This is a genomic window from Oceanicaulis sp., assembly GCF_965284345.1.
In the GTDB taxonomy this organism is placed as follows: Bacteria; Pseudomonadota; Alphaproteobacteria; order Caulobacterales; family Maricaulaceae; genus Oceanicaulis; species Oceanicaulis alexandrii_A.
This window is the reverse complement of sequence record NZ_OZ260073.1, coordinates 1335720-1445700: the sequence shown is the minus strand read 5'-3', so window position 1 is coordinate 1445700 and position 109981 is coordinate 1335720. Positions and strand designations below refer to the sequence as shown.

Sequence of the window (109981 nt, the reverse complement as noted above, 5' to 3'; positions counted from 1 at the left end):
TGTCATTGGAGATGACGGCGATTTTCGCGCGGCTGCCCGGATCGCGGGCCACGCGCGGAATTTCGATCACGCCTTCATAGACTTCCGGCACTTCCTGAGCGAACAGGGCGGCCATGAAGTCCGGATGCGCGCGCGACAGGAAGATCTGCGGGCCGCGGGTCTCTTCACGCACGTCATAAATATAGGCGCGCACGCGGTCATTGACCTGCAGGCTTTCGCGCGGAATGCCGTCCGAGCGACGAATGATGGCTTCCGCCTTGCCCAGATCGATGATCACATTGCCGTATTCGACGCGCTTGACGATGCCGTTGACGATCTCGCCGATGCGATCCTTGTACTCGTTGAACTGACGCTGGCGTTCCGCTTCGCGCACTTTCTGCGTGATCACCTGCTTGGCGGTCTGAGACGCCACGCGGCCAAACTCGATCGGGGGCAGTTCTTCTTCGTAGAAAGAGCCGATTTCGGCTTCAGGATCGCGTTTCTTGGCGTCGTCCAGCGTGATCTGGTGCGCCTCGTTCTCAACCTCTTCGACGACGGTCGTGCGGCTGGTCAGACGCATCTCGCCGGTCTTGTTGTTGATGTTGCAATGGATGTCGAGCTCCGCGCCATAGCGCGAGCGGGCCGCCTTCTGGATCGCCTCTTCAATGGCTTCCAGCACGATCGACTCGTCGATCATCTTCTCCTGCGCCACCGCGCGGGCGATTTGCAGGATTTCCAGCTTGTTGGCGCTGACCCCGATGGCCATATCCGCGTTCCTTCTCGTTCTACTCGTCGGCCTGACCGTCTTCGCCCTCGATGGGACCGCGGGCCTTCAGGCTCGCCTCCACCAGAGCGTCGGTCATCACCAGCTTGGCGTCCGCAATCCAGTCAAACGGGATGACAGCCGTGTCGTCCTCGCCCGCCAGATCCATCAGCACAGTCTCATCCTCGATCCCGGCCAGCATACCACGAAAGCGCTTGCGCCCTTCCACCAGCCGGTCCAGCTCGATCTTGGCTTCAAAACCCTCCCAGCGCTGAAAATGCGACAGCGCTGTCAGGGGGCGGTCGATACCGGGCGAGGAGACCTCAAGATCATACTCGCCAGAGACCGGATCCGCCTCCTCAAAAACGTCAGACAATGCGCGCGACAACCGTGCGCAGTCTTCCACGACCATGGTTCCATCATCACGTTCAGCCATGATCTGGACCAGGGTCTTCTTGCCGCCCATCACCCGCACGCGCACAATCTCAAGACCCAGCGTTTCGGCGATCGGTTCTGCGATCTCGAGGATGCGCTGGTCTTGGGGGCTGCGTGCTTTCATGGGCGTCAAATATCTGTGTCTGGACCGAACTGCGAGTACGAAAAAAGCGGCCCGGATGCCGAGCCGCTCGAACATGCCGTCCGGCATATCGAACATTTGAGGGGCTTATACGCGGACAAAGCCCGAAAGGCAATGGGGGCGGTCAGCCGCTCTAACAAAGATGGCCCGGACCCTGCGCCCTGATTACACTAGGATACGCCATAAACAACCATGAAAGGTCAGGGAATGATCGCTCTCATTTTCGCCTCGATGGCCCTTGCCAATCAGTCTGAACCCGCCGCATCAGCCTACCCCCTGCTTGACCCTGAAGCGCAGGCTCGACTTGAGTCCTGCGAAGTGGATGCCGCGCGCTTTGACGCCCTCATGGCGCTGGACCCTCAAAGCTTCGATCAGGACTTTTCTGGCGGCTGGCGACCGGTCGGCGATAAGACGGGCTGCGAACGGGCCGCCGCGGATCTGCTGATCGCCTACATGGATCATTCGCCGCATTTCAATCCGGAGCGGCCCGGCGTGATCGGCTGGCATGCGGGACAGATGCTGGCCATGGCCGGACAGGTCGAGCTGGCGATCCCCTATTTCGAAGCCAAACGCAGCGGCTCGCCAGAGTGGACCCTGTATGTCGACGCCACCCTCGCCTTCATGCGCCGGGACCGAGCGGCGGCGGAGGCCGCGCGCGCGGAACTGTCCACCCTACGCCCCAGCGAGGAGGAGATAGCCGCGCGGCGCCTATTTCTGGCGGAAAACCCTCAGATCACCATGCCGGACGGCTATGTGGAGCAGCCGCAAAACCTCAGCGTGGTGGATGGATTGCTCGCATGCTGGGATCAGCCGTATTCAATGGCCTATGGCGGCCATTGTGACGACTAGTCCTTCAAGAAATCAAAGAAGACCGGGTCGATGTCCCCGAGATGCTTGGATTGATAGCGGGTGACGATGTGATCGGGCGGGTTCTCAGTCCAGTCTGACGCCTGCTCGCCGGTCCAGCTCAGCCCATCCGTGTTCATCAGGATCGGCAGGGCGTGATCGGCGTAGGCGCGCACATCGGTCGCCACGCGCAAGCGCCCGCCCGGCTTCAGAAGCCGCGCAAATTCGGCCGCCGTGTCGGGCTGGACGAAGCGGCGCTTGGCGTGGCGCTTTTTCGGCCAGGGATCCGGGAAGAGCAGGAAAATCATCTGGAACGCGCCATCGGGCATGCGGATCATTTCATCACGCGCGTCCGAGCGCTTGACCCGCACATTTTCAAGATCGTGGTCGTCGATGCCCACCAGCGCTTTCGCAACGCCGTTCAGAAACGGCTCGATCCCGAAAAAGCCGGTCTGCGGCGCCCGCTGCGCCTGACCGATCAGATGCTCGGCGCCGCCAAAGCCCACTTCCAGCACGTAAGTCTCAAAGCCCGGGAGCAGCGCCTCGGGATCCAGATCACCCTCGTCCGGCCATTGCAAAGCCGGCAAGCGCGTGTCCACCAGCGTCTGTTGACGCTCGGTCAGCTTGTGCCCGCTGGCGCGGCCATACAGGCGCCGGTTCTGGGGTCGATCTTGAGATTGGGCGTCGGGCGGAGTCTGGGTCATGACGGCCCTTTAACGGCCCTGCGCCAAAAAACAAAGAGCCGGGCTGAAACAACCCGGCTCCCTGCACTTTCCGTTCGAGACGCTTAGGCCAGCGATTTCAGCGCGTCGACGAGATCGGTCTTCTCCCAGGAGAAGCCGCCATCCTCGGTCGGGGTGCGGCCAAAATGGCCATAGGCTGAGGTGCGCTCATAAATCGGACGGTTCAGACCCAGATGGGTGCGAATGCCGCGCGGGCTGAGATCGACCAGCTCGCGCAGGCGATTTTCCAGCTTGGCTTCGTCCACATCGCCGGTGCCGTGGGTGTCCACATAGACCGAAAGCGGCTTGGACACGCCGATGGCGTAGCTGAGCTGGATGGTGCATTTGCGCGCCAGGCCCGCCGCCACGACGTTCTTGGCGAGGTATCGCGCCACATAAGCCGCCGAGCGGTCCACCTTGGTCGGATCCTTGCCTGAAAAGGCGCCGCCGCCATGGGGCGCCGCGCCGCCATAGGTGTCCACGATGATCTTGCGGCCCGTCAGACCGGCGTCGCCATCAGGGCCGCCAATGACAAACTTGCCGGTCGGATTGACGTAGAACTCGTCCTCAGGCGGGAACCAGCCCTCGGGCAGCACAGATTTGACGACCGGTCGCACCAACTCGCGCACATCATCCAGGCTCACGCCATCCTTGTGCTGAGTGGAGACCACCACGGAGGTCACGCCCACCGGACGGCCGTTTTCATAGCGCAAGGTCACTTGGGATTTGGCGTCGGGTTCGAACTCGGGACGCTCGCCGGATTTGCGCTGCCGCGCCATCTCTTTGAGGATCTGGTGGGAATAGGTGATCGGCGCCGGCATCAGCTCCGGCGTTTCGTCACAGGCGAACCCGAACATGATGCCCTGATCGCCCGCGCCTTCATCGGCGAAAGATCCCGAGCCTTCGTCCACGCCCTGGGCGATGTCGACAGACTGTTCGTGCAGATAATTCTGAACGTCAGCGGTCTCCCAATGGAAACCGTCTTGTTCATACCCGATATCGCGTACGGCGCGGCGCGCAGCCGCTTCGATCTCGTCATCCTTGATCGCGCCGGCGCAACGCACCTCGCCCGCCAAAACGATACGGTTCGTGGTCGTCAGCGTTTCACACGCCACACGCGCCACCGGATCCTTGGACAGAAACAAGTCCAGAATCGCGTCGGAAATGCGGTCGCATACTTTGTCCGGGTGACCCTCGGACACGCTTTCGCTGGTAAAGAGGTAAGACGAACGGGCCAACGGCGTGCTCCATATAAAGCGATCTTTATATGGCTGGCTTAAAGCCTATTGGCGCACGGAAAGCAAGACCCGTCCGGTCACGCGTGAGTCAGGATGCAGCCTCGGTCGCCGTCGCTTCCGCTTCTTCAGCGGCCAAAGTCCGCACCAGCTCAAGAATTCGGCGGCGCACTTTGGAATCCTTGATGCGGGCAAACGCCTGCGCCAGCGCCACACCGTCAGCCGATTGAATGAAATCATCCACGATCGGAGTCTGATCGCCTTCAGAGAAGCCCGGCTGGCCAGCGCCCTCATTCACACCGTCATAGAAAAACGAGACCGGAACATCGAGCACGCGGGCGAGGTTCCAAAGACGCCCTGCGCCAACCCGGTTCGTCCCACGCTCGTATTTCTGAACCTGCTGAAAGGTCACGCCGAGCTCTTCGCCCAGCTTTTCCTGGCTCAGATTCAGAAGCTGACGCCGCAGCCGGATGCGCGATCCCACATGGCGATCAACCGCGTTCGGACCTCTCGGATTGGCAGTCATCTCAAATTCCTTATCTGCGTAAGCATACAACCATAGTTTGGCCTGATGCGATACGCTCAACGCCCCTCAGCCGGTCGCGCCCCTCTACCTGAATGCGCAAGTGACACAACCGTTAGACAATGCATGACTGCAGCCAAAACAAGCGAAGCAATCAACCAGAGTGCATTTCCATACACCCCATACGGCGTATCGTCTAACCCTTCAAGCAATGTAATCGACAATACTTCAGTTGATCTTGACGGAATGGATTCAATGAGCCGACCATAAGGATCGATCTGACCTGATATGCCAGCAGCTGCGACTCTAACTAGGGGTAATCCTTCTTCTATCGCGCGATATTGTGTTTGGTTAAGCAACTGTTGAGGGCCGGCAGAATTCCCGTACCAAGAGTCATTTGAAATATTCAACAACCAAGCAGGTCTATTTAACTGTCTTGGTGAATACCTGGAGTACACAGCCTCATAGCAGATCAAAGGCGCCATATCCGGCAAGCCGTCCAGTTGGAGCGTTTGCGCTCCATTTCCAGGACTGTAATAGGGCGCAAGCTCGGACAAAGAGTCAAAACCCATCCAGTCCGTTAGCGAGAGTAACGGGTTGCTCTCGCCAAACGGCACCAGCCGCGATTTATCATATTGTGCTTCAAGAACAGGGCGATTATTTTCTAATTTCAGTGAGATAAGAGAATTATAATAGGCGTGGGCGCGGCCATTGAGCCCCCGCTCCACTCGCGCCGTGCCCGTGATCAAGCGCATGCCGGACGGGAAGGTGTCTGCGATTTCAGCCAACAGGTCCGGTGATTCAAGCAGCATCGCCGGTATCGCGCCTTCGGGCCAGATAATCGCATCCACATCATCCAGATTGGACGACAGCGCCAGATACTGCTCGAGAATGTCATGACGTGCGGCATAGCGTTTCTCTTCCTGAGGCAGGTTGAGAGACACCAGTTGCAACTGATAATCGCTTTCGGCTAATGTCTGAGCCTGAACCAGCCTGAACTGCCCGAACCCCCAACTGGCAGCGATCAGAACCAGCCCGCAAACCATGGGGATGGATCGCGACAGGCGCGAGCCTGGGCCGCTCAGCGCCGCCGGGGCCGCGAACAGGCAGAGCGCTAGCACTGACAAGCCATAAGCGCCGACCAGCGCCGCGCTCTGACTGATGGCGCCGCCGGCCTCAAAGACATGACCGGGCAAATTCCACGGAAAGCCGGACAGCACCGTGCTGCGCAGATACTCCACCGCCATCACGAGCAAGATAAAGACTGCGATCCGGCCTGCATGGGTTGGCGCGCGCCGCACATAAACCGCGCCCGCCAAGCCCCAGAACAGCGCCAGCCCCGCCGGCAAAACGATCAGCGGCGCCCAGATCAGCCAGGCGTGGTCGCCCGCGCTCACCAGAAACGCGTTCGCCACCCAACCGGTGCCCGCCAGAAATTGTCCGCTGGCGAACCACCAGGCGCGCGCAAAACCGCTGCGCAAGGGCTTGGGGCGACGCTTGGCGTCATCCAGCGTCAAAACCAGGGCGGTCAGCGCCACCGCGTAAGCGGGCCAGATGAAAAACGGCGCATGACCCAGCACGCCGAATGCGCCCAGCGCGAACAGCACGGCGAAAAGCCGCCAGCCAGAAAGCGCGCGATATCCCGCCCGAAGCTGGCGCAAGCGGGGCAGGACGCCGGTCATGCTCTAATCCGGACTGATGGCGCCAGCGGCCATCCGGCTGGCTTCATCGCCGGCCAAGGTCGAACCGGCGCCCGGCTTCACGCGCAGGCGCTTGATCCGGCGCGGATCCGAATCGAGCACTTCAAATTCAAAGCCGGACGGGTGCGCCAACACCTCGCCGCGCTCGGGCACACGTCCCGCCAGGTGGAAAACCAGCCCGCCGAGCGTATCCACGTCGTTCTCTTCTTCTTCGGTGGCGATATCACAGCCCACCACCTCTTCGAGATCCTCGATCATGGCGCGCGCATCCGCTTCCCAGCAATGGGGCCCCTTGGCGAGGATGTTGGGCGTCTCCGCCTCGTCATGCTCATCCTCGATATCGCCCACAATGGGCTCGATCAGGTCTTCAAGCGTCACGAGCCCGTCCGTGCCGCCGAACTCATCCACGACGAGCGCCATGTGCATGCGCCGCGACTGCATCTTCAGCAGCAAGTCAAACGCGCGCATGGAGGCGGGCACATAGAGCAAAGGACGTCGAACGGCGGGCAGGATGCGCATCTCCGCCCAGGAATCCGGGCCGCCGTCAGAGCCTTCCTCGGCGAAACGGGACATATAGCCCAGCACGTCCTTGATGTGCGCCAGACCCACCGGGTCATCCAGAGTCTCGCGGTACACCGGAAGGCGCGAATGCGTGGCTTCGCCAAAAGTGCGCGCCAGCTCCTTGAGCGGGGTTTCGATGTCGATGGCGACAATGTCGGCGCGGGGCACCATCACGTCATCGACGCGCATGTCCTGAAACTCGCGCATATTCACCAGGAAAGCCCCGGCGTCCATGGGATCAGGCGCGCCGTTCACAATCGGCTCAGCGTCCTGGATTTCGGGGCGCCCCCCGCCAAAGGCCCGTTTGAAACGGGCCACAAGACTTCGCGAAGACGGATCGTCGTTCATACCTATTCCTGCACGAGGTAGGGATCTGACATCCCCAGACCGGTCAGAACCGCCGTTTCCAGCGCTTCCATCTCGGTCGCCTCGTCTTCCTCCTGATGGTCAAACCCGTTTAAATGCAAAACGCCGTGAAGCGCCAGATGCGCCGCATGATCAATCAGCGACACTTTTGCAGCCTGCGCCTCATATGCGCATGTGTCGTACGCCAGGATCACATCGCCGGGATAGCCTTCACGCTCCGGCGCCGGAAATGACAACACATTGGTGGGCTTGTCCTTGTCGCGAAACCGGCGATTGAGCTCATGCACGGTGGCGTCATCTGAAAACAAGATGACGGCAGCTCCGGAGCGCGCGTCCTCAAGCTGATCCAGCCCGGCTTCGATCGCAGAACGGCAACGCTCCAGCAGGCCGTCATGGCTGGCCCAGCGCTCGTCTTCTATAACGAACTCCACACTCTGCGCATCCATCACCACTTCAGACATGGCTCGTCTCATCGCTGCGAACGGCGTCATCGCGTTCATACGCGTCCACGATACGCGCCACCAAACCGTGTCGCACCACATCATGGCGGGTGAAGCGATGCACGGCGATCCTTTGCTCATCCTGAAGCAGGCGTAACGCATGCGGCAAGCCTGAAGGCTCGCCCCGGCGCAAATCGGTCTGGGTCGGATCGCCGGTCACCGCCATGCGCGAGCCTTCCCCCAATCGGGTCAGAACCATGCGCATTTGCGGGATGGTGGCGTTCTGGGCCTCATCGACGACCACAAAGGCGTTATTGAGCGTCCGGCCGCGCATGAAGGCCAGCGGCGCCACTTCGACCCGGCCTTCCTCGCGCATCTTTTCACTCACCCGCTGCCCCAGCGCATCCCGGAGGGCGTCCCAGATCGGCAGCAGATACGGATCGATCTTCTCGGTCAGGTCGCCGGGCAGGAAACCCAGCCGTTCGCCGGCCTCGACCGCAGGACGGGTGATGATCAACCGGTCCACGCTGCCCAGCGCCAGTTGCGACGCGCCATAGGCCACCGCCAGCAGCGTCTTGCCCGTGCCGGCCGGGCCGACGCCGAAGATCATGTCATAGGCGCGATCGTTTTTGAGCGATCTCACATAGCCCTGCTGACCATCGGTGCGGGCCGCAAAGCTGGCGCCGCGCGGCACCCGGATGACCGCATCAATCTCTTCACCCGCGTCGTCATCGGCCATCAGACAGGCGGCCCGGGCCGCGGGCGGATCAATCGGCAGGCCTTCGCTGGCGCGGCCATAGAGCGCATTGAGCACGCGGCGTGCTTCGATCCGCGCACGCGCCTCTTCGCCGGTGATCACGATCTGACCGCCACCTGGCGCTTCGAGCTGAACCTCCAGTTCATGCTCGAGCGTGGCGAAGTTTTCGTGACCCGGCCCCGCAAGGATGCGAACAAGATCGGAATCTTCAAAATGAAGCGTTTCGGACGCCGCCCGCTTGGGGCGACGCGGTTTTGATGAGCGGCTCACGCGGCTGCGATTTCCTTTGTAATCAGACGTCCGGAGAGGGCGTTCTGGCTTGCCCCTGTGATCTCCACATTGGCGATCTGACCGATGAGTTCAAGCGGGCCTTCGCAATGAACCGCCTGCAGATAGGGGCTGCGGCCTGACAATTGGCCCTCAAACCGGCCTTCGCGCTCAAACAGGACCGGCAATGTCTTGCCGATCATGGAGCGATTAAAGCTGACCTGCTGCTCTGACAAAAGCGCCTGCAAGCGCGCCAGGCGCTCGCTTTTCACGCCCTCGTCGATCTGGTTGAACATGGCGGCGCCGGGCGTGCCGGGGCGTTTGGAATATTTGAACGAGAAGCACGACGCGTAATTGACCTGGCGCACCAGCTCCATCGTCGCTTCGAAATCCGCGTCGGTCTCGCCGGGAAAGCCCACGATCATATCGCCGGAAATGGCGATGTCGGGCCGGGCCGCACGCAGTTTCTCGATGCTCTCCATGTATTCGGCCGCCGTATGCGAGCGGTTCATGGATTTGAGGATTTTGTCGGACCCCGACTGAACCGGCAGGTGGAAATACGGCATCAGCTTGGGTTCGTCCGCAAAGGCCTGGATGAGGTCGTCTTCCATGTCTTTCGGGTGAGAGGTGGTGAAACGGATCCGCTCGATGCCGCCGATCTTCGCCAGATGGCGCACCAATTGCCCCAGGCCCCAGACCCCGCCTGTCGCGTCAGACTTGGGCGCATCGCCATGATAGGCGTTGACGTTCTGGCCCAACAAAGTCACTTCGCGCACGCCCTTGGCGGCCAGCGCCCGCACTTCCATGACGATCTGGTCGACCGGACGCGACCATTCCGCGCCGCGCGTATAGGGCACCACGCAGAAAGTGCAGAATTTGTCACAGCCTTCCTGCACGGTGACGAAGGCGGTGAAGCCTTCCACATGGCGTTCCGGTCCGGCGAGGGCGTCAAATTTCTCTTCGACCTCAAACTCGGTGTCGAGCGCTTCGCCGCGCGCGCGATGCACATTGGCGATCAGTTCAGGCAGCTTGTGATAGGTTTGCGGGCCGACCACCAGATCGACGACCGGGGCGCGGCGCTGGATCTCCGCGCCTTCCGCCTGGGCCACGCAGCCGGCGACCGTGATGGTCATCGGCTTGCCGGTGGAGGCTTTTTCTTCCTTGAGGGGCTTCAGACGGCCCAGCTCGGAATAGACCTTCTCGGCGGCCTTCTCGCGGATATGGCAGGTGTTGAGGATCACCAGATCCGCGCCGTCAGGCTCATCTGCAGGCTCATAGCCCAGAGGCGCCAGGACATCGCGCATGCGCTCTGAGTCATAAACGTTCATCTGACAGCCATAGGTCTTGATGAACAGGCGCTTGCGGTCTTTGGTCGTGGTGTCGGCGTCGCGAATGATATCGGTCATGGGCGGAGCCGGCCTCCCTGGCGGCGAAAGTCTGTGGATAAGGGAGGACGGGTTATGGGGATAGAGTGGGGCGGATGCAAGGCGCCGCTTAGCGATCCGCTGTCTGAAGCGCGGTTAACGCCCTCTATTTGCCGTCCTCGATCTTCACGCCATAGAGCTCCAGCCGGTGATCAACCAGCTTGTAGCCCAAGCGCTTGGCGATGGCCTCTTGCAGACGCTCGATCTCTTCATCCATGAATTCGACCACTTCGCCGGTTTTCAGGTCGATCAGGTGATCATGATGGTCTTCAGAGGCTTCTTCATAGCGAGAGCGGCCGTCGCGGAAGTCATGGCGCTCAATGATGCCTGCTTCTTCAAACAGGCGCACCGTGCGGTAGACCGTGGCCAGCGAGATACGCGAATCCACGTCCGAGGCGCGGCGGTGCAGCTCTTCCGCGTCGGGGTGGTCTTCCGCTTGCGACAGGATGCGCGCGATGACGCGGCGTTGTTCGGTCATGCGCAGACCTTTTTCCACGCAGAGCTTCTCAATCCGATCCGGCATCGCCAACTCCCTATCCTGTGAGGCGTGCGCCCCGTTGCGTCCTTGATAGCCAGCCTCGGCGGGGCGTGTCCATATGTCGCGCGAGTTCGATGTCAGACCAGATCGCGCGCCAGAACCCATGCGGCGGCCCCGTCGCGATAATATCTCTTGCGCAAGCCGATCTGACGATAGCCTTTGCTCTCATATAGGGCGCTTGCAGCGGTATTGCGCTCGGACACTTCCAGAAACAGACGCCGGGCGCCGGACCGGTGCGCCGCCGCTTCGCTTTGCGCTAACAAGAACGCTCCGACGCCCGACCGGCGCGCGTCGGGCAGAACGCCGATGGTCAACAGCTCACATTCCCCCGCCACCGTACGGATCAGCGACAGGCCTTGCGGTGTGTCTTCTGTGCGCGCGATGAGGCCTTTGACGCCGGATGACGCCAGCAGACGGGCAAAATCCGCCTCACTCCAGGGATCGGGGAAACACTCGGCGTGAAGCGCGGCGAACAGCTCCGCCGCCTCAACTCCGGCTTCAAACCCCTCAGGCTCGCTCATGCCGGCGTCTGGCCGCCGGGCAGTTTCGCATCCGGCGGACGCGCGTAAAGCGGGGAGGGAGCGGGCGCGTCAGAAGGCGCGGCTTCGGTCAGTTGCAGCAATTCGCGCAAAGGCGGCGCTGGATCAAAATGACTGGGATCGGCGCCCACTAGCGCTGCGCCAGACCCGGTCAGGTACAGGCCGCCAAAGGCTTCCATCTCATCTTGCGCGTCATGGGCGTTGCCATGACAGATGCCTGTCACCGGACGTCCATGCGTATAGACCCGCCAGACCAGATCGCCGCGCTTGGCGTCATGGATGGCCATCACCGTGCGTTCGCCCTTGGGGTCAGTGCGCAGGGCCAATGCATCCAGATAGGACACGCCCAGCGCCTTTGCTCCGGTCGAGAGCGCCAGGCCGCGCGCGAAGGCGACACCGACGCGCGTTCCGGCGAAGCCGCCCGGACCTATATTGACGCCGATCCGGGTCAGTGATTGCGGGCTGATTCCAGCGTCCTCAAGCGCTTCGGACACCATCGGCGCCAGGCGTTCGGCATGACCACGGCCGATCTCTTCCGCCCGCATCACGATCTGGTCCCCGACTTTCACCGCGCAGGCGCACCAGGGACCGATCGTGTCCACCACCAGAAAGGCGGGCTCGCTCATGGCTTACTTCATCAGCTTGGCGCCTTTGTCGAAGCTGAGCTTCGGCAAGCGCGGGAAGAGTTTCTCGGTGGTGCCATATCCAAGATTGATCAGGAAATTGGAGCGCCAGGCGCCCATGTCAGGATCATTCTTGAAGAATTCCTCGTCGACGCCATCCTTGTCAAAGCCCGACATCGCGCCGCAATCCAGGCCCAGCGCCCGCGCCGCCATGATCAGATAGGCGCCTTGCAGCGAGCTGTTGCGGAAGCCGTTTTCAAACCGGGCTTCGTCAGAGGCGAACCAGTCCTTGGCTTCGGGATTGTGCGGGAAGAGCTGGGGGATTTTCTCGTGGAAATTCCAGTCCCAGGCCAGCACCACCGTCACCGGCGCGGTGACGGTCTTCTCGATATTGGGTTCGATCAGGTGCGGCTTGAGCCGCGCCTGGTTTTCGCCCTGCAGGAACAAGAAACGCGCCGGGGACTGATTGGCGCTGGTCGGACCATATTGCAGCAGCTCGTAGAGCGCGCGGATCGTGGTCTCAGACACCGGCTTGTCTTCCCACGAGTAAAACGTGCGGGCGCCGCGGAACAATTGGTCCAGCGCGTGATCGGGCAGCACCCCATGACGGTCTTCCAGGGCGAGCGGGGCTTGGGTGTCGGTCATAAAAGCGGCTCCGATACGAAGAAAACAGGTGAATCAGCCTGAAGGCGATCGCATGAAAGATCGATCATACTTGTCTGATTTGGTTCTAAAGCGATTAAAGCACAGCCTCGACGCTGCTCACTTCAGGCACATAGTGCTTGAGCAGGTTTTCGATGCCCTGCTTGAGCGTCAGGGTTGAGGACGGACAGCCGGCGCAGGCGCCGCGCATGTGAAGCTGCACGACACCGGAGCCTTCATCATAGCTGTGAAAGACGATATCGCCGCCATCGCGCGCTACGGCAGGGCGGACGCGGGTGTCGATGACGTCCTTGATCTCTTTAACGATGCCGGCGGCTTCGCCCTCATAAGCCGCGTGGCCGTCATGCTCGACGTCGCCAAACAAGGGCTTGTCGCTGTCCAGGCAATCCATGATCGCGCCCAGCACAGCGGGCTTGATATGGGGCCAATCCACGCCTTCCGCCTTGGTCACAGAAATGAAATCCTGACCGGCGAAGACCCGAACGACGCCGTCCACGCGAAACAGCTCACGCGCCAGATACGAGCCTTCCGCGTCTTCCGGTGTCGCGAAATCACGCGGGCCTTCCATGGACACGGACTGGCCGGGCAGGAATTTCAGCGTATCCGGGTTCGGGGTGTCTTCGGTCTGAATAAACATATCGGGTATCCTGCGCGGGTCAGTGAACCCTTGAAATGGCCCGTGGCGCGGCGGCGTTCAACCCCAGACGCAGTAGGGGATCATGGCCGATCAGGTCAGCGCCTTGATATCAGCGCGCGACAGATTGCCCGGCACCACCGTCACCGGAATGGTGCGATCTTCAAACAAGCCCTTGCCGCGACCCAGCGCGCTGACCAGCGGACCGGGCCCGTCCTTGCCGGTCGACGCGCCCAGAACCAGGATTGAAATCGCCGGGTCAGTCTCCAGCAGATCACGCAAGGCCTCGATCAGATCGCCATCGCGCAAGATCACTTCCGGGCGGGTTTCGGTGACCTCTTCAACATCCTCAGACAGGCTTTCAAGCGCGGCTTCAGCGGCTTCTCGGGCTTCGGCGCGCATGGTTTCGCCCACGCCCAGCCAGTGCTCGAACCCGCCTTCAGTGTCCACCACGGCCAGCACGGTGACCACCCCGCCGGTATTACGGGCGCGGCGGGCGGCGAAATAGGCGGCGGAGCGGCTTTCTTCAGTCCCGTCGGCGATGAGGAGGAATTTACGCGGCGTGCTCATATCTGCGACGTTGCCGCGTTCCGTCATTTCCGGCAAGAGGGCGCATGACGCAGCCCGCTGAGACATATCGCCATGACCGACGCCCCCATCGCCCAGATCACGGATCAACGCAACGCCCTGCGCCCGGCGCGTCAGATCATATTGTACGCTGATCGTGTCGAATGGGTGGAAGAGGGGCGCCTGGAACGCCGGATTGCGCTGGACACCGTGACCGGGGTGCGCCTGTCAGTGGAGATGGCGGGCGCCCAAAGCCAGGTCATGTGCCGGGTGACCGGCCCGTCCGGCGAGATCGTGTTTGGCAGTCGGCGCGCCGTCTCCTTGAGCGACTGGGAAGATAATGCGTTGGAGTTCCAATCGCTTCTGGTCGCGCTTCACAAGGCCTTGCAGCCCCGGTTTGGCGCGGTCCGCTTCACCGAGGGGCAAACATTGGGCTCGCGTCTGATCCTGGGCGGCGTCGGGGTGGTGATGGCCAGCATGGCGATCAGCTATATGGTCTGGATGGGGCTGAATGCGCAAAGCGCCATGCTAGCGTTGGCGGGCCTGCCCTTTGCGGCGCTCGGGGGCTATCTGGCCTTCGCCTTCCGCCCCGGACGCCCTGTGCCCTACGACCCCGAAGCGCTGATCACGCGCTTCACCGCCAAACCGGACGCGAGTTAGGCCAGCTTGTCTTTCAGCGCTTCGACGAACACCGCGCCCATCTCCGGGCCTTGTTCGGGATAAAGATACGGCTCGATAATTTCGAGCTCCATCACCACCAGCCCGCCGGTCAGGCCGCGCACCATGTCGACGCGGGCGTAGAGAAACTCGTCCTCGCCAGTAATCGAACGCGCGGCGCTAAGCACTTCACGCGCCAAAGCGAGATCCGCCTCTGACGGCTCCCATCGCACTTCCGTGGCGCCATACAGCGACTGCACCCGGTAATCGCCTGATTTGGGGCGCTTGTTGAGCGCGTGGGAGAAACGCCCGCCAAAGAAAATCATCGAGTATTCGCCGTCTTCAGGAACGCCGGGCAGGAAAGGCTGGATCAGGCAGGCGCCCAGCGGCAGATCGTCCGCCGCGGGCAAGGCTTCGCCCTTTTTGATCAGCGCCTGACGCCAGGCGCCGCCGCCCACCAGCGGTTTCACCACGATCTTGTCGCCGCCAAACCGGTCAAACCCTGCTGCAATGGCGTCCGCATCCGCCTTGTCCGCCCAGAGCGTAGGGATAGAGGGGGCGCCCGCCTCATCCAGCGCCTTGAGATAGGTTTTCTCGATATTCCAGCGCACCAAAGCCGGGCTGTTATAGACGGGCGCGATCTCATGGAGCCGATCGAGCGTGTCCAGAAACAGCTCAAGCTTGGGCGGATAATCCCAGACCGTGCCCACCATGAAGCCGTCATAAACCGAGGCGTCAAACGGCTGGTCCCAAATGCACGCTTCCAGTGAGATCCCGTCCGCCGCGCAGGCTTTGGACAACGCGCCGAACTCAAGATCAAACTCGAACCAGTCGTCGCGGGCGCCCGGACGATCCTTCATCATGTCGGCGGAGGTCAGAAAACAGATGCGGGTCATGGGCTTCCTCGGTCAGATGGTGCTGGCGCAACCGCTTAACCCGTCCCATAGAGGTTTTCCAGAACCCTTCTGCGGGTTGAGTTTGCCGTGCCCCCGCGGTACACGCCCCCCGATTTCAGCTTCAGGATGATCCTCACATGACCGAAACCCGCTACGACGTCCTCGGCGTCGGCAACGCCATTGTGGACGTGCTCGCGTCTGTGACTGACGCCTTCATCGAGCAACACAGTCTGGCCAAAGACGCCATGCTGCTGATCGACGAGGAGCGGGCGCAGGCCCTGTATGAGGCGTTTCCGCCGGCTCAGGAAATCTCGGGCGGCTCTGCGGCCAATACGCTCGCGGGCGTGGCGAGCCTTGGCGTGCGCGGCGCCTATATCGGCAAGGTCGCTGACGATCAGCTGGGTGAAGTGTTCGCCCATGATCTGCGTTCGATCGGCGTGCATTACGACACCAAGCCGCTCAAGGACGGCCCCTCCACGGCGCGCTGCCTGATCGCTGTGCCGCCCGATGCGCGCCGCGCCATGAACACCTTCCTGGGCGCGTCCACCTTGATGGACGAAGCCGATATCGACCCTGAGCTGGTGAAATCCGCGACCGTGACCTTCCTGGAAGGCTATCTGTTTGACCGTCCTGAAGCGAAAGCCGCTTTCGTGCGCGCTTCAGAGCTCGCCCAGGCCGCCAACCGCCGCGTGGCGCTAACCTTGTCGGACACCTTCTGCGTCGAACGTCACCGCGACAGCTTCCGCCATCTGGTGAAAAACCATATCGACGTGCTGTTCGCCAACGAGGCCGAGATCAAGGCGCTCTATGAAGTCGATGATTTTGAAACGGCTCTCGCCAAAGTCCGCGCCGAAACCCGCGTCGCCGCCATCACCCGCTCTGAAAAGGGCGCGGTGATCGTATCCGGCGACGAGGAAGTGCGCGTGGACGCCGATCCCGTTGACACCATTGTGGACACGACCGGCGCTGGCGATCAGTTCGCGGCCGGCTTCCTCGCCGGGTATTCACGCGGGGCGGACCTTCACACCTGCGGGCGTCTGGGCGTCATCGCCGCCGCCGAAGTGATCTCACACATGGGCGCGCGCCCGCTGGTTTCGCTGAAGGATCTGGCGGCGCAGAAAGGCGTCACGCTGGACTAAAGATCAGCCTGTACTGATCTGCAAAGTGCATAAGACTTCATCAAGGACTCCGCCCCGGCGGGGTCCTTTTTGACTTTTCTCTTCGTCCTTAACCTGATTTTTAGCACATCAGTTCAGCCTCACGGTGTTTCGTGTGCATTCCGCACGCCTTTCGCCTGCAGCTGGGGTCCTGATGGCGCCTATCAGACACGCAATTTCCAGAGTGATGCGATCTCTGGTGATGAAGTTCACTTTGCTTTGCGGGGTGATCCTCGTCGCCGCGACGACTGCGATCATGGCCGTCGAATACCAGCTGAAGTCCCAGGACAATAATTCGGCAGGCCTGGTTCATGCCGAGCTGATCACCGAATTGTTCACCTCCACCGCCGCCAACGCCATCGCCGTTAGCGACATTGAAGGCCTGACCAATCGTCTGCTGGCGGATTTCGGCGCACGGCCTGATGTCAGCTCTGTCTATGTGGCCGATGTGAACGGACGCGTGCTCGCTCTCAACGGAGAAGTTCCCTATAGCGTCGGTGATCGCGCCGCGGACCATCTGGTGCAATCGGCGATCGGCGCCGTGGACACGCGGGTTGAACGCGTTGGAGATGACATTCGCGTCGCCGAGCCGGTCTTCTACAATGGTCGCCTGATCGGCGCCGTGGTCGCCACCGTGCCCATGTCCGCCGTGGTGACGCCGGCCATCGACATCATCATTCGTCAGGTCCTGATCGCCGCCGCGGCGCTGATCGTGTTCCTGCCGTTGGTCGCGCTGATCGTGCGCAAGGCGCTTGGCCCGGTCCGACGCCTGACCGAAGCGGCGCGCCTGGCCTCCTCTCGCAAGCTCGATCTGCGCATCGAAGTGCATACGGGCGATGAGCTGGAAGTGCTGGCGAACGCGTTTAACCGCATGTTCGCGCGCCTCGACGCCTCCGTGAAGCGCGTGCATCGCCTGGCCTATGTGGACATGATCACCGAACTGCCCAACCGCGAACGCTTCCGCAAGGAAGTCGAGCGGGTGGCGCGCGAGGCGTCTGAAGCCGGAGAAGAAGGCGCAATCCTGTTTCTTGATCTCGACCGGTTCAAACGCGTCAACGACTCTCTGGGCATCGGCGAGGGCGACCGTCTGCTTGAAGCCGTCGGACGCCGTCTGCGCGAAGCCGTTCGTGGCTGGGATCTGTCTCAGGGCGATCTGACCAAGGAACCCTCCATGGTCGCACGCCTGGGCGGAGATGAATTCACTGTTCTGCTGCCGCGCTTGCGTGACAGCGCCGACGCCGCACGCCTGGCGCGCCGGATCGTGGATTCAGTCCGTCGTCCCTTCGAAATTTCAGGCCATCAGGTCTTTCTGGGCATTTCCGCCGGCATCGCCTGTTTCCCACGCGACGGCTCTGACCCTGAAACCCTGCTGCGTCACGCAGACCTCGCCATGGCGTCGGTCAAACGCGCTGGCGGCAATGCCTGCGAATTCTTCGAGACCTCAATGAACCAGAGCGCCTTTGAGCGCCTGGTGCTGGAAAACGAGCTGCGTGAAGCCGTGCGCGACGACCAGCTTGTGGTCTTCTACCAGCCCAAGGTCTCCATGGTCGACGGCTCCATCGCCGGCTCTGAAGCGCTGGTGCGCTGGCGCCACCCGACGGCGGGTCTGTTGTCGCCCGGCGCCTTCATCCAGGCAGCGGAAGAATGCGGCCTGATCGGTGAAATCGGCGACTGGGTGCTGCGCCGCGCCTGCCATGAAGCCCAGCAATTGCGAGAGCGCGGGTTCGATCTTCCGGTGGCGGTGAACGTCTCCGCCATGCAGTTTGAGAGCGAAGGCTTCTCCCAGACGGTTCTGGAAGCGCTGCAAGATAGCGGCCTGCCGCCTGAACTGCTGGAGCTCGAGCTGACCGAATCCACCGCCATGCGCGAACCTGAACGCGTGATCGAGCAGATCGAGCCGCTGCGCCGTCTGGGCGTCACCTTCGCCATCGACGATTTCGGCACCGGCCATTCCTCGCTCTCGTATCTGACCCGCATGCCTTTTGACGTCTTCAAGATCGACCAGAGCTTCGTGCGCGACATGAGCCAGGACGAGCACGCTCGCATCGTGGTCGAGACCATTCTCGCCATGGCCAAATCGCTGAAGCTGAAAACTGTGGCCGAAGGCGTCGAAACTCATGACCAGCATCAGGCCCTGCGGGCGCTGGGCGCGACGCTGGCTCAAGGCTATCTGTTCGGCCGGCCCATGCCCTTCGCCGAGCTGGTCTCATTTGCGTCAGCGGGCGGCCAGGACAGTGTGGCCGGCTAGTTTCAACTCCTCCTGGAATGATGTATAAATATCACTTACAAGATATTTCCACTTTTTAATTCGCTTTTCTAAAAATATGTGGCATTCTTACACCTGCAGCTGAGGGCTGCTCCTGAATGCGCGCCGTCCCCCCGACGCTTCAGGACGTCGTGATGCTCCCCCCAGCGTCATGACACCGCGTCTTTCCTGATGGACGCGAGGCGAAACGCCCGGCGACTTCACCCCAGGTCGCCGGGCGATTTTCGTTCAGCCTCACTATCATGACCGCTGTCGTCTTCCCGCAAGGCGCGTTAAACAGGGGCATGACCGATTTTGATCCCTCCCCTTCGGACTATAGCGGCGCGGAAGACGAGATTGCGCGCCTGCTTGATGAAATCCCGCTCCTTTACAAGGCGCGCGCCTTCGCAGAATCCATCGGTGATCCCGCCTTTTTCTCGCGCCTGGGCGAACCGCTCGATTCACGGGAGCTGGCCCTGGCCCGCGCCTATCTGGACGGTCTGGGCATGCCCGAGGCCGAACCCGCAGAGATGGGCGACTGGTCAGACGCCATTGCGGCTGCGGAAACCCTGGACCGGGACCCCTGGGCCTGGGAGGCGGAGGAAATGCAACGCTCCGCCTTGGTCGAACGCGCCCTGGAGCGGTTGGATGAACAGGCGCTGCAGGCCGCGCTGACGCTTGTCGCCTCGAAAATCGGCGAACTCGCCAAGGAGGCCGCCGAAGCCAGCGCCTCCATGGACGACATGTTTGATGAAACCGTGATCAACGCCGCCGCTGGCGGTCTGGTGCAGGCCGCCCATGGCGCTGTGCTGGTGCTGATGGCGGAAGCGGAAGACGAAGAGCCCCCGCACCCCTTCCTGGCGCGCTGGCGGCTGTATGTGCGCGGGCGCTGGCCGGTCGGCGTCGCCGGCGCGACTTATAATATTCTCTGATCTCATCGACACGCATTTCTCTCAGGATTTCCCATGACCCCGTTCACCCTCGCCACCTGGAACATCAACTCGGTCCGCCTGCGCGCCCCGCATGTGGCGAGCTTTGTGGAGGAAGCGAAGCCGGACGTGGTCGCCCTGCAGGAAATCAAATGCCTGCCCGATCAGTTTCCACGCGCCGCGTTTGAAGAGATGGGCCTTCCCCATTTGCACATTGTGGGCCAGAAGGGCCTGCATGGCGTCGCGATCGCGTCACGCACCCCGATCGAGGTGCTGGACCAGGACGCACTGTGCCCCCGCGGCGAAGCACGCTTTCAACGTGTGCTCGTGAACGGGGTTGAGCTGCAGAACTATTACATCCCCGCGGGCGGCGACGAACCGGATCCCGAGATCAATCCCCGCTTCAAGCACAAGCTGGACTTTCTGGATCGGCTCAAGGGCTATGCCGCCGATCGCGCCAAGGAAAACGCCCCGATCGTGATGGTCGGCGATTTCAACATCGCCCCGCGCGAACATGATGTCTGGTCACACAAGCAGCTTCTGAAAGTCGTCTCGCATACCCCGGTTGAGGTGGACGCGCTGAACGCCTGGATGCAAGCGGGCGAGTATATCGACGTGGCGCGCGAACTGATTGACGAGCCTGAAAAGCTGTTCACCTGGTGGAGCTATCGCAGCAAGGACTGGCGCGCCTCGAACCGCGGCCGGCGCCTGGATCATATCTGGGTCAGCCCGGCGCTGAAGGACGCCGCCCTCAAAGACGGGCGCGACAGTTTCTGGATTTGGGACGAAGCCCGCAGCTGGGAGAAACCCTCAGACCATGCGCCGGTAACTCTGCGCTTAGGATAGAATGCTTAATAAGTCTTAATACAAGTGCGTATAAAGTATACGTAATACGTATATGTATTACCATTGTAGATCCAATGAATCTCTACACAGTCAAATCAACTGTGGAGGGACGCATGCAAGAACACGATCGTACCGAACGTCTGGACTTTCTGGGGTTTGACACGCCGACGCGAGAGGCCTTGTCTCAATGTCGTCCGGCCATTGAAGAGACTTTGCCTCAGGCGCTTTCCGCGTTCTACGACGTCATCAAATCGACGCCGGCGGCCGCACAGTTCTTCACAGATGAAGATCACATGGACAGCGCCAAAGGGCGTCAGCAGGCCCACTGGATGTCCATCGTCTCCGGTCGCTTTGACAGCGCCTATTTTGAAGGTGTTCGCAAGATTGGTCTCGCACACAGCCGGCTTGGACTTGAACCGCGCTATTATATCGGCGGCTACGCCCATCTGGCCTCCGCCCTGATCCGAGCAGTCGTCCAGTCTCAAAACGCCGGGATCATGGGGCTTCGTCCACGTCAGGCGGCCCTGCTGGACAGCCAGCTGGATGCTCTGGTCAAGGCCATCTTCCTGGACATGGAACTGGCGGTCTCTTTGTATCTTGAAGAAACCCAAGCCAGCGCAGCGCGCGAAAGACATGAACTCGCATCACAATTCGAGCAAAATGTCGGCAATCTGGTCGGCACGCTGACGTCTGTCTCGGAAACGATTGGCGACGCCTCGCAGACAGTCGCGTCCACGGTCGAAGCCACTCTGGAACGGGCGGTGAGCGCGGCCTCTGGCGCAGAAGAATCCGCCGCCAGCGTTCGGGCCGTGGCCGCGGCCTCGCATCAGATGGAATCTGCAACCCGCGAAATCGCAGAGCGCGCAAACAGCCAAAGCGACATCGCCCGGAAGGCAGAGCAGCTCGCCACCTCTGCTGTCACAGACATAGAACGCCTCAATCAGGCGGCGTCACAAATCGGCGGCGTCGTCACCTTGATCCAGCAAATCGCTGAACAAACCAATCTGCTGGCGCTCAACGCCACGATTGAAAGCGCGCGCGCCGGGGAGGCGGGCAAGGGTTTCGCCGTTGTCGCCCAGGAAGTCAAAACCCTGGCCAATCAAACCGCAAAAGCCACTGACGAAATAGGCGGTGAAATCGCTGAGATTCAGGCTGCGACCAGCACTGTCGTGGAAGCGATGTCGCACATCCAGGACACGATTTCCAAGATCTCTGAAACGTCGATGGGAATTGGCGCAGCCGTCGAAGAGCAAGCCAGCGCCACCACCGAGATTACACGCAGCTCGACGAGCGCCGCTGAGGGCAATGAAGCCGTCGCATCTGCATCATCAGACATGGAGCAAGCCGCCAGAGACGCATCGATTTCCGTCGACGTCATGAGCGCCGCAGCGTCGGAAGTGCAGACGTGTTCGTCCAGCCTGTCTGAGTCCGTTGAGCGTTTTCTCTCCACACTTCGAGTGGCGGGTTAGACAGCAACCATGGCCTTATCCCAACTCATCTACACCTCCTATCCGGCCTTCCCGATCCGCCCCGGCTCGCTGACAGGTGCGTTGGGAGAGATCATGAATGCCGGTCGGGAACACAATTCCCGTAATCAGATCAGTGGCATTCTGGGTGTCGAGGTGAACCGCTTCTTTCAGATCCTTGAGGGACCGCCCGCCAAGGTCCTAGAGACCTTTGATCGAATCCAGCATGATCGAAGACATTTCGGCGTTCAGCTCAAACACGTCGGCGCGCTTGAAGTGCGCACCTTCAAAGACTGGTCTATCGGCTTCGCGGCTCCTGCATTTCTGCCCTCTGGTGAACCGGCCCAGATCGATTTTGATACGGTGAGCGTTCAAACCATCATCAATCGCGGGCTGCTGCTTCGACGCTGTGGTGTGATCGCGGAAGCGGGTCTCAAGACCCCTAGCGCATCAGGATTCTGAAATCCCCGACATCGCGGATGGTCTCTTCATAGACGTGCTGTTTGATCGGACGATGATGGCTATGTAGCGCTGTCCCGCACTGATCATCCGGGATCGCAGTTGAAACAGCCTGATAAAACGCCTCGCCATGAGGCGTGATAGACCGCCAGGTGTTTTCAACCAGAAGCACCTCACCATTGAAGGCTCCGACCTGCCTGAGACGCTGGAAATGATTATCTGCGTCTTCGCCCAGGACGCCGTCCAGCCGATCTCCGGGCTCAACCAGGGCGTAAACACCCCCTAACGCTCTGAACCCTTTTGAAAATTCAATGAGTTCAATTTCATTTCCCCTGGCGCGGATCAAGCTCACAAGCGTCGGAGACATGCGCACAGTCAGGCGCCATCGATCAAAGGAATACTGAAACCGGACATCTTCGAGCAACCGCATGATCCGGGCATGTAGGTGAAAGGAAGGCTGCTGGGCGCCCGTTTCAATTCTGGAATAATGAGCCTGGCTGATACCGAGTTGCTCCGCCACTGATGCTTGTTTGGCGCCCGTCTCTCGCCGATACGCCAGCAGCAATTTTCCAACCTCAGTGTCGTCCGACGTGATCAAGCACCACCCCCCTGTTTTAGTCAGTGAGATGTGCTTTAAGGGCATACAATCTCAAGGTATTTTATATACACAATATTAATATGGGTTACAGAATCTTAATGTCAGTCGCTCGTCGGTGCTCTCCTGATCAGCCCAGCCTGAAGCGCTTGGACACACTCGAGAATTCAATGATTATCATTCGCGTCGACCAGGCCATGCCTGTCGTCGGCCAACCCCTTTCAGATGTTGATATCTGACTACATCTGAAGCCGGTACCCGCCACTTTCAGTGATCAGGAGCCGGGCGTGCTGGGGGTCGGGCTCGATCTTCTGACGCAACCGATAGACATGGGTCTCCAACGTGTGGGTGTTGGCTTCGCGGTGATAGCCCCAGACCTGATCAAGCAATTCCTCACGCGCCACAGGCTGGCCGCCCGCGCGATAGAGGTATTTGAGAATATTGGTTTCTTTCTCTGTCAGGCGCGTCTTCTTGTCCTCGCCATCCACCAAAAGCTTCATGCTTGGTTTGAACCGGTAAGGACCCACCTGCAGCACCGCGTCTTCGCTTTGCTGATGCCGCCGCAATTGCGATTGCACCCGTTCCAGCAGCACCACGAAGCTGATCGGCTTGGCCAGGAAATCATCCGCGCCAGAGCGTAAACCCAGCACGTGATCGGCGTCGCCGGACTGGGCGGTCAGCAGGAGGATCGGCGTGTTCACGCCGTCCTTGCGCAAATGCCGGCAGGCTTCGCGGCCATCCATGTCGGGCAGGCCCACATCAAAAATGATGATGTCCACAGGCTCTGAGCGAGCCAGCTCCATGCCCGGCTTTGCGGCGTCTGCGGTGAGCACCTTGAAATCATCTTCAAAGCTGAACTGCTCAGCCAGGGCTTCGCGCAGATCGTCGTCATCATCAACCAGAAGGATCGTTTTCTTGTTCGTCATGGCTCTGTCTCCAGTCAGGCGGGGCCCGGCAAACTGCGCCAACCGGTCACTTTTCACCGGTAAGCCTTGCCTGTCCGCACCTGATTGCGCAACTGCAAACGCGCAATCTCAATACAAGGCGGGTGTACTCCAAACGGCGTGAAACTTGCCTGACGCCTTTGTGAGCCTTGCGAATTTTTTCGTGAGGCCGCCCGCCGTGGTGGGGGAGGCGAACGGGGTCCGCTAACGCCTTGTCAAAAGGCGAAACGGACCCCGTCGCCGACCCTCATACGGCGCCAGAGCTATGTTTCACATAAGGGATAGTCCGCGGCCATGCAGGAGTTTCGTGATGACGGTATACTGCGCAAGCGCCCAAAAATCCGCACTGGACGGTCCTGATTTCAGCGCCCCGTGCGCTCTGGGACGCTCAGGCGTGATTGCGGCGGAACTGAAGTCTGAAGGCGATGGGGCCAGTCCGATCGGGCGCTGGCGGGTGCGCCGCGCTTATTTTCGGGCCGACCGGATCGACAAACCCGACACAGTCCTGGTGATCGATCCGATCCGGCCTGATGACGGCTGGTGCGATGCGGCGTCAGATCCGGCCTATAATCAACCTGTGCGCCTGCCTTACCGAGCATCTTGCGAGACGATGACGCGTGAAGACGGTCTGTATGATCTGTTGGTGGTGCTGGGCCATAATGACGATCCGCCCCAGCCGGGCGCCGGATCCGCCATCTTCCTGCATTGCGCCTCGCCGGAATTCAAACCCACAGAGGGCTGCGTCGCGATTGCGCGCGACCAACTCATTGAGCTTGTCGGCCGCCTGACAACCGATGACTGGATCGAGATCGCGCCCTAGGCCTTTACCCGCTCGCCAAACAGCGCCGAACCCACGCGGACCGATGTGGCGCCCAGGCGCACGCCCAGCTCGAAATCCGAACTCATCCCCATGGACAGCTTCTCAAGCCCGGCGCGCGCTGCGAGCTTGGCCAGGAGTGCAAAATGCGGCGCGGCCGGCTCCTCCACCGGCGGAATGCACATCAGCCCTTCAATCTGAAGTCCCAGATCTGACTGGCAATGCTTCACGAACGCCACGCACTCCCCGACCGTGAGACCCGCTTTTTGCGGTTCGTCGCCCGTATTCACCTGCACATAGAGCCGCGGCGTCCGACCGGTTTTCTCCATCGCCTTGACCAAAGCGCCCGCCAGCTTCTCACGATCGAGCGTCTCGATGACGTCAAACAGGGCGCAGGCGTCTTCCGCTTTGTTAGTCTGAAGCGGACCGATCAGGTGCAATTGCAGATCGGGACAGGCTTCGCGGCGATCGCTCCAGCGACCTTGCGCCTCTTGCACCCGGTTTTCGCCAAAAATACGCTGACCTGTGGCCAGCATGGCGTCGATCCGGTCATCGGGCTGGACTTTGGAGACGGCGACCAGATCAATCGCATCCGCTGACCGTCCCGCCTGCTTGGCCGCTTTGGCGATCCGGGTCAAAATCTCGGCGCGCGCAGCGGCGATGCCGTCAATGGAATTCGGGTATAGGTCTGTCATGGCGAAGACTGGGTATGACGGCGCAGCCCGTCTGGCAAGGCTGGCGGACGCATTGGACGGCCCACGAGAGGGCTTGCCGGGCCTGTTTTGCCTCACCGATCCCGAGCGCACACCGGATCTGAAGGCTCTGGCTCGCGCGCTTCCGGACGGCGCCGGGTTGATTCTGAGATTATTCGGGCGGGACGAGCTTCACGCGCAAGCCGCTGATCTTGTGACAATCCGACATGACAAGGGGGGGTTATGCCTGATCGCGGCGGAGCCTGAACTGGCGGCAGAGATCGGAGCCGACGGCGTTCACTGGCCGGAACGCTGGCTGACCGGCGCCCATGTCAGGCGCTCTCACGGATTGATCTCCACCAGCGCGCATAGCCCGTCTGCGCTGCGCCGCGCCCAAGGCCTGGCGGATCTCGCCTTCGTCTCGACGGTCTTTCCCTCTCGCAGTCCCAGCGCCACACGCCCGATGGGCGCATTCCGGCTGGCCGCCTTGGCGCGCCCTCACTCAATGCCTGTTTATGCACTTGGCGGCGTCAACACACGCACCATCAAACGGCTCAATCATTTGGGAATTTCGGGAGTTGGCGCGGTGGGCGCACTGTCAGGCTCTACGCAGTTTTAGCTGGAAGGCCCTAGAATCGGAAGGCGGACTCAAACCGGATTTCCGGCGCCTTGTCCTCACCGTCTTCGCCAAACACCTGCTCTTCGGGAGAGGTGAAGCGCACTTCACCGCCAAAGCGGAAATGGTCGGAAAACTCGATAAAGGCGCCCGCGCTGAAATCTTCCAGATCCACGCCCTGATCACCACGCGCCGGCGCAGTATAGCCCAAAGTCACGCCCCAACGGTCACCCGCCTGAAGCTGAAACTCGTCTGACGGCTGAGCCCAGACCGACCGCGTGGCGGACGGCGCAAGCGTGAACCGCTCATACCAGGGCAAGGCTGACGCCGAGCCGCGATCATCAATGACGGTCGGGCGCGATGGCAGGGCCACAGGATCAGACATCACGGCGTCAGGCGCGGCGTCCAGCGCATCAAACGTGCGCAAAGACAGCGTAAACGGGTCCAGCACGGGCGCCAGGCTGGCGCCGCCCGTCAACGCGAACGCATTATCGGTATTGGACTCTTGCGCATACGCGGTGGTTCCGGCGCAAAGAGCACCGGTGCACAGCAATGTCGCAAGGAGCGTGTTCAAACGCATCAGTCCATCCCAACAAGTTCAACCTCATACATAGCCTAGCCATGTGACGCTTGTAAGGCGCCGAAAGAGGCCGACCGGCACAATCCGCTTGGGGCGTGTCAAAAACGCAACCCTGTCTCTACAAGCACTTGGACGCTGTCGCGATCCGTTCCACCTGCGCTTTCACGCACGCTCATCACCCCAAGACCCAGCAATCCGTTCGCGCCCACCAAGCGGGACACGCCCAAAAGAACGCTGACGGTCTCGGCGCCCACCAGGTCAGACTGGCCATACCCCAGCTCGGCCCCATAGAGCCAGTCGCCCTGCTCATACGCCAACCCAAAGCCAAGACTGTCGTATTCAGCGTCCTGGTAGCCGTCAGACCCCGTCAGACCGGACAGGCTGAGGGTCAGATCGCCGGCCTGACGCACCAAGGCGCCCCGCATCAGCCAGGGATCGTCAAACATGGCGGCGACCGGTCCCTCAGCTTGCGCCGTCTCAAAGCCCAAAGATGCGTTCCAGCGCACGCCGGTGGACGGCGCCCGCCGGTCAAAACTCGCCGCCACAGACCAGATCGCGCCCAGATCAGCGCGCAGCACTTCTGGCCCGGCCGGATGACACGCCTGAGCGCATGGATCACTGTCGGGCGCAAAGGACGCGGCGAACCGCAATCCCACGATACGCCGGGATTGAACCGACACGGTCGGCGCGGCGTCGGCCAGCGTCAAACCTGTATCCGCGATATTCAGGCCGCTCAGATCAAACTTCCCGCCCTGGGCGCGGATCAGACGAAAAACGTGTAAGGAATCAGACGCTTCAAGCTCGGCCGCAGTCTCGCCCAATCCCGCGCGCAGCTTCACCCACGCTGTCTGCAGATAGACTTGCGCCTGGTCTGCAATCACGCGCGCGCTGGCGTCATCAAGCCCGGCCTCGCCCGACAAACCGGTCAACAGGCCTGCAACCGGACGCCCTGAGACGCGAGGTCCGGTCAGCCCCGGGCGCGCCAGACCCCGGTGTCCATCCCCGCTGGTCAAGCGCGCTTCCAGCTCGGCGCCATAGCGCCAGCCTTGGTCGGTCAGAGTTTCACTGGAGCCGCGCAGTGTGAGATCGGCATAGGGCGAATCTTTTCGGACTGCGGACTCTCCGACCCCGACTACGAGATCAAGATCCGCTTCAAACTCGAAGATGGTTTCAGAGAGAAAAGAAAAGCGCGCCGGCGCCGACTGGCCCCAAGCAGTTGTCGGCGCGGCCACGAGCCCGCCTGAGAAGACGCTTATAATCAGCGCCTTACGGAAACAGGTCATAACTCGTGGCCTCGCCGAACGGCCCCGTCCCCCCGGACGTGCCCTCGTTTTCTCCGCCCAACCGGTGCTGACCGTCAAGCTGACAGGCCGAATCTGACGGCGGAACTGAATATTTGTGACATGAAAACAACAGCTGTACCGCCAAGAGCGCCAGCCTCAACACTGGCGTCCGCGCACCGGCATGCTATAGAGCAATAAGATAAAGACGCGTCGGAAACCGGCGCTAAACCGCTTGGCCGGGAGCCGTTTACATGTTGTTTCGCCGTTTGATCACTCCGTTCGCCGTCGCCGCTTGTGTGATGAGCTTGGCAGCTTGCGCGTCGCGTGGCGACAACAGTCAGGATCGTGGTCTTCTGGGCGGCGTGTTCGGCGGCGGCGGTCAGGTCAGCGATGCGCCCGAAGCCGGCATCGGCGTGAACAGCTTCCTGTGGCGCTCTTCCCTGGAAGTTCTGTCCTTCATGCCGCTCTCTGAAGTCGATCCGTTCGGCGGCGTCATCATCACGGATTGGTACGCCAATCCCGAGATTCAGAACGAGCGGTTCAAGGCCACCGTTTACATTCTTGACACCCGCCTGCGCGCTGACGCCCTGTCGGTGCAGCTGTTCAAACAGGTTCGCGGCGCCGATGGCGGCTGGGCGGACGCAGAGGTTGATCCCGCAACCCGGATCCAGATCGAGAACGCCATTCTGACCCGCGCGCGTCAGCTGCGCATCCAGACCATTCAGGACTAATCTTTTACGATGCTGTCCTTGCGCTCCTCCCTGCTCCGCACCGGCGTTCTGGTGATCACTCTGATCAGCCTGTCCGCCTGCGGGTTCAAACCGCTCTATGGCGGCGCAGGGTTCAGCCAATTGCCCGGGCTGCAAGTCAGCCGCGGGCAAGAGCGCGTGGACTATCTGATTGATGACGCCCTGCGTGATTTTCTGGGGGATGGACGCAGCCCCTATCACCTGACGCTAGACAATGAGACGACGCAAAGCTCGCTCGGCCTCAGCGCCACGGGCATCGCGCGTCAATATGCGCTGGTGATCACAACCGATTACACGCTGACCGACGCCAGCGGGGCTGTAATCGCTGAAGGCCGGTTGCGCGAAGAATCCCTGTTTGATGCGAGCTCTGATCCTTATTCCCTCGTTTCCGGCGCCTCTAACGCCGAAGAGCAGGCGTCTGAAGCCATGGCGGAACGTCTGGTGCAGGAGATCGCCGTCGCGCTGCGTCAGCGCGAGGCGATTGAGCGCCGGTGAAGCTCAAACCCCGCGATGCGGACCGGGCGCTGTCCCAGCCCGACGGCTCTTATAGGATCTATCTCATATATGGGCCGGATCTGGGCATGGTGCGCGAACGCGCCGACACCCTGTCAAAAGCGCTGGTGAAGGATCCTGATGATCCGTTTGCGGTGACCCGCCTCACCGATGACGACGTGAAAGCCGATCCCGCTGCGCTGGCCGACGCACTCGCCGCTTTGTCGATGACCGGGGATCCGCGCCTGGTGCGCGTGCGCCTGTCTGGCGATTCAGCCCCGGTCGCCCGCCTTTTGACTGAAGTCGATCACGGCGTGACGCCGTCAGAAGCCACTTTGGTGATTGAATCAGGCGATCTCAGGAAAACCTCAAAGCTGCGCAAAGCCGCCGAAGACGGCAAGCGCAGCCTCGCTGCGCCCTGCTATGCCGATAATGCGCGTGACCTGATCGGTCTGGCTGAAGAGATGTTTCGCGCGGAAAACCTGTCCCTGGACCCGGACGCGCGGGCCATGCTGGCGCCCTTCCTTGAAGGCGATCGCGCCCTGGCGCGCAGTGAGATTGAAAAGCTCATCCTCTATAAGGGTCTCGCCGCGCAACGCGGCGGAGAGCCCGCGCAGATCACCCGGCAAGACATCGCAGACATCTCGGCCGTCGGTTCCGAAGCGGCCATGGACCAGATTCTGGATCCAGCCCTCGGCGGGGATGTACGCGCGGCGGACGCCGCCTATGCCCGAGGCCTCTCCGCCGGTCTGAACCCGGTCGGCGTGCTGCGTGGGCTGCAACGCCGCATCGATCAGTTCGACACCTTCCACACCGGCGGCGGCGATGCCGGGGCTCTGGCTCGTGCGGGCGCCCCACGCTTCGGCCCTCCTGCTGATCAGTTCAAACGATCGGCGCGGCTGTGGACTGGACGACGTCTGGACCAGGCGCGCAAATATGCCTTTGACGCCGAACGCGCGGTGAAACGCTCTGGCGCCCCGGCCGAGGCCCTTGTCGGGGATCTGATTTTGCGTCTGTCTCGCGCCGCCGCAAATGCGCGTCGATAAGCGATATTATTTCAAATACTTATATAAATATCTCGCTGAGAGCGCCTAAAATTTCGATAGACGCATCTGTCTACGGATCAAGCGCTCTCAGCGAAACAGATTTTCAGGCTAATAAGCGCCTGATCCCGTCTGGCTGAGCCGACGGCACACATCATCCAGCTGCTCGAGGCTGGAAAAACGCACACGCAGCTCGCCTTGCTCGCCCTTCGCCTTGATCTCGACCGCCAGGCCAAGCCGGCTGGAAAGATCTGCTTCGAGCGCCCGTGTATCCGCATCTTTCGGCTGGGACCCGCTGGAGGCCGACTTGCGCTCCGGCGCCTGTCCTGAAGCGTTGCGCGCCAGGGCTTCCGCAGCGCGCACTGACAGGCCGTCACGGATAATTTGCTCCGCCAGCGCTTCGGGGTTTGGGGCGGTCGCGATGGCGCGCGCATGGCCGGCGGTCAGAGTGCCCGCCTCCAGATGGGCCAGCACAGCTTTGGGCATCGCCAGAAGCCGCAGGGTGTTCGCTACATGAGCACGCGACTTGCCGACCGCTTTGGCCACGTCTTCCTGAGTATGACCGAACGTCTCTACCAGTTGACGGAAGGCGCGCGCCTCTTCGACCGGGTTGAGATCGGCCCGCTGGACGTTCTCGACGATCGCGATTTCCAAGGTTTCGCGATCGGTTAGCTCACGAACCAGACATGGGACTTCATGTAGCTGAGCCCGCTGGGCCGCCCGCCACCGGCGTTCACCGGCGACAATCTGGTAGCGCTCGGTCTCACCGCCCATCGGCCGCACCAGGATGGGCTGCAGAAGCCCTTTGGTGGCTATGGATTCCGTCAGCTCGGCCAGATCGGCTTCGGTGAAGGTTTTCCGCGGCTGGTCAGGATTGGGCTGAACCAGTTCCACGGGCAAGATCTGGACCCCGTCCCGGCTTGAGCTCGACCGTTTGGCGTTGGCGGTATCCGCGCGGACGGCGTCCGCCTCTTCCCCCTCGCCCAGCAAGGCGGACAGGCCGCGGCCCAGGCCACGGCTCGGCTTGCGTTCGTCTGCACTCATGCCGGGGTCAGCGCGTCAGCAGCGCGCCGCTCCTGCTTGACCACTTCACTGGCCAGTTTGAGATAGGCCTGCGCCCCGGCGCATTCGAGATCGTACAGCAAGACAGGCTTGCCGAAGCTCGGCGCCTCGGACACGCGCACATTGCGCGGTATGACCGTCTTGTAGACCTTGTCGCCGAAATGCTCGCGCACATCTGCGGCCACTTGGGAGGAAAGATTGTTGCGGCGGTCATACATGGTCAGCACAACACCTTGAATTTCCAAGGTTTTGTTCAAGTTTCCACGCACAAGGTCAATCGTCCGCATCAGCTGGGTCAGACCTTCCAGCGCAAAGAACTCGGTCTGCAGCGGCACAAGCACGGAATCCGCCGCCGTCATGGCGTTCACCGTCAGCAAGTTCAGCGACGGTGGGCAGTCGATCAGAATATAATCGCAATGCTCGCCCATCCCTGAGAGCGTCCGGCGGAAGCGATCAATGGCGTGGCGTAAACGATAGGAACGGCGCGGGGCGTCCGACAATTCTAGCTCGGCGCCCGACAGATTCTCATCAGACGGGATGATCGCCAGGCCCGGAACGTCGGTGTCGATCAAGGCATCCTGCAGCGGACGCTCATCAACCAGCACGTCATAGGAGGTCGCCCGTCGATCTGCGCGCGATACGCCCAGACCGGTAGACGCGTTGCCCTGCGGATCGAGATCGAGAACGACGACACGTTGACCGATGGCGGCGAGCGCCGTGGCCAGATTGATGGCGGTCGTGGTCTTGCCCACGCCCCCCTTCTGGTTCGCGACGGCGATAACCTTGGGCGGCGCGGTGCGAGAGCTTTCAGACACGAGCAAGTCCCCTGATTTTAAGAATAGCGGCCTCGGGCGATGTGCGGCTCGGCAAGACCTCAACTTCGAAAGTCCAGCTTTTCCGCGCCTCGGTCAATTCCTCATTATACCGCGCGCCCTTCGGAAGCAGGGCCACAGCCCCTTTTTCCACAAAAGGATGGACATAACCGAGCAATTTACCCAAGGGCGCCATGGCCCGAGCGGTCACAACATCCATCTCAGGGACAGGATGGATCGATTCCACCCGGTCTGCACGCGCAATCGCGGGGGCTTTCGTCTCCTTGATGACCTGGTTCACGAAGGCCATTTTCTTGGCGACGGAATCCACCATCAACACATGCCCCGCCTCAACGCCACGCTCCATAAGGCCAAACGCGATGGCGAGACCCGGAAACCCCGCCCCAGCCCCCAGATCCGCCCAGCGGGACGCGTCGGGCATCAACTCGAGCACCTGCCAGCTATCCAGCGCATGACGATGCCAGAACTCCGCCAGAGTGCCCCGCCCCACCAGATTGGTATGGGCGCTGGTCTCCTCCAGAAGCCGACGCCAAGTCTCAAACCGCTCCAATGTTTCACGTGAAACACCGGTTTCGGCCTGAAACTGCTCAGGCCCATAAGTCATCTCGCTCATGCGCTCTGCGCCCCGATCGTCCGGCGCTTCAAATGCGCCAGAAGCGCCGTCAGAGCGCCCGGCGTCACACCCTCAATACGGGCCGCCTGGCCCAGCGTGGCTGGCGTCGCCGCAATCAGCTTCTCGCGCACCTCATTGGAGAGCCCGCCCACATCGGAATAGTCAAAGCCGGTCGGGATACGCACGCCCTCATCACGTTGGAAGGCGAGGATGTCCAATTGCTGACGCTCGAGATAGCCATGATAGACGGCATCGATCTCAATCTGTTCAGCCACACGCGACTTGATCTCGCCAAGTTCAGGCCAGATCGCCGTCATCTCGCTCCAGCCTATATCGGGATAGCTCAAAAGCTCCATCACAGAACGCCGTTTGCCGTCCTCATTGACCTTGATGCCATGACGTTTGGCTTCCGCCGGGGTCAGAGTGAAATCCGTCGCCATCTGACGTGCCTGCGCCAGATCGGACTGACGCTGACGCCAGGATGTTTCACGTGAAACACTCGCAGCGCCCAGCGCAATCGCCTTATCGGTCAAGCGCTGATCCGCGTTATCCGCCCGCAAAGTCAGCCGATATTCAGCCCGCGAGGTGAACATGCGATAGGGCTCGGTGACCCCGCGGGTGATCAGATCGTCGATCATCACGCCGATATAGGCTTCTGAACGATCAAGAATGAAGGGCTCAGAACCGGACGATTTCAGCGCCGCGTTAAAGCCGGCCATCAAGCCCTGAGCGGCCGCTTCTTCGTATCCCGTGGTGCCATTGATCTGGCCCGCCAGGAACAGGCCCGGCATGGCCTTGATCTCGAGGGTCGCGCTCAGTTCACGCGGATCCACATAATCATACTCAATCGCATAGCCATAGCGGCGCACCTTGACCTGTACGAGACCCGGAATGGTGCGTAGGAAAGCGTCCTGAACGGCGTCTGGCAGCGAGGTGGAAATGCCGTTGGGATAGACCGTGTCGTCATCCAGGCCTTCCGGCTCCAGGAAGATCTGATGCTGGCTGCGATCTGCGAAGCGTACGACCTTGTCCTCAATCGATGGGCAATAGCGCGGCCCCCGACCAGAGATCGCTCCGCCATAGACCGCGGACTGGTCCAGATTGTCCGCAATGATTTTATGGGTCTCTTCAGTGGTGCGCGTGATGCCGCACGCAATCTGCGGCACGGTGATCGCATCGGTCAGGAAGGAGAAAGGCACGGGGGTTTCATCCGCCGCCTGCATCTCAAGCGCCGACCAGTTGATCGTCGAACCATCCAGACGCGCGGGCGTGCCCGTTTTCAAACGGCCAAGCCGCAAACCCAGACCATAGAGCGTTTCAGACAGGCCGTTGGCGGGCGCTTCGCCATGACGGCCCGCCGGGATCCGCTCATGCCCGCGATGGATGACGCCTTTCAGGAAGGTGCCCGTAGTCAGAACCACAGCGCCCGCGCGATAGGCTTGGCCCTCCCCATCGATCACGCCGCGGCACTGCCCGTTTTCGATGATCAAATCTTCCGCGGCGGCCTCGACGATGGAGAGATCAGACTGCGAAGCGAGCGCAGCCTGCATGGCTTCACGATAGAGCTTGCGATCAGACTGGGTGCGAGGCCCGCGGACCGCTGGACCTTTGGAGCGATTGAGCAGTCGGAACTGAATGCCGGACGCATCCGCCACCCGGCCCATCACGCCATCCAGCGCATCCACTTCCCGGACCAAATGCCCCTTGCCCAAGCCGCCTATGGCCGGGTTGCACGACATCTCACCTATGGTCGACGCCTTGTGCGTCAACAACAGCGTCCGCGCGCCCAGACGCGCCGAAGCGCTGGCCGCTTCACAGCCGGCATGGCCGCCGCCGATAACAATCACGTCCCAGGGCTGCGCCTGGGCTTGGGTCTGATCAAGTCTCATGGGTCAACTCTCAGGCGCGGGGTCTCTGCGTCGCGCCGGGCCGCTTACATAGGGCGCCGGGGGTAAGGAGTCGAGATGATGTCAGATTTTCAAGGCCTGAAAATGGCGCCTATTTGCCAATGCAGAACTGGCTGAACACCCGATCGAGCACGTCTTCCACGTCGATCCGTCCCGTCAGGCTTTCCAGCGCCCGGATCGCCAGATGCACATCACTGGCCGCGAGCTCCGGCGCCCGTGACAGCTGTCTCTGCGCTGCGTTCAAATGCTCAAGCGCCCGCTCCACCGCCTGACGATGGCGGGCGCGTGACAAGGCGGGCGCCTCGCGGCGGCTCAATCGCTCGACCACCAAACGCTCCAACCAGCCTTCCAGGGCTGGCAATCCCTCACCCGACTTCGCACACAGCTTGAACTGGGTCATACCCAGCTCATCTGATGGATGAAGCGTTTGCCCCTGATCCATCTTGTTCAGGATCAGAGCATCGTTAGGACGCAGCGTTTCCAGCAGTTTGTCGGGAAATGTTTCACGTGAAACATCGACGACTCCCAGCCGCAAATCCGCACTTTCCGCCCGCGCCAGCGCGCGTTTGACGCCTTCCGCCTCCACCTGATCGGCCGCCTCACGCAAACCTGCCGTATCCGCGATGATCACCGGAAACCCGCCCAGAACCAGACGCACTTCAACGACATCGCGCGTAGTCCCCGGAATATCGGTGACGATGGCCGCATCCCGACGCGCCAGAGCGTTCAGCAAGGTGGACTTGCCCGCATTGGGCTCTCCGATGAGGGCGATGGAAAACCCGTCCCGCACACGCTCCCCGCGCCGACCATCATCCAGATGCTGCGCCAAAGCCTGGCTGAGCGCCGCAAGCGGCGGGCCCGCCGTATCAGACAAGGTGTCGGGGACATCCTCTTCGTCAGGGAAATCCACCTCGCCTTCGATGGCGGCCAGCACCGAGATCAATTGTTCGCGCCAGTTTTCGTACAGGCTGCGCAAGGCGCCCGTCATTTGAGACAAGGCCTGTTCACGCTGACCTTCAGTTTCTGCGTCAATCAGGTCAGCAAGGCCTTCGGCCTCGGTCAGATCCATCTTGCCGTTCTGAAAAGCCCGGCGGGTGAACTCCCCCGCCTCAGCGGGCCGGGCGCCCAAAGCCGTCAGACGATCCGCCAGCGCTTCAATCACGGCGGCTCCGCCATGGACATGAAACTCAGCGCAATCTTCACCCGTAAAACTCGCCGGGCCTTCAAACCACAGCGCCAGACCCTGGTCGATAACATCGCCACGATCGTTCTTGAACGCACGCAAGGCGGCCAGACGCGGCTTGGGCCGCGGAACGCCAGCGACCGCGTCCAGAATCTCGCCCGTACGGGTCCCACTGAGCCGGATCACCGCCACGCCCGCGCGGCCCGGCCCGCTGGCCAGTGCAAAAATCGTCTCGGTCATGAAGGTGGTCAGCTCTTGTCAGATCCGGAAGGGCGGCCGCTTGCAGCCTGGCCCATCAGGCCCATCATCTGTTTTTGCCATTCCCCGCCCATGGTCATCCACGAGCGCATCAGGGCGTCAGGCTCCATGGCGTCCATATTGGCGGTCATGCGCTTGCTCATCTCCTCGACCAGCTGAGCGTTCAGCCCGGTCACATCGGGCAGGCCCATAAAGGTCCGCGCCTCTTCCGGAGTACATTCGATATTGATGTTGACCTTCATGGGGGCCTCGCCTCAGTCTCGCCGCGCAGCGGGCGAAAAAATCATCGCCTCACTGTACGCCTCCGTGCGGCACATGACAAAGCCAGGCTGCCGCACTCACTCAACACGCAAGGAGATCGTCTCATGGCAGGATCAGATATCACCATTCATGGCCCCGACGGCGACTTTTCCGCTTATCAGACCGGTGAAGGCCCCGCCGTGATCGTTTTGCAGGAAATCTTCGGCGTCAACGCCGTCATGCGCGAGCTGTGCGACGACTACGCCGCCCAGGGTTTCACCGCCATCTGCCCTGATCTGTTCTGGCGGATCAAACCCGGTATTCAGCTTACGGACAAAACCGAGGAAGAGTGGAAACAGGCGTTTGATCTCTTCGGCAAATTTGATGTGGATGCGGGGATCAAGGATGTCGCCGCCACGATCGCGCAAATGAGACAAAACGGCGCCCCCAAGGTCGGCGCCGTCGGGTACTGCCTGGGCGGTCAGCTGGCCTATCTGACCGCCTGCCGCACCGATGCAGACGCGTGCGTGGGCTATTACGGGGTCAACATCCAGACCCTGCTCTCAGAGGCGTCCTCGATCTCTCACCCGCTGATGCTTCACATCGCAGGACAGGACGAATTTGTGCCCCCCGAAGCCCAGACCCAGATCATGGACGCGCTGTCGGAGCATGGACTTGTCACGATTCATCATTATGCAGAGCGTGATCACGCCTTCGCCCGTCCCGGCGGCGCCCACTATCACGCCGAAGATGCGAATCTTGCCAATGCAAGATCAATCAACTTCCTGAATGATAAACTGAAATAGGAATTCATCCATGCGCTTCCTTCTAGGCGTCAGCCTGTTCGCCCTCGCCGCCTGTTCCGCGCAAGCGCCGGCGCCCGAACAAACCGCCGAACCGGCGACCCCGTCCAAGCTCAGCGCGACCCAGGCTGAGGCCGCAGCGTCTGATCTATGGCTGACCGGCGTGGACTTGCCCGCCTATCTCGATTGCGCGCGTGAGCAAGGCGTCACCTTGCTTCAGGCCCACCGCACGGGCGATCGTCCGGGTGCGGCGGAAAACTCCATCGGCGCCATGCAGGCCTCGCTCGATGACGGCGCTCTGTTCATGGAACTGGACGTGGCCAGAACGGCGGACGGCGTATTGGTCCTGATGCATGACGACACGGTGGACCGCACCACCAACGGAACCGGCGCGGTCAGCGAGATGACCTATGCCGAGATTTCCGAGCTGCGATTAGTCGACGTAGACGGTCAGGTGCTGGATGAAGGCGTGCCCACATTCGCGGACGCGCTCAGCTTTCTGGACGGTCGCGGCTTCGCCCAGGTGGATCTCAAGGACACCAGCTTTGAAGAGATCAGCGAAACTCTGGTCGCGGCGAACGCCGTCGATCGCTCTGTGGTCATCACCTATTCGATCGAAGATGCGATCCTGCTGGCCGGCCTGCTGCCAGAGGTCGCCCTGTCCGTGGGCGCGCGCACTTCAGACGATCTCGAACGCTTGAGCCAGGGCGGCGTGGCGTTCGGCCTCACCACAATCTGGCTGGGGGTCGGAACCGGAAATCCTGAGTGGGACGCCGAACTCGCCAATCTCGGCCTCGAAACCAGCTTTGGCGATTTTGGCGGTGAGCGGAACGGCACGGTGGACTATCAGCTGCTCAGCCAGAACGGCGCGGAAGTGATCTCGGTGGATGATGTGCCAGCGGCCGCGGCGGCGCTCGACGCCTATGACGCTTCGCGGGCCCTGCTTGAGGCGTGTCCCGCAGCTCAGGGCTAGGCCCAGACCTGTCTGAAACGAGAAAAGCCGGCGAGAGTGCACGCCGGCTTTTTTCAGGCTTAATCCGCGCTGGCGCGCTGCCAGGCCGGGCGGGACCGCAAGCGATCAAAATACGCACTCACCGCTTCAGGCGCACCCTCAAACTGTTTCACGATCTTCAGAAGATAAAACAGATAGCCCAAGGCGATATCGGCTGCGGTGAAGCGATCGGCCGCCAGATACGCCCGGCCGTCACCCAGACCGCGTTCAGCGATCAGCTTAAACTGCTTGTCCAGTTCCATACGCGCCCATTGGGCGAGCGCCGGGTTACGCTGGTCTTCAGGCAGGAGCGTCGTATGCGCCAGGGTCAGATTGACCGCCATGGACATGGTGCCTTCGCTGAAATGCATCCATTCCAGATAACGGTCATAATCAGCCTCGTCAGGCGTCACCGCAAGCTCGGTGGGGCCGTATTTGGTCACGAGATATTCCACCATGGCGACCGATTCCAGCATCACGCGATCCCCGTCCGTCAGAGCGGGAATCTTCTGCATAGGATTGATCGCCTTGAAGTCTGCTCCACCCATATTCCCGCGCTGATTTGCGGTGATCGGGCCAAGATTGACCAGCGTATGCGGCAAGCCCATCTCCTCAAGGCACCAGCGTACGCGCACGGAGCGGGACATGGGTGCATGATAAAGAGTGATATTGGGTTCAGACATGGATTTCTCCCCGATACTTTAGCTTTTAAGCATTATCCCATATCCCATCATCCAAACGCTAGCCCAAAACGCAAACGGCCGCCCCGAAGGGCGGCCGTTGGAACAGACAAAACCTTGAAATATCAAGTATTCATTGAGTCGTAGAACTCTTCATTGCTCTTGGTTTCCTTGAGCTTGGAGAGCAAGAACTCAATGGCGTCCTGGGTGCCCATCGGATTGAGAATCCGGCGCAGCACATAGGTTTTCTGCAGATCCTGCTTGGGCACCAGAAGCTCTTCTTTCCGGGTGCCGGATTTGAGAATGTCGATGGCCGGGAAGACGCGCTTGTCGGCGACTTTCCGGTCCAGAATGATCTCGGAGTTGCCGGTGCCTTTGAACTCTTCAAAGATCACCTCGTCCATACGCGAGCCGGTGTCGATCAGCGCGGTCGAGATGATGGTCAGGCTGCCGCCTTCTTCAATGTTCCGCGCAGCGCCGAAGAAACGCTTGGGGCGTTGCAGGGCGTTGGCGTCCACACCGCCTGTCAGCACCTTGCCGGAGCTTGGCACCACGGTGTTGTAGGCCCGGCCCAGACGCGTGATGGAATCAAGCAGAATGACCACGTCACGCTTGTGTTCGACCAGGCGCTTGGCCTTCTCGATCACCATCTCGGCCACTTGCACGTGACGCGTCGCCGGCTCGTCAAAGGTTGAGGCCACGACCTCGCCCTTCACCGTGCGCTGCATGTCGGTCACTTCTTCAGGGCGCTCATCGATAAGCAGCACCATCAGATAGCATTCAGGATGATTGGTCTCGATGGCGTGAGCGACGTTTTGCATCAGCATCGTCTTACCGGTGCGCGGCGGCGCCACGATCAGGGCGCGCTGGCCCTTGCCCAGCGGAGATACGATGTCGATCACCCGGCCCGACCGGTCTTTCTTGGTCGGGTCCTGGATTTCCATGTTGAACCGCTCATCAGGATAGAGCGGAGTCAAATTATCAAAGTGGACCTTGTGGCGGGATTTATCAGGCTCTTCGAAATTGATCGAAGAGACCTTCAATAGCGCGAAATACCGCTCATTATCGCGCGGCGCCCGGATCTCGCCTTCCACGGTATCGCCTGTGCGCAGGCCAAAACGACGGATCTGGCTGGGCGACACATAGATGTCGTCCGGACCCGGCAAATAATTGGATTCCGGGGCCCGCAGAAACCCGAACCCGTCCTGAAGCACTTCCAGCGTTCCGCCGCCGGAAATCTCGGCGCCCTCATCGGCGAGCGCCTTGAGGATGGCGAACATCATGCCTTGCTTGCGCAGGGAGGACGCGTTTTCGATATCAAGGCTTTCAGCCAACTCCACCAGCTCGGCGGGCGACTTTTCCTTCAATTCCTGAAGCGACATGCGCCGGGTCGAATGGGACATGGCGTCGCTGCCGTCCTGCGGCTCGGTTTCAGGCGTATCGGTCATGGGTTTCTCAGACAGCTCGGCTCACAAGACCTGATACTGCACGGGTCTCGCGAAACACCAGACGACGAACAGCGCCGGTCTCGGCGCAGATCGACTATGGAAATGGGTAGTCGGCTCAAGCGCTGTCCAGACGTAAACGCTGGCGCGGCCCGAAGCCAAAAGGAGGGATCCTGTTAAGGAGTCACCTTTCCCTGCCACGAACCAAGGTCAACGTCAATGATTTTTCAGGCTCAGAACGGCTTCACGACGGCCAGAAGCACAATGATGATGACCAGAATCGCCGGGCCTTCATTCATGATCCGCCAGAATTTTTCAGAGCGTGGCCGCTCTCCCTTGGCGAATTTCTTGGCGCTCGCCGCATAAAACCCGTGAATGCCGGACATCAACACAACGAGCAACAGCTTGAAATGAAACCAGCCCTGGCTGAACAAACCCGGATTGGCCGCAATCATGATGATCGCCAAAACCCAAACCGCAATCAAAGCCGGATTGAGGATGATTTTCAGAAGATTACGTTCCTGGATCAGCAATGCGCCTTCCAGCTCCCCCGCCGTCTGGGCCTGATGGTGATAGACGAACAGACGCGGCAAATAGAGCATGCCCGCCATCCAGAAGATCACCGCAATGATATGCAGCGCCTTGATCACCAGATAGCCGGTGGACCCTGGAAGAATGAAATCCATTACGCCGCTTCACCTTGTTTCAGACCCGCTTCAAGACACGGGCAGCGTCCAAACTTTCCCGGGCAGATCGGTTTGCCCTGAGGCGGTTTCAAACCCTTATCACCCTCAAGCGCTTCTACCGTAATCTTGGCCAGCGCCGCAATGAAATCGGGCTGGTCCCCCAGCGCCGGCACCCGGTCATAACCGCGAGCGCCATGCTCTTCAGCCAGCTCGGCGTATTCTTCATCGAGCTCGACCAAGGTCTCGATATGCTCGGACACAAAAGCGATCGGGGTCAGAAGAATGTGCTTGTCATCCTGGCAGGCGCGCTCGATCGCTTCTTCGGTGGACGGGCCGATCCATTTCAGCGGCCCAACGCGGGACTGAAAGCAGATCTCATGGTTTTGCAGGTGTTCAGGCAGGCGCGCATTCACCTGGGCCACGGTCTGCTCGACCTGCCATTGATAGCTGTCGCCCTTCTTGATGATGGTTTCCGGCAGGCCATGCGCTGAATACAGCACCCGCGTATCGTCAGGCTTGCCGGCCGCCTCCCAGGCCTCTTCGATCAGCTTGGCGTGAGCGGTGATGAAATCGGCTTCTTCAGGATAACAGCAGATCGCCCGCGCCTCAGGGCCGCCCGCATCCTTCCACGCTTTCAGCGATGAGCCGGTCGTGGTCGTGGAAAACTGCGGGTAGAGCGGCAAAAGAACAATTTCATCAGGGTCATAGGCTTTCACCGCCTCAACGGATTCCGCAACAAAGGGATGCCAGTACCGCATGGAGAGGAAACAGCGCACCTCATCGTCTTCATTGAGATGCTCATGCAAGGCGGCGGTGAGAGCGGTCGCCTGTTTCTGGCTTTCCGGCACGATGGGCGATCCACCGCCCATCTTGGCGTAGTTTTCCGTCGCTTCCTTGGTCCTGGTGGTGGAGATGAACCAGGCCAGGGCTTCACGGATCAGGCCAGGCGCGCCGATGATCGCGGGATCTCGGAACAGATTGCGCAGGAAGGGCCGCACATTCTCGGGCTTGTCCGGGCCGCCCAGATTGAACAGCACCACTGCAATACGCCGCGCCATGACCTTACTCCTGTCTGAAATCAACGCCGCCAGAAAGGCTTAAGCCTTGAAATTGCGCACCCGCTCAATCAGTCGGGTGACGTTTTCAGGCGGCGTTTCGAGATGAATGCCGTGTCCGAGATTGAACACATAGGGCCGACCCGACCACGCGGAAAGGAGGCGATCAATCTCTGAATCCAGCATGGCGCCGCCCGCGCGCAGCACCGCCGGGTCCAGCTGGCCTTGCAAGACGAGATCCTTCGGGAACGCCTCGCGCGCCCAGCCCGTATCCACGCCATGATCCAGCGCCAGGCATTGCACGCCGGTTTCACGCGCATAGCGGATCGCTTGCGGACCGGCGCCACGCGGAAAACCGATCACCGGCAGATCCACGCCCATCTCACGCAATCGATCAATGATCAGCTTGGTGGGACGGATGATCACCCGGTCAAACAGGGGATCGGGCAAGCCCTCCGCCCAGGAATCAAAGAGTTTCAGCGCGTTTGCGCCTGCATCGGCCTGCGCTTTGAGATAGTGCGCGCTCGCTTCCGCCAAAAGATCCATCAAGGCGTCAAACGCGGCGGGCTGGCTCCAGGCGAGGGTGCGGGCCTTGAACCGGTCTTTTGAGCCGCCGCCCTCGATCATATAGGTGGCGACCGTCCAGGGCGATCCGGCAAAGCCGATCAGGGAGCAGGTGTCAGGAAGGCCCGCACGGACCTTGCGGATGGTCTCGCTGACAGGGCTTAGAACCTCGGTCGCTCTTTCGACAGACAGCAAACCGATATCTTCAAGCGCCAGCGGTTCCAGTTTCGGCCCTTCGCCTTTTTCAAACCAGACTTTTTGCCCGAGCCCGTAAGGGATCAGCAAAATGTCTGCGAACACGATGGAGGCGTCAAAACCATAGCGGCGAATGGGCTGCAAGGTGACTTCAGCGGCGGCGTCAGGGTTCAGACAGAAATTGATGAAATCCGGCTGCCCGGCGCGGACTTCGCGATATTCGGGCAGATAGCGTCCTGCCTGACGCATCAGCCAGATCGGTGGGGGCGAGACGGTTTCGCCGGCCAGGGCGCGCAGGAAAGGCTGGTTCTTGTCAGTCATCGATAGCTCTCTTCAGCGCCGAGGTTTGAGACTTATCCCCGGTCAGGTCAGACCCGGTCATACCTTTCTTTTAAATTGAATTAAAAGAGGGGGTGATAGTAGAGGCGCCCATAACGTGGATAAGTGCGACGCTTCACCGCTGGCGCCAGCTATCCACAGGGTGTGAGCAGCGGTCATCCACGGTCAGACTTTTGTATCAAAATGAGACGTTAACGCATTTTTTACCTTGGTTAACATTGCCCTATGCGCATGTGTGGGTGTGGAGGGCTGGAAACCCTGTTCTCGGACTCAGGTAATTATCGACAGATCGCAACGCGTGTCTGATCTGTTTATGCTCAGCTGTGAATGTCTGGGCGCCAATTGGGCGCCGTTGAGCAATGCGCTCTGTCTTGTCCCCAAACGCCTTGAAGCCGTGGACAAGCAGACAGGGTTATTCACAGCCTGCCCGCATCAAGCTACCGATGGGGGATGAAGTCTGTTGAGGAGCCGCACATGGCCCGGTCCGGCGATATCGGAATCTATTTCCACGTTCATATGATCTCCGATTCTACAGGGGAAACCCTGATGGAGGTCATGCGCGCCTCGGTGGCGCAATTCCAGAATGTGCGGCCCATCGAACATTTGTTCGCTCTTGTGCGGTCGCCGCGACAGCTGGAGCGGGCGCTGGAGCATATTCAGGCTTTCCCCGGCATTGTCATGTTCACTCTGGTGAACGCCGATCTGCGACGGGATCTGGAAGATGCCTGCGCTTCCCTGGGCATGCCGGCATTGGCGGTGCTCGACCCCATTCAGGCGACCATGTCGAGCTATCTGGGCGCGCCGGTTCAGGGCAAGGCGGGCGCCCAGCGGGTGCTGGATGCGGATTATTATCGCCGGATCGAGGCGATGAATTATTCCATGGCCCATGACGATGGTCAGGGTGATGATCTGGCCAGCGCAGACGTGATCTTGCTCGGGGTGTCGCGGACCTCGAAAACACCCACCAGCATTTATCTGGGTCATCGCGGCGTACGCACCGCCAATATTCCGTTGGTGCCGGGCGCACCTTTGCCTGAAATCCTGTATCGCCTGAAAAAGCCGCTCATCGTAGGGCTCACCGCCTCGCCTGAGCGTATCATTCAGATCCGCCGTAATCGCCTGCTGAATCTGAAAGAAGATCGCTCAACCGATTATGTGGACGAGGAGACGGTGAAAGAAGAGGTCATTCACGCCAAGCGCCTGTTTGCGCGCTATAACTGGCCATCGATTGACGTCACCCGTCGCTCGATCGAAGAGACCGCCGCGAAGGTTCTCAACCTTCTTAACGACCATAAAGCCAAATTCTGAGGCCTTCTTTATGAGCTTTATTCTCGCATCCGGCTCGGCGTCGCGTCGCGCCATTCTGGAAAACGCCCAGCTCAGCTTTGAGATTGATCCCGCTGACGTTGATGAAGGCGCGGTCAAGGACAGCTTTCAGGGTGATCCGGCGGCTTTGGCGCTGAAACTGGCCGAGCTCAAGGCGCTGGAAGTGTCCAAACGGCGTCCCGGCGCGCTGGTGCTGGGCTCTGATCAGGTGCTCGAGTTCGAAGGCGCTGCGTATGACAAGGCGCGTTCGATTGAAGAGGCCGAAGCCCGGCTGCGCCAGCTGCGCGGCGGCGTGCATTATCTTCAGGGCGGGATCGCCTTGGCGCGCGATGAAGAGATCGTCTGGCGGCATAAGGCGACATCAACTCTGGTGATGCGGTATTTTTCCGATGAATTTCTCGCATATTACCTTGAACACGCTGGAGATATTCTGACCAAGGGCGTGGGCTGCTACGCCTATGAAGGGCTGGGCGCGCAATTGTTTGAGCGCACCGAGGGTGATTACTTCGCCATTCTCGGTCTGTCGCTCCTCCCGGTTCTGGACGCGCTGCGTCATGAAGGCGTGTTGGCTCAATAATGGCGAGCGATTGGCCCAAGGCTGCGGTGGTGGGATGGCCGGTGGAGCATTCGCTGTCGCCCCTGATCATGAAGACCTGGCTCGATGAGACGGGTCAGCCTGGCGATTATGTGATCATTGAATGTGAGCCTGACGCGTTTGCCCAAGCGGTCCGCGCGCGGTTTCATGCAGGCCTTGTGGGCGTCAACGTCACCGTCCCGCATAAAGAGGCGGCTTTAGGCGCAGCTGATCAGGCCAGTGACGCAGCGCGCGGCATCGGGGCCGCGAATGTGCTGATCTGGCGTCAAGGGCGGATCGAGGCGGACAACACGGATCATGTCGGGATCGCCCGCGCACTTGAATCAGATTCAGGGTCAGGACCCGCCGTGCTCATCGGTGCGGGCGGGGCGGCCCGCGCGGCGCTGTATCATCTCAAGGATCAGGATCGCGAGATTCGTATTCTCAACCGCACAGCGGATCGCGCGAAGGCGCTGGCGCAGGATTTTGGCCTGAAAGCGGAGATCTATGCGCTGGACGAGGCCGCCGCGTTTGACGGCGCGAGCCTTGTCATCAACGCCACGTCTTTGGGCATGACCGGCCAGCCGTCGCTCTCGGTAGATCTGTCCGGCACCGCCAGCGACGCGCTGGTGTTTGACATGGTCTATGCGCCTTTGAAGACTGAGCTTCTGGCGCAGGCGGAGCAGCTGGGTCGGCGCACGGCGGATGGCCTCATCATGCTGGTGGGGCAGGCGCGCCCGGCGTTTGAAGCGTTTTTCGGCGCCCCGGCTCCCGAACATGAGGGCGTACGGACGGCCCTGCTGGCGGCGTTGGAGCACCGCGCATGATTGTTCTGGGCCTCACCGGATCCATCGGCATGGGCAAATCCACCACCGCGGCCCTGTTCGCGGAGGAAGGCGTGCCGGTGTTTGATGCAGACGCGGCAGTCGCGCAGATGTATCTGCCGGGTGGTGAAGCGGTCCCCTTGATCGAACATGCATTTCCGGGCTGCACGTCGGAAAGCGCCGGGGTGGACCGCGACAAGCTGAGCGCTGCTTTACAAGCGGATCCGGCGAAGTTTGAAACGCTGAATGCGATCGTCCACCCGCTGGTGGGCGCGTCGCGTCGCCGGTTTTTCCACAAGGCGGAACAGTCTGGCGCTGAAATCGTGGTGCTCGACGTGCCGTTATTGTTTGAAACCGGCCAGCATGATCAGGTTCATCATGTGGTGGTGGTCTCGGCGCCCGAAGCGGTTCAACGTGATCGGGTGCTGGCGCGCGAGGGCATGAGCGTGGACAAGTTTGAAGCCATTCTGGCGCGGCAGACGCCGGATGCGGAAAAACGCGCCCGCGCCGACCATGTGATCGACACCAGCCAAGGCGTTGAGTTTGCACGCGATCAGGTGCGCGCGCTGCTGGATCAGCTCAAAACGGATGGGGATGCGTCATGAGCAAGCGCGAGATCATTTTTGATACCGAGACCACGGGTCTGGACCCCAGGGGCGGCGACCGGATCACCGAGCTGGGCTGTGTGGAGGTGATCGATCTCATCCCGACCGGCAAGGATCTGCGCATTCTGATCAACCCCGAGCGCGACATTCCCGCCGAGGTCACCGCCGTGACCGGTCATACGCGTGAAATGCTGAAAGACGAGCCGGTCTTCATCCAGATCGTCGATCAGTTCCTCGAGTTTATAGAGGACTCAACGCTGGTGGCGCATAACGCCATGTTCGACATGGGCTTCATCAATATGGAGCTGGAGCGTTGCGCCCGGCCGATCATCCCCAAATCACGCTTCATCGACACCGCCGCCATGGCGCGGGCGAAGTATCCTGGCTCGCCGGCCAGTCTCGACGCCTTGTGCAAACGCTTTGACGTGTCCCTCGACAGCCGCACCAAGCACGGGGCGCTGATCGACTCCTATCTGCTGGCCGAGGTGTATCTCGAGCTCAATGGCGGGCGGGAGCAAAGCTTGAGCTTTTCAGGGTCTGAAGGCGGAGACGGCAAAGTGGTCTATCCCGTGCGCGCGCCCCGGCCGAAATCGCTCAAATCCCTGGTCTCTGAACAAGAACGGGCCGCCCACGCCGAGTTTATCTCGGAGATGGACGACCCGCTCTGGCAGTCTTTGGGTCTGCTCAAGGCGGACGCCCCAGCAGAATAAGGCTTGGTCTTAGGCGTCGGCCGGCGGGGTCGCCGGGGCGCCTTGCTGCGCCTGGGCGCGTTTGGCCATTTGCTGGCGATACAGCGCCGCGAAATCCACCGGCTCCAGCATCAGCGGCGGGAAGCCGCCATCGCGGGTGGCGTCAGACAGGACGCGGCGCGCAAAGGGGAAAATCAGACGCGGGCATTCGATCAACAAGAAGGCTTCACGCGCTTGCGCGTCCACATTCTGGATCTGGAACAGGCCGGCATAGGTCAGCTCGACGATGAAGACGGGGTTTGAGTCGCGCTGGGCGCGGGCGCCGATGATCAGCTCGACCTCGAACATGTCGCCGCCCATATCGCGAGCCTGAACGTCGACGCTCAGATCAATATTGGGCTGTCCGGCGCCGCGCAGGCTTTCGGGCGCGCCAGGATTTTCAAACGACAGGTCTTTGACATACTGTCCCGCCACACGGATGGCGGGAGGCATCGGCTGTTCGCCGCCTTGCGGCGTAGCGGGCGCGTCGGTCATGATGAGTCTACTCAGGTTTTGATCGGAACCGCACAGACTGCGCAATCCCGTAACAGACTAAGGTGAAGCGGGGCGCGTAGCATGCGCGCGCGTGTGCGGCAAGCTCAACCCCCCGCGTGACGCGGACGGTCATAGCCCCTATATCTGGACCACACCGCATTCAAACCTGCGCGAGCGCCCCTTATGGACATTCTTCAAATCCTGTTTTTTGCTGGCCTGGCCGTGTTTCTGGGCGTGCGCCTGTACATGGTGCTGGGCAAGCCGTCAGGCCGCACGGCGGAGGATGTGGAACGCGAACAGCGCGAGCGGGCCGAAGCCGCCGGCGCCATGCCGTCTCCGCCCTCCATGCGCCCACCCCAGGAAGACACACCCTTCGCCGCCAGCTTTTCCGGCCCCGCAGGCGAGGGCCTGACCGCGATCGCCCAGCATGATCCCAGCTTTGACCCCAAGGAATTCACCAAAGGCGCCAAAGCAGCCTATGAAATGATTGTCACGGCCTACGCCAAAGGCGATCGCGAGGCGCTTCAGCCGCTTTTGTCTGAGCGTGTCATGAAAGCCTATGATCAGGCGATCTCGGCGCGCGAAGACCAGTCGCTGACAATGACCACAGAGATCGACCGGATCAAATCCGCCGAGATTTCTGAAGCCTCTCTTAACGATAATCGGGCCAAGGTGAAGATCGCCTTCTCCGCCGAGCTCGCCAGTGTAACCCGCAATGCTCAAGGAGATGTGGTGGAGGGCGACCTCACTACATTGAAAACGGTCGATGAGATCTGGAGCTTTGAGCGTGACGTCACGAACGACAACCCCAACTGGCGCCTGTCCGGGGTCAAGCCCGCTTAAGCTCGCCGGGCTTCTGGCCCTGCTCTTTCTGGCCGCCTGTTCCAGCGGACCCAGTGCGCCTGTCCCGGCTCAGCCGGGCCAGCCCGCGACGCCTGGCGGATTTCCGCCACGCCCGGCGGTCAGCTCCGTCGCCCTCCATCCCGTGCCGTTTTCAAGTGTTGAGGGCTGGCGCAGCGTGGACGCGCAGGCCGCGCTCTCTGCGTTTGTGCGGTCGTGCGAGCGCATCGAAGACCGGCCGGATCGCGATCCGATGAACCCGCGTGTGAGCTATGCCGGTTCTGCAGGCGATTGGCGGTCGGTCTGCCTGCAGGCGGCGATGCTGGCGCCCATGCAGCCGGATGCAGACAGCGCCCGCGCCTTCTTTGAGCGCAGCTTTACCCCTGTCGAACTGAACGGCGCAGGCCGACTGACGGGGTATTACGAGCCGGTGGTCGAGGTCAGCGCCGCGCCGACGCCGGAGTTTTCCATGGCGATCCGGGGGCTGCCCAGCGATTTGCTCACCGGCGATCTGGGCCAGTTCATCGCCGGGCTCGAAGGTCGCCGGGTTGTGGGCCGGGCGGCGGATCGCGAATTTGTGCCCTATCAGTCGCGCGCCGAGATCGAAGCGCAAAATCTGGGCGTGCCATTGGCCTGGGGCCGTCCGATTGATGTCTTTTTCCTGCAAATTCAAGGCTCGGGCCGGCTGCACTATCCAGACGGCTCGGAAGCGCGCGTGCGTTTCGCGGCGCATAATGGCCGACCCTATGTGTCCATCGGGCGTATCTTGATTGATCGCGGCGAATTGTCCGAACACAACGCCTCCAAACAAGATATCGAGAACTGGCTGCGCCTGCGCGGGCCGCAATCCTGGCGTCCGCTATTTGATGAAAATCCGCGCTATGTGTTTTTCACCCTCGATAGTCTTGATGACCACACCGAAGGCCCGATCGGCGCGCAAGGCGCGCCTCTGACTCCCATGGCGTCGATTGCGGTGGATGCGGCCCATCACGCCTGGGGCGTGCCGGTGGTCGTGAATGCCCGGCTTCATGGCGCGCCGAACTGGTCGGGGCTTGTGATCACTCAGGATGCTGGCGGCGCCATTCTGGGTCCGGTTCGGGGGGATCTGTTTTTCGGCTGGGGCTATGAAGCGGGCGAACGCGCCGGGCGGCAGAATGATCCGAACGCCCGCTGGACGTTGTTGTTGCCCAATGAGCTGGCGGCGCGACAGGTGCGCTGATGGCCAAGCGTCGCACGCCACGTGGGCTCAAGCCCGAAGAGCGTGAGCTCTGGACCCGGTTTGCGCGCGGGGTGAAGCCGCTGGATGCAGAGCGTCTGAAACGGCTTGAGCGCGAGGATATCGAACCGCCCAAGCCCAGCGCCCTACCCATCCCTCAGGTCGAGCCTGTAAAATCTGGCGCCTTGCAGCGCGATCTCATGCGGGAAATGGCGCAGCGTCCCGCGAGGCGCACCCCTGTGGACCGAACGCCGGAAAAGAAAGTGCGCCGCGGTCAGGTGGAGGTCGAGGCGCGTCTTGATCTTCATGGCATGACCACCGCCAGCGCGCGCCACGCCCTGCTGGCGTTTTTGCATCGCAGCCGCGGCAAGGGCTTTCGGACGGTGCTGGTGATCACCGGCAAGGGCGCCGGCGCCCGGGCGCTCGATGACCGCCGGTTCCAACCCTGGGACCCTGAAGAGCGCGCCCTGCCGGGCGTTTTGCGCCGCTCCTTCACCCAGTGGATGCGTGATCCAGACTTCGCCCAGCTGGCGTCCGGTTATGCCGAAGCGAACCGTAAACACGGTGGATCAGGGGCGTTCTATGTGATGCTCCGGGCCTCATAAACAGATATAAATCAGCCACTTCATAATAAACTAAGTTTTTAGTTGATTGCCTCGCAATGCTGTGAGATAACACTTGAAACTAAGGAATACGTAGATGGCTCGAACCGCCTCCCCGACCCTGACCGAAGCCGAACACCGCATCATGAGTGTCTTATGGACGCGTGGCGAAGCCAGCGTGCGTGAGCTGACGGACGCTTTGGAGCCTGCTTACGGCCTCGCCTACACGACCGTGCTGACCACGGTCCGCATCATGGCGGACAAAGGCTATGTCAGTTTCCGCAAGGAGGGCCGGGCGCATATCTACGCGCCGGCCTTGTCTCAGGAGGGGGCGCAACGCTCTGCGCTGGGTTCTGTGCTGAAATCCTTCTTTGGCGGCTCGCCTCAGCGTCTGGCCCAGCAGCTGATCGAGGATGAAGCCCTGACGCTTGAGGACATCGACGCTCTGCGCGCTGAAGTGCTCAAGCAGAGCGAGGAGAAAGGCGGCGGGGCATGATTGTCGCGCTCTTCCAGTCCGCCCTCTTCGTGCTGATCGCGTCGAGCGTCTTGAGTCTGGTCGCGCTCATACTTGACCGGATTGCGCCGCCTACACGCATCCGGGAGCGTCATGATCTGGCGCTCGCGGCGGTCTTCAGCCTGCCGGTTATCTGTCTGGTCGCGCTCATGCCGGCCCGACAAAAAGCCGCCATTGAGGGTTTTGGCGTCAGCAGCAGCGCAGCGGATCCCGTGGCCGTGATCGCGCCTGACACGCTCGCCGCCCTGCCTGTGACGGATCTGGTCCCCCATGATCCCGGTCTGAGTCTGTCTCACATCCTGACAGGCCTCGCCTTTGTGCTGGTCTTTGTGTGGATGATCGGTCTGGTCTGGGCGAGCCTGGGCCTGGCGCGCGATCTGTGGAGTCTGAACCGGCTGACCACCCGCGCAACGCCCGTAACGACCGGTCTCGCCCTGTCGCGTCGGGTGGCCTTGCGCGAGAGCGCAGACGTGCTTTCTCCCATGGTTGCGGGTTTCGTGCGGCCGGTGGTCTTGATCCCTGAAGCTTTCCGCTTTGATGAGGCCGGAGAAGCCGTGCTCGAGCATGAGATCGCGCATATCCGTCGTCATGACGCCCTGACCGGGCTCGCTCAACGCCTTATTGCCGGCGTGTTCTGGTGGGCGCCGGGCGTGCACCATTTGAACCGCCAGGTGCGCAGCATGCGCGAAGCGCTGTGCGATGAAGCCGCTGTGCGCACACAGGGCAAACCGCTGGTGCTGGCGCACGCCCTGCTGGACGCGGCGCAGAAAGCGGTATTGGCGCGTCCTTTGACCCTGGCGGCTCAACCGCCGCGCAAATCAGAATTGAGGTTTCGTGTGAACGCTTTGACCCAAGTGCGCGTGGGTTCCGTGCGCCGGAGCTTCCTGAACATCATGATCGCTCTGCCGGTCCTGGTTACGCTGGCGATCCTGTTCACCCCCCGCGTGGGCGCGATGGACTTTCTTCAATCGCAGCTCATCCAGGCCGTGCGTCAGGGCGAGATCCAAGCTGTTGAAACGCGGCTTGAACGGGGCGCCGACGTGAACCGTATCTGGCCGAGTGACGGCACGGCCCTGATTGAAGCCAGTCGCCGCAGCGACGCCGCAATGGTCGCCTTGCTGCTGGAGGCGGGCGCAGAGCCCGACCTTGTGACGCGCCAGTCCGGAACGGCGCTGATCACTGCGGCCCGCGCCGGCAGCCTTGATGTGGTGGATCTGCTTCTGGAAGCAGGCGCGCAAGTCGATCTGGCTTCGCCCCGGAACGGCTCCCCGCTCACCAATGCTGCTCGGGGCGGGTATTCTGAAGTGATCTCCCGGCTCCTGCTCGCAGGCGCTGATCCGAACGGCTATGTCCTGGCGGATGAAACGCCGCTGATCAACGCAGCGGCGGCCGGACAGATCGACGCGGCGCAATTGCTGGTGAGTGCGGGTGCGGATGTGTCGCTGACCGTTCCAGCGGCGCCGGGTGATTTTGGCGGACCGTATCGGTCCCCGCTCAGCGAAGCCGAGCGATATGGACAAGCTGACATGAGAGATTGGCTTGTGGCCCGCGGTGCAAGGCATCAACCGCCACAAACGAACTAACCCCCTTTTAGAACAGTAAAAACAACCCTTCCGGTGATCCGTCGATTGATGGAAAGGAGACCCCTATGCCTGGATTCCACACGACCCCTGCTGTGAGCGCTCTGATGATTGGCGCTGTTATGATGGCCAGCACGCCGATCCTGTCGGCCTGCCAGCCCGCATCCGCGATCACTCAGCGTGCTGACCCTGACGCGTTCACAGATCAGTTGCGCGGCCGGTTTTCCTATGACGGTCAGGTCGAGCGTCACACCTTGGAAGATCGCATGGCGCATTACGGCGTGCCGGGCGTTGCGGTCGCCGTAATCGAGGGTGGCGAAGTGATCTATGCGCAGGGCTTTGGCGTGCTGCAGTCGGGTTCCGATCAGCCAGTGACCGCCGATACGGTTTTTTCGGCTGGATCGGTCAGCAAAATGGCCACGGCGATGATGACTGTGAATCTGGTGCAGTCCGGCCTGATGGAGCTTGATGCCGATATCAGACAGGCTTTGCCCTATTGGTCGCCTGAAGCGGGCTCGCCCTACGCAGATTCGCCGCTGACGGTGCGCATGCTGCTGTCGCATACCGGGGGGCTGAACCTGCATGGCTTTCCGGATTTCATGCCGGGCGAGGCGTTGCCCACCCGCGCGCAGACCCTGAACGGACAAGCGCCGGCCAAACATGATCCGCTGCGCGTAGAGGCGCGTCCGGGGATGAGCTATCGTTATTCAGGGGGCGGCTACACCTTGCTTGAAGGTCTGGTGGCTCAGGTGTCGGGTGCGTCCTTTGAAGACGCTGCGCAGCGGATCTTGTTTGATCCTCTGGACATGACCCGGTCCAGCTTCGCCAATCCCTTGCCGGAAGATCATGCGAACATCGCCAAGGCCCATGATCGAGATGGCGCCCCGACGGCGCTGCCGCGAGGCTATGAGGCCTTTCCCGAAATGGCGGCGTCAGGCTTGTGGACCAGCGCCAATGATCTGGGCCGGATGACGGCGGAGATGATCAACGCCTATCGCGGACAGAGCCCGTATCTGCATCCGACCATGGGCCAGGAGATCATGACTCCCGTCGCGCCGTCCGAACACGGTCTGGGACCCAGACTGGAAGGCCGGGGCGACGGGTTCCTGTTTCACCATGGCGGCGCCAATAATTCCTATCGCGCCTGGATGGAGGGCCATCTGGGAACCGGTGACGGGCTGGTGGTTCTGACCAATGGCGCGAACGGCAATGATTTGGCCGTGGAGATCCGCAATGCGATGAATGATGTGATGGGATGGACCGTTAATCCTGTGCTCGACATCCCGCCTCTGGTTCTGAGTGACGCCCAGATGGCGCGCTATGAAGGCGTTTATGCGCTCGACCCGAATTTTCCGGCGGATCTGCAGATGCAAATGGCGCGACCGCCCTTCACATCCGACCTCACAATCTACCGCGAAAACGGCGCGCTGATGGCGAGCTATAATGGCGGCCAATCAGGGGCACGATTGGTCCCTATCGCTCCGGACCGGTTCTACATTACTGATTTTTCACTAAGATCACGCGCGTTTGAGCTGAAGTTCAACAGAAATTCACTTGCACAGATCACCTCAGTCAGGGCTTTTATGGCGTCAGCTGAGACGGTGTATCTCCCCGCTTCATAGCGTGCGGCTTCGGCCGGCGCCGGTATCAGCTCGCGCCGCGCCGGTCCCCTTTTTTCGGCGCGGCGCACCCCTTTTCAGGGTGCGCCGCTTCAGCCTCAGAGAATGAATTTGGACAGGTCCGCATTGCGGGCCAGGCTGCCTACACGCTCGGTGACATAGTCTGCATCAATAGCGAGACTGTCGCCTGAGCGATCAGACGCGGAAAAGCTGATTTCCTCGCAGACCTTTTCCAGAATAGTGGACAGGCGCCGCGCGCCGATATTTTCAACGCTGGCGTTCACTTCCGCGGCGAAGTCAGCGATGGCGTCGATGGCGCTGTCCTCAAAGCTCAAGCCGAAGCCTTCGGTTTCCATCAGCGCCACATATTGGGTGATCAGGCTGGCTTCCGGCTCGGTCAGGATGGCGCGGAAATCATCGCGGGTCAGCGCCTGCAGCTCCACCCGGATCGGCAAACGGCCCTGGAGCTCCGGCAGAAGGTCTGAAGGCTTGCTCACATGGAAAGCGCCGGACGCGATGAAGAGCACATGGTCGGTTTTCATCGGGCCGTATTTGGTGGACACGGTCGCGCCTTCGATCAGCGGCAAAAGATCGCGCTGCACGCCTTCGCGGGAGACGTCGGCGCCGCGCGCGTCGGCGCGGGCGCAGACCTTGTCGATCTCATCCAGGAAGACGATGCCGTCATTCTCGGCCAGGCGGATGGCTTCGGACTGGATCTGGGTTTCATCCAAGAGCTTGTCCGCTTCCTCGTTGATCAGCGGCTCATAGGCCTCTTTGACTGTGGTGCGCAGGGTTTTCGGCTTGCCGCCAAAGCCCTTGCCCAGCATGTCCCCCAGATTGATCACGCCCATCGACCCCATGCCGGGCAAATCCATGCCCTGGAAGGGATTGCTGGCGTCATCAAGAATCTCGATCTCGATGTCCTTGTCATCGAGCTCGCCGGACAGAAGCTTCTTTCTGAAGGTCTCGCGGGTCGAGGCGCCCGCATCTTTGCCAACGAGCGCGTCCAGAACGCGGTTTTCAGCAGCGGCGTGCGCCTTGGCCTTCACCTCTTCGCGTTTCTTGTCGCGCACCAGCGTGATCGCGATTTCCACGAGGTCGCGGGCGATGGAATCCACATCCCGACCCACATAGCCGACTTCGGTGAATTTTGTGGCTTCGACCTTGATGAAGGGCGCGCCCGCAAGCTTCGCCAGACGGCGCGAGATTTCGGTCTTGCCGACGCCGGTCGGGCCGATCATCAGGATGTTTTTCGGCGTGACCTCTTCGCGAAGCCCGTCAGGCAGGTGCTTGCGGCGCCAGCGATTTCTCAGCGCGATGGCCACCGCCTTCTTGGCGTCGGCCTGGCCGATGATATGGCGATCGAGCTCATGGACGATTTCGCGCGGAGAAAACTCAGTCATGACGCCCCATGTCTTTTTCAGGTTCGGGTGGTAAGGATACTGGACATGTAGGGCTTTCCGGTCCGGAACTCAAAGCCCTGCGCTGTCACCCTTGCTTCAGGAGAGTTCGATGTCCCGTCCCCGCTTTCATCTCGCCTTCCCCGTGGACAATCTTGAAGCGGCGCGCCGGTTTTACGGCGATGTGCTGGGCTGTCCGATGGGTCGGGAAAGCGAGCACTGGATCGATTTTGATTTTCTGGGCCATCAGATCGTCGCGCATCTGGCGCCGGAAGAGTGTCAGGCGGCCAAGACAGGCGCGGTGGACGGCAAGAATGTGCCCGTGCGCCATTTCGGTCTGATCCTGGATTGGGACCAGTTTGATCCTCTGGCCGAGCGGCTGCGCCGCGCCGGAACCCCGTTCGTGATTGATCCCTATGTCCGCTTTGCCGGAAAAGCGGGGGAGCAAAAGACGATGTTCGTCACCGACCCCGCCGGCAACGCGCTGGAATTCAAGGCGTTCCGCGATGACGCCATGGTGTTCGCCACCGAGCTTGAGACCTAGCTCGGCATTCGGCCCTCTTGGCAGGCTGGCGCTTTCTCCCTAATTCACTTAATGAGTGAACTAATATCTCAGGGAGGAGAGCCCCATGTCGAACCGTGACTTTGACGTCGTGATCTATGGCGCAACCGGCTTCACTGGCCGTTTGGTCGCAGAATATCTGAGCCGTGAATACGGCAAGACTGTCGCCTGGGCGATGGCGGGCCGGTCGGAAGACAAGCTCAAAACCATGCGTGACGAGATTGGCGCGCCCGCTGATACGCCGCTCGTGGTGGCGGACGCGTCTGATCCCGCCTCGCTCAAAGCCATGGCCGAGCGCACGCGTGCTGTGATCACCACCGTGGGCCCGTATCAGCTTTATGGCGAAGCGCTGGTGAAAGCCTGTGTCGAAGCCGGAACCGATTATGTGGATCTGTCGGGCGAGCCCGCCTGGATGCATGACATCATCAGCGCCTATGGCGACAAGGCGAAAGCCTCTGGCGCGCGGATCGTGCATTCGTGCGGCTTTGACAGCGTGCCTTTTGATCTGGGCGTCTATTATCTGCAAGAGCACGCCAAGGCGAAGATCGGAAAGCCGCTTAACCGCATCAAGGGCCGCGTCCGCGCCATGAAAGGCACCTTCTCGGGCGGAACGGCGGCGAGCTTCGCCGAGACCATGAAGCGCGTGGCGGCGGAACCTGACGTGCTCAACGTCCTGATCAATCCCTTCTCCCTGTGTGAAGGCTTTGAAGGACCCGAGCAACCCGCGGGCAACAAGCCGATCTTTGAAGAGGATCTGAACGCCTGGTCTGCGCCCTTCATCATGGCGGTGATCAACACCAAGAATATCCATCGCTCCAATGCGATGATGGGTCACGCCTATGGCGAGGACTTCGTCTATGACGAGATGTTCCTGACCGGCCCTGGCGATCAGGGCGAGCAAATGGCGATCGCCATCGCCAAGGATCGCTCCATGCAGGACAATCCGCCCAAGCCGGGCGAAGGCCCTTCGAAAGAGGAGCGGGAAACCGGCTTCTACGATGTCATGTTCACGGGCGAGACGGCCGACGGCCAGCGCCTCACGGCGTCCGTGAAGGGCGACAAGGACCCGGGCTATGGCTCCACCTCGAAAATGATCACAGAATGCGCGCTGGCGCTGGTGAAAGATGTCAGCCGCGATCAGACGCCGGGCGGCGTTTACACGCCTGCGCCTGCGCTGGGCGATGCGGTGATCAAACGCTTGTCAGAGCATGCGGGTCTGACGTTTGCGATCGAGGGGTAGGGTTTCATGTTTTGAACTGTCATTCCGGACGCCGTAGGCGATCCGGGATCTACCGAAACCACTCTGTTCTGATCGCAGAGATGAAGCCGGTAGATCCCGGCTCAGGGCCGGGATGACGATTGAAAATGAGGAGCCAAACGCGCATTCAGTCGAGTAGGCGTCCATAGAAAAACCCCGGCCTCAGGCCGGGGTTTTTTGCTGTTTCAGACGGAAAAGCGTCGCTCTAGCCCAGCGTCTCGACGGTCAGATTGCCGTTGGAATAGACGCAGATCTCGCTGGCGATCTTCATCGCCTTGCGGGCGATGACTTCCGCGTCCTCTTCATAATCGAGAAGCGCGCGCGCGGCTGACAGGGCGTAATTGCCGCCGGAGCCGATCGCGGCGACGCCGTCTTCAGGCTCCAGCACGTCGCCGGCGCCGGTCAGGGTGAAGGTCTCTTTGCCATCCGCCACGATCAGCATGGCTTCCAGCCGCCGCATATAGCGGTCCGTGCGCCAATCTTTGGCCAGCTCCACGCAGGCGCGCGCCAGCTGATCGGGATATTGCTCAAGCTTGGTTTCCAGCCGTTCAAACAGCGCAAGCGCGTCCGCCGTAGCGCCGGCGAAGCCGGTGATCACCTTGCCGCTCGACAGGGGGCGCACCTTGCGGGCCGTCGCCTTGACCACCGTATCGCCGATGGACACCTGGCCGTCACCAGCAAGGACGACCTTGCCGTTCTTGCGCACGCTCAGGATCGTCGTGCCGCGCCAGCCGGGGAACTTCCGCTCAGTATCAGGCATATTATACAATCATTTCCGGGTCTTCGTTGAACTGGCCGCCCTTGCGATAGCGCACCAGATAGGTCGGCGTGATCGCTTCGACCGATTCCAGATCAATGCCGAAATCCTTGACGCTGCCCAGAGTGTCATCGGTCAGGCCCGACACATTGTCAGATTTCAGCAAGGTCACCTGATCACGGGTCAGAAAGGGCTCGACAAAAGGCAGCGCGCCCAGAATCTCGCCCACCATGCCCAGCGGATAGGCCGCAAAGAACGGCACCGGCGCTAAGAAGCGCTTGCGGCGGATCGTGGTCAGGATGAACTCAAGGATTTCCTTGAAGGTGTAAACGCCCGGCCCGCCCAGCTCATAGGTGCGGCCGGCATATTTGGACGGGCTCTCTACCGCTTTCAGCACGCATTGGGCCACATCCCCGGCGAAAATGGGTTCAAACCGGGTCTTGCCGCCGCCGATCAGCGGCAGGGCGGGGGCGAAGCGCGCCATGGAGCCGAACTTGTTGAAAAACCCGTCTTCGGTGCCAAACACGATAGAGGGACGCAGAACCACGGCGGACGCGATCGCCTCGCGTACGGCTTTTTCGCCCAGCGCCTTGGTGCGGGCGTATTCGGACGCGCTGTCCTCATCCGCGCCGATGGCGGAGATCTGCACGAAATTGGTAATGCCCGCCTCGGCGGCGCATTTGGCCACAAGGCCCGCGCCATCCGCTTGCAGGGACTGGAAGTTCTGCTTGCCGCTCTGCGCCAGAATGCCCACCAGATTGACCACGGCGTGGGCGCCGTCGACGGCGCGGCGCACCGAATCTTCATTGCGCAGATTGGCCTGGATCAGCTGGACCTGACCGACCACGCCCATGGGTTTGAGCTCATGAGCCAGATGCGGGCGGCGGGTCGCGGCGCGCACCCGGTAGCCGGCCTTGGCCAGCTCGCGCACCACATACCGGCCGATAAAGCCCGAAGCGCCGAAAACGGTGATCATTTCATTGCGAAGTGTCATGGTCCGCCCCTGAAAGGCTCGCACGCGCCAGTGCGTGCGACATGTAAGATAGGTTTATAGGGCGATAGACCAAAACGGGCGCCGCTGTCCATGCGGCGCTGTAATCACAAGGCCGTCTCGCAACGCCCTGAAAGCCAACGCGCGCTGCATCTGCGCAATGTGCAGATCATCGGCGCCATGCCCGTTGACAGCGCCCGGTCTGCGCCGTATCACCCCCGCTCCTTCACTTGCCCAGGTGGCGGAATTGGTAGACGCGCTGGCTTCAGGTGCCAGTTCCCGCAAGGGAGTGGAAGTTCGAGTCTTCTCCTGGGCACCATCCTTCAAAGGATGATCGAGACCAAAAAAGCCGCTGCACCCGCAGCGGCTTTTTTCGTTTCGGGCTCTAAACGAGAAAATGCGACTTTAGATAAAGTGTCTTCGCGCATACTCTCTTCAAATGCATCAGAATCCTTCCGACCAAGACATATTCAAGCTGATCCATAGGTTTGAGGACGAGCTAGAAGAACAAGAGGTTGATCCCAGCAAAAGAAGCTGGGAAGTGCCGCATCTCGTGATGAAGGCGCTAGGTTACAAGAACTTTATTCTAGGCGTGCCCAGCATATCTGACCATCTATTTGAGCGGGTCAGGGGAATTCACCAGACGTTTTATAGGCCAAAAGACATTGGCGTTGGTGGGTTACATGGTGGGGTTTTTATGTTCCGTGGTATTGCCACATGGATATATATACCCATCGCGTATGGTACTTGTGCGGTAAATTCTTTAGATTTAAGCGATCTTTCAGACAATCAAAAAATATGGCTTCAAGGCCGAAGCAAAGATTTTGATTCGTACAATAGTACTTTTCACGATTTATTTGATTTTGCTGGTGCTATTGGAAATCTTGAGGGTTATGAACGGCCACCAGAAGCAAGCATGTCACTTCTTCGTTTAGCTGCTTTCCATCATCAAGCTGCTGCGGCGACTTTGTGCTCAGCCTTTGATGTGAGGGGATGTGTTCAAAGTTCGATACTTGCGACTGAGATCGCAATGAAAGCATCCATATTATCAAGAATTGACAATATGGATGAAATAAAAAATAAGTACGGCCATAATCTACACAAGTTATTGGGAAAATTTATGGAATATTTTCCAAAAGCAAATATTGACCGAATGATGGATGTTATACAATCATTCCCGAAATTCGTTGAAAACCGTTACTCTCAAGATCAACCAACGCGCCGTGAGGCGGGCCGAATTGCCATGGAAGCGCAATTCATATCTGGTGAAGTTGCAAGAGCTCTTACTGGCGGTAGTATTAAAGACAGTGTAGTCAAAAAAGACCTTGAATAGTCAACCTAGCCCCCCGCGCACTGCGCCTTTTTCAGCGCTTGCTCGCGCAGATGGTTCAGGGCCTCGATCCAGGGTTTGAGATCCATATCCGCTTCGCTGGCCATGGCGTGCACGCAGGCGAGGGCATCTGTGGCTTGGGTTTGCAGGGCGCGGCCCTGATCGGTCAGGCGGATGCGCACCACGCGCTCATCCTTGGGGTCACGCGTGCGGGTGAGATGTCCCATGCCCTCAAGGCGTTTCAAAAGCGGGGTCAGGGTGTTGGTGTCCAGATACAATCGCTTGCCCAGCGCCCCCACCGTCACATCATCGGTCTCCCATAGCGCCAGCAGCGCAATGTATTGCGGATAGGTCAGCCCCAGCTTGCTTAAGTAAGGCCGGTACATGCGGTTGATCGCGGTATTGGCCGAATAGATCGCAAAGCACAGCTGGTCATCCAGCGTGGCGAGGGCGGGCGTCTGGGGGCGAGGATCAGTCATGCCGGGTCTTCCTGATTAATCGCGCACGATAATATCGGTGAGCCTTGACGCCGGCAAGAGGGTGATTATATCGCGCTAAGAAATATCGCGTACGATATAAAGGAAACCGATATGTCCATTCTCTACACCGCCCGCGCCAGCGCGAATAAAGGCCGTCAGGGCCGCGCCTACTCAGATGATGACCGCCTGGATGTCCAGCTCTCCACGCCCGCCGCCCTGGGCGGGGATGACGGGCCGGGCACCAATCCCGAACAGCTCTTCGCCGCTGGGTATGCCGCTTGTTTCATGAGCGCCATGGGTCTGGTGGCCCAGCAGGCCAAGATCAAACTGCCTGATGACGCCAAAGTGGACGCTGAAGTGGGCATCGGCCCGCGCGAGGCGGGCGGGTTCAGCCTGGCAGTGACGCTGATCGCGCATTTGCCGGGGGTGGATGAGGCGCAAGCCAATGAGCTGCTTGAGAAGACCGAACAGGTCTGTCCCTATTCCAACGCCACGCGCGGCAATGTGACGACCACGCTGAAGCTGGGCTGATCCTTGTTCGCTCTTGCCTGAATGACGCGTCCGGAGCCTTGGCTCCGGGCGCGTTGTCATGTGTGCTCGGGGCAGGCTGACTCGCGATTAAGCGTATGCCCGGTTGCTGCCGCGCTACCTGCCCAGATTGACGCTTTGCAGCGAACGTCCGATACCCTCTTCATCGATACAGAGTGAAGCTGCGGAGCGGACGCCACATGACCATCCATTTTCATCGCGGGGATTTGCCGGACGGGCTGGATCTGGGCAAGCGGGTCGCGATCGATACAGAAACCCAGGGCCTGTCTTTGGTGCGTGATGGTTTGTGCCTGGTCCAGCTCTCGGCGGGTGATGGCGACGCGCATATCGTCCAGCCGGATCGCAGCACTTATGACTGCCCCAACCTCAAGGCGCTGCTGGCGGATACAAGCGTTGAAAAGCTGCTGCATTTCGCGCGCTTTGATCTGGCGATCGTCGAGCGCGATCTGGGCGTCACCATGACGCCGGTCTATTGCACCAAGATCGCGTCCAAGCTGGTGCGCACCTATACCGACCGGCACGGTCTGAAAGATGTCTGCCGCGAGATCGCCGGCGTTGAGCTGTCCAAACAGCAGCAAAGCTCGGACTGGGCGGCCTATGATCTGAGCGAGGCTCAGCTCAATTACGCCGCGTCTGACGTCTTGTATCTGCACGCTATCGCAGATGGTCTCAGCGCCATGCTGGAGCGCGAAGGCCGGATGGACATCGCGCGGGCATGTTTTGACTTTCTGCCCAACCGTGCGCGTCTGGACCTGATGGGCTGGGATGAAACCGATATCTTCGCGCACTCCTGAGCCTGCTTGCACGCGGCGGCGATGACCGTCACAAAGGGTGCAGCCTTGTTTCAAACGGAGCCCGACCGCTGATGTCTGCGGCCCTGATACATGCGGATGGCCAGATGATTGGCCAGCGCCGCGCCAAATCGCTGGCCGATGCGCGTCGGCGCAGCCGCTTTGTCGCGGGTTTGCGCGGGGTGCTGATCGCGGCGGCGGTTCTGGTGGCGCTCAATGCGCTGATCCAGATGATGGTGTCTGGCGGAGCCGATCAACCGGCCACAGATGTGGCGATCAGCGCGAGTGCGGGCGAATCCGAGCGCATCATCAATCCGCGCTTCACCGGACGAGACGAAGGCGGCGTGCCTTATGTCATTACGGCGGAAACCGCTGAACGCCGCCGCGGCGCCGAACAGGCGCTGACGGATCTGGAACGCCCGACGCTGGACTATGCGCTGCTCGACGGAGGCGAAGACGCGTCGCGCGTCCTGGCCGAGCATGGCGTGTTTGACGATGCCAACCTGTCCTTGCAACTGGACACCAATGTGCGGCTGACCACGCGCTCGGGGTATGTCTTCGACACCCAATCGGCGACGCTTTACCTGCGCGAAGGCGTGGTGACAGGTCCGGCGCCGATGCAGGGTCTGGCACCCTGGGGCGCCGTACGCGCGGACCGGTTCGAGGTGCGAGACGACGGCCAACACATCATTCTGGAAGGGGATGTGCGCACACGCTTTGACGCAGCCTCCACCCCGACCGCCACAGACGCTGACGCCGGCCCGGGCCGGTCAGAGGAGAACGAGCCATGACCTTGCGTACCCTGACCGCCGCTCTGCTTGCGGCGCCGCTGCTGATGACGGCTCCCGCTCTGGCGCAATCCATCGGGCCTGGGGAAGGCCCCGCCGATATCAGCGCGGATCGAAGCGAACTGTTCGACGCCCAGGGACTGGTCGTCTATTCCGGTGATGTGAACGTGGTGCGCGGCGGCGTGCGCCTTCGGGCGGACCGGCTGGAAGCCTATTATGTGCGTCGTGACACCGGCGGACGTGAGCTGCGGCGCATCGTGGCCGAAGGCGAGGTGTTCTACGTCACCGAGGCCGAGATCGCGCGCGGGGATCGCGGCACCTATGACCTGGTGAACGATGTGATCGAGCTGACAGGTTCGGTCGTGCTGACCCAGGGCTGCAACGTGTCCACGGGCGAGCACCTGTACGCCGAGTTGGCGACCGGGGTGGCGCGTCTGGATGGTGGCGAGAACAGCAATGATCGCGTGCGGTCTGTCTTCTTCACCGATGATGACGCCGCAACCGCGCAAACTCCGCAGGACTGCCCCGCGCCGGTCATTCCGGGCGACGGCCCGCGTCCCTATGAAGCGCCTGAAGGCTAGGTCTGCGCGCTGAACGTGTCAGACTTCACAGTTTTTTAGGCCGTCGGAGTTAAGCATGACGACCATGGAATACGAGCGGATTGACGCGCCGGACCAGGCGTTCGCCGGGGACGGCGTCCAGGTGCAGAATCTGGGCAAGTCCTACGGCAAGCGCGTTGTGGTCAAGAATGTCTCGCTATCGCTTAAACGCGGTGAAGTGGTGGGACTTCTGGGACCGAACGGGGCTGGCAAGACGACCTGTTTTTACATGATCACCGGCCTGGTCTCGGCCGATCACGGAACCATCATGCTTGACGGCGAGGACATTACCGGCCTGCCCATGTACCAGCGCGCACGGCTGGGCATCGGCTATTTGCCGCAAGAAGCCTCGATCTTCCGCGGTCTCACGGTGGGCGAGAACATCGCCGCTGTCGCAGAAATCGTCGAGCCGGATCGTCAACGGCGCGAGACCTTGATCGACGAGCTGCTTGAAGAGCTGCATATCGATCATCTGCGCAACTCTCCGGCCATGGCCCTGTCCGGCGGCGAGCGCCGCCGGGTGGAGATCGCCCGCGCGCTCGCGGCGCAGCCGAGCTTCATGTTGCTGGATGAACCCTTTGCGGGCATTGATCCGCTGGCCATCGCCGATATCCGCGATCTGGTCGATTATCTCAAACAGCGCGGCATCGGCATTCTGATCACTGATCACAATGTGCGCGAAACGCTCGAGATCACGGATCGGGCGACGATCATCCATGATGGCGAAGTCTTGTTTGAAGGCGCCCCTGACGCGGTGCGTAATGATCAGGACGTGCGCCGTTATTATCTGGGCGAAAGGTTTTAATTAGGGATCTGAATGGCGGGACTGGGACATAAGCTTGAGGCTCGGCAGGGCCAGGGTCTGGTGATGACCCCTCAATTGCAGCAGGCTATCAAGCTGCTGCAATTGAATAATATCGAGCTGACCGAGTTTGTGGAGACCGAGCTTGAGCGCAATCCGCTCCTTGAGCGCGACGAGCGCTCGGATGCGCCGGCGCTTGACGAATCCGCCCCGTCTGATCCTTCCGTGGCCGCCAAAACCAAAGACGGCGACGAGCTCAGCTTTGATGCGCCCGGCAAGGCGGATGAGTCCTTCGACGCCGACACCGAGGCGATGTATTCCGATTCAAAGTCCGACATGGCCGGCGCCGAGAGCGCGGCCGGGTCGGTGGACTGGTCCCGCGCGGGCTCCGGCGGCTCGTTCAATGCCTCTGAATTTGACGCCGCCGATCATGCCAGCCGGGAAAAAACCCTGCATGAGCATCTGCATGACCAGCTCGCGGATCTGGCCTTGCAGCCCTCAGACCGGCTGATCGCGGCGCATTTGATCGATCTGGCGGACGAGGACGGCTATCTGCGCGCGGATCTGGGCGAAACCTCCGACCGGCTGGGCGTCACCCGCTCTGAAGTTGAAGCCGTGCTCTTCGCTTTGCAGAAGTTCGAACCCACAGGCGTCATGGCGCGCACGCTGCAGGAATGCCTGGCGATGCAGCTGGCCGAGCGCGACCGTCTGGATCCGGCCATGGCGGCGCTGGTGGACCATCTGCCGCTCCTGGCCAAGCATGATTATGCGGGGCTGAAAGCCTTGTGCGGCGTGGACGCCGAAGACCTTGAGGACATGATCGCCGAGCTCAAGCGCCTCACCCCCAAGCCGGGCCTGGGCTTTGGCGCGGACGGCGCGCGGGCGGTCGAAGCGGACGTGATGGTGCGCGAGCGCCCCGATGGCGGCTGGGCGGTGGAGCTGAACACCGACACTCTGCCGCGCGTCTTGATGAATAATCGCTACGCCGCCCAGATAAGCGCGTCTGCGCGGTCAGAGGACGAGAAAGTCTTTATCAGCCAGTGCACCCAGAACGCGTCCTGGCTTGTGAAAAGCCTTGATCAGCGCGCCCGGACAATCCTCAAGGTCGCCAGCGAGATCGTGCGCCAGCAAGACGCCTTCTTCGCCAAGGGGGTAGCCTGGCTGCGCCCGTTGAACCTGAAAACGGTGGCGGATGCGGTGGGCATGCATGAATCCACTGTCAGCCGGGTGACGTCCAACAAATACATGGCCACACCGCGCGGCTTGTTCGAACTAAAATACTTCTTCACGTCTGCAATTGCATCAGCAGATGGCGGCGAGGCCTATTCGGCTGAAGCGGTCCGATTCCGCATCAAGGCGATGATCGAGTCTGAAACGATTGAGGATGTGATGAGCGACGACAAGATCGTCGAGCGTCTGCTGGCGGACGGCGTGGACATTGCGCGCCGCACGGTCGCCAAATACCGGGAAGCCATGAACATTCCCTCGTCAGTCAAGCGCCGCCGCAAGCTCAAGGGTATGGGCTGACCGCCGTTCATGTTGCGCTGCATGATGCGTTTGCCCTACCCGCCGTTCACTGTGTCGCACCGGTTCTGATTGACGGCTCCTCGCCCCTGCAGATACCGTGAATGTCCGGTCTTTCGATAGACCGGCCGCGCCCGGCGCGGGAGTGACCCTTGAGGGGTCCAACGCGCCGTAGGCGCGCTCTTGGACCCCCAGTTGAAGGGAGCTCTCATGTTTATCCAGTTCGTATCCAAAGGCATCGATGTGTCCCCCGCTCTGCGCGAGCGCATGGAGACCCGCATCACGGACGCCGGCTCGAAATACTTCAATCGACCCGCCGAGGCCTTTGTCGTCGCGAGCAAGGAAGGATACGGCTTCAAGGTGGATATCTCGCTCCATCTTCCGTCCGGAGCTTTTCTTCAGGCGTCCGGCTCGGCCGAGGAGGCGTATAGCGCGGCTGAAGACGCCGCCGGGCATCTGGAAAAACGGTTACGGCGCTATAAACGCCGGCTCAAGGATCATCAGACGGCCGCAAAGTCTGGATTGCCGGCGGCGGAATCTACGCCGGTATTGGTGCTGCGCTCGGATCGCCGGGCCGCGGAAGTCCCCGATGATGATGTTGAAGAGGATGATGGCGGCGCCGTCGGCGGCGACGAGCCGGTGATTATTGCTGAGCAGGCAGCAGAGTTTAAGACTCTCACCGTGTCCATGGCGGTGCTGGAAATGGACCTGGCCGACGCGCCTTTTGTGCTGTTCCGTAACGCCGCCAACGGCGCCATGAACTTTGTCTACCGGCGCCCTGACGGTCATGTGGGGTGGATTGATCCGTCCCGAGGCGCTAAAGACGCGGCCAGCGCGGCTGCAGAGTGATCCTAGCTCTCAGCCGCTGGAGCAATCAGCAGTTGAGCGTTTCATGGCTCTGAGCACACTTATTTCGCCAGGCGGCGTTTCCGCCGAACTGGCTGCGACCAGTCGCAAACAGGCCCTTGTGGGTCTGGCCGAGCTGGCGGAACGCGCCCTTGGCGTGGCGTCGCGGCCTGTTCTGGACGCGGTCATTGAGCGCGAGAAACTCGGATCGACCGGGGTGGGGGATGGCGTGGCCATTCCCCATGCCCGCACCGATCTGGTGGACCGGGTGTGCGGGGTGTTCGCCCGGCTCAAACAGCCGGTGGATTTTGACGCCATTGACGGCCAACCGGCGGATCTGGTGTTTTTGCTGCTGGCGCCGGAAGACGCCGGCGCAGATCATCTCAAGGCGCTGGCTCAGATCTCTCGCTTTTTCCGGCGTGAAGACATCCGTCGCGCCATGCGTTCAGCACCCGATGCCGACGCGATCACGGCCTTGCTCAATAATGGCGTGGAAAGCGACGCGGCCTGACCGGTTTGCTTTGAGGACAATAAAAAAAGCCCCGGCCAATCGGTCGGGGCTTTTTTTAAGTGGGTGTCTGGGATGTCAGCTCATCCGCACATCAATACGGCCATCAGAATGAACAATGGCGCGCTTCATGCCCGGCGAGTTGAACTGGGCGGTGACAGCGCCTGAGGCGTCGACCGCGATCAGCCCACCCTCTCCGCCCAGATGCGCCACGTCTTCGAGTGCGCCTTCGACGGCGTCCGCCAGGGGGCGACCGGCGTATCTGACGCGGGCGGAGACGTCGGCGGCGGCGTTGGCGCGCATGAAATACTCGCCCTGCCCCGTACAGGACACCGCCACCCGTTCATCCGCCCAGGTGCCCGATCCAATGATGGGCGTATCGCCCACCCGGCCCCAAACCTTGTTCAGCGTGCCGCCCGTTGACGTGGCGGCCGCAAGTCGGCCGTCACGATCGAGCGCCACGGCGCCGACCGTACCGGTCGGAATGGGACGCGGATCAGGATCGGCGGCGGATTTGTAATAGGCGTCCGGATCGTCGACCTGAGCCAGCCCGGCTTTTTCCGCAAAGCTTTCCGCGCCCTTGCCGGCCAGCAGCACATGCGGCGTGGTCTCCATCACGGCGCGGGCGGCGCGGATGGGGGAGAGAAACCCTGTGAGGGCGGACACGGCGCCCGCATTGCGATTGGCGCCGTCCATCACCGCGGCGTCCAGCTCATACCGTCCGGCGGCGTTGGGGGCGCTGCCCTTGCCGGCGACATACAGGCCGGACGCTTCAAGATCGGCCACCGCCTCAACAACCGCGTCCAGAGCGGATTGACCGGCCAGCAGCGCGTCCCGCGTGCGTTCGGCGAGGGCGGTGAGATGATCGATCTCGCGATCATAACTGCGCTGAGCCAGCACGCCTGCGCCGCCATGGAGAACCAGAACCGGTGTCGTCATCACGCCCTCATCGGTTTGAATTGCTGGGCTGACTTATCATCCTTGAACGCAAGCGCCTAGCAGGGCTGGCGCACGCGTCGCGCGGTCGCATGGCGAGCAATTCCCTTTGTGGTAGTGTGGTTATTCCAGCCGTTGAACCGGCTGGGCCATGGAGCTGATCAATACAGGGAGAGTGAGATGACTGACACGGACACGACGCCGACCGAACGCACCATCCTGCCTGCACAGGGATCTATGGAGGCGTTTGAACGTTTGCGAACCGATATGATGGATGTGGCGGAGAGCTTCTGGCGAGGCGCGCCGCTGCCCTGGATGTCGACGCCGGCCTGGCCGCTTGCGAACGGATGGGGGCCGATGAACCCGCCTGTGGATATGAGCGAGACGGATGCCGCTTATGTGGTCACGGCGGAATTGCCCGGTCTGAAGAAAGATGATGTTGTGGTCGAGGCGGACAATCAGTTGCTCACGATTTCCGGGTCCAAGGACGATGAACACAAATCTGTCCGCAAGCACCATCAATACGCTGAGCGCCGCTATGGCGCGTTCAAGCGCATTCTCACGCTTCCCCGCGACGCCGATGTGGAGGCTGTAGACGCTGTGTTCAAGAACGGCGTTTTGACCGTCACTCTGCCCAAGCGAGAGGATCTGGCGACGGGCCGGAAAGTCCCGGTAAAGTAAGACCCTTCAGCACACTGAGCCTGCGTCGCCCGAAGCGGGGCGGCGCATTTTCTTTTGTTCGCATGCGCGGTATGAAGTCTTCGAACGCGCCGGAGGGCTCCGGCGACCCGTCTTCGATTGATAAAGCCCAAAGGGGAGAATTTCATGGACTTCAAAGGCATCGCAGCCGTCGTCACCGGTGGCGCTTCGGGTCTGGGCGAAGGCACCGCCCGCCGTCTGGCCGCCGAAGGCGCCAAGGTCACCTTGTTTGACCTTAATGAAGAGCGTGGCGAAGCGGTCGCCAAGGAGCTGGGCGGCGTCTTCGCCAAAGTGAATGTGGCGGACCCTGAAAGCGTGAAGGCCGGCTTTGGAAAAGCGCGCGCCGCTCACGGCCAGGAGCGGGTTTTGGTCAATTGCGCCGGCATCGGCTGGGCGGAAAAGACGGCACGCCGGTCCTCCAAGGGCGATATCGTGATGCACCAGCTCGACAAGTTCCAGCTGGTGATCAATGTGAACCTGGTGGGCAGCTTTAACTGCGCGGCAATCGCCGCCGCCGGCATGCTGGAGCTTGAGCCCGATGCATCGGGCCGCGGCGTCATCGTGAACACGGCGTCCGTCGCCGCTCAGGACGGCCAGATCGGCCAGGTCGCCTACGCCGCCTCCAAGGGCGGGATTTATGGCATGACCTTGCCGATGGCGCGGGATCTGGCGCGCGAAGGCGTGCGGGTGAACACCATCCTGCCGGGCTTCTTTGAAACCCCGATCTACGAGCAGATGCCGCCGGAAGTGAAAACCAATCTGGCCGCCAACCTGCAATTCCCGCAGCGTTTCGGCACCCCGGCGGAATACGCCGATCTGGTCGCCTTCATGGTGTCCAACGATTACATCAACGCCGAGTGTGTCCGCCTGGACGCCGGCGCGCGCATGCCCCCGAAATAAAGGCGGTTTCAGCGATCAAAAGAAAACCCCGCAGCATGTGTTGCGGGGTTTTTTTGAGCGCTGTGAGGGGGGCATTTAGCCCTCGCTGGGGCGTTGAACGCGGGACCCAAGGTTCTGCACCACTTCGCGGGCGGTGAACGCGTCGGGCGTGTCCGGCGTAGCGCCGCGTCCCAGAACGATCTCCGCCATCGCTTCATAGCGCGTGACTTCGCGGATGTTCACATCATTCCAGAACGGATCGTAGCGGCCATACCAGCCATGGGCGGGATGGTAATAGCGATACTGCAGGCCGAACCGGTCATAGGTGCTGGAGCCGATCAGACGGGTCTCGGTCTCGGTGTCGCGCTGGGCGAGGCGGAAATAGTCATAGCCTTGATCCAGCGTCAGCTCGGCGGCGCGATACAGAAGATAGGTCTCCACCGTATCGCGGTCTGTCAGCGAATTGCCGCTGAAGCTGATGCGAAACCGGTCAGATTCAACCTGTTGTTCGGTCAGCCCGTATCGGCTGTCGCCTGCCGGGGCGTAGGGCGTAGGACCGCCCGCGCAACCTGCCAGGACGGCGGCCAGAGTGATGATGGTGATGGATCGCAGCATGATCTCAGTCCTCTCATGACCTCTGGATTTAATATGGGGGGAAGCGCGCGCCAAGTGAAGGTGGGCAAGACAAATTTAACCTTGCTGACGCTCACCCGAGCTAGAGCAGGATATGCCGACCTCGCAGGACGATGGTGTCCTTGTCCGCATTGAGAATACGACGCCCTGTTGGGGACAGGGTCGGGCCCCGTCCTATTTTATGCGCCTTGCTAGATGTGGCTTTGGCGAGCGCCAGAATGCTGAGAGAACGCCGCATAACAACCTCCTGTATGGTTTCAGGAGAATTATTGCACTCAAAAGTTGTTCTTGAAAAGCCTCAACCGGTGCGGCGAGCGTCAACGATGCGGCCTCGGAGCACCAGAATGTCAATGTCGTCCGGCGACAGGGCGCGGGCGGCTTCAATATCGCTCAGCGCCTGATCATAAGACTGCAGCGCCAATCGCGCTTCGGCGCGCAGGCGCCAGAGCGAGGGGGAAGCATCGTTGCGGGACAAGGCGCGGCTGGCGGCGTCTTCGGCAGCAGCGAACTCTTCAAGCGCCAGATGGGTCCGGGCGAGACCGCTCAAAAGCTCTGAATCGTGCGGGGCGAAGTCCAGCGCAGCCGTGAAGCTGATCAGGGCTTGCTCGTACTGCTCAGCGACCAGAAAGGCGTCGCCCGATTGGCCGAGCATGATGGCGCGGCTCAGATCGCTCGCCATGTCTGCGCCCATCGCCGCCTCGCGTAATCGCAAGGCGCCGGGCGCTTCCTGTCCCAAAGCGATCAGCGCGAGTGAGACACAATGCTCTGCGGGCCAGCCGCCGCCCTGATGCCGCCAGGTCAGCGCATCCTCATACGCATCTTCTGCATCGTCCTGAATAGCGCTCAGGCAGGCTTCCAAACGGTCTTGATCACTGGGCGCCGGGGTGAGCGCAGTGGCGAGCAGGACGGATATGATGAGCGCAGGCGCCATGGGCGGGTTTCCCTCGGGCTGGATTGAGCGTTAAGCCTATCGGCCAGATCAAGGAGACGTCCATGGGCGCACGCAGCATCTGTCTGTTGGGGTTCGGCTTCACCGCCAAGGCGGTCGCCCGTCGACTAAGCGCAGAGGGCTGGCGGGTTTTCGCCAGCACGCGGTCCGCCGATCAGGCCGAACAGATCCGGGCGCAAGGCTATCAGCCTGTCCTCGCTGATCCGGCCAAGCCAACCGATCACGACGCCTTGCGTACGGCGGTCAGCGCCTGTGACGCCGTGCTCGCGTGTGCGCCGCCGGGCGAGGCGGGGGATCCGTTCCTGCCCGCTTTATCGGCTGAAGTCTTGGACGGAAAATGGCTGGGATATCTCTCCACGACCGGCGTTTATGGCGACCGGCAGGGCGGCTGGGCATTCGAGTATGAGCCGGTCTCTCCCGGACAGGAGCGCTCGATCCGGCGCGCTCAGGCGGAAGCGGACTGGCTGAAATACGGCGCGCGCCTGTTTCGTCTGGCGGGGATATATGGTCCGGGCCGCTCCGCCTTTGACAGGCTGGAGGCGGGCAAGACCGTCCTTGACAAGCCCGGCCATGTGTTCAGCCGTGTGCATGCCGACGACATCGCCCAGGCCATCGCGCTGAGCCTTGAGCGTCCTGAGGCGAGCGGTGCGTTCAATCTCGCCGATGATTGGCCGGACACCCAGGCGAATGTCATGCGCGGCGCTTCTGAGATCGCCGGCCTGCCCGGTCCAGACATTGAGCCTTATGACCCTGAAAACGCCAGCCCCATGCAGGCGAGCTTCTATTCAGAATGCCGTCGCGTCTCGAACGCCCGCGCCAAGGCGGCGCTGGGCTGGCGGCCGCGCTATCCAAGCTGGCGAGAGGGGCTGAAAGCGATCTGGGATCAGCGCTCTAGCCGCTGACGCTTTCAATCATCCGCACCAGCGCCGCCAGATCCGCCGGCGCGCTCATGCCGTGATCACCGGCTTTTGAAAGCGCATAGCGCACATCGTTTGAGGTGAGCTGCTCGAGCACGCGCAGGCCGTGGCTCCACGGCACGTCCTTGTCGCCCCAGCCATGCAAGATGCGCACAGGGCCGTCAAAGGGGATGGGCGCGTCCAGAAGGCCCCACTGGCGGCCATCCTCGATCAGGGTTTTGGTGATCGCATAGGGCTCGCCATAGGCGTTGGGCCGCAGCCATTGGCCCTCGGTCTCGATCTGCTCGCGGATATGGAAGGGCAATTGCTCCCAGATCAGGCTTTCGGTGAAGTCCGCCGCGGGCGCGATCAACACCAGCGCTTTCACCCGGTCAGGCCGCGCCATCGCCGCCAAGAGCGCCATCCAGCCGCCCATGGAAGACCCCACGAGGATTTGCGGCCCGTCCGTGCACTGGTCGAGCATGTCCAGCGCATCCTGTCGCCATTGGCTGATCGTGGCGTCCTGCCAGGCGCCCTCGGACGCGCCGTGCGCGCTGTAGTCAAAGCGCAGATAGGCGCGGCCGGATTGATCCGCCCAGTCCTGCAATGCAGTGGCTTTCGTTCCGGTCATGTCAGACTTGAACCCGCCCAGAAATATCACGCCAGGCCCGTGACCGGGGCGGGCGCAATAGGCGAGGCGGGGTTGGCCGGGGCGGTCGAGGTGTTCAGGTTGGGTCATCTCATCGGCCTCCAGTGCGGCGCTCATGGTTTACGGACCGGGCCGGTCGCGGTTATCTGATCATATCGCGGGCCGTCAATATGCCCGCCGTTAAAAGGCGAACGCGTTTGAACATCTTGCAGGTTATCCCCCAGATGCATGCGGGCGGCGCGGAGCGCACGGTCCTTGAAGTGGCCGAAGCCATTCTGGCCGATGGCGGTCAGGCGCTCGTGGCCAGCAGCGGGGGGCGTCTTGTAAGTGATCTTGAAGCGCTGGGCGCGCGCCATGTGACGCTTGATATGGCCACCAAGAACCCGCTCAAGGTCTGGACCAATGCGGACAAGCTGGCGCAGCTGATCCGCGCTGAGAATATCGACATTATTCACGCCCGCTCCCGTGCGCCGGCCTGGAGCGCGAAATGGGCGGCGCGGCGCAGCCATATCCCGTTCGTGACCACCTATCACGGCTTTTACAAAGCCAAATCCCGGCTCAAGCGCTGGTATAACTCGATCATGGCGCAGGGCGACCTGGTGATCGCCAATTCAGACTTCACCGCCCGGCATGTGCGCGAAGAGCACGAGATCGACCCAAACCGCTTGCGAGTGATCCCGCGCGGCGTCGACCTTGACCAGTTTGATCCGGCGCTCGTCAATCCTGAGCGGATCAGGGCGCATCGCGCGGCCTGGGGCGCGGGACCGGAAAAGCTGGCCATCGTGCTGCCCGGACGCCTGACCCGGTGGAAGGGCCAATTGTTGATGATCGAGGCGCTGGCCCGGCTCAAGCTCGATCCCGGCCCCTTGCTGGTGTGTCTGGGCGAAGGCGGCGACAAGCTCGACTACCAGGCGGAACTCAAAGCGGCGGCGGATGCGGCCGGCGTCGATCTGGCCCTGCCGGGCCACACCACAGACATTGCGGCGGCGTATCTGGCGGCGGATCTGGTGGTTTGTCCTTCGCTCGAGCCTGAAGCGTTCGGGCGCACCGCCGCCGAAGCCCAGGCCATGGGCGCGCGGGTGATCGTCGCCGATCATGGCGGCGCGCGCGAGGTTGTGCGTGACGGCGAAACCGGCTGGCGGGCGGCGCCGGGCGATGCTGGCGCCTGGGCTCAAGCGGTCAAAGCCGCCTTGTCACTGAACGCTGAAGGCGCCAACACTCTGGCGCTGGCTGCGCGCAAGCGCGTCAGAACGCATTTTTCCAAGGTGCAACTGCAACAAGCCACCTTGCGGGTCTATCGGGAGCTTCTAGACTAAGCCCATGTCCGAAGACGAAGCTGACAAAGAACAGATCCTGGTGATCCATGAAGGCGCGCTCACTGACGTGGTGCGCATGCTGGCGCCCGCCAAGATGATCCGCGATCATCACCGCAAGGCGCGGATCACGCTGCTGTGCGGCGAGGAGTATGAGGGCCTGCTCAAACACTGCCCCTATTTCAATGCGGTCGAGACCAATCTCGACGACACCGCCAAGCGCAATTTCTTTGACCGGCTCAAGGCGGCCCGCAATTCGGGCTTCGACGTGATTTATGACCTGTGCGGCAGCGAGGGCGCCAAAAAGATCGGTCGCGCCGTCCGCTTTTCCAAAACGCGCTGGGTCAGCGCCGCGCCACGGTCTGATCGACCGGGCCATCCGCTGGAGCAGATGGCCGCCCAGCTGGGCGAGGCGGGCCTGGGGCCGACGCGATATCTGCTGGGCGAGGCGCCGCCGCCGGATCTGAGCTGGATTGATTTCGTCGCCAAACGCTCGCGCACTTTGGAGCCGGCCTATTTCGGGCTTCTGGGTCGCTACGCCCTGTTCGCGCCCGCAGGCGAAGACGTGCTGCCCGCGCAACGCTGGCCGAAAGAGCGTTGGGCGTCTTTGGCGCACGAGCTTCTGGAGGCGGGCGTGGAGCCGGTGATCGTGGGCGGGCCGAACACGCGCGAAGTGGGACGCTATGTGGCCCATGTGACGCCGGGCGCGCGCGACCTGACCGGACGGGCGAACCTGATTCAGCTGGCCGGACTTGGTCGCAAGGCCAGCTGCGCCTTTGGCGAAGCGGCCGGATTGCTGCATCTGATGGCCGCCGCCGGATCGCCTGCGGTGCTGTTCCATCCCGGTGAAAACGCGCCGCTAGAGAGCGCGCCACGGGGCTTGTCGCCCACCTTGCTGATGCACGCGCCGACCCTGGCGCAGATCAACGCAAAAGAGGCTGTGCAGGCCATGCGCTGCGCTGGAGGCTTCGCTGACGCCTCAAACGCGGCGTGACGACCTTGATTTTCGCCTGTTGTTCGCGGTATTCGCTACCGCTCACGCCCAAAGTCAGTTACTTTGCGCGTTCCACTCGCAGTCGCCATGGAGAAGACGCATAGCACGACGTCCGCATGCCGCGCCCCCGCCTAAGAAAGAAGGGCCGCGCATCAACAGAGAAATCCGCGTACCGCGGGTTCTGTTAATTGATGAATCTGGGGAAAAACAAGGTGAAATGCCAATTGACGCAGCGCTTGAAGCCGCGTCAGAGGTTGGTCTTGACCTTGTAGAAGTTTCGCCGAACGCCAACCCGCCGGTCTGCAAGATCGTCGATTACGGCAAGCTCAAATACCAAGAGCAAAAGAAAAAGGCTGAAGCTCGAAAGAAACAGAAGACCCAGGACGTCAAGGAAATCAAAATGCGTCCGAACATCGACATTCACGATTACCAGGTCAAAACCAAAGCCATGACCCGGTTCTTCGAGGATGGCGACAAGGTCAAAGTCACCCTGCGGTTCCGGGGTCGCGAAATGGCGCACCAGGAACGCGGCATGGATGTGATGAACCGCGTCAAGGCGGACTTCAACGAGGTCGCCAAGGTCGAGTTCGAACCCAAGCTTGAAGGCCGTCAGATGATTATGGTGATGGCTCCGCGCTAGCGTTGACGGACGTTTCGCCGCATCCCGGCTTCTAAAAAACCCTATCGCGTTGAGCGGTAGGGTTTTTTCATGCGCCGTTCAGATTCCATCCTCACAATAGGGCTTGCGATTGTTTGAAAAGGGTTGGCCGAACAAGGTTCGATCTGGCCCTTTAAACCTAGCCTGCTTAAGATGAGCGAAGAATCCGCAGCCTGCTGCGGGGGAATATGGGGGACGACATCATGATGAAATCTGCAACGCTGACGGCCGGTGTTTTTGCGGCGGCGCTTTTCGCCGGACCGACGGCTCTGGCTCAGGACTTTACTGAGCCGCCTTCCTTTGGTCGGGTGACCTTGAGCGCTGGCTTCACGCCGGATCCTTATGTGCGCAATCTGACGGCGGGCGGTTCGATCCGCGCCCAGGACCGGTTTTCTGATTGCCGTGGCTATATTGCGAATGCGCCGGACTTTTCGGTCAATTATACGTCCGGCTCCTTTCCGCTGATCTTCACGGCGGATTCCGATGCAGACACCACGCTGGTGATCAATGGGCCTGACGGCCGCTGGTATTGCGATGATGACGGCGCCGAGAGCCCGCTTAATCCGCTGGTGCGTTTCTCAAACCCGTCCTCAGGCCGCTATGATGTCTGGGTGGGCACGTATACGAGCGGCTCTGGCATGCCTGCGACCTTGTTCGTTTCTGAAGTCGGCGAATTCACCCGCGACAGCGTCGGCGGGGGCTCGGGCGGCTATGATTATGGCGGCGGCCTGGATATCTCTCTGGCTGCGCGTTTTGCTGACATCACCCTCAATGGCGGCTTCCTGCCCGATCCTTATCAGCTGCGCCTGACGGCGGGCGGTTCGGTCTCGGTCAGCGATGCGCTGGAATATGGCAGCGGGTCCTGCCGCGGTTATGTCACGCGCGAACCCAGCGTCGAGCTCGATTATAACGGCTATGGCTCTCTGTACATCTATACGGACGGGGATGCGGACACGACGCTCGCGATCAATGGCCCGGATGGACAATGGTACTGCTCTGACGATGAGATCGACACGGATGCCGGGATCGAGTTCAACAACTCCACACGGGGCGTTTATGACATCTATGTGGGCACCTATTCACAGGGTGACCGTCAGACCACGCTGATGATTTCCGAGATTGAAATGGGCTACCGCCCGTCCCGGAAGTAAGGGTTGCGCTGACGAGCCTCGGGCTCGTCAGCGTTTCGCCGCTTTGATGGGGGAGCCGTCAGGGCCAGGAGGATTGCACCGAACCGAAAGGGTCTTGAGATGCGCTATAGTCTGATTGCCGCCGTTGCAGCTGTCGGCATGATCGCCGTACCCGCACACGCTCAGAATGTTTCCTTGAGTCCCACATACGGCACCCTTGCGCTCAATAGCGGATTCTCACCGGATCCTTATGTGGTCAGCCTGGAGGCTGGCGGTTCTATTGCCGCCTCCAATATCGGATGCACGGGCTATATCGCCAATGCGCCTGACCTGCGGCTCAATTACCGCGCGGGCGAGGGGTTGCCGCTGATCATTTCGGTCAGTTCGGAGGCGGATACGACGCTGGTGATCAACACCCCGAACGGCGGCTGGGCCTGCAATGATGATGGCGGCGACGGTTCCAACCCCTCGATCCGCTTCAACGCGCCCCAGTCGGGGCAATACGACATCTGGGTCGGGACTTATTCCAGTGGCGGCATTCGTCCGGCGGATCTGCACATCTCAGAGCTGTACAGCCAATAACTCCAATCAGGGCTCGGCCTGTCCGGACAGGTGACACGGTATCGCGAGCCCGGCGCCGGATCGACATGGTCTGGCCTGTTTCTCAGTCACACACTGGCTGATCTTGAGTTTTCAAAGGGGGATCACATGACTGCATCACTGAAATACGCCGCCTCCGCGGCCGTTCTGGGGCTTGCGTTGAATCTGGGCCTGGGCGCGACCGCCGCCGCCCAGTCTTTCTCAGGCGATCCGGCCTATGGCGGGCTGAGCCTGCGCGACGGTTCGGTTCAGGCCGCTGTGCGCGCCGGCGGCGCCTGGAGCGCGGACCTTCTGAGCCAAGGGTGTTATGGCTACATCACCGAAGCGCCGACGCTGACTGTGGAGTATGCAGGGGGCGAAGACCTGTATCTCTCTGCAGGCGCGGATGAAGACACGATGATGGTGGTCCGCGCGCCGAACGGCGACTTGCATTGTGATGATGACGGCGCAGGCGATCTCAACCCCGGTCTGGTGTTCGCGAAAGCCGAGCGCGGCGTGTATGAGCTCTGGCTGGGCACCTATTCCGCAGGCGTCGGCACGCCTGCCGCCCAGATTCATGCGTCCACAAGCGGTTTTGACACGACGAACCCGTTCAGCGTCTCTCCGAACGCCAGCCTGCGCGCTGACCAGGCCTTGCGCTTGCGTTCGGGCTTTCGCGATGATCCGCGTCTGATCGACGTGGTCGCGGGTGGCGAAGCGCGGCTCGAGGAGCTGGGCGATATGTGTTATGGCTATTCGGGCGAGGCCGCTGATGTGGCGCTGACCTATCGCGCGGGTTCGTTGCCGCTTTACATCGCCATGGAAAGCGAGCGCGACGGTGTTCTGGCCGTGCGCACGCCATCGGGCGAGATGCTGTGCAATGACGATGCCGTGGGCCTCAATCCCGGCGTTCATGTCGAAAATCCCGAACGGGGCGAATATCTGATCTGGACGGGTCTTCTGGGCGACCGGGGCGCGACCGCGGATGGCGTTCTGTCGATTTCCGAAATTGGCTTTCAGGGCGTCGACCGGCGTCTGGACCTGACCGAGCCGGCCTTGTTCGGGTCGCGATCGCTGCGCGCCGGCTTCGTACCGGATCCCATGGCGGTCGAGGTCCGGGCCGGCGGCCCGATCGAGGCGAACATGGCGGTGCAGGACAGCGTCGTGTCTGTGGGCTATTGCGCGGGCGACGTCACGCGCGCGCCAAGCTTCGAGCTCGAATTTGAGGCCGGAGAGGCGCCGCTCTTCATCTCGGCTGTCTCTGATGACGATACGACGCTGGTGGTCAATGGACCGGATGGCGCCTGGATGTGCGATGACGACAGCGGCGCGGGCCTCAACCCGGTCCTTGAGATCAATAATCCGCAAAGCGGCGTTTATGACATCTATGTGGGACGGTTCTACGGCGACAGCGAAACCTCCCCGGCGACGCTTTACGTCTCGGAAATCGGCGGCGGCGCGGACCCGATCAATTCGCGCGTGGATCTGAGCTTGCCAGCGATGTACGGCGATCACGATCTGGAGGCGGGCTTCGTGCCGGATCCCTACCGGATTTCAGTCCAGGCGGGCGGCCCGCTCGAGGCGAGTTCGTCGGGCATGTCCTCGGATTCGGAATGGTGCAGCGGTTCTTACACTGCCGCGCCGACGGCTGAATTGACCTGGGGCGGCGAGACCGGCCCGCTGTCGATCTATGTGGAAGGTGATCGGGATACGACCCTGGCGATCAATCTGCCCGACGGCAGCTGGCGCTGTGATGATGATAGCGGCCCGGGGCTCAACCCGGCGCTCCAGTTCGACCGTGCCCTGAGCGGTGTCTACGATATCTATGTCGGCGTGTTCAGCGGCGAGCCGGCTTCGGCGCAGCTGATGATCTCCGAGTTTGACGCGCCGAGCGATTAATCGGCGTTTCGACACGGTATAAAAGGCGCCCCGGCCCGTTCGGGGCGCCTTGCATTTTGAGCGGGGGCGCGTATAACCCCCGCTCTTACTCACCAGCCACCCCGGCTTCATCGACATGCCGGGCGGCTGAGAACGCTGGAAAGACTGGCCCTGAACGGCTGGATTTCCCCGCAGGAATGGAGAGCGAAATGTCGAAACTGAAGACCAAATCAAGCGCCAAAAAACGCTTCAAGGTCACGGCCTCTGGCAAAGTGATGGCCGGCCCGGCGGGCAAGCGCCACGGCATGATCAAGCGGACCCCGAAACAGATCCGTCAAAAGCGCGGCACCTCCGCGATGGCGGCTCCGGACGCGAAAGTCGTCAAGCGCTGTTTCATGCCGTACAACCGCTAAGGCGGAACGGCTAAGCCCACCTTTTACAAAGATTTAGGAGACAGCCCGAATGGCTCGAGTGTCCTCCGGCCCGGCCCGTCACGCCCGGAAAAAGAAAGTTCTTGATCAGGCGAAAGGCTATTACGGCCGTCGCAAAAACACCTTCCGCGTCGCCAATCAGGCGGTGGAGAAGGCTGGTCAGTACGCCTATCGCGACCGTCGCGCGAAGAAGCGCACCTTCCGCGCGCTGTGGATCCAGCGGATCAACGCGGCTGCGCGTCTGAACGACTTCACCTATGCCCGCTTTATGGACGGGCTCAACAAGGCCGGCATCGAGCTGGACCGCAAGGTTCTCGCCGATATCGCCGTGCATGAGCCCGAAGCCTTCGCCTCCCTGGTCGCTCAGGCCAAGCAGGCTCTGCAGGGCTAAGTCGGACCTTCTGGTACGACAGCTTGTGACAAGCGCCCGTCTGCAGAAGCTGCAGGCGGGCGTTTTCGCGTTTGAGATCAGGCGCGGGCCTCGCTAAACCCCTATCTGAATGATTGCTCGTCCGATCCCCGGAGTGACTAATGACCGCCTCTTCCGACCTTGATGCGCTTGAAGCGCGCCTGTCCGCCGATATTGAAGCCGCCCAGGATCTCGCCGCGCTCGATGCGCTGCGCGTGGGCGCGCTCGGCAAGAAGGGCGAAGTCTCCCTGAAAATGCGTGAGCTCGGGAAGATGAGCCCTGAAGAGCGTCAGGTCATGGGCCCGGCGCTGAACGGTCTGAAAGACCGCCTCAACACGCTTCTGGAGGCCCGCAAGGCGACGCTGGAAGATGCGGCCATGAACGCGGCGCTCGCCAGCGAGACGGTGGACGTCACCCGCCCGGTGAAGCGCGAGTCGCAAGGCTCGCTGCATCCGGTGGCGCAGGTGATGGAAGAGCTGGCGGTGATCTTCGCCGATATGGGCTTTGCTGTGGCTGAAGGCCCGGACGTGGAAGATGATTTTCATAACTTCACGGCCCTGAACTTCCCCGAGGATCACCCCGCGCGCGACACCCACGACACCTTCTTCATGAAGGCGACTGACGGCGAGACGCCGAAAGTCCTGCGCACCCATACGAGCCCGGTGCAGATCCGCACCATGCTCAACTCCAAGCCGCCGATCCGCATCATCGCGCCGGGCCGGGTCTATCGCTGTGACTGGGACCAGACCCACACGCCGATGTTTCACCAGGTCGAAGGCCTCGTTATCGACAAGGAGACCCATATGGGTCACCTCAAGGGCTGCCTGATGGATTTCGTCGCGGCGTTCTTTGAGACCGACACCGTCGAGGCGCGTTTCCGCCCGCATCACTTCCCCTTCACCGAGCCGAGCGCGGAGATGGATGTGCGCTATGAGCGCGTGGGCGATGCGGTGAAAGTGGGCTCGGGCGATAAATGGATGGAAATTCTGGGTTGCGGCATGGTCCATCCCAATGTGATCAAGTCCTGCGGTCTGGACCCCGACGAGTATCAGGGCTTCGCCTTCGGCATGGGAGTCGATCGTCTCGCCATGCTCAAATACGGCATGCCCGATCTGCGGCCCTTCTTCGAGCCTGACACCCGCTGGCTGAGCCACTATGGCTTCAGCCCGCTGCTGCAGGCGAACCTCGCCACCGGGCTGAGCTAGGACACGGGCGATGCAGCTGAATTCCAATCACCTTCAGGCAATTGGAACGCTCGCAGCGGCGATTGCGGCGCTGATTGCGCTGTTCGTGGCCTGGGATCAGGGCCGCGTCATGCGCCAGGAGATCCGTGCTTCGGTCTGGCCTGCGCTGCAACTGGACGGCTTCTCGACCCAGCGCAATGACGACATTGTTCTGGGCCTGAACATCCAGAATGCAGGGGTTGGCCCGGCCCGGCTCGATTCCATCGCCATCTTCTATCAAGGCGCGCTTGTATCTGACCTCGAGGCGCTTTCAGAGCTGTTTGCCGGCCATACCGGTCGATCCGCCACCAGCGTCACCGGCCGGATTATCGGGGCGGGTGATACGGTGGAGGTGTTCGCCTTTCAATTTCCTCGCGCTGAAGATGATGATGCTGTCGAAATCATGTACGCGCTCGCCAGTAATTACAGCGTGGATGTGTGCTATTGCTCGGTTCTGGACGAGTGCTGGATCGCGCACACAAGCGGCTCGGCCAACCCGAAACCTGAATCTGTAGACGCCTGCCCTGCTCAGGGCGTCAGCAATCTCTAACTCTCCGACCCTTTGGACCTGACCGATGAAATTCACCTATTCCTGGCTCAAAGAGCATCTGGACACCGATCTGACCCTCGACCAGCTGGACGAGGAGATGACCATGGCGGGTCTGGAGATCGAAGAGATCGAGAACCCCGCCGCCAAGCTTGAGGCGTTCTCCACCGCCTATGTGAAGGACGCCCAGCCGCACCCTGATGCGGACAAGCTGCGCATCTGCACGGTGGAAACGAAAGACGGCGAAAAACAGATCGTCTGCGGGGCGCATAATGCGCGTGCGGGCATGACCGCCATCTACGCCCCGCTGGGCGCTTATATCCCCGGCCTTGATTTCAGCCTCGACAAGAAACCGCGCAAGATCCGCGGCGTCGAGAGCTATGGCATGATGTGCTCGGCCAAGGAGATCGAGGCGGGCGAGGATCATGACGGCATCGCGGATCTGGAGGGCGACTGGCCCGTCGGCACGCCCGCCGCTGAAGCGCTGGGCGTCAATGATCCGGTCATCGACTTTGAAGTCACCCCGAACCGGCCGGACTGGCTGGGGGTGTTTGGCATAGCACGCGACCTGGCCGCCGCGGGCGGCGGCACGCTGAAAACCGGCCCGGTTCAGAAAATTCCTGGGACGTTTCCCTGCCCGGTGACGGTCAAGCTCGATTGGCCTGAAGCCTGCCCGATCTTTGCGGGCCGGGTGATCAAGGGCGTCACGAACGGGCCCTCGCCCGAATGGATGCAAAAACGCCTCAGCGCCATCGGCATTACGCCGAAAAACCTGCTAGTCGATGTGACCAATTATGTTGCGTTTGATTATGCGCGGCCGCTGCACGTCTATGATCTCGCGAAGATCGGTCCGGTGCTTCATGCCCGCAAAGGGCGCGGCGAGGCTGACGCGCATGTGGCGCTCGACGAAAAAACCTACACCCCGTCCGAAACCCATTGCGTAATCGCAGACGAGACCCGCGCGCTGGGTCTGGGTGGGATTATGGGCGGGCAATATTCAGGCTGCTCGGCGGAGACGACCGACGTCTTCATCGAGAGCGCCTGGTTTGATCCGGCGATCATCCGCAAGTCTGCGCGTGAGCTCGGGATTGAATCAGACGCAAAATACCGCTTCGAGCGCGGCGTGGACCCGGAAAGTCCTGTGGACGGCATTGAGCTGGCCACGGCGCTGATCCTTGAATACGGCGGCGGCGAAGCCTCTGAAGTCACGGTGTCCGGGGAATCCCCGGCGCGACCGGACGACATCCAGTTCGACCCCTCCCGCATCAAGCGGCTTCTGGGTCTGGAGCTCTCTGAAGACCGGATTGAAGAGATCCTAGTCTCTCTGGGCTTTGGCGTGACGCGCGGCGAGCGCTGGACGGTCAGCGTGCCGAGCTGGCGTCGCGATTGCTCGCATCAGGCGGATTTGATCGAGGATGTGGCCCGCATCGCCGGGTATGACAACCTGCCGGTCGTCTCCTTCCGTCGCCCCGAGGGCGAACGGTTCGAGGCGCCCGCCACCGAGCTGCAAAACCGGGTGCGCGCGGCGCGCCGCGCGGCGGCCAATCGCGGCTATCGCGAAGCCATCACCTGGTCGTTCTGCCGCACTGATCAGGCCGATCTGTTCGGCGGTGTGGGCGAAGGTCTGGCGCTGGAGAATCCAATCAGCACGGAACTGGACGTGATGCGGCCCTCCGCCCTGATCCATCTTCTGACCAGCGTTCAGAAAAGCGCGGATCGCGGCTTTGATGATGCACGCTATTTCGAAGCGGGTCCCATCTATCTCAATGACAGCCCGACCGGTCAGCAGACTGTGGTGACCGGCGTGCGCCGCGTGGTCGCTGCGCGCGATTGGCGGGGGAGCGGCGCGCCGGACGTGTTTGACATCAAGGCGGACGCTCTGGCGGCGCTGGAAGCCGCGGGCGCCCCGGTTGAGAAGCTGCAAGTGACCGCGGATGCACGCGATCATTGGCACCCGGGCCGGTCAGGCGTTCTGCGTCTGGGCCCGAAAGTGTTGGCCGAATTTGGTGAAATTCACCCCAAAACGCTCAAGGCGCTGGATGTGGATGGCCGGGTGCTGGCGTTCGAGGTCTTCCTGAACGCGATCCCGTCCGCCAAGAAAAAAGCCCTCAAGGCGCGCCCGGCGCTGGAACTCTCAGGCCTGATGGCGGTGAAGCGCGATTTCGCCTTCCTGATGGAAGCCTCCGCCCCAGCCGCCGAACTGGTCAAGGCCGTCAAAGGCGCGGAGAAGCAGCTCATCACCGATGTGGCGTTGTTTGACGTCTATCAAGGTCAGGGCGTGCCTGAAGGCCAGGTCTCGCTGGCGCTGGAAGTGACGATCCAGCCAAGCGACAAGACCCTGACGGATAAAGAGATCGAGGCGATCAGCGCCAAGGTCATCGCCAACGCTCAGAAAGCGGGCGCCAGCTTGCGCGGCTGAAGACAAGACAACGCCCCGGAGGCTTGAGGTCTCCGGGGCGTTCTTGCCGCCCTGCCCATGCACTAAGCGTTAGACCGTCAGATTTACGCCGCTGCGGGCGATATCCTGCGGCGTCACCGCGCCATCCAGATTGTTATCGAGGGGCTGGTTGACCGGCTGGGCGCGCTGGGGATCGGGCGCGACGTCATTGAGCCGGTCAGCGGTTGCAAGGTTGGGATCGGTGCGGCTGATGCCGTCATCGCGGGTGGAGAGCCCGCTATCGGCGCGTGCGAACCGCGTTTCAAACTGGGTGTTTGGCGTCGTCACTTCCGCTTCGGCATCATTGACCGTATCGCTGTCAGGACGCGCTGAACTCAGTCCTGACGCATTATCGTCATTGTCGGCCTCAGCGGTATCAACCGCCGTCTCAGCGGCGGCGTTGCGCGGGTCAGCACGGTTCACGGCGCTCGATTGCTCCAGGGCTTCAGTGGTGGGATTGATCGCCTCAGACGCCCGGGCCGCCGGGTTCACCCCAGCATCAGTGGCGTCGTTCTGAGCGGGCGCTGTGTCATTGCGCGGTGAGCGCGCCTCAGCCTCGACTGGTCGAGCGGCTTGCGCCTGATCGTCCTGCGGGCGGACGTCTTCAGTGACGGTCCGGGTTTCAACCGTTTGCGTCTCTACGCGGCGCGTATCACGCGCGTCATCGGCGTTCCGAGCCTCTGCGGCGCGGGCCTGGCGCTCAGCGGTTTCCGTCTCGCGCGCACGGGTCAGCGTGTCGGAAAGCGCGTCCTCTCGAGTTTCATTGACGGCCGGGGTCGCTGTCGGGGCCTCACGCGTCGCGTCTTGGGTGGGCGAGGCGGCCGGACGATCCTGATCAGGACGGTTTTGCACGCGCGCTTCCTGGGCTTGCAGCAGCGCAGCGTTGGTGGAGGCGTCCAGTCTGTCCCCCACGGCCTGTCCGAACCCTTCTGCGGCGGCGGAGCGGGTCTGGCGGTCGTCGCCAGCGCGGTTCTGATCGGCGGCGGATCGCTCAACGGGCGGGACCGCAGCCGCATCGCGTGCGCTGGTCGAGTTGATCAGGGCGGGCTCGGAGTCTCGGGGCGGGGTTCGATATAAATCAGCGAGATATCCCGCACCGCCTGCAATGTCAGCGACCATGACGCACCTCTGCACAGCTGGGTTCACTGGGCAGCATACAGTTTTTGCGATTCAAAGGTTCCCCTGACAGGGGATAGTGCTTTCTGAATTCTTAACGGCGCTCAGCAAAAAGCCCCGAAGCATCAGCTCCGGGGCTTTCCTGTTCGGCGATGAAGCGGTGAGCCTAGCCTTCGCTCTCGGCGTCCTCGTCCATCAGCTCTTCCATCAGGAAGGTGTATTCGAGCGCCAGGCGGCGCGCGCTTTCCTGAAGGTTGGCGGCGGCGGAATGACCCCCCTCCATGTTCTCATAATAGAGAACATCCTGATCCATCTCGTTGAGGAGATAGGCCAGTTTGCGGGCATGGCCGGGATGCACCCGGTCATCCTTGGTGGAGGTCAGAAGGAACATTGGCGGATAATCGACGCCGGTCTCCACATTGTGGAAGGGCGAGATCGAACGCAGGAAGGCGCGCTCTTCGGCGTTCTCGTCGGGGAAGCCGTACTCGTCCTGCCAGCTGGCGCCTGCCAAAAGCGTGTGGAAGCGCAGCATGTCCAGAAGCGGCACCTGGCTGATCACCGCGCCCCAGAGATCGGGACGCTGGGTGTACATCACGCCGGTCAGCAGACCGCCATTGGAGCCGCCCTGAACCGCAAGGTGATCAGACGTGGTCACACCGTCATCAATCAGGTCTTCAGCCACCGCAATCAGGTCGTCATAGATGCGCTGACGGTTGGTGCGCAGACCCGCCTGGTGCCAGGCCGGACCGAACTCGCCGCCGCCGCGAATGTTCGCCAGCACATAGGTGCCGCCGTTTTCCAGCCACATCCGGCCCCGGGTGCCCGAATAGGACGGGGTCAGGCTGACCTGGAAGCCGCCATAGGCGTAAAGCAGGGTCGGCTGCGGGCCTTCCACGCCTTCAGCATGGACGATGAAATAGGGGATCATCGTGCCGTCGGTGCTCTCCGCCTGGCGCTGTTCGACCACAAGGCCTTCAGCCTCAAACCAGGACGGGGCCGCTTTGGCCGGATCCAGTTGCAGGTCGGCGGACAGGCGATAAAGCGCTTCAGGCTCCAGGAAGCCCTCCACATTCACATAGGCGAGGTCAGAGTGATCATCGGTGGTGACGATGGAGATCGAGGCGTTCTGAGGCGTCTCGACGCTTTCGCTGGTCCAGCCGCTGTCAGAGCGTGTGAAGGCTTCCAGACCGCCCACCACATTGTCATTGATCACCATCAAAAGATGGTTCGCCGTGGTGGCGACGCTGCCGATGGATTGGCGTTCGTTAGGCGTGAACACGACTTCGACAGCCGGCAGCTCGCCGGTCTCGACGAATTCGCCCATGTCAAAGCTCAGGATCGAGCCGGTGGGATAGGTCTCGCCGCCCTCAACCGGGGTCCAGTCTTCTTCAACGGAGAAGACCAGCTGGCCGTCAAACAGGGTTTGCGGATTGGATTTACGCGGCAGCGGCATCTGGACCGGCTCGCCGGTCGCGCCGTCGGGCAGGTAGTAATAGATGCTTTCAAAGAAGCTGGCGGCCTGAATGGCCATCATATAGGCCGTGCCGTCCGCCTGTTCGAAGCGAGCGGGCCAGACGCCCACATTGTCCTCGGCGCCGGAGATGACCACTTCGGCGCTTTCGATCGGCGTGCCGCGGCTCCAGCGTTTCACCACAAACGGATAGCCCGACTGGGTGGCTTCCGCCGGATCGAGCGCGGTGGCGATCAGCAGCGTGTCTTCGTCAATCCAGGCGGTCGAGCCCTTGGTCTCGTCGATGATGAAGCCGTCTTCGATGAATTCGCGGGTCTCCATGTTGAACTCGCGGCGCACCGCTGCGTCAGACCCGCCGTCAGACAGGGTGATCATGCAGCGCGTGTAATCGGGCGCCAGGCAATCCGCGCCGCGCCAGACCCAGTTATGGCCCTCGGCTTCACCAAGCGCGTCGAGATCAAGCACCACATCCCATTCAGGGTTTTCTGTGGCGTAGCTTTCAACGCTGGTCTTGCGCCACAGGCCTTTGACGTGATCAGCGTCCTGCCAGAAATTCCACAATTCGCCATTGCGCACGCCCACATAGGGGATGCGATCGGTGGATTGCAGAACCTCGAGCGCTTGATTGTAAAGCGTGTCATAGCGCGGATCGGAGGTGAGGCGGTCGAGCGATTGCGCGTTCATCTCGGTGGCGAAGGCGAGGGCGCGTTCGCCTTCAACCTCTTCAAGCCATTCAAGGCTTTCGGTTTCGGCCTGGATGGCGGCGTTCAGCTCGGCGCCCGGCAGATCGGCGGTGTCTGTCACGCCGGACTCCTCAGTATCAGTCATGTTGGTTTCTTCGGACGGCGAACAGGCCGCGAGCGCCAGAACGGCGGCGGCGGCGGACAGGTGAAAACCCCAGCGGCGCATCATGCTCTCCCCTTGTTGAGCGACTGCGCGCATTCAACAGGGCGTTGGCCTCCGGGTCAAAGTGATACTGTATTACAGGTGGATTATCTTGCGGGAACGAGGTGAGAGGCGTATCGGTGCGAACATGACAGCTTACGCCATGAACGGGGCGGGAAACGCCTTCATCGTCATTGATCGCCGCCTTGCGGCCGGTCCGTCCGCCTATAGCGCCCAGGATATCGCGGCGATGCTGGCGGTGCATGCTTTTGACCAACTCATTGTCCTCGACCCGTCCGATGACGCCGACGCCGATTTGCGGGTCTGGAACAGCGATGGCGGCGAGGTGGGCGCGTGCGGCAACGGCACGCGGGCGGCGGCCTGGTTGTTGTTTGAAGACGGCGCGAAGCCTCATCTCCGTTTCACCTCGGCGGGCGGGCTGATGTCAGCACAACGCTTGGCCAATGGTGCGGCGGAAGTGGATCTGGGGCCGGCGCGGCTCGACTGGCGTCAGATTCCGCTGTCGCTCCCCATGGATACGGTGCGGCTCGATTTTGGCGTCAATCTGCCCGGCGGCGGACGGTTGGAAGGCCCTGGCGCGGTCTCCATGGGCAATCCCCATGTGGTGTTCGCGGTGGAGGATCTCGTGAGCCTGCCCATCACCGAGATCGGCCCGGACATCGAGCATGATCCGCTGTTTCCTGAACGCGTGAATTCAGGCTTCGCCCAAGTGCGCGATCGCGACGATATACGGCTGAAAGTGTTTGAACGCGGCGCCGGGCTCACGCTCGCTTGCGGGACGGGCGCTTGCGCAGCGCTGGTCGGGTTGCATCGTCAGGGGCTTGTCGATCGTGAAGCGCTGATTGAGGCGGATGGCGGTAAATTGCCTGTGCGCTGGGACAGCGAGGGCCATGTGCATCTCTCCGGTCCGGTGGTGCTGGAGCGCGTGCTGGAGTTGCGGGGCGTTTGATCCTTTTCCTCTCAACCCTGTCATCCCCCGCTTCATGCAGGGGATCCATGCCAGTTGGTTTGATCACAGGTCACGGCATGGATTCACCAGATGAACCGGCGAATGACACTCTGAGCGGGTGAAACATGACCTGTTCGCCTTGGTGCGCGTCCCTCTCCCCTTCTTGATGCGGGTATAGATACATTTGGAGGAAAAGTGCATGGATGAGCGGTCAGTGTCATGATGCGACACGGATGGTGCGAGAGGCGCATTAACAATTTTGCCTTCGATCGCAGATATGACGACCTTCACGCTCTCTTCGCTTATGCAAACCTGTCCCCCGCACCATTTCGAACGTACGGGAAATGACGTTCATTATATATTTGATCTAATTAGATAAATAATATTGACCGATTACCGGCCAAACATTGTTGCTTTGCACAACAAATCAAATCCTGACAAAAAAATCTCTGAAACTTGCAATTTTTTTCTAAAGATCACTGGACGGATTAACAAATAAGACCATTTCATGGCGCGCTGTGATGCACGAGGCATCGCATTCAATAAAACCGGGACTTTACTCGGATTGTGCTGGGAGAAATCCAAATGGAAACTATTACGGCAGGCCAGTATTATCTGGTCTACAATGCGTTGTCTTTCACCATAGCGACTATGGCGGCGGCGACACTTTTTTTCTGGATCGGTCGTTCACAAGTCGCGCCAGCATACAAGACTGCACTCACGATCACAGGCTTGGTGACGTTCATCGCGGGCTATCACTATTTCCGCATGTTCGAGAGCTGGAGTGACGCTTACACAGTCACCAATGGCGTCGTTGAGGTGACCGGGGCCCGGTTCGTTGCAGAATATCGTTATGTCGACTGGCTTCTGACGGTGCCTCTGCTGCTCATCGAGCTGATTTTGGTGATGCGCCTGACCCGGTCTGAAACTGTCTCGAAATCCATCACGCTTGGCGGCGCCGCCGCCTTGATGATTGTACTGGGTTATCCAGGCGAAGTTTCAGGCGGCATTGACGGCACGCGCTTCCTGTGGGGCGCATTGTCGATGATCCCGTTCCTCTACATCGTCTACACGTTGTTCGTCGGGCTGTCGAAAGCCATTGAATCACAGCCTGCCAGCGTACGCGGCTTGGTGAGCCTGGCTCGCTATGTGACTGTGTTCTCATGGTTCTTCTACCCGATTGTGTACTTTGCGCCGTTCGTTTTGCCGGTTGACGGCGGTGGCGCGACCACAATCATCGAAGTGGGTTACACAATCGCCGATATCGTGGCTAAAGCGGGCTTTGGCGTGCTGATCTTCCTGATCGCCGTACGCAAGTCTGAAGAAGAGACTGTAGCCGCTTAACCTGGGTTGGAGGCGCTTTGCGTTGCTGGCGGAAAGCGCCTCCGCTTCTCAAACCAATAAACAGGATCATGCCATGTCACAGACACCAGATATGCTCATGGCAGACGTTGAACGCCGGATGATGAGGCTCTGTCGCAGCCCTTCAGGCGTGCTACAGAATTCGGTCCATCATCATATGAAATCAGGCGGCAGCCGTGTTCGAGCGCGCATGGCGCTTGACGCAGCGCTCAGCCTGAAGCTGTCCCACCAGCAAGCGGTGGCGATCGCGACAGCCTGTGAACTCTTGCACAATGCGTCTCTTATTCATGATGACTTGCAAGATCGGGATGCGACGCGACGCGGGCAACCCGCCGTCTGGGCTGAATATGGCTCTGAAGTCGCGATCTGCGCGGGCGACCTGCTCTTGTCCGGGGCTTATGCCGCCTTGGGCGCTGTAGGCGAGTCCGCCGCCGACTTGATCACGATCATGCATGAACGCGTCGCCGCGACCATCCATGGTCAGTCAGAAGATTTGGACGGTGCGAAACGCGTCCAGCTGTCGCTTGAAGACTATGAGACGATTGCCGCCAACAAATCAGGCCCGCTTCTTAGCTTGCCACTGGAGCTAGCCCTGAGATTGGCGCGGCGCGAGGATCACGTCATCACCGCGCAGCGAGCGATAAAGTCTTTCGCCCTTGGGTATCAGATGCTCGACGATCTCGACGATGCATTCGCCGACGAACAGGCGGGCGAAATCAATGCGGTCAACATCCTGGCCAGCGCCGGCGCGAAAAATCCGGAGCGTGACATCCTGAACCGCGCCCGATCTCACCTCGACAATGCGGCGTATATTGCGCAGACCCTTCCTGCCGCGATGCCGCAAATCATCAAGGGATACATCGACGCCCTGATGCTGCGCACTCGCACGCCACAGGAATTGCCCGCATGAGCCATACGGTTGTCATAGGCGGCGGTTTCGGCGGCATCGCCGCCGCCCTCCGGGCGCGCGCAAAAGGGTATGACGTCACAGTGCTGGACCGTTGCTCACGGCTTGGCGGTCGGGCGCAAGTGTTCGAACGCGGCGGCTACCGGCACGACGCCGGACCCACCGTTTTGACCGCGCCTTTCCTGTTTGAAGAACTGTTCGCCTTATTCGATAAACGCCTGTCGGATTATGTGGAATTGCGGCCGCTAACGCCGTGGTACCGGTTTCGGTACATGGACGGCTCGACGTTCGACTATGGCGGAAGCGTAGAAGACACAAGGCGCGAGATCGCCCGGTTCAGTCCTGAAGACGCCGATGGCTATGAGCGACTGCTCGAAGCCTCACAGGCCATCTATGATGTCGGATTCAAACAGCTCTCTGACCGGCCTTTCCATGAGTTCGGCGCGATGATCCAGCAGGTGCCCAACCTGCTGCAATTGGGCGCATACCGGTCTGTCTGGGATCTCGTTTCCAAGCACATCAAGCACGACAAGATACGTCAGGCTTTTTCAATTCAGCCCTTGCTCGTGGGCGGCAATCCGTTCGACACGACCAGCATTTACGCCCTGATTCACTTTCTTGAACGCGCCCATGGCGTGCATTTCGCCATGGGCGGAACCGGTGCGCTGGTGGACGCTTTCGAAACGCTCATGCGTGAAGAAGGCATTGAAATCAGGCTCAATACGACTGTGGCGCACATTGACGTCGCCGACGATCATGTGACCGGCGTGCGCACCCAGGACGGAGACCACCTCCAGGCTGACGCCGTAATCTCCAATGTTGACCCTGTCCACCTGTATTCGAATATGATGCCCGTCCAAGCGGTGAAGACGTCAGCTCGGCTGAAAGCGCGACATCACAAACAATCCATGGGATTGTTTGTTCTTTTCTTCGGAGCGGCGCAGCAGTATCCAGACGTCGCGCACCATACGATCTGGCTCGGCCCCCGTTATAAATCTCTTCTGACCGACATCTTTAATCGCAAGGTGTTGGCGGATGACTTCTCGATTTATCTGCATCGCCCGACGGCTACAGATCCAAGTTTCGCGCCGCCCGGACATGACAGCTTTTACGCGCTCGTCCCGGTGCCCAATCTTCACGCTGATATTGATTGGGAGATTGAAGCGCCCCGTTTGCAACAGCGCGTCATCGAGGCGCTGGACCAATCCATATTGCCGGGTTTGAAAACGAGTATCCGCGAACCCTTTTCGATGACGCCTGTGGATTTTGAAAAGACTTATCTTTCTCCGGCCGGGGCGGGGTTTTCTATCGCGCCCGTGTTCTCGCAGTCCGCGTGGTTCCGGTTCCATAACAAAGCCGAAGGTCCCGAAGGGCTCTATCTCGTCGGGGCGGGCGCGCATCCCGGTGCTGGTCTTCCCGGCGTGATCTCGTCCGCGAAAGTGCTTGAGCATATTTTGCCGAGAGCCGAACACGCTACATCAGGGCGGCTCAGCGTCGCGGCGGAATGACCCAAAGCAACGTCATCACAGGCGTCGTCTCGCCGCCCCGCCAAGTGCTGAGACAGCATGGTCGCTCGTTTCACTTCGCCAGTCACATTCTCGGCCCGCGGCATGCGGATCGAGGCGCGCGCCTTTATGCGTTTTGCCGCCATCTTGATGATCTGGCTGACGAGGCGACAGATATTGAGGCCGCGAATACAGCGCTCGCCACGACGCGTTTCGCACTCAACACCGGCTACGCCAGCGACCCGGTTGTGACAGACTTCATCGCGCTGGCGTCTGAAACGGATATGCCGCTCCAGCCGGCCCTGCACCTCATTGACGGATTGCAGCAGGATCTGAAGAACGTCGCTCTGACGTCCAAGGCTGAACTGATCCGTTATGCGTATCGCGTCGCCGGAACCGTCGGTTTGATGATGTGTTGCGTGCTCGACACCCACAAGGCGGACGCCTTGCCGCACGCTATTGATTTGGGGATCGCCATGCAGCTGACCAATATTGCGCGCGATATTGGTGAAGATGCGCGGATGGGGCGGCGCTACATTCCCGGCCCCTGGATCGACAACGCCTCAGCTCAAGACATTCAAGAGCCTTCGCCCGCTTTGCAGACTCATCTGAAGGCGGCCACGAAACGCTTGCTGGACCTCGCTGACCGCTATTATGCAAGCGGCGAAGCCGGGCTGCACTTTCTCCCGGCCCGTGCGCGGCTCGCAATCTTGGTCGCCAGCCGCGTCTATGGCGCCATTGGCCAGGATATCGCCAAACACGATTATCGGAGCTGGGATCGTCGCGCTCGCGTGACCGGCCCGAAAAAGGGTCGCCTCGCGCTCGGTTCGATGGGCGCGTTTCTGGCGACAGACAGACTGAAACGGCTGGCGGTTCGCCATGATCCGCACCTGCATGACTCACTGAAATCTCTCATGAAACCCCATGACGCCAGGACTGGCGTGCATGACTAGCGCCGATGCTGATATCGTGATCTTGGGGGGTGGTTGCGCCGGACTGTCGCTGGCGCGACGCCTGGCGACAGCGAGGTGCAAGGCCCGGGTCATCGTGGTCGAACCTCGATCCGCTTATACAGACGACAGGAGTTGGTGCTTCTGGGCCCCCTCGCATGATCATGCTGAGTCCCATCTTGTCGCCCAGTCCTGGAAGCAATGGCGCTTCTCGACGCTATCGGGGCAAACGCAAACGCATGAGCACCCCGGAATGCGCTATCACTATATCCGCAGTCAGGACTTCTATGATGACGCCTGCGCACGGATTGCAAGTCATGACGCAATCGAAATGAAGATGGGCGTTCGCGCTCAGGATGTTCGGCGGGACTCAGAGCGTTATCTCGTTGAAACTGACCAGGGCGTACTGTCCACGAATGCCGTGGTCGACACCCGGTCCTTGCCAGGCGAGTCTCCGGCATTGCTTTATCAATGCTTTTTGGGTCTCGAGATCGCGCACCCGCCCCTGCGTCCCGAGCAGGCCCATGTGGCGGGCTTGATGGAAGCCATGGATTGCGACCGGGATGGCTTTCATTTCCTATACGTTTTACCGCTTGGCTCAGAGCGATCCCTGATCGAAGTCACGCGCTTCGCCCAAGATCGCATTGACCCCGAAACATTGCGCGGCCAGCTGGATGACCAAATCATTCGTCTTCATGGCGCCGCAACGCAGTGTCTGCGCACTGAGTCCGGCGTGTTGCCCATGGGGTTAACCCACGCCATCCCTGCCACCTCGGGTCCTCAACACGTCTATGCAGGACTGGCGGGAGGCGCGTTGCGGCCGGCGTCCGGATACGCCTTTCAACGCATCCAGCATTGGGCGGAGGCCTGCACCGTCTCCATCCTGTCTGATCGCGGCGTCATCGGTCACCCGCCCGAACCCATGATCCGCGGGCTCATGGATCAGGTGTTCTTGCACGCCTTACGCGCTGAGCCTCGCCGCGGAGCTGATTTCTTCATGGCGCTGGCCAAGCGATTATCGCCTGACGCTTTCGTCCGTTTCATGAGCGACACCGCAACATTCGGCGATAAGGTAAGCGTTATCAGCGCGCTGCCGCCTGCCCCCTTTCTCAAAGCGGTTTGGACGAGCGTGCAAGATCACAAGAGCGCGGCCTGATGCGCGTGCGTCGACCTGTCCCTCCCGAAACGATGGCTTTTCTCCTCGCCAGCCTGATTGCCGGTCTGTTTCTGGCGAGTTCCATGGACCTCTCAGCGCGAACGCTCATTTTCGTTCTGCTTGTCGGCGTGTCGCTGCTGGGCCTGCCCCATGGGGCGTTGGATCCACTCATTGCGCGTCAGTCCGGATTGTGGAGCACGCCTTCAGGCTTTGTTGCGTTCAACGCCATCTACCTCGCGATTGCTGCGTTCATACTCGCCTTATGGCTTCTGGTGCCAGCGCTCGCGCTCGCGGCCTTCTTGTTCATATCCGCTTGGCACTTTGCGGGGGACTGGTTTGATCGCACCGTTCCGGTCGCGCGGCTTGCAACCGGGACCGCTTTGCTCTGCCTGCCGACGCTTCTGCATGGCGATGGGGTGAGCGGTATTTACTCCATTCTCGCCGGACCCGCGGGAGCGGGACTTGTCCCCGTGCAGCAATACCTGGCGGGGCCGGCTGTGCTGGTCAGTCTGGTGCTGGGCTTCATTGTTCAAAAGCCCGTCAAATGGTCTGCAATCGAGATTTTGGCCGCTTTTCTGGGCGCGCTCTTGTTTCCGCCCCTCGTCTTTTTTCTGATTTACTTTTGCGGCTTGCACAGCCCGCGGCATTTGATCGCTCACACGCGCACCTTGTCCGGCGTGGTTCGTCCGAAGCCCTTAATGCTCTATGTGCTTGGATACACCGCTGCGGCGCTTGCACTTCTTGCGAGCGGTTTCTGGGGGCTCAACGCCACTGGCGCGGCCATGAACGAAGCACTCCTGCGTCTTGTTTTCATTGGCCTTGCCGCGCTCACAGTGCCGCACATGCTTGTTCTGGAGTATGCAGAAAGGCGCAGTCATGGCTGAAATCATGGACCGTAAGAATGGACATGTGGACGCCGTTCTTTCAGGCGGCGTGAACGCAGACCGCATCACGGCGGGGTTTGAGCGGATCCGCTTTGAACATTGCGCCTTGCCGGAACTCGATCTTGACGCCATCGACCTATCCACACGCTTCTTGAACTTCCAGCTGAAAGCCCCGCTGCTGATCAGCTCCATGACCGGCGGACCCTCCCGCGCCCAGGACATCAACGCCAATCTTGCACAAGCCGCAGAAGCGCTCGGCATCGCCCTGGCGGTTGGGTCCCAACGAATTGCGATCGAGACGGACGGCAGCAATGGCCTCGACCAACGATTGCGCCATTACGCACCGTCCATTCCGATTTTTGCGAATGTCGGCGCCATTCAGCTCAACTATGGTTACGGCGTCCCTGAGCTGCAGCGCGCCATCGAGATGATCGGCGCTGACGCGCTGATCTTGCATCTGAACCCGGTGCAAGAGGCGCTGCAGACAGGCGGCGATCGCAATTGGGCGGGGCTTGGCGACAAGATCGGGGCCGTCTGTAAGGCGCTGGACGTGCCCGTCATCGTTAAAGAGGTCGGATTTGGCATCTCGGTCAGTGTGGCCCGCCGCCTTGTCGAGCTGGGCGTATCAGCCATCGATGTCGCCGGGGCCGGCGGTACAAGCTGGAGCGCCGTCGAGGGCGCGCTGAGCGAGGACCCGACGATACGCCAACTGGCCGAGGCCTACCGCGATTGGGGCATTCCGACCACACGGGCGATTGAACGTGTTCGGCTGGCCTGCCCTGAGACGCCTCTCATTGGATCAGGCGGGGTGAAAACCGGTCTCGACGCCGCCAAAGCCCTGCGCCTGGGCGCCGATCTGGTCGGGCAAGCAGGCTCAGTGCTACGCAGTTCCACCCAAAGCGTTGACGCTGTCATCGCACACTTTGAAACGGTGATAGAGGGCCTGCGACTGGCGTGTTTCGCAACCGGATCACAGGATCTGAGCGCTTTGAAATCAGCGACACTCGCGTCGACGCCCGCTTGATAGCGCGGCTAAGTGGATAGCGTGACGACCCTGTCAGACCGTGTAGCCTTTTGCCGCTAATAGAATGCAGATTGGCGATCAGAAAAGCGTCAGCCAATAAAAAGTGCCGGGTCGGATCCCCTGAGATCACGTGTTTATCGCCTGTTTTCTCACTTCATACGGCTCAGAGAGCGTGCCTGATCGGCGTTGGAAAAATGGCGAGATTGTTCTGGGATATGTCTATACCCCCCTCACCCAGCCTCTCCCCCTTTTCCAAGGGGGAGAGGGGCGGGGCCGAAGCGCTCTCCATGATCTCTCCGAACGCATAGCCGCCTTGCAGACTCCCTTCCCCGCTTGACCCAACGCCCTCTCAACCCCACTTTGCGCGCCAATGAGCACACCTGTGGAAAACCCTGCCCCGTCCCCTGAGGTTTCAGAGGGGCGCGATGTGGAGATTGTCACTTTTGGCTGCCGGCTGAACGCCTGGGAGTCAGAAGTGATGCGCGACCACGCGCGTGCGGGCGGACTGCAAGACGCCGTCATCATCAATACCTGCGCGGTGACCAATGAAGCCGTGCGCCAGGCGCGCCAGACCATTCGGCGGATGAAGCGCGAGCGGCCCGATGCGCAGATGATCGTCACCGGGTGCGCCGCCCAGATCGACCCCGAGCAGTTCGCCAAGATGGCCGAGGTGGATCAGGTGCTCGGCAATGCCGAGAAGCTGCGTCCCGAAACCTTCAAGTCCACCGCTATTTCAGGCGGCGACAAGGTGAAGGTCGATGACATCATGGCGGTCAGTGAGATCGCCAGTCATCTGGTCGATGGGCTCGATGGTCGCGCCCGCGCCTATGTGCAGGTGCAGACGGGCTGTGATCACCGCTGCACCTTCTGCATCATCCCTTATGGCCGCGGCAATGCGCGCTCCGCGCCCGCCGGCGAGGTGGTGGATCAGGTCCGGCGTCTTGTCGAGACCGGCCATTCCGAAGTGGTGCTGACAGGCGTGGACATGACGAGCTGGGGTCAGGACTTGCCCGGTGAGCCCAAGCTCGGCCGTCTGGTGCGCGCCATCCTCAAGCAGGTCCCTGACCTGCAGCGCTTGCGCCTGTCCTCGATCGACGCCATCGAGATTGACGAGGATTTGTTCCGCGCCATCGCCGAGGAAGACCGGCTGTGCCCGTATATGCATCTGTCGCTTCAGGCGGGCGACGATATGATCCTTAAGCGGATGAAGCGCCGCCATTCCCGTGATGACGCGATCGCCCTCGCCCAGCGTTTGCGCAGCGTCCGCCCGGACATCGCCTTTGGCGCTGACCTGATTGCGGGCTTTCCCACTGAAACCGAAGAGATGTTTGAAAACTCACTACGGCTGGTGGATGAGTGCGATCTGGCCTTCGTGCATGTCTTCCCTTACTCGCCCCGCCCCGGCACGCCCGCTGCGCGCATGCCGCAGGTGGATCGCGACGTGGTCAAGGACCGCGCCGCGCGTCTGCGGGCCAAATCGCAGGAGGCGTTGCAACGCCATCTCGCCTCACGCGTTGGACGGGAGATGACGGTGCTCGTTGAAAAGCCTGGCTTTGCGCGCGCCGATGATTTCTCGCCTGTGCGGATGGACTCGACGGCTCGCCCCGGCGCGCGTGTTCGGACCCTGATCACTGGCCATGACGAGAAAGCCCTGTTCGCCACCCCGCTGGAGGCTGCCCTGTGAGCTGGTTCAAATTCGGTTTCGGCAAGAAAAAGAAACAAGACGAGGCGGCTTCGTCTGAGGGTCCAGCGCTAGACGCGCCGGCGACTGATATTGAAGACGAAGCGCCGGTTGAATCTGCGGTCATCGCAGACGTTGAGAAGGCGCCCGAGACGCTCGATGAGCCGCGCCCGGCCGCGCCCGCCCCGGCTCCGGCTGATCCGGAGCCAGAGCTGGAAGCGCGCGCGGAAACCGTTGCCGACGACAATATTCCGAACCCGGATGAAATTGCCGAAGCCCCTGCTCAGGCGAGCGGAATAGAGGATCTGGCGGAAACGCTGGCGCAGCCTGAGTCAGTTGCTCCGGCTACGGAGGAAATGCCCCCAGCATCGGAGCCTCAACCTGAACCGGTTGAAGACAAGAAGGGTTTCTTCGCCCGCCTCGCAGCGGGACTGAAGAAATCCTCCTCGCGCCTCAGCGACGGGCTGAGCGCGATGTTCACCCAGCGCAAGCTTGATCAGGCGGCGCTGGATGAATTGGAAGAATTGCTGATCGCGGCCGATATCGGCGCGGCGACAGCGGCCAAGGTGATTGATCGCTTGGCGAAAGACCGGTTCGACAAGGATGTTTCCGATATCGAGATCCGTGAAGCGCTCGCTGACGTGGTCGCTGAAACGCTGGCCCCGTATGAGCAGCCGCTCGACATGACCGGCGAGGCGCCGCGCGTGGTATTGTTTGTGGGTGTGAACGGCTCGGGCAAGACCACGACGCTGGGCAAGATCGCGGTGAAGATGACGCGCGAGAGCGCGGATGTGATCACCGCGGCGGGCGACACCTTCCGCGCCGCGGCGGTCGAACAGCTTCAGGTCTGGTCAGATCGCGCCGGCGCCAAATTCATGTCGCGCGATCTGGGTGCAGACGCCGCCGGTCTGGCGTTTGACGCCATCCAGCAAGGCCGCACCGATCAGGCGGACGCCGTGCTGATCGACACGGCGGGTCGGCTTCAGAACAAGGCCGAGCTGATGGATGAGCTGCGCAAGATCGTCCGGGTGATCAAGAAGATGGACGAAACCGCCCCGCATCACGTGCTTTTGGTGCTCGATGGGACTGTGGGCTCGAACGCCATCTCCCAGGCGGAAGCCTTCATGGAAGCGTCCAAAGTGACCGGCGTCATCATGACCAAGCTCGACGGCACCGCCAAAGGCGGCGCTCTGGTTCAGGTCGCCGAACGCTTCAAGCTGCCCATCCACTTTATCGGCGTGGGCGAGGGCGAGGCGGATTTGCAGGCCTTCAAGGCGAAAGAGTTCGCGCGGGCGCTGGCAGGGCTTGAGGGTTAGCGCCCTCTTTCCCCGCGAAGGCGGGGACCCAGTGATCATGAGGCGCTGCGCGGGCGGCTCTGGGCCCCGGCCTTCGCCGGGGAAGAGAAGAACAGTTTCCCCTCTACATTTGTCATTCGCCGGTTTATCCGTCGAACCCATGCCGTGATCTATGATCAGACCAACCGGCATGGATCGGCCGGACAAGCCGTCCGATGACATTTTGGAATGGGCCTCCGGATCAAGTCCGAAGGCCGAGGGGTAAGGCTCTATGATCTCGGTCCTCGGGCTTGACCCGGGGACCCATAGGGTGACTACCCCAAACCCCGCACCCAGTCCGGCACCGTTTCGGTCGCCGGGCCGTAGTGGTGCTCTTCAAACAGACCGCTGATCTCACCGGGCTCCAGTGTCAGCTCGACGGTATGCGCGCCATTGCGCCGCGCTTCCGAGACAAAACCGGCGGCGGGATAGACCGTACCGGACGTGCCGATGGCGACAAACAGGTCGCAGCGATCAAGGCGTTGGTAAATCTGGTCGAGCCCCAGCGGCATTTCCCCGAACCAGACCACATGAGGGCGCAGCCCGCCCGCCTTCGTACAGGCGGGGCATGGACGCTCGATCGCCATATCCTCGCGATCAAAAAACAGGTGATCGCACTGGCTGCAGCGGGTCTTGAGGAGTTCGCCATGCATGTGGAGCAGGCTGGCTGACCCCGCCTGCTCATGCAGATCGTCGATATTCTGGGTGACCAGCAGGAAGTCAGACCGCCCATCCATCATCCAGTCCTGCTCCAGCGCGGACAGGGCGAAATGGGCGGCGTTGGCTTTGGCGTCAGACAGGTTCGCGCGCCGGGCGTTATAAAACCCCAGAACCGTTTCAGGGTCGGCCGCGAAGGCTTCGGGCGTGGCGAGTTTCATAGCGTCGAATTTCGCCCACAGCCCGCCTGCATCGCGAAATGTGCCCAGCCCGGATTCCGCCGACACGCCCGCGCCGGTCAGAATGACGATGTTCTCATAGCGCGCCATCTCGGCCTCAGACGCTGGGGAAACGGCGAGTGAGCCAGCCCAGCATCAGCTCGGACAGCTCGTTCGGCGCTTCATACTGGGTCCAGTGCCCGATCCCTTCGATCACATTCATATCGAGATCGGAACACAGCATGGGCATCCAGGCGGCGAGTTTGGGCGGCAGCATGAAATCGCACTCCGCCGCGATCATCTGGCAGGGCATGGAGAGCCGGTGATCCACCCCGCCCAGACGCTCCCAGTTCGCATCGAAATTGCGATACCAGTTCATGCCGCCGCGAAAGCCGGATTTGGCGTAGGTCTCGGCATAGACCTTGCGGATTTCGGGCGGTACGACGCAATCGTCTTCGGATTTCAGACCGCCGCGCTCGACGAATTTCTCAAAGCGTTTGGGCAGGTGCGTGATGGAATCAGGCAGTTTGTCGAGATCGGCGACCGGCGCCGGCGCGGCGAAACTGAAGGCGAAGAAGTCGTCTTCGCGGCCCTTGAACACATCGTCCATCGCCTCGTCCTGAAAAGCGATGATGTAATGATCCTCGCCGCCGCGCTCCTTGAATACATCGGTGGGCGGAACCGAGCCGCGCGGCAGGTGCGGCGTGTTCACCCCGATGGCGCCCAGAAAGCGTTCGGGGACCAGACAGGCTGCGTGCCACATCAATATGCCGCCCCAGTCATGACCGACCCAGACCGCTTTTTCGATCCCCAGCGCATCCAGCAGCCCGGTGAAATCACCCACCAGCTTGTCCACGCCATAGGCCGCGACCTCATAGGGGGCGTCAGAGGCGCCGAATCCGCGATTATCCGCCGCGATGACGCGATAGCCGGCGTTCGCCAGATCCTCGATCTGTTGCGCCCAGCTCAGCGCCAGTTCGGGCCAGCCATGCATCAACAGCACCGGCACGCCATCTTCAGGCCCCGCCAGATGCACGGACAGGCTCACCTCGCCTACATTGATCTTTTGCGCAGGCGGCATGGGCGGGTGAGTCATGGTGTCCTCCGAGGCGGTTATGCGCGGGTGAGCCCCGCACGTTTTTGTTGTTGCTCGAAGTGTAAAAGCTCGAACACGAACACGGCCAGCCCTGACCAGATGAAAATGAAGGTGAACAAATAGGCCAGGCTGAACGGCTCGCCATATACCAGCCCGACGATGAATTGCAGGGTGGGGGCGATGAACTGCAACACGCCGATCGTTGCGAAGGTCAATCCCCGAGCGCCGAGCAGGAACAAGAGCAAAGGCGCCACCGTCATCGGGCCGGTCATCATCAGCATGATCGTCTCAAATGGACCGTCCAGGAAATGCCCCGCGTTCGCGCCGCCCTGGATCTCGAAAACGCTCAACACGACAATGGACGGGATGGCGATGATCACCGTCTCCCAGAACAGGCCGATGCGGGCGTCCACCTGGATCGTCTTTCGCACATAGCCATAGGCGGTGAAGGAGCCCGCGAGCACCAGCGCCAGCCAGGGCAGCTCGCCCACGGTGATGACCTGATTGATGACGCCCAGCACGGCGAGCCCCACCGCCACGGCGCGCAACGGACCAAAGCGCTCATGGGCGATGAACACGCCCACCGCCACCACCATCAAGGGATTGATAAAATAGCCCAGCGACACTTCCAGCACCCGGCCGGAATTGACCGCAAAGATGAACAGCCACCAGTTTGCCGCGATCAGGAGCGAGGTCGCCAGCATGACCAGCAAGGTCTTGCGGTCATGAAGCACCGCGAAGGCCGGCCCGATCCGCCGCCCCATATACAAGAGCAAGAGCAGAACCGGCGCCGACCAGATGGCGCGCTGCAGCACGATCTCGCTGGGATTGGCGAAGGCCAGAAATTTATAAAAGATCGGCGAGAGACCCCAGATGAAATATCCTGACAAGGCGGCGATCCCCGCGCGTTTGGGATCGAGCCTGTCAGGAAGGGGTGGGGGCGTGGACATGGCGCCTGTTTAGAGGCCCGGCCCCGCCCTGTCAGTCCACTTCCTGCTCAGTTGTTTTTTTAGTCAGCCGTTTGCCGTGTCCGGGTCAGGGCCTGACCCAGACGCCAGGCGACCCAGACCGCGCTCCACACATTGCCGAGGATCGGCAGGGGCAGGATGAACACCAGCGCGATCAGCTTGTTGGGTTCAAACACCCAGATCAGGATCGCCAGCAGCACAAAGCCCAGATAGAGGTCGATCAGACTGACGACGCCCCAGGGCTCGGAGACCAGCCAGGACACCGCTTCAGACAGCGATTGCCCGGCGGTCATTGACGCCCAGACGATGGAGATAGCGAGCGCGATCGCGCCCACAGCTGCGATAATCCGAAAAGCCGTCATGTCCCGCTCCTGCACTGTGTTTGATGGACTATACGAGCGAGGCGCGCGCCCGGTTCAGCTCAGCTTGTCTTCACGGGTCAGAAGCCCGGTGAAACTGGTCACCATGATCGCAATCAGGATGGCGGACATGAAAAAGGGCGAGCCCGTCATGGACCCGCCCGTTTTATTCATAGCGATGACAGCGCGCCTATTCCCGGTCGGCGTCGGCCACTTCGGGCAGGGTTTTCGGCTCGTAGGGCACGTCGGCCGGGTGACGATAGATGTCTTCGTCCAGCTCGCCTTCCCATTTGGCCACCGCCGTCGCGACAGTCGCGTCACCGGTGACGTTGAGCGCTGTGCGGGCCATGTCCATGATCCGGTCCACCGGCAGGATAAAGCCGACAATGATCGCCACTTGCTCGGGGCTGACGCCGAACGTGTCGAGCACGATCGCCAGCAAGAAGAGCGAGGCCGACGGGATGCCCGCCGCGCCGATTGAGACGATGGCGGCGGTGAAGGCGATCAGGAAATAGTTCGCCAAGGTCAGGTCATAACCGAACGCCTGGGCGGTGAAGAGCGCCAGAATGCCAAGATAAAGCGCTGTGCCGTCCATATTGATCGTCGCGCCCAAAGGCAGGACCGAGCCGGCGATGGAGCGTTTGACGCCGAGATTTTCCGTCGCGTTGGTGATGGTGACGGGCAAGGTCGCGCTCGAGGACGCGGTGGAATAGGCCACCGCGATCGCGTCGAGCATGCCGCGCAGGAAGTTCATCACCGGCAGGCCGAGCACGAAGCGGATGAAGCCGCCATAAATCAGCACGGCATGGGTGAGAAGGCCCAGATAGACCGCCGCAATCAGGATCGCGATGGAGGCCAGCGCCTCAAGGCCTTGGGACGCGACGGTATGGCTGACCAGGGCGAACACGCCGAACGGCGCCACTTCCATCACCAGATGGGTGACTTTGAGGACCACATTGGCGGCCTGGGTGAACAGATCGCCCACCAGCTTGCCCTCACGGCCCGCCATCAGAATGCCGATGCCCAGCAGCACCGCAAAGAAGATGATCGCCAGCACATCGCCGTCCGCCAGCGCCGCGACCGGGTTTTCCGGCACGATGCTGAGCAGGCGTTCGACCAGAGTCGGGGCTTCGCCGGACACAGGCACGGCGTCGGCGCCGCCCAGATCCACACCCTCGCCGGGGCGGAAGGTCAGGCCGAAAATGATGCCGATGATATTGGCGAAGAAGGTGGTGGCGAAATAGAGCGCCATGGTCTTCAGGCCGATGGAGCCCAGCTTTTTGGGATCGCCCAGCGCCACCACGCCTGAGACCAGCGTGGTCAGGATCAGCGGCACGATCAGCATCCGGATCAGGCTGATGAACAGATCGCCCACCGGCTTGATGAAGGTCGCCAGCCAGTCCGCGGCGGCTGGGCCGCCCATGACCTGGCTCAGCACGCCGCCGAAGATCACACCGATCACCAAAGCGCCCAGCACGCGCTGCCACAGCGCGATCTTAAACCAACCTCTCATACAGGCCCCTCCCCGGCGGCTCTCATATCAGAACCGCGCCAGCCTAAGCCCGGATGCGAACAGGTCAACGATCTGAAGCCGTAAGGGGCTACGAATAGTATCAGGATTTGGAATGTGAGGCGGCCTGGCCGATAGCCTTGAGCCCGCCCATGCGCACGCCATAGACCAGCCAGATCACGCCGATGATCAACAGCCAGGGCGAGACGGCGAAGGTTGGATTGATGCGCGAGACGATGACCAGGAGAGCCGCCAGACCGATATGCCCGATCACGATCCGCCAGCGCAGGTCGCGATAGCTTTCCGCCGTCCGGATCGTGGCCTCTGAAAACCAGCGCCAGGCCCGGTTCACACTGCCGGAATCGCGGGCGCGACGCGTGTTTTCGGACTGGTCAGGTTGATAGCTCATATTTTCAGGATACGGACTTGTTCGGGGCGTGTCAAAAGACCCTCATCGCCTGCGCTCCATAAAAAAACCCGCCAGACCGGCCTGATGCAGACCGCCCGGCGGGCTCAGGAGAGATCGTGGAGTCGGGCCTAGCCCAGCGCGCTTTCCGCGCGGATGATCGCGGCGGCGGCGTTCACGACAGACCCGATGCGAACAGCGGCCTGGATCTGCTCGGCGGTCAGGCCCGCCTTGCGCAGTTCATGCTCGTGCGCGTCGATGCACATGCCGCAGCCATTGATGGCGGACACGGCGAGCGACCAGAGCTCGAAATCGGCTTTGTCGACGCCGGGATTGCCGATCACATTCATGCGCAGCTTGGCCGGCATGGTTTTGTAATCGCTGGCGGAAACAAGGTGGTTGAAGCGGTAGAACACATTGTTCATGCCCATGATCGAGGCGGCGGCCTTGGCCGCGGTGACCGCCTCGGGAGATAGCTTGTCTTCGACCTCGCCGACAATGTCGGTCAGGGTTTCACGCTCGCCCACGGCATAGGCGGAGGCCAGGAAACACCCGTATTTCTTCTGGTCGTCGAGCACGGTTTCGCGGCCCAGGGAGCTGAGGTTCAGCTTGATGTCCTTGGCGTGTTCGGGAAGGCGGTTCTTCAGGGCGTCAAGGCTCATGGCGCGTCCTTTCATGATGAATGGCGGGTTTGGACCGGTCGTCCGGCAGGACAGTGATCGCCCGGCGCCTGAAGGGGGGGACGAACGCGGGGCGGGGGACATCGAGACGACCGGTCCGGCTCTATCCATGGCGGGCCATGGATAGAGCGGGGCGGGCCGCCGTCGGACGGCTCCCCGAAGAGAGCCGTCCTTGAGCGAAGCGATTACGCTGCGAGCGTGTCGCCGCCAGCCTGGCGGTTGCACGGGCACAGTTCGTCAGTTTGCAGGGCGTCCAGAACACGCAGGGTGTCTTCCGGGTTGCGGCCCACATTGAGGTTGGTCGCATATACGTGCTGGATCACGCCGTCCGGGTCGACGATATAGGTGTAGCGGAACGCCACACCTTCGGGCGAACGCACGCCCAGGCCATCAACCAGAGACCCGGTGGTGTCGGCGAACTGCCATTGATTCAGGCCGTTCAGGTCCGGATGCTCGCGGCGCCAGCCCAGCTTGGAGAATTCGTTGTCGGTGGAGCCTGTCATCACGACGGCGTCACGGTCAGCGAATTCGTCCTCAAGGTTGGCGAAGGCCACGATTTCGGTCGGGCAGACGAAGGTGAAATCTTTCGGATAGAAAACGATGACCTTCCACTTGCCCGGGAAGGAGTCCTGGTTAATCGCCTCGAAAGCCGACTCGCCGTTTTGCTCGTGTTCGTTGAATTTCGGCTTCACGCCGGTGACTTCGAATTCGGGGAGCTTGTCGCCAATGCCCAGCATGTATGTCTCTCCTGGCAGGTTTGAATCTCATGGGTCGAGGGCGGTTGCCTGAGGGGGCCGCCCTTCGACGAAACTGGATATGGACCTGAGCTATTGATAAATCCAATGGATTGTTCCTGTCGCTCCCATAGGATTTATCAATACTGCCGTCTGAGCCTTGCATTTCGATATTTCGAGCGTTCGAGGCAGGGCGATCTGTCCGAAAATCCATAGGAAAACTAGCAGTATTGGCTTTTCCTATGCCTCACCGTGATTAAATTGATTTGATATATGCCTCAGTCCGGCGTGATACTGTGTTCAATCTCAGCGTTCTGATCCGGGAGGATATGACCATGGACGGACACGACATGAAAAATGCGGGCGGATGCCCGTTCCATCACGGCGGCAACACCGCCATGGACAAGCCGGTCACCAAATGGTGGCCGAACGCGCTCAATCTCGACATTCTCCACCAGGGCGGCGCGCGCACCAATCCGATGGACCCTGATTTCGAGTATAAGTCAGAAGTTCAAAAGCTTGATTTTGATGCCGTCAAAGCGGACGTCAAAGCCCTGCTACATGACAGCCAGGACTGGTGGCCGGCCGATTGGGGCCATTATGGCGGCCTGATGATCCGCCTCGCCTGGCACTCGGCGGGCTCTTATCGTTTGGCGGATGGCCGCGGCGGCGCGGGCTCGGGCAATATCCGTTTCGCCCCGCTCAATTCCTGGCCGGACAACGCCAGCCTCGACAAGGCGCGGCGTCTGCTGTGGCCGGTGAAAAAGAAATACGGCAACAAGCTGTCTTGGGCCGATCTCATCATTTTGTCCGGCACCGTGGCCTATGAAGACATGGGTCTGAAGACCTTTGGCTTCGGCTATGGCCGTGAAGATATCTGGGGTCCTGAAACGGATGTGTACTGGGGCTCTGAATCGCAATTCCTCGCCAACAGCGAAGAGCGTTATGGCGATCTCGATGACACCTCCACGCTCGAGAACCCGCTGGCGGCGACGCATATGGGCCTCATCTACGTCAATCCCGAAGGCGTGAACGGTCAGCCCGATCCGCTGAAGACCGCCGCTCAGGTGCGCGAGACCTTCAAACGCATGGCGATGAATGATGAAGAGACCGCCGCCCTGACCTGTGGCGGGCACACTGTGGGCAAGGCCCATGGGCGCGGCGCGGTGGACCAGATCGGCGTGGAGCCCGAAGCCTGCACCGTGGACTCCCAAGGCTTCGGCTGGGCCAATCCGGGTCTTGAGGGCAAAGCGTCCAACGCCTTCACCTCGGGCATTGAAGGTGCCTGGACCCAGCATCCCACCCAATGGGATATGGGCTATTTCGAGTACCTCTTTGACTATGACTGGGAACTGAAGAAATCCCCGGCCGGCGCCTGGCAGTGGGAACCGGTCAACATGCCCGAGGATGTCAAACCGGTCGACGCGTCAGACCCGTCCATTCGCCAGAATCCGATGATGACCGATGCGGATATGGGCATGAAAATGGACCCGGTCTATAACGAGATCTGTCAGCGATTTCGCAAGGATCCGGAGTATTTCGCCGATACGTTCGCACGCGCCTGGTTCAAGCTGACCCACCGCGATATGGGCCCCCGCGCCAATTACGTGGGTCCGGACGTGCCGAGCGAAGACCTGATCTGGCAAGACCCGATCCCTGAAGGTGCGACTGATTATGACGTGAACGCGGTGAAGGCGAAGATCGCAGCCAGCGATCTGACTCCCGCTGAGCTGATCGCCACCGCTTGGGATAGCGCTCGCACCTTCCGCGGATCCGATAAACGCGGCGGCGCCAATGGCGCGCGCATCCGTCTGGCGCCGCAGAAAGACTGGGCGGGCAATGAGCCCGAACGTCTGCAGCGGGTGCTGGCGGTGCTGGAACCGATCGCCGCGCAAAGCGGCGCCTCCGTAGCCGATGTGATCGTACTGGGCGGTGTCGTCGGTCTGGAAGCGGCGATCAAGCAGGCGGGCTCCAACGTTTCAGTGCCCTTTACGCCGGGCCGGGGCGACGCCACCGCCGAGATGACGGATGCGGAGTCGTTTGAACCGCTCGAGCCCTTGGCGGACGGGTTCCGAAACTGGCTGAAGGACCGCTATTCGGTCAGCGCCGAAGAGCTGATGCTCGATCGCGCCCAGCTTCTGGGTCTGACGGCCAATGAAATGACGGTTCTGGTGGGCGGCTTGCGCGTGCTGGGCGTCAATCATGGCGGCTCGCGTCTGGGGGTCTTCACCGACCGGATCGGCGCGTTGACGACGGACTTCTTCGTCAACCTGACCGATATGGATCTCAGCTGGCATCCGGCGGAAGACGGCCTTTACGAGGTCCGAAACCGCAAGACGGGTGAAGTGAAATGGGGCGCCACCAGCGCGGATCTGGTGTTCGGATCAAACTCGATCCTGCGCGCCTATGCCGAGGTTTACGCCCAGGACGACAATAAAGAGAAGTTCGTCAAAGACTTCGTCGCCGCCTGGACCAAGGTCATGAACGCCGACCGGTTTGACCTGACCTAAGCCTTGATGGAGCGCTCCCGGGTTCAGGGAGCGCTCCATTTGTATCTCAACATCGCTCTCAGACGATCAGGACGCCTTATGGTTGGCCATCTGCCTACGCTGCGACAACTCACCTTCCTGTCGGCGCTCGCCGAGCACGGCTCGTTCTCTCGCGCCGCCGAAGCCGCCCATGTGACCCAGCCCACCCTCTCCGCCGGAATCAAGGAGTTGGAGACGATCCTGGGCGCAACCTTGGTGGAGCGCGGCGCCCGCGGCGCGGTGCTGACCCCGGCGGGCGAGGCGGCGGTGGCGCGGGCGCGCATCGTGCTGACCGAAGCCGAAGACCTGGTCCATGTGGCGCGCGCGGCGGGCGAGCCCTTGAGCGGGCCGTTCCGTCTGGGGGTGATCCCCACCATTGCGCCCTTTTTGTTGCCCAAGGTCCTGCCCAGCCTGCGCACCCACTATCCCAAGCTTGAACTGTTTCTGCGCGAGGATCTGACCCATCGCCTGGTGGATGCGTTGAAAGACCGGCGTCTGGATGCGGCGCTGATCGCGCTGCCCTATGACGCGCCAGGGATTGAGACCACAGGCGTTCTGGAAGACGAGTTTCTGTTCGCTGCAACGCCCGACCATCCGCTGGCCAAGCGTGACACGCTCAGCCCGGACATGCTGGCGGATGAACAGCTTTTGCTGCTTGAGGACGGCCATTGCCTGCGCGATCATGCGCTGGCGGTCTGCTCGGCCAGTCGGCCTGACACCCATGACGCGCGGTCTGATTTCGCCGCCACCTCGCTACATACCCTGGTTCAGATGGTTAAGTCGGGCCTTGGCGCGACGCTTCTGCCCAAGCTCGCGATTGACGCAGGCCTCGCCGACCGGCTCGACCTCGCCATCCGCCCTTTCGACCCGCCTGTCGCGGGGCGTGAGATCGGCGTCGCCTGGCGCAAGGGCAGCGCCCGCGAGCACGAAGCGCGTATGCTGGCTGATGCGGTTCGTGAGGCTTTGAAGGGCTAGCGCGTTCTTCGGCTGCACTGCGTCTGCTCTTTCCCGGCCTTCGCCGGGAAAGAGGGTGATCTGACAACACAAAAAACCCCGGCGTTTCCGCCGGGGTTTTCGCATTTCGCTCTGACGCCGTCCCTAGTCGGGGCGGCCCAGAATGATGGTGCCGTTGGTGCCGCCAAAGCCGAAGGAGTTCGACAGGACCGTGTTGAGCTCGGTCTGTTTCGTC

At 61.3% G+C, this 109981-nt stretch carries 117 protein-coding genes and 1 tRNA gene (2 of these 118 only partly in view); 65 read left to right on the top strand and 53 right to left on the bottom strand.

Annotation, left to right across the window (positions count from 1 at the left end; all coding sequences use genetic code 11):
- Together nusA and rimP are read right to left on the bottom strand one after the other, a co-directional pair.
- Positions 1-745: the beginning of a transcription termination factor NusA gene (gene nusA, locus ACQ66J_RS07240; RefSeq protein ID WP_430431076.1), read on the bottom strand. The gene continues 992 nt to the left of window position 1, outside the view; only the first 745 of its 1737 coding nucleotides appear in the window; its start codon is at positions 743-745; its stop codon lies beyond the left edge, outside the window.
- A 19-nt stretch (positions 746-764) separates the two neighbouring features.
- Positions 765-1301, bottom strand: coding sequence for a ribosome maturation factor RimP (rimP, locus tag ACQ66J_RS07235; protein ID WP_430431075.1), 537 nt, complete (start codon positions 1299-1301; stop codon positions 765-767).
- Positions 1302-1526: 225 nt separating this feature from the next.
- Here rimP and ACQ66J_RS07230 point away from each other — a divergent pair, with 225 nt between their 5' ends.
- Positions 1527-2168 carry a hypothetical protein gene (locus tag ACQ66J_RS07230; protein ID WP_430431074.1) on the top strand — a complete coding sequence of 214 codons (642 nt, stop codon included), beginning with the start codon at positions 1527-1529 and terminating at the stop codon, positions 2166-2168.
- Here the strand turns inward: ACQ66J_RS07230 and trmB are convergent.
- The 14 genes from trmB to ACQ66J_RS07160 all read right to left on the bottom strand — a co-directional run bounded on the left by trmB (position 2165) and on the right by ACQ66J_RS07160 (position 13727).
- Complete coding sequence (trmB, locus tag ACQ66J_RS07225) at positions 2165-2869, bottom strand: tRNA (guanosine(46)-N7)-methyltransferase TrmB (protein ID WP_430431073.1); 705 nt, start codon at positions 2867-2869, stop codon at positions 2165-2167. The two genes, ACQ66J_RS07230 and trmB, sit on opposite strands and share 4 nt — an antisense overlap.
- An 83-nt stretch (positions 2870-2952) precedes the next feature.
- Complete coding sequence (gene metK / locus ACQ66J_RS07220) at positions 2953-4125, bottom strand: methionine adenosyltransferase (protein WP_375547787.1); 1173 nt, start codon at positions 4123-4125, stop codon at positions 2953-2955.
- Positions 4126-4213: 88 nt separating this feature from the next.
- The gene (locus ACQ66J_RS07215; RefSeq protein ID WP_107713617.1) at positions 4214-4648 is read right to left on the bottom strand and encodes a helix-turn-helix domain-containing protein; all 435 of its coding nucleotides are present in this window, start codon (positions 4646-4648) and stop codon (positions 4214-4216) included.
- 56 nt (positions 4649-4704) lie between these two features.
- Complete coding sequence (lnt, locus tag ACQ66J_RS07210) at positions 4705-6327, bottom strand: apolipoprotein N-acyltransferase (protein ID WP_430431072.1); 1623 nt, start codon at positions 6325-6327, stop codon at positions 4705-4707.
- Positions 6328-6330: 3 nt separating this feature from the next.
- Complete coding sequence (locus tag ACQ66J_RS07205) at positions 6331-7254, bottom strand: hemolysin family protein (protein ID WP_375547789.1); 924 nt, start codon at positions 7252-7254, stop codon at positions 6331-6333.
- A 2-nt stretch (positions 7255-7256) separates the two neighbouring features.
- The gene (ybeY, locus tag ACQ66J_RS07200) at positions 7257-7733 is read right to left on the bottom strand and encodes an rRNA maturation RNase YbeY (RefSeq protein ID WP_430431071.1); all 477 of its coding nucleotides are present in this window, start codon (positions 7731-7733) and stop codon (positions 7257-7259) included.
- Positions 7726-8739, bottom strand: a complete 1014-nt coding sequence (locus tag ACQ66J_RS07195) for a PhoH family protein (protein ID WP_430431070.1) — start codon at positions 8737-8739, stop codon at positions 7726-7728. Before ACQ66J_RS07195 ends, ybeY begins: the two co-directional genes overlap by 8 nt.
- Entirely contained in the window at positions 8736-10142 is a 1407-nt protein-coding gene (gene miaB / locus ACQ66J_RS07190) for a tRNA (N6-isopentenyl adenosine(37)-C2)-methylthiotransferase MiaB (RefSeq protein ID WP_430431069.1), read from the bottom strand. The genes ACQ66J_RS07195 and miaB overlap by 4 nt, the downstream gene beginning before the upstream one ends.
- Before the next feature lie 124 nt (positions 10143-10266).
- Entirely contained in the window at positions 10267-10683 is a 417-nt protein-coding gene (locus ACQ66J_RS07185) for a Fur family transcriptional regulator (RefSeq protein WP_430431068.1), read from the bottom strand.
- A gap of 92 nt (positions 10684-10775) precedes the next feature.
- Positions 10776-11219 carry a GNAT family N-acetyltransferase gene (locus ACQ66J_RS07180; RefSeq protein ID WP_430431067.1) on the bottom strand — a complete coding sequence of 148 codons (444 nt, stop codon included), beginning with the start codon at positions 11217-11219 and terminating at the stop codon, positions 10776-10778.
- Positions 11216-11863, bottom strand: a complete 648-nt coding sequence (gene tsaB / locus ACQ66J_RS07175) for a tRNA (adenosine(37)-N6)-threonylcarbamoyltransferase complex dimerization subunit type 1 TsaB (protein WP_430431066.1) — start codon at positions 11861-11863, stop codon at positions 11216-11218. Before tsaB ends, ACQ66J_RS07180 begins: the two co-directional genes overlap by 4 nt.
- Before the next feature lie 3 nt (positions 11864-11866).
- A complete protein-coding gene (locus ACQ66J_RS07170) occupies positions 11867-12505 on the bottom strand; it encodes a malonic semialdehyde reductase (RefSeq protein ID WP_430431065.1) in 639 nt (212 codons plus the stop codon).
- Positions 12506-12599: 94 nt separating this feature from the next.
- The gene (locus ACQ66J_RS07165) at positions 12600-13160 is read right to left on the bottom strand and encodes a NifU family protein (RefSeq protein ID WP_430431064.1); all 561 of its coding nucleotides are present in this window, start codon (positions 13158-13160) and stop codon (positions 12600-12602) included.
- A gap of 90 nt (positions 13161-13250) precedes the next feature.
- Complete coding sequence (locus ACQ66J_RS07160; RefSeq protein WP_028284609.1) at positions 13251-13727, bottom strand: universal stress protein; 477 nt, start codon at positions 13725-13727, stop codon at positions 13251-13253.
- Positions 13728-13799: 72 nt separating this feature from the next.
- Between ACQ66J_RS07160 and ACQ66J_RS07155 the strand changes: the two genes are divergently transcribed.
- On the top strand, positions 13800-14384 hold the full coding sequence (locus tag ACQ66J_RS07155) for a hypothetical protein (RefSeq protein ID WP_375547798.1): 585 nt from the start codon (positions 13800-13802) through the stop codon (positions 14382-14384).
- Here the strand turns inward: ACQ66J_RS07155 and ACQ66J_RS07150 are convergent.
- Positions 14381-15277: an ATP-grasp domain-containing protein gene (locus ACQ66J_RS07150; RefSeq protein ID WP_430431063.1), complete on the bottom strand. Its 897-nt coding sequence runs from the start codon at positions 15275-15277 to the stop codon at positions 14381-14383. The two genes, ACQ66J_RS07155 and ACQ66J_RS07150, sit on opposite strands and share 4 nt — an antisense overlap.
- A 137-nt stretch (positions 15278-15414) precedes the next feature.
- Between ACQ66J_RS07150 and ACQ66J_RS07145 the strand changes: the two genes are divergently transcribed.
- From ACQ66J_RS07145 to ACQ66J_RS07120, 6 genes are all read left to right on the top strand, one after another.
- Positions 15415-16416, top strand: a complete 1002-nt coding sequence (locus tag ACQ66J_RS07145; RefSeq protein ID WP_430431062.1) for an adenosine kinase — start codon at positions 15415-15417, stop codon at positions 16414-16416.
- A 220-nt stretch (positions 16417-16636) separates the two neighbouring features.
- A complete protein-coding gene (locus tag ACQ66J_RS07140; protein ID WP_430432238.1) occupies positions 16637-18682 on the top strand; it encodes a putative bifunctional diguanylate cyclase/phosphodiesterase in 2046 nt (681 codons plus the stop codon).
- A gap of 302 nt (positions 18683-18984) precedes the next feature.
- A complete protein-coding gene (locus ACQ66J_RS07135; RefSeq protein ID WP_430431061.1) occupies positions 18985-19611 on the top strand; it encodes a hypothetical protein in 627 nt (208 codons plus the stop codon).
- Between the two features lie 33 nt (positions 19612-19644).
- The gene (gene xth, locus ACQ66J_RS07130) at positions 19645-20454 is read left to right on the top strand and encodes an exodeoxyribonuclease III (RefSeq protein WP_430431060.1); all 810 of its coding nucleotides are present in this window, start codon (positions 19645-19647) and stop codon (positions 20452-20454) included.
- 113 nt (positions 20455-20567) lie between these two features.
- Positions 20568-21923 carry a protoglobin domain-containing protein gene (locus tag ACQ66J_RS07125; protein WP_430431059.1) on the top strand — a complete coding sequence of 452 codons (1356 nt, stop codon included), beginning with the start codon at positions 20568-20570 and terminating at the stop codon, positions 21921-21923.
- A 9-nt stretch (positions 21924-21932) separates the two neighbouring features.
- Complete coding sequence (locus tag ACQ66J_RS07120; RefSeq protein WP_430431058.1) at positions 21933-22382, top strand: BLUF domain-containing protein; 450 nt, start codon at positions 21933-21935, stop codon at positions 22380-22382.
- On the opposite strand, the gene ACQ66J_RS07115 is transcribed toward ACQ66J_RS07120, so the two are convergent.
- Together ACQ66J_RS07115 and ACQ66J_RS07110 are read right to left on the bottom strand one after the other, a co-directional pair.
- The gene (locus tag ACQ66J_RS07115) at positions 22363-23022 is read right to left on the bottom strand and encodes a helix-turn-helix domain-containing protein (protein WP_430431057.1); all 660 of its coding nucleotides are present in this window, start codon (positions 23020-23022) and stop codon (positions 22363-22365) included. The two genes, ACQ66J_RS07120 and ACQ66J_RS07115, sit on opposite strands and share 20 nt — an antisense overlap.
- Before the next feature lie 191 nt (positions 23023-23213).
- A complete protein-coding gene (locus tag ACQ66J_RS07110; protein ID WP_375547806.1) occupies positions 23214-23900 on the bottom strand; it encodes a response regulator transcription factor in 687 nt (228 codons plus the stop codon).
- 328 nt (positions 23901-24228) lie between these two features.
- Between ACQ66J_RS07110 and ACQ66J_RS07105 the strand changes: the two genes are divergently transcribed.
- Positions 24229-24738, top strand: coding sequence for a L,D-transpeptidase family protein (locus tag ACQ66J_RS07105; protein WP_430431056.1), 510 nt, complete (start codon positions 24229-24231; stop codon positions 24736-24738).
- Here the strand turns inward: ACQ66J_RS07105 and ACQ66J_RS07100 are convergent.
- Entirely contained in the window at positions 24735-25430 is a 696-nt protein-coding gene (locus ACQ66J_RS07100; protein ID WP_375547808.1) for a YggS family pyridoxal phosphate-dependent enzyme, read from the bottom strand. The two genes, ACQ66J_RS07105 and ACQ66J_RS07100, sit on opposite strands and share 4 nt — an antisense overlap.
- On the opposite strand from ACQ66J_RS07100, the gene ACQ66J_RS07095 reads away from it, so the two are divergent.
- Positions 25429-26046, top strand: a complete 618-nt coding sequence (locus ACQ66J_RS07095) for a thiamine phosphate synthase (RefSeq protein ID WP_430431055.1) — start codon at positions 25429-25431, stop codon at positions 26044-26046. The two genes, ACQ66J_RS07100 and ACQ66J_RS07095, sit on opposite strands and share 2 nt — an antisense overlap.
- Before the next feature lie 10 nt (positions 26047-26056).
- On the opposite strand, the gene ACQ66J_RS07090 is transcribed toward ACQ66J_RS07095, so the two are convergent.
- Positions 26057-26623: an NtrZ family periplasmic regulatory protein gene (locus ACQ66J_RS07090; protein ID WP_430431054.1), complete on the bottom strand. Its 567-nt coding sequence runs from the start codon at positions 26621-26623 to the stop codon at positions 26057-26059.
- 98 nt (positions 26624-26721) lie between these two features.
- Positions 26722-27906 carry a porin gene (locus ACQ66J_RS07085; protein WP_430431053.1) on the bottom strand — a complete coding sequence of 395 codons (1185 nt, stop codon included), beginning with the start codon at positions 27904-27906 and terminating at the stop codon, positions 26722-26724.
- A gap of 251 nt (positions 27907-28157) precedes the next feature.
- Here ACQ66J_RS07085 and ACQ66J_RS07080 point away from each other — a divergent pair, with 251 nt between their 5' ends.
- From ACQ66J_RS07080 to holA, 3 genes are read left to right on the top strand one after another with little or no spacing between them, the layout of a single operon-like run.
- Entirely contained in the window at positions 28158-28637 is a 480-nt protein-coding gene (locus tag ACQ66J_RS07080; protein ID WP_160092881.1) for a DUF3576 domain-containing protein, read from the top strand.
- Between the two features lie 9 nt (positions 28638-28646).
- The gene (gene lptE / locus ACQ66J_RS07075) at positions 28647-29150 is read left to right on the top strand and encodes an LPS assembly lipoprotein LptE (RefSeq protein ID WP_430431052.1); all 504 of its coding nucleotides are present in this window, start codon (positions 28647-28649) and stop codon (positions 29148-29150) included.
- Positions 29147-30193: a DNA polymerase III subunit delta gene (gene holA, locus ACQ66J_RS07070; protein ID WP_430431051.1), complete on the top strand. Its 1047-nt coding sequence runs from the start codon at positions 29147-29149 to the stop codon at positions 30191-30193. Before lptE ends, holA begins: the two co-directional genes overlap by 4 nt.
- A gap of 108 nt (positions 30194-30301) precedes the next feature.
- Here the strand turns inward: holA and ACQ66J_RS07065 are convergent, their stop codons facing one another.
- The 6 genes from ACQ66J_RS07065 to ACQ66J_RS07040 form a co-directional block, all read right to left on the bottom strand.
- Complete coding sequence (locus ACQ66J_RS07065; protein ID WP_430431050.1) at positions 30302-31234, bottom strand: ParB/RepB/Spo0J family partition protein; 933 nt, start codon at positions 31232-31234, stop codon at positions 30302-30304.
- Entirely contained in the window at positions 31231-32067 is an 837-nt protein-coding gene (locus ACQ66J_RS07060; RefSeq protein ID WP_375547815.1) for a ParA family protein, read from the bottom strand. Before ACQ66J_RS07060 ends, ACQ66J_RS07065 begins: the two co-directional genes overlap by 4 nt.
- The gene (locus tag ACQ66J_RS07055) at positions 32060-32698 is read right to left on the bottom strand and encodes a 16S rRNA (guanine(527)-N(7))-methyltransferase RsmG (RefSeq protein WP_430431049.1); all 639 of its coding nucleotides are present in this window, start codon (positions 32696-32698) and stop codon (positions 32060-32062) included. Before ACQ66J_RS07055 ends, ACQ66J_RS07060 begins: the two co-directional genes overlap by 8 nt.
- On the bottom strand, positions 32695-34587 hold the full coding sequence (gene mnmG / locus ACQ66J_RS07050; RefSeq protein ID WP_430431048.1) for a tRNA uridine-5-carboxymethylaminomethyl(34) synthesis enzyme MnmG: 1893 nt from the start codon (positions 34585-34587) through the stop codon (positions 32695-32697). The genes ACQ66J_RS07055 and mnmG overlap by 4 nt, the downstream gene beginning before the upstream one ends.
- 109 nt (positions 34588-34696) lie before the next feature.
- Positions 34697-36028, bottom strand: coding sequence for a tRNA uridine-5-carboxymethylaminomethyl(34) synthesis GTPase MnmE (gene mnmE / locus ACQ66J_RS07045; RefSeq protein WP_430431047.1), 1332 nt, complete (start codon positions 36026-36028; stop codon positions 34697-34699).
- Positions 36029-36036: 8 nt separating this feature from the next.
- The gene (locus tag ACQ66J_RS07040) at positions 36037-36288 is read right to left on the bottom strand and encodes a DUF6489 family protein (protein WP_430431046.1); all 252 of its coding nucleotides are present in this window, start codon (positions 36286-36288) and stop codon (positions 36037-36039) included.
- Positions 36289-36411: 123 nt separating this feature from the next.
- Here ACQ66J_RS07040 and ACQ66J_RS07035 point away from each other — a divergent pair, with 123 nt between their 5' ends.
- Complete coding sequence (locus tag ACQ66J_RS07035) at positions 36412-37092, top strand: dienelactone hydrolase family protein (protein WP_430431045.1); 681 nt, start codon at positions 36412-36414, stop codon at positions 37090-37092.
- A 10-nt stretch (positions 37093-37102) separates the two neighbouring features.
- The gene (locus ACQ66J_RS07030; RefSeq protein ID WP_430431044.1) at positions 37103-38062 is read left to right on the top strand and encodes a glycerophosphodiester phosphodiesterase family protein; all 960 of its coding nucleotides are present in this window, start codon (positions 37103-37105) and stop codon (positions 38060-38062) included.
- Positions 38063-38121: 59 nt separating this feature from the next.
- Here the strand turns inward: ACQ66J_RS07030 and ACQ66J_RS07025 are convergent, their stop codons facing one another.
- The 5 genes from ACQ66J_RS07025 to hemE form a co-directional block, all read right to left on the bottom strand.
- Complete coding sequence (locus ACQ66J_RS07025; protein ID WP_375547822.1) at positions 38122-38763, bottom strand: glutathione S-transferase family protein; 642 nt, start codon at positions 38761-38763, stop codon at positions 38122-38124.
- Between the two features lie 122 nt (positions 38764-38885).
- A complete protein-coding gene (rho, locus tag ACQ66J_RS07020) occupies positions 38886-40208 on the bottom strand; it encodes a transcription termination factor Rho (RefSeq protein WP_375547823.1) in 1323 nt (440 codons plus the stop codon).
- 230 nt (positions 40209-40438) lie between these two features.
- Positions 40439-40891 (bottom strand): protoporphyrinogen oxidase HemJ, encoded by a 453-nt coding sequence (hemJ, locus tag ACQ66J_RS07015; protein WP_375547824.1) that lies wholly within the window; start codon positions 40889-40891, stop codon positions 40439-40441.
- Positions 40891-41949, bottom strand: a complete 1059-nt coding sequence (hemH, locus tag ACQ66J_RS07010) for a ferrochelatase (protein WP_430431043.1) — start codon at positions 41947-41949, stop codon at positions 40891-40893. The genes hemJ and hemH overlap by 1 nt, the downstream gene beginning before the upstream one ends.
- Before the next feature lie 39 nt (positions 41950-41988).
- Positions 41989-43026, bottom strand: coding sequence for a uroporphyrinogen decarboxylase (gene hemE / locus ACQ66J_RS07005; RefSeq protein ID WP_430431042.1), 1038 nt, complete (start codon positions 43024-43026; stop codon positions 41989-41991).
- 492 nt (positions 43027-43518) lie between these two features.
- On the opposite strand from hemE, the gene ACQ66J_RS07000 reads away from it, so the two are divergent.
- Genes ACQ66J_RS07000 through dnaQ form a run of 5 tightly spaced genes read left to right on the top strand, consistent with a single transcriptional unit; the run spans position 43519 to position 47083 of the window.
- Positions 43519-44352: a pyruvate, water dikinase regulatory protein gene (locus tag ACQ66J_RS07000; protein WP_375547827.1), complete on the top strand. Its 834-nt coding sequence runs from the start codon at positions 43519-43521 to the stop codon at positions 44350-44352.
- A 10-nt stretch (positions 44353-44362) separates the two neighbouring features.
- Positions 44363-44947: a Maf family protein gene (locus ACQ66J_RS06995; RefSeq protein WP_430431041.1), complete on the top strand. Its 585-nt coding sequence runs from the start codon at positions 44363-44365 to the stop codon at positions 44945-44947.
- Complete coding sequence (gene aroE, locus ACQ66J_RS06990) at positions 44947-45771, top strand: shikimate dehydrogenase (RefSeq protein WP_430431040.1); 825 nt, start codon at positions 44947-44949, stop codon at positions 45769-45771. Before ACQ66J_RS06995 ends, aroE begins: the two co-directional genes overlap by 1 nt.
- Positions 45768-46373: a dephospho-CoA kinase gene (coaE, locus tag ACQ66J_RS06985; protein ID WP_430431039.1), complete on the top strand. Its 606-nt coding sequence runs from the start codon at positions 45768-45770 to the stop codon at positions 46371-46373. Before aroE ends, coaE begins: the two co-directional genes overlap by 4 nt.
- On the top strand, positions 46370-47083 hold the full coding sequence (dnaQ, locus tag ACQ66J_RS06980) for a DNA polymerase III subunit epsilon (protein ID WP_430431038.1): 714 nt from the start codon (positions 46370-46372) through the stop codon (positions 47081-47083). Before coaE ends, dnaQ begins: the two co-directional genes overlap by 4 nt.
- Before the next feature lie 9 nt (positions 47084-47092).
- Here the strand turns inward: dnaQ and secB are convergent, their stop codons facing one another.
- Positions 47093-47596: a protein-export chaperone SecB gene (gene secB, locus ACQ66J_RS06975; protein ID WP_375547832.1), complete on the bottom strand. Its 504-nt coding sequence runs from the start codon at positions 47594-47596 to the stop codon at positions 47093-47095.
- A 183-nt stretch (positions 47597-47779) separates the two neighbouring features.
- Here secB and ACQ66J_RS06970 point away from each other — a divergent pair, with 183 nt between their 5' ends.
- The 6 genes from ACQ66J_RS06970 to ACQ66J_RS06945 all read left to right on the top strand — a co-directional run bounded on the left by ACQ66J_RS06970 (position 47780) and on the right by ACQ66J_RS06945 (position 53970).
- Positions 47780-48439, top strand: a complete 660-nt coding sequence (locus ACQ66J_RS06970) for a Tim44/TimA family putative adaptor protein (RefSeq protein ID WP_430431037.1) — start codon at positions 47780-47782, stop codon at positions 48437-48439.
- On the top strand, positions 48384-49655 hold the full coding sequence (gene mltA, locus ACQ66J_RS06965; protein ID WP_430431036.1) for a murein transglycosylase A: 1272 nt from the start codon (positions 48384-48386) through the stop codon (positions 49653-49655). Before ACQ66J_RS06970 ends, mltA begins: the two co-directional genes overlap by 56 nt.
- Entirely contained in the window at positions 49655-50257 is a 603-nt protein-coding gene (locus ACQ66J_RS06960) for a Smr/MutS family protein (RefSeq protein ID WP_430431035.1), read from the top strand. Before mltA ends, ACQ66J_RS06960 begins: the two co-directional genes overlap by 1 nt.
- A gap of 94 nt (positions 50258-50351) precedes the next feature.
- On the top strand, positions 50352-50750 hold the full coding sequence (locus ACQ66J_RS06955; protein ID WP_430431034.1) for a BlaI/MecI/CopY family transcriptional regulator: 399 nt from the start codon (positions 50352-50354) through the stop codon (positions 50748-50750).
- The gene (locus ACQ66J_RS06950; RefSeq protein ID WP_430431033.1) at positions 50747-52351 is read left to right on the top strand and encodes an ankyrin repeat domain-containing protein; all 1605 of its coding nucleotides are present in this window, start codon (positions 50747-50749) and stop codon (positions 52349-52351) included. Before ACQ66J_RS06955 ends, ACQ66J_RS06950 begins: the two co-directional genes overlap by 4 nt.
- Before the next feature lie 104 nt (positions 52352-52455).
- Positions 52456-53970, top strand: a complete 1515-nt coding sequence (locus ACQ66J_RS06945; RefSeq protein WP_430431032.1) for a serine hydrolase domain-containing protein — start codon at positions 52456-52458, stop codon at positions 53968-53970.
- A 95-nt stretch (positions 53971-54065) separates the two neighbouring features.
- Here the strand turns inward: ACQ66J_RS06945 and hslU are convergent, their stop codons facing one another.
- Positions 54066-55370, bottom strand: a complete 1305-nt coding sequence (gene hslU, locus ACQ66J_RS06940; protein ID WP_430431031.1) for an ATP-dependent protease ATPase subunit HslU — start codon at positions 55368-55370, stop codon at positions 54066-54068.
- A 109-nt stretch (positions 55371-55479) separates the two neighbouring features.
- On the opposite strand from hslU, the gene ACQ66J_RS06935 reads away from it, so the two are divergent.
- Together ACQ66J_RS06935 and ACQ66J_RS06930 are read left to right on the top strand one after the other, a co-directional pair.
- Positions 55480-55911, top strand: coding sequence for a VOC family protein (locus ACQ66J_RS06935; protein ID WP_430431030.1), 432 nt, complete (start codon positions 55480-55482; stop codon positions 55909-55911).
- 85 nt (positions 55912-55996) lie between these two features.
- Positions 55997-57169 (top strand): saccharopine dehydrogenase family protein, encoded by a 1173-nt coding sequence (locus ACQ66J_RS06930; RefSeq protein ID WP_430431029.1) that lies wholly within the window; start codon positions 55997-55999, stop codon positions 57167-57169.
- Positions 57170-57392: 223 nt separating this feature from the next.
- Here the strand turns inward: ACQ66J_RS06930 and hslV are convergent, their stop codons facing one another.
- Positions 57393-57947, bottom strand: a complete 555-nt coding sequence (gene hslV / locus ACQ66J_RS06925) for an ATP-dependent protease subunit HslV (protein ID WP_430431028.1) — start codon at positions 57945-57947, stop codon at positions 57393-57395.
- Between the two features lies 1 nt (position 57948).
- A complete protein-coding gene (locus tag ACQ66J_RS06920) occupies positions 57949-58938 on the bottom strand; it encodes a complex I NDUFA9 subunit family protein (RefSeq protein ID WP_430431027.1) in 990 nt (329 codons plus the stop codon).
- 229 nt (positions 58939-59167) lie between these two features.
- Between ACQ66J_RS06920 and ACQ66J_RS06915 the strand changes: the two genes are divergently transcribed.
- Together ACQ66J_RS06915 and ACQ66J_RS06910 are read left to right on the top strand one after the other, a co-directional pair.
- A tRNA-Leu gene (locus ACQ66J_RS06915) sits at positions 59168-59254 on the top strand.
- A gap of 120 nt (positions 59255-59374) precedes the next feature.
- On the top strand, positions 59375-60268 hold the full coding sequence (locus tag ACQ66J_RS06910) for a hypothetical protein (protein ID WP_430431026.1): 894 nt from the start codon (positions 59375-59377) through the stop codon (positions 60266-60268).
- A gap of 5 nt (positions 60269-60273) precedes the next feature.
- Here ACQ66J_RS06910 and ACQ66J_RS06905 read toward each other — a convergent pair whose 3' ends face one another.
- On the bottom strand, positions 60274-60744 hold the full coding sequence (locus tag ACQ66J_RS06905) for a MarR family winged helix-turn-helix transcriptional regulator (protein ID WP_375547841.1): 471 nt from the start codon (positions 60742-60744) through the stop codon (positions 60274-60276).
- Positions 60745-60855: 111 nt separating this feature from the next.
- Between ACQ66J_RS06905 and ACQ66J_RS06900 the strand changes: the two genes are divergently transcribed.
- The 8 genes from ACQ66J_RS06900 to ptsN all read left to right on the top strand — a co-directional run bounded on the left by ACQ66J_RS06900 (position 60856) and on the right by ptsN (position 67154).
- Positions 60856-61275, top strand: coding sequence for an organic hydroperoxide resistance protein (locus ACQ66J_RS06900; RefSeq protein ID WP_430431025.1), 420 nt, complete (start codon positions 60856-60858; stop codon positions 61273-61275).
- A 197-nt stretch (positions 61276-61472) separates the two neighbouring features.
- A complete protein-coding gene (locus ACQ66J_RS06895; protein WP_430431024.1) occupies positions 61473-62087 on the top strand; it encodes a ribonuclease D in 615 nt (204 codons plus the stop codon).
- Positions 62088-62158: 71 nt separating this feature from the next.
- Complete coding sequence (lptC, locus tag ACQ66J_RS06890; RefSeq protein ID WP_375547845.1) at positions 62159-62875, top strand: LPS export ABC transporter periplasmic protein LptC; 717 nt, start codon at positions 62159-62161, stop codon at positions 62873-62875.
- Positions 62872-63453, top strand: coding sequence for an LptA/OstA family protein (locus ACQ66J_RS06885; RefSeq protein WP_430431023.1), 582 nt, complete (start codon positions 62872-62874; stop codon positions 63451-63453). Before lptC ends, ACQ66J_RS06885 begins: the two co-directional genes overlap by 4 nt.
- 64 nt (positions 63454-63517) lie before the next feature.
- The gene (lptB, locus tag ACQ66J_RS06880) at positions 63518-64276 is read left to right on the top strand and encodes an LPS export ABC transporter ATP-binding protein (RefSeq protein ID WP_375550182.1); all 759 of its coding nucleotides are present in this window, start codon (positions 63518-63520) and stop codon (positions 64274-64276) included.
- Positions 64277-64288: 12 nt separating this feature from the next.
- Entirely contained in the window at positions 64289-65800 is a 1512-nt protein-coding gene (rpoN, locus tag ACQ66J_RS06875) for an RNA polymerase factor sigma-54 (protein WP_375547847.1), read from the top strand.
- A gap of 207 nt (positions 65801-66007) precedes the next feature.
- Complete coding sequence (hpf, locus tag ACQ66J_RS06870; protein ID WP_375547848.1) at positions 66008-66646, top strand: ribosome hibernation-promoting factor, HPF/YfiA family; 639 nt, start codon at positions 66008-66010, stop codon at positions 66644-66646.
- Between the two features lie 43 nt (positions 66647-66689).
- Positions 66690-67154 carry a PTS IIA-like nitrogen regulatory protein PtsN gene (gene ptsN, locus ACQ66J_RS06865; protein WP_375547849.1) on the top strand — a complete coding sequence of 155 codons (465 nt, stop codon included), beginning with the start codon at positions 66690-66692 and terminating at the stop codon, positions 67152-67154.
- Positions 67155-67229: 75 nt separating this feature from the next.
- Here the strand turns inward: ptsN and ACQ66J_RS06860 are convergent, their stop codons facing one another.
- A complete protein-coding gene (locus ACQ66J_RS06860; protein WP_375547850.1) occupies positions 67230-68090 on the bottom strand; it encodes an isoaspartyl peptidase/L-asparaginase family protein in 861 nt (286 codons plus the stop codon).
- Between the two features lie 177 nt (positions 68091-68267).
- On the opposite strand from ACQ66J_RS06860, the gene ACQ66J_RS06855 reads away from it, so the two are divergent.
- A complete protein-coding gene (locus ACQ66J_RS06855; protein ID WP_375547851.1) occupies positions 68268-68768 on the top strand; it encodes an Hsp20/alpha crystallin family protein in 501 nt (166 codons plus the stop codon).
- Positions 68769-68912: 144 nt separating this feature from the next.
- Positions 68913-69686 (top strand): SDR family NAD(P)-dependent oxidoreductase, encoded by a 774-nt coding sequence (locus ACQ66J_RS06850; RefSeq protein ID WP_430431022.1) that lies wholly within the window; start codon positions 68913-68915, stop codon positions 69684-69686.
- A gap of 75 nt (positions 69687-69761) precedes the next feature.
- On the opposite strand, the gene ACQ66J_RS06845 is transcribed toward ACQ66J_RS06850, so the two are convergent.
- Together ACQ66J_RS06845 and ACQ66J_RS06840 are read right to left on the bottom strand one after the other, a co-directional pair.
- A complete protein-coding gene (locus tag ACQ66J_RS06845; RefSeq protein ID WP_375547853.1) occupies positions 69762-70280 on the bottom strand; it encodes a CC0125/CC1285 family lipoprotein in 519 nt (172 codons plus the stop codon).
- 316 nt (positions 70281-70596) lie between these two features.
- Positions 70597-71229 carry a tetratricopeptide repeat protein gene (locus ACQ66J_RS06840; protein ID WP_430431021.1) on the bottom strand — a complete coding sequence of 211 codons (633 nt, stop codon included), beginning with the start codon at positions 71227-71229 and terminating at the stop codon, positions 70597-70599.
- A 62-nt stretch (positions 71230-71291) separates the two neighbouring features.
- On the opposite strand from ACQ66J_RS06840, the gene ACQ66J_RS06835 reads away from it, so the two are divergent.
- Positions 71292-72149, top strand: coding sequence for an SDR family oxidoreductase (locus tag ACQ66J_RS06835; protein ID WP_430431020.1), 858 nt, complete (start codon positions 71292-71294; stop codon positions 72147-72149).
- Here the strand turns inward: ACQ66J_RS06835 and ACQ66J_RS06830 are convergent.
- Positions 72139-72882 (bottom strand): alpha/beta fold hydrolase, encoded by a 744-nt coding sequence (locus ACQ66J_RS06830; protein WP_430431019.1) that lies wholly within the window; start codon positions 72880-72882, stop codon positions 72139-72141. The two genes, ACQ66J_RS06835 and ACQ66J_RS06830, sit on opposite strands and share 11 nt — an antisense overlap.
- Before the next feature lie 107 nt (positions 72883-72989).
- On the opposite strand from ACQ66J_RS06830, the gene ACQ66J_RS06825 reads away from it, so the two are divergent.
- From ACQ66J_RS06825 to pheT, 11 genes are all read left to right on the top strand, one after another.
- Positions 72990-74108 carry a glycosyltransferase family 4 protein gene (locus tag ACQ66J_RS06825; RefSeq protein ID WP_375547858.1) on the top strand — a complete coding sequence of 373 codons (1119 nt, stop codon included), beginning with the start codon at positions 72990-72992 and terminating at the stop codon, positions 74106-74108.
- 4 nt (positions 74109-74112) lie between these two features.
- Positions 74113-75099 carry a glycosyltransferase family 9 protein gene (locus ACQ66J_RS06820; RefSeq protein ID WP_375547859.1) on the top strand — a complete coding sequence of 329 codons (987 nt, stop codon included), beginning with the start codon at positions 74113-74115 and terminating at the stop codon, positions 75097-75099.
- A 100-nt stretch (positions 75100-75199) separates the two neighbouring features.
- Complete coding sequence (gene infC, locus ACQ66J_RS06815; protein WP_040705371.1) at positions 75200-75739, top strand: translation initiation factor IF-3; 540 nt, start codon at positions 75200-75202, stop codon at positions 75737-75739.
- Between the two features lie 221 nt (positions 75740-75960).
- Positions 75961-76908, top strand: a complete 948-nt coding sequence (locus ACQ66J_RS06810) for a peptidase (RefSeq protein WP_375547860.1) — start codon at positions 75961-75963, stop codon at positions 76906-76908.
- A 99-nt stretch (positions 76909-77007) separates the two neighbouring features.
- Positions 77008-77469 (top strand): peptidase S1, encoded by a 462-nt coding sequence (locus tag ACQ66J_RS06805; protein WP_430431018.1) that lies wholly within the window; start codon positions 77008-77010, stop codon positions 77467-77469.
- Between the two features lie 126 nt (positions 77470-77595).
- Positions 77596-79365, top strand: a complete 1770-nt coding sequence (locus tag ACQ66J_RS06800; RefSeq protein ID WP_430431017.1) for a hypothetical protein — start codon at positions 77596-77598, stop codon at positions 79363-79365.
- A gap of 188 nt (positions 79366-79553) precedes the next feature.
- Positions 79554-79757: a 50S ribosomal protein L35 gene (gene rpmI / locus ACQ66J_RS06795; protein WP_375547863.1), complete on the top strand. Its 204-nt coding sequence runs from the start codon at positions 79554-79556 to the stop codon at positions 79755-79757.
- Positions 79758-79806: 49 nt separating this feature from the next.
- Positions 79807-80166: a 50S ribosomal protein L20 gene (gene rplT, locus ACQ66J_RS06790; RefSeq protein WP_022700890.1), complete on the top strand. Its 360-nt coding sequence runs from the start codon at positions 79807-79809 to the stop codon at positions 80164-80166.
- 140 nt (positions 80167-80306) lie between these two features.
- On the top strand, positions 80307-81389 hold the full coding sequence (gene pheS / locus ACQ66J_RS06785; RefSeq protein WP_430431016.1) for a phenylalanine--tRNA ligase subunit alpha: 1083 nt from the start codon (positions 80307-80309) through the stop codon (positions 81387-81389).
- A gap of 10 nt (positions 81390-81399) precedes the next feature.
- Positions 81400-81957, top strand: coding sequence for a hypothetical protein (locus tag ACQ66J_RS06780; RefSeq protein ID WP_430431015.1), 558 nt, complete (start codon positions 81400-81402; stop codon positions 81955-81957).
- Between the two features lie 25 nt (positions 81958-81982).
- Entirely contained in the window at positions 81983-84373 is a 2391-nt protein-coding gene (pheT, locus tag ACQ66J_RS06775; RefSeq protein WP_430431014.1) for a phenylalanine--tRNA ligase subunit beta, read from the top strand.
- 69 nt (positions 84374-84442) lie between these two features.
- Here the strand turns inward: pheT and ACQ66J_RS06770 are convergent, their stop codons facing one another.
- The gene (locus tag ACQ66J_RS06770) at positions 84443-85510 is read right to left on the bottom strand and encodes a hypothetical protein (RefSeq protein ID WP_375547868.1); all 1068 of its coding nucleotides are present in this window, start codon (positions 85508-85510) and stop codon (positions 84443-84445) included.
- A 163-nt stretch (positions 85511-85673) separates the two neighbouring features.
- Entirely contained in the window at positions 85674-87890 is a 2217-nt protein-coding gene (locus ACQ66J_RS06765; protein WP_430431013.1) for a prolyl oligopeptidase family serine peptidase, read from the bottom strand.
- A 121-nt stretch (positions 87891-88011) separates the two neighbouring features.
- Here ACQ66J_RS06765 and dapF point away from each other — a divergent pair, with 121 nt between their 5' ends.
- The 10 genes from dapF to ftsY all read left to right on the top strand — a co-directional run bounded on the left by dapF (position 88012) and on the right by ftsY (position 99618).
- The gene (gene dapF / locus ACQ66J_RS06760) at positions 88012-88833 is read left to right on the top strand and encodes a diaminopimelate epimerase (RefSeq protein WP_430431012.1); all 822 of its coding nucleotides are present in this window, start codon (positions 88012-88014) and stop codon (positions 88831-88833) included.
- Positions 88834-89418: 585 nt separating this feature from the next.
- Positions 89419-90177: a bacteriorhodopsin-like gene (locus tag ACQ66J_RS06755; protein ID WP_430431011.1), complete on the top strand. Its 759-nt coding sequence runs from the start codon at positions 89419-89421 to the stop codon at positions 90175-90177.
- 22 nt (positions 90178-90199) lie between these two features.
- Positions 90200-91105, top strand: coding sequence for a polyprenyl synthetase family protein (locus tag ACQ66J_RS06750; RefSeq protein ID WP_430431010.1), 906 nt, complete (start codon positions 90200-90202; stop codon positions 91103-91105).
- Positions 91102-92610 carry a phytoene desaturase family protein gene (gene crtI, locus ACQ66J_RS06745; protein ID WP_430431009.1) on the top strand — a complete coding sequence of 503 codons (1509 nt, stop codon included), beginning with the start codon at positions 91102-91104 and terminating at the stop codon, positions 92608-92610. Before ACQ66J_RS06750 ends, crtI begins: the two co-directional genes overlap by 4 nt.
- Positions 92607-93560, top strand: a complete 954-nt coding sequence (locus ACQ66J_RS06740; protein ID WP_430431008.1) for a phytoene/squalene synthase family protein — start codon at positions 92607-92609, stop codon at positions 93558-93560. The genes crtI and ACQ66J_RS06740 overlap by 4 nt, the downstream gene beginning before the upstream one ends.
- Entirely contained in the window at positions 93532-94713 is a 1182-nt protein-coding gene (locus ACQ66J_RS06735) for an FAD-dependent oxidoreductase (protein WP_430431007.1), read from the top strand. The genes ACQ66J_RS06740 and ACQ66J_RS06735 overlap by 29 nt, the downstream gene beginning before the upstream one ends.
- Complete coding sequence (locus ACQ66J_RS06730; RefSeq protein WP_430431006.1) at positions 94713-95597, top strand: Brp/Blh family beta-carotene 15,15'-dioxygenase; 885 nt, start codon at positions 94713-94715, stop codon at positions 95595-95597. Before ACQ66J_RS06735 ends, ACQ66J_RS06730 begins: the two co-directional genes overlap by 1 nt.
- Positions 95590-96621, top strand: a complete 1032-nt coding sequence (fni, locus tag ACQ66J_RS06725) for a type 2 isopentenyl-diphosphate Delta-isomerase (RefSeq protein WP_430431005.1) — start codon at positions 95590-95592, stop codon at positions 96619-96621. The genes ACQ66J_RS06730 and fni overlap by 8 nt, the downstream gene beginning before the upstream one ends.
- Before the next feature lie 370 nt (positions 96622-96991).
- Positions 96992-98305 (top strand): tRNA (N(6)-L-threonylcarbamoyladenosine(37)-C(2))-methylthiotransferase MtaB, encoded by a 1314-nt coding sequence (gene mtaB / locus ACQ66J_RS06720; protein ID WP_430431004.1) that lies wholly within the window; start codon positions 96992-96994, stop codon positions 98303-98305.
- The gene (ftsY, locus tag ACQ66J_RS06715; protein ID WP_430431003.1) at positions 98302-99618 is read left to right on the top strand and encodes a signal recognition particle-docking protein FtsY; all 1317 of its coding nucleotides are present in this window, start codon (positions 98302-98304) and stop codon (positions 99616-99618) included. Before mtaB ends, ftsY begins: the two co-directional genes overlap by 4 nt.
- Before the next feature lie 293 nt (positions 99619-99911).
- Here ftsY and ACQ66J_RS06710 read toward each other — a convergent pair whose 3' ends face one another.
- The 7 genes from ACQ66J_RS06710 to ACQ66J_RS06680 form a co-directional block, all read right to left on the bottom strand.
- A complete protein-coding gene (locus ACQ66J_RS06710; protein ID WP_430431002.1) occupies positions 99912-100622 on the bottom strand; it encodes an NAD-dependent deacylase in 711 nt (236 codons plus the stop codon).
- A 7-nt stretch (positions 100623-100629) separates the two neighbouring features.
- Complete coding sequence (locus ACQ66J_RS06705) at positions 100630-101607, bottom strand: alpha/beta fold hydrolase (protein WP_430431001.1); 978 nt, start codon at positions 101605-101607, stop codon at positions 100630-100632.
- Between the two features lie 17 nt (positions 101608-101624).
- Positions 101625-102557, bottom strand: coding sequence for an EamA family transporter RarD (rarD, locus tag ACQ66J_RS06700; protein ID WP_430431000.1), 933 nt, complete (start codon positions 102555-102557; stop codon positions 101625-101627).
- 59 nt (positions 102558-102616) lie between these two features.
- Entirely contained in the window at positions 102617-102937 is a 321-nt protein-coding gene (locus ACQ66J_RS06695; protein WP_430430999.1) for a hypothetical protein, read from the bottom strand.
- A gap of 187 nt (positions 102938-103124) precedes the next feature.
- Complete coding sequence (locus ACQ66J_RS06690) at positions 103125-104447, bottom strand: dicarboxylate/amino acid:cation symporter (RefSeq protein WP_430430998.1); 1323 nt, start codon at positions 104445-104447, stop codon at positions 103125-103127.
- A gap of 100 nt (positions 104448-104547) precedes the next feature.
- Complete coding sequence (locus tag ACQ66J_RS06685) at positions 104548-104853, bottom strand: hypothetical protein (RefSeq protein ID WP_430430997.1); 306 nt, start codon at positions 104851-104853, stop codon at positions 104548-104550.
- Between the two features lie 128 nt (positions 104854-104981).
- Positions 104982-105512: a carboxymuconolactone decarboxylase family protein gene (locus ACQ66J_RS06680; RefSeq protein ID WP_375547879.1), complete on the bottom strand. Its 531-nt coding sequence runs from the start codon at positions 105510-105512 to the stop codon at positions 104982-104984.
- Here ACQ66J_RS06680 and ACQ66J_RS06675 point away from each other — a divergent pair.
- Positions 105511-105657, top strand: a complete 147-nt coding sequence (locus ACQ66J_RS06675; protein ID WP_430430996.1) for a hypothetical protein — start codon at positions 105511-105513, stop codon at positions 105655-105657. The two genes, ACQ66J_RS06680 and ACQ66J_RS06675, sit on opposite strands and share 2 nt — an antisense overlap.
- 58 nt (positions 105658-105715) lie before the next feature.
- Here the strand turns inward: ACQ66J_RS06675 and ACQ66J_RS06670 are convergent, their stop codons facing one another.
- A complete protein-coding gene (locus ACQ66J_RS06670; protein WP_375547881.1) occupies positions 105716-106267 on the bottom strand; it encodes a peroxiredoxin in 552 nt (183 codons plus the stop codon).
- A gap of 332 nt (positions 106268-106599) precedes the next feature.
- On the opposite strand from ACQ66J_RS06670, the gene katG reads away from it, so the two are divergent.
- Positions 106600-108774: a catalase/peroxidase HPI gene (katG, locus tag ACQ66J_RS06665; RefSeq protein WP_430430995.1), complete on the top strand. Its 2175-nt coding sequence runs from the start codon at positions 106600-106602 to the stop codon at positions 108772-108774.
- Between the two features lie 78 nt (positions 108775-108852).
- Positions 108853-109767, top strand: coding sequence for a hydrogen peroxide-inducible genes activator (locus ACQ66J_RS06660; RefSeq protein WP_375547883.1), 915 nt, complete (start codon positions 108853-108855; stop codon positions 109765-109767).
- 123 nt (positions 109768-109890) lie between these two features.
- Here the strand turns inward: ACQ66J_RS06660 and fabB are convergent, their stop codons facing one another.
- Positions 109891-109981, bottom strand: partial view of a beta-ketoacyl-ACP synthase I gene (gene fabB, locus ACQ66J_RS06655; RefSeq protein WP_430430994.1) — the end only. 1124 nt of this gene lie beyond the right edge of the window; 91 of the gene's 1215 nt are visible here — the last part of the coding sequence; its start codon lies beyond the right edge, outside the window — the gene reads right to left on this strand; its stop codon occupies positions 109891-109893.

What these genes read in the sequence shown, in the direction of transcription:
- rimP (WP_430431075.1), bottom strand. Translation starts at nt 1,301, where the DNA reads ATGAAAGCACGCAGCCCCCAAGACCAGCGCATCCTCGAGATCGCAGAA.
- ACQ66J_RS07230 (WP_430431074.1), top strand. Translation starts at nt 1,527, where the DNA reads ATGATCGCTCTCATTTTCGCCTCGATGGCCCTTGCCAATCAGTCTGAA.
- trmB (WP_430431073.1), bottom strand. Translation starts at nt 2,869, where the DNA reads ATGACCCAGACTCCGCCCGACGCCCAATCTCAAGATCGACCCCAGAAC.
- ACQ66J_RS07215 (WP_107713617.1), bottom strand. Translation starts at nt 4,648, where the DNA reads ATGACTGCCAATCCGAGAGGTCCGAACGCGGTTGATCGCCATGTGGGA.
- lnt (WP_430431072.1), bottom strand. Translation starts at nt 6,327, where the DNA reads ATGACCGGCGTCCTGCCCCGCTTGCGCCAGCTTCGGGCGGGATATCGC.
- ACQ66J_RS07205 (WP_375547789.1), bottom strand. Translation starts at nt 7,254, where the DNA reads ATGAACGACGATCCGTCTTCGCGAAGTCTTGTGGCCCGTTTCAAACGG.
- ybeY (WP_430431071.1), bottom strand. Translation starts at nt 7,733, where the DNA reads ATGTCTGAAGTGGTGATGGATGCGCAGAGTGTGGAGTTCGTTATAGAA.
- miaB (WP_430431069.1), bottom strand. Translation starts at nt 10,142, where the DNA reads ATGACCGATATCATTCGCGACGCCGACACCACGACCAAAGACCGCAAG.
- ACQ66J_RS07185 (WP_430431068.1), bottom strand. Translation starts at nt 10,683, where the DNA reads ATGCCGGATCGGATTGAGAAGCTCTGCGTGGAAAAAGGTCTGCGCATG.
- ACQ66J_RS07180 (WP_430431067.1), bottom strand. Translation starts at nt 11,219, where the DNA reads ATGAGCGAGCCTGAGGGGTTTGAAGCCGGAGTTGAGGCGGCGGAGCTG.
- tsaB (WP_430431066.1), bottom strand. Translation starts at nt 11,863, where the DNA reads ATGAGCGAGCCCGCCTTTCTGGTGGTGGACACGATCGGTCCCTGGTGC.
- ACQ66J_RS07170 (WP_430431065.1), bottom strand. Translation starts at nt 12,505, where the DNA reads ATGACCGACACCCAAGCCCCGCTCGCCCTGGAAGACCGTCATGGGGTG.
- ACQ66J_RS07165 (WP_430431064.1), bottom strand. Translation starts at nt 13,160, where the DNA reads ATGTTTATTCAGACCGAAGACACCCCGAACCCGGATACGCTGAAATTC.
- ACQ66J_RS07160 (WP_028284609.1), bottom strand. Translation starts at nt 13,727, where the DNA reads ATGAGCACGCCGCGTAAATTCCTCCTCATCGCCGACGGGACTGAAGAA.
- ACQ66J_RS07155 (WP_375547798.1), top strand. Translation starts at nt 13,800, where the DNA reads ATGACCGACGCCCCCATCGCCCAGATCACGGATCAACGCAACGCCCTG.
- ACQ66J_RS07150 (WP_430431063.1), bottom strand. Translation starts at nt 15,277, where the DNA reads ATGACCCGCATCTGTTTTCTGACCTCCGCCGACATGATGAAGGATCGT.
- ACQ66J_RS07145 (WP_430431062.1), top strand. Translation starts at nt 15,415, where the DNA reads ATGACCGAAACCCGCTACGACGTCCTCGGCGTCGGCAACGCCATTGTG.
- ACQ66J_RS07140 (WP_430432238.1), top strand. Translation starts at nt 16,637, where the DNA reads ATGAAGTTCACTTTGCTTTGCGGGGTGATCCTCGTCGCCGCGACGACT.
- ACQ66J_RS07135 (WP_430431061.1), top strand. Translation starts at nt 18,985, where the DNA reads ATGACCGATTTTGATCCCTCCCCTTCGGACTATAGCGGCGCGGAAGAC.
- xth (WP_430431060.1), top strand. Translation starts at nt 19,645, where the DNA reads ATGACCCCGTTCACCCTCGCCACCTGGAACATCAACTCGGTCCGCCTG.
- ACQ66J_RS07125 (WP_430431059.1), top strand. Translation starts at nt 20,568, where the DNA reads ATGCAAGAACACGATCGTACCGAACGTCTGGACTTTCTGGGGTTTGAC.
- ACQ66J_RS07120 (WP_430431058.1), top strand. Translation starts at nt 21,933, where the DNA reads ATGGCCTTATCCCAACTCATCTACACCTCCTATCCGGCCTTCCCGATC.
- ACQ66J_RS07115 (WP_430431057.1), bottom strand. Translation starts at nt 23,022, where the DNA reads ATGCCCTTAAAGCACATCTCACTGACTAAAACAGGGGGGTGGTGCTTG.
- ACQ66J_RS07110 (WP_375547806.1), bottom strand. Translation starts at nt 23,900, where the DNA reads ATGACGAACAAGAAAACGATCCTTCTGGTTGATGATGACGACGATCTG.
- ACQ66J_RS07105 (WP_430431056.1), top strand. Translation starts at nt 24,229, where the DNA reads ATGACGGTATACTGCGCAAGCGCCCAAAAATCCGCACTGGACGGTCCT.
- ACQ66J_RS07095 (WP_430431055.1), top strand. Translation starts at nt 25,429, where the DNA reads ATGGCGAAGACTGGGTATGACGGCGCAGCCCGTCTGGCAAGGCTGGCG.
- ACQ66J_RS07100 (WP_375547808.1), bottom strand. Translation starts at nt 25,430, where the DNA reads ATGACAGACCTATACCCGAATTCCATTGACGGCATCGCCGCTGCGCGC.
- ACQ66J_RS07090 (WP_430431054.1), bottom strand. Translation starts at nt 26,623, where the DNA reads ATGCGTTTGAACACGCTCCTTGCGACATTGCTGTGCACCGGTGCTCTT.
- ACQ66J_RS07085 (WP_430431053.1), bottom strand. Translation starts at nt 27,906, where the DNA reads ATGACCTGTTTCCGTAAGGCGCTGATTATAAGCGTCTTCTCAGGCGGG.
- ACQ66J_RS07080 (WP_160092881.1), top strand. Translation starts at nt 28,158, where the DNA reads ATGTTGTTTCGCCGTTTGATCACTCCGTTCGCCGTCGCCGCTTGTGTG.
- lptE (WP_430431052.1), top strand. Translation starts at nt 28,647, where the DNA reads ATGCTGTCCTTGCGCTCCTCCCTGCTCCGCACCGGCGTTCTGGTGATC.
- ACQ66J_RS07065 (WP_430431050.1), bottom strand. Translation starts at nt 31,234, where the DNA reads ATGAGTGCAGACGAACGCAAGCCGAGCCGTGGCCTGGGCCGCGGCCTG.
- ACQ66J_RS07055 (WP_430431049.1), bottom strand. Translation starts at nt 32,698, where the DNA reads ATGAGCGAGATGACTTATGGGCCTGAGCAGTTTCAGGCCGAAACCGGT.
- mnmG (WP_430431048.1), bottom strand. Translation starts at nt 34,587, where the DNA reads ATGAGACTTGATCAGACCCAAGCCCAGGCGCAGCCCTGGGACGTGATT.
- mnmE (WP_430431047.1), bottom strand. Translation starts at nt 36,028, where the DNA reads ATGACCGAGACGATTTTTGCACTGGCCAGCGGGCCGGGCCGCGCGGGC.
- ACQ66J_RS07040 (WP_430431046.1), bottom strand. Translation starts at nt 36,288, where the DNA reads ATGAAGGTCAACATCAATATCGAATGTACTCCGGAAGAGGCGCGGACC.
- ACQ66J_RS07035 (WP_430431045.1), top strand. Translation starts at nt 36,412, where the DNA reads ATGGCAGGATCAGATATCACCATTCATGGCCCCGACGGCGACTTTTCC.
- ACQ66J_RS07030 (WP_430431044.1), top strand. Translation starts at nt 37,103, where the DNA reads ATGCGCTTCCTTCTAGGCGTCAGCCTGTTCGCCCTCGCCGCCTGTTCC.
- ACQ66J_RS07025 (WP_375547822.1), bottom strand. Translation starts at nt 38,763, where the DNA reads ATGTCTGAACCCAATATCACTCTTTATCATGCACCCATGTCCCGCTCC.
- rho (WP_375547823.1), bottom strand. Translation starts at nt 40,208, where the DNA reads ATGACCGATACGCCTGAAACCGAGCCGCAGGACGGCAGCGACGCCATG.
- hemJ (WP_375547824.1), bottom strand. Translation starts at nt 40,891, where the DNA reads ATGGATTTCATTCTTCCAGGGTCCACCGGCTATCTGGTGATCAAGGCG.
- hemH (WP_430431043.1), bottom strand. Translation starts at nt 41,949, where the DNA reads ATGGCGCGGCGTATTGCAGTGGTGCTGTTCAATCTGGGCGGCCCGGAC.
- hemE (WP_430431042.1), bottom strand. Translation starts at nt 43,026, where the DNA reads ATGACTGACAAGAACCAGCCTTTCCTGCGCGCCCTGGCCGGCGAAACC.
- ACQ66J_RS07000 (WP_375547827.1), top strand. Translation starts at nt 43,519, where the DNA reads ATGGCCCGGTCCGGCGATATCGGAATCTATTTCCACGTTCATATGATC.
- ACQ66J_RS06995 (WP_430431041.1), top strand. Translation starts at nt 44,363, where the DNA reads ATGAGCTTTATTCTCGCATCCGGCTCGGCGTCGCGTCGCGCCATTCTG.
- aroE (WP_430431040.1), top strand. Translation starts at nt 44,947, where the DNA reads ATGGCGAGCGATTGGCCCAAGGCTGCGGTGGTGGGATGGCCGGTGGAG.
- coaE (WP_430431039.1), top strand. Translation starts at nt 45,768, where the DNA reads ATGATTGTTCTGGGCCTCACCGGATCCATCGGCATGGGCAAATCCACC.
- dnaQ (WP_430431038.1), top strand. Translation starts at nt 46,370, where the DNA reads ATGAGCAAGCGCGAGATCATTTTTGATACCGAGACCACGGGTCTGGAC.
- secB (WP_375547832.1), bottom strand. Translation starts at nt 47,596, where the DNA reads ATGACCGACGCGCCCGCTACGCCGCAAGGCGGCGAACAGCCGATGCCT.
- ACQ66J_RS06970 (WP_430431037.1), top strand. Translation starts at nt 47,780, where the DNA reads ATGGACATTCTTCAAATCCTGTTTTTTGCTGGCCTGGCCGTGTTTCTG.
- ACQ66J_RS06960 (WP_430431035.1), top strand. Translation starts at nt 49,655, where the DNA reads ATGGCCAAGCGTCGCACGCCACGTGGGCTCAAGCCCGAAGAGCGTGAG.
- ACQ66J_RS06955 (WP_430431034.1), top strand. Translation starts at nt 50,352, where the DNA reads ATGGCTCGAACCGCCTCCCCGACCCTGACCGAAGCCGAACACCGCATC.
- ACQ66J_RS06950 (WP_430431033.1), top strand. Translation starts at nt 50,747, where the DNA reads ATGATTGTCGCGCTCTTCCAGTCCGCCCTCTTCGTGCTGATCGCGTCG.
- ACQ66J_RS06945 (WP_430431032.1), top strand. Translation starts at nt 52,456, where the DNA reads ATGATTGGCGCTGTTATGATGGCCAGCACGCCGATCCTGTCGGCCTGC.
- hslU (WP_430431031.1), bottom strand. Translation starts at nt 55,370, where the DNA reads ATGACTGAGTTTTCTCCGCGCGAAATCGTCCATGAGCTCGATCGCCAT.
- ACQ66J_RS06935 (WP_430431030.1), top strand. Translation starts at nt 55,480, where the DNA reads ATGTCCCGTCCCCGCTTTCATCTCGCCTTCCCCGTGGACAATCTTGAA.
- ACQ66J_RS06930 (WP_430431029.1), top strand. Translation starts at nt 55,997, where the DNA reads ATGTCGAACCGTGACTTTGACGTCGTGATCTATGGCGCAACCGGCTTC.
- hslV (WP_430431028.1), bottom strand. Translation starts at nt 57,947, where the DNA reads ATGCCTGATACTGAGCGGAAGTTCCCCGGCTGGCGCGGCACGACGATC.
- ACQ66J_RS06920 (WP_430431027.1), bottom strand. Translation starts at nt 58,938, where the DNA reads ATGACACTTCGCAATGAAATGATCACCGTTTTCGGCGCTTCGGGCTTT.
- ACQ66J_RS06910 (WP_430431026.1), top strand. Translation starts at nt 59,375, where the DNA reads ATGCATCAGAATCCTTCCGACCAAGACATATTCAAGCTGATCCATAGG.
- ACQ66J_RS06905 (WP_375547841.1), bottom strand. Translation starts at nt 60,744, where the DNA reads ATGACTGATCCTCGCCCCCAGACGCCCGCCCTCGCCACGCTGGATGAC.
- ACQ66J_RS06900 (WP_430431025.1), top strand. Translation starts at nt 60,856, where the DNA reads ATGTCCATTCTCTACACCGCCCGCGCCAGCGCGAATAAAGGCCGTCAG.
- ACQ66J_RS06895 (WP_430431024.1), top strand. Translation starts at nt 61,473, where the DNA reads ATGACCATCCATTTTCATCGCGGGGATTTGCCGGACGGGCTGGATCTG.
- lptC (WP_375547845.1), top strand. Translation starts at nt 62,159, where the DNA reads ATGTCTGCGGCCCTGATACATGCGGATGGCCAGATGATTGGCCAGCGC.
- ACQ66J_RS06885 (WP_430431023.1), top strand. Translation starts at nt 62,872, where the DNA reads ATGACCTTGCGTACCCTGACCGCCGCTCTGCTTGCGGCGCCGCTGCTG.
- lptB (WP_375550182.1), top strand. Translation starts at nt 63,518, where the DNA reads ATGGAATACGAGCGGATTGACGCGCCGGACCAGGCGTTCGCCGGGGAC.
- rpoN (WP_375547847.1), top strand. Translation starts at nt 64,289, where the DNA reads ATGGCGGGACTGGGACATAAGCTTGAGGCTCGGCAGGGCCAGGGTCTG.
- hpf (WP_375547848.1), top strand. Translation starts at nt 66,008, where the DNA reads ATGTTTATCCAGTTCGTATCCAAAGGCATCGATGTGTCCCCCGCTCTG.
- ptsN (WP_375547849.1), top strand. Translation starts at nt 66,690, where the DNA reads ATGGCTCTGAGCACACTTATTTCGCCAGGCGGCGTTTCCGCCGAACTG.
- ACQ66J_RS06860 (WP_375547850.1), bottom strand. Translation starts at nt 68,090, where the DNA reads ATGACGACACCGGTTCTGGTTCTCCATGGCGGCGCAGGCGTGCTGGCT.
- ACQ66J_RS06855 (WP_375547851.1), top strand. Translation starts at nt 68,268, where the DNA reads ATGACTGACACGGACACGACGCCGACCGAACGCACCATCCTGCCTGCA.
- ACQ66J_RS06850 (WP_430431022.1), top strand. Translation starts at nt 68,913, where the DNA reads ATGGACTTCAAAGGCATCGCAGCCGTCGTCACCGGTGGCGCTTCGGGT.
- ACQ66J_RS06845 (WP_375547853.1), bottom strand. Translation starts at nt 70,280, where the DNA reads ATGCTGCGATCCATCACCATCATCACTCTGGCCGCCGTCCTGGCAGGT.
- ACQ66J_RS06840 (WP_430431021.1), bottom strand. Translation starts at nt 71,229, where the DNA reads ATGGCGCCTGCGCTCATCATATCCGTCCTGCTCGCCACTGCGCTCACC.
- ACQ66J_RS06835 (WP_430431020.1), top strand. Translation starts at nt 71,292, where the DNA reads ATGGGCGCACGCAGCATCTGTCTGTTGGGGTTCGGCTTCACCGCCAAG.
- ACQ66J_RS06830 (WP_430431019.1), bottom strand. Translation starts at nt 72,882, where the DNA reads ATGACCCAACCTGAACACCTCGACCGCCCCGGCCAACCCCGCCTCGCC.
- ACQ66J_RS06820 (WP_375547859.1), top strand. Translation starts at nt 74,113, where the DNA reads ATGTCCGAAGACGAAGCTGACAAAGAACAGATCCTGGTGATCCATGAA.
- ACQ66J_RS06810 (WP_375547860.1), top strand. Translation starts at nt 75,961, where the DNA reads ATGATGAAATCTGCAACGCTGACGGCCGGTGTTTTTGCGGCGGCGCTT.
- ACQ66J_RS06805 (WP_430431018.1), top strand. Translation starts at nt 77,008, where the DNA reads ATGCGCTATAGTCTGATTGCCGCCGTTGCAGCTGTCGGCATGATCGCC.
- ACQ66J_RS06800 (WP_430431017.1), top strand. Translation starts at nt 77,596, where the DNA reads ATGACTGCATCACTGAAATACGCCGCCTCCGCGGCCGTTCTGGGGCTT.
- rpmI (WP_375547863.1), top strand. Translation starts at nt 79,554, where the DNA reads ATGTCGAAACTGAAGACCAAATCAAGCGCCAAAAAACGCTTCAAGGTC.
- rplT (WP_022700890.1), top strand. Translation starts at nt 79,807, where the DNA reads ATGGCTCGAGTGTCCTCCGGCCCGGCCCGTCACGCCCGGAAAAAGAAA.
- pheS (WP_430431016.1), top strand. Translation starts at nt 80,307, where the DNA reads ATGACCGCCTCTTCCGACCTTGATGCGCTTGAAGCGCGCCTGTCCGCC.
- ACQ66J_RS06780 (WP_430431015.1), top strand. Translation starts at nt 81,400, where the DNA reads ATGCAGCTGAATTCCAATCACCTTCAGGCAATTGGAACGCTCGCAGCG.
- pheT (WP_430431014.1), top strand. Translation starts at nt 81,983, where the DNA reads ATGAAATTCACCTATTCCTGGCTCAAAGAGCATCTGGACACCGATCTG.
- ACQ66J_RS06770 (WP_375547868.1), bottom strand. Translation starts at nt 85,510, where the DNA reads ATGGTCGCTGACATTGCAGGCGGTGCGGGATATCTCGCTGATTTATAT.
- ACQ66J_RS06765 (WP_430431013.1), bottom strand. Translation starts at nt 87,890, where the DNA reads ATGATGCGCCGCTGGGGTTTTCACCTGTCCGCCGCCGCCGCCGTTCTG.
- dapF (WP_430431012.1), top strand. Translation starts at nt 88,012, where the DNA reads ATGACAGCTTACGCCATGAACGGGGCGGGAAACGCCTTCATCGTCATT.
- ACQ66J_RS06755 (WP_430431011.1), top strand. Translation starts at nt 89,419, where the DNA reads ATGGAAACTATTACGGCAGGCCAGTATTATCTGGTCTACAATGCGTTG.
- crtI (WP_430431009.1), top strand. Translation starts at nt 91,102, where the DNA reads ATGAGCCATACGGTTGTCATAGGCGGCGGTTTCGGCGGCATCGCCGCC.
- ACQ66J_RS06740 (WP_430431008.1), top strand. Translation starts at nt 92,607, where the DNA reads ATGACCCAAAGCAACGTCATCACAGGCGTCGTCTCGCCGCCCCGCCAA.
- ACQ66J_RS06735 (WP_430431007.1), top strand. Translation starts at nt 93,532, where the DNA reads ATGACGCCAGGACTGGCGTGCATGACTAGCGCCGATGCTGATATCGTG.
- ACQ66J_RS06730 (WP_430431006.1), top strand. Translation starts at nt 94,713, where the DNA reads ATGCGCGTGCGTCGACCTGTCCCTCCCGAAACGATGGCTTTTCTCCTC.
- fni (WP_430431005.1), top strand. Translation starts at nt 95,590, where the DNA reads ATGGCTGAAATCATGGACCGTAAGAATGGACATGTGGACGCCGTTCTT.
- mtaB (WP_430431004.1), top strand. Translation starts at nt 96,992, where the DNA reads ATGAGCACACCTGTGGAAAACCCTGCCCCGTCCCCTGAGGTTTCAGAG.
- ACQ66J_RS06710 (WP_430431002.1), bottom strand. Translation starts at nt 100,622, where the DNA reads ATGGCGCGCTATGAGAACATCGTCATTCTGACCGGCGCGGGCGTGTCG.
- ACQ66J_RS06705 (WP_430431001.1), bottom strand. Translation starts at nt 101,607, where the DNA reads ATGACTCACCCGCCCATGCCGCCTGCGCAAAAGATCAATGTAGGCGAG.
- rarD (WP_430431000.1), bottom strand. Translation starts at nt 102,557, where the DNA reads ATGTCCACGCCCCCACCCCTTCCTGACAGGCTCGATCCCAAACGCGCG.
- ACQ66J_RS06695 (WP_430430999.1), bottom strand. Translation starts at nt 102,937, where the DNA reads ATGACGGCTTTTCGGATTATCGCAGCTGTGGGCGCGATCGCGCTCGCT.
- ACQ66J_RS06690 (WP_430430998.1), bottom strand. Translation starts at nt 104,447, where the DNA reads ATGAGAGGTTGGTTTAAGATCGCGCTGTGGCAGCGCGTGCTGGGCGCT.
- ACQ66J_RS06685 (WP_430430997.1), bottom strand. Translation starts at nt 104,853, where the DNA reads ATGAGCTATCAACCTGACCAGTCCGAAAACACGCGTCGCGCCCGCGAT.
- ACQ66J_RS06675 (WP_430430996.1), top strand. Translation starts at nt 105,511, where the DNA reads ATGGCGCGTCCTTTCATGATGAATGGCGGGTTTGGACCGGTCGTCCGG.
- ACQ66J_RS06680 (WP_375547879.1), bottom strand. Translation starts at nt 105,512, where the DNA reads ATGAGCCTTGACGCCCTGAAGAACCGCCTTCCCGAACACGCCAAGGAC.
- ACQ66J_RS06670 (WP_375547881.1), bottom strand. Translation starts at nt 106,267, where the DNA reads ATGCTGGGCATTGGCGACAAGCTCCCCGAATTCGAAGTCACCGGCGTG.
- katG (WP_430430995.1), top strand. Translation starts at nt 106,600, where the DNA reads ATGGACGGACACGACATGAAAAATGCGGGCGGATGCCCGTTCCATCAC.
- ACQ66J_RS06660 (WP_375547883.1), top strand. Translation starts at nt 108,853, where the DNA reads ATGGTTGGCCATCTGCCTACGCTGCGACAACTCACCTTCCTGTCGGCG.